Genomic DNA, 115,057 nt, shown 5'->3' with positions numbered 1-115,057 from the left:
ACACCGCCTGCCACACCGATGCCCGCGAGCACCACCTCCGCGGCCGCCCCGGGGGCGGGGGAGTTGACGCTCAACAACTTCCCCGCGTAGGAACCATTGTCGTCGGCCGCGGACGGGTTGCCCGCGTCACCGGTCAGGACGAGCATGCGGTCGGGGGTGTGGAAGTCCAGGGAACCGCGATTACCGGTGGAGCCCTTCGGAATTCCGGTCAGGATCGGCTTGGGCGCACCACCGTCGGTGGAGATGCGCACCACCCGATTGTCGCTGCCGGTGGTGATGTACGCGTAGATCAGACCGTCCTCGGAGTAGCTGGGGGACAACGCCAATGCGGTCAGACCGCCATCGCCCGTCCCGTCCACATCCAGCCGCGCCACCTCGATCGGTGCGGGCGGCATGCCCTCATCGGTGGCGACCACCTTCAGAATCCGGCCCGTGGTGCGCTCACCCACCAGCGCGCTCGCCCCATCGGGCAGCGTCACCAGACCGCCCGTGGTATCCAGGCAGGAGACCACCACCAGCGGATCGGGGTCCACACACGGCGCGGTCGGCCGCTTCGCGGTACTGCTCGGCGCATTCGGCTTCGAGGTGCCCTGCTCGGCATCCTGCCAATTCGGCTCGGTGGTGAATGGGCTGGAAGCGCGATCATCGAACCGGGCACAACCGGACAACAGCAAGGTGCCCGCCATAACGCCCACCACGATTCTCCGTGCGCCCACCCCGAACCGGCCCGCGGCAACCCAACTCATGGTTGAGACGTTACGGAAAACCCGGCGCGAATGCGCGGACGGGGTGGCTCGTTCCGCCCGCGCGGCGTGAACTGGACAGTGGACACGCCCGCCACAGCCGTGTGTCGAGCGCTCTTGCCTAATAGTCTGGCCGCGTGACCGAGAAGCCGAACGAGCCCACCGCGGACGCGCCGGGCAGCACACCGCCCGCATCGCCACGGCCGGCGGGTGAACCGGTGCGCAGCCCCTTCGACTCGCCGACCGAGCAGTTCACCGCCACCACCGTGAAAACGGATGTGACCAAGCCGGAGCTGACCAAAGAGCCTCCACGCACCGATGAGGAACTGGGCCTCGATCCCGAAGTCCCGCTCTACGCGGAGATGAAAGAGGCCATCAACGGCACCGCACCCACAGCGCCCACCGCCGATACCGCGCCCACCTACGCGTTCGCCAGCATCCCGCCCGCCCCAGGCGGCGGCACCGAACCCACCACGCGCATCCGCCGCCGCGGCGACGAACGCCGCGGCACCCTGGATCTCGGACTTCTACTGCTGCGCTTGGTGGTCGGCGGCACCTTCATCTACCACGGTCTGCAGAAGGCGGCCGGCTGGTTCAACGGCCCCGGCTACGACGGCATCCGCACCGCCATGGAGAACGGCGGCTGGAAACACGTCGATATCGCCGCACCCATGCTCATCGCCGGTGAACTCGGCGGCGGCATCCTGGTCGCGCTCGGCCTGGCGACCCCGCTGGCCGCCGGTGCCGTGCTCGCGGTCATCATCGACGCCTGGCTGTGGAAGCAGGGCATGGCGCCGGGCTTCCAGTACAAGGCCGAAAAGGTCTCGGTGGAGCTCGAATCCGTCCTCGCGGGCGCCGCGGCGGCCATCATCCTCACCGGCCCGGGACGCCTCGCCCTGGACCGCGGCCGCGGCTGGGCCACGCGCCCGTTCCTGGGCTCACTCGCCGCACTCGTGGCCGCCTTCGCCGCTGCCGTCCTGACCTATATCTATCTCCACGGCGGCAATCCCCTCGAAGGCGTCGGCCCCTTCTGACACCTTGAAAGCAAGCGGCCCAGGGAGATCAACGGATCACCCTGGGCCGCTTCGCCGTTGGCCGCGGTGATGAACGCGGGCCACTGATTTCGTGAGGTCGGGGTAACTCCCCAACCACCTCCGACTCGGCTACGTTGTCGGCCGCCAGTCCGCAACGGCGGTCTCGCTGTGCTTACTGGTCGGCGAAAGTTCCGGGGAGGCGGACCAGGTGGCGTTGAAGCGTTCCCACTCCTCGAACGTCTCCTGGTGCAAGCGCATGACCTCGCCGGACTTCGCGTCGATCTGCTCGTTCAATATCGCGCGGTGTGCGGCGATATCGGCGGCATCGGCGGGGGAGGCCATGAACTCCTCGTTCGCGAGTTCACGGGATTCGGCGGCGAGCTCCTCCGCCTCGGCGAGCAGCGCCTTCGCCCGGGCGTTGCGGGTATCGCAACGCTCCAGCATCGAGGTGTACTCGGCCAGCATCGTATCGGCCTTGCCGACGTATTCGATTGTCATGTCTGCTCTTTCTTACGGCACCCGCCGCACGGCTCCCTTATCTGCCGAGGTCGCCAGCGCGGCGTATGCCCGCAACGCGGTGGTGACCGGGCGCTCGCGATTCACGGGCTGCCAAGGCCGTTCGGACGCTTCCATTTTCACCCGGCGCTCCGCGAGAACCTCATCGGGTACCAGCAATTCGAGGGCGCGCGTGTGCACATCGATGCGAATGCGGTCGCCGTTCTCGATCAGACCGATGGCGCCGCCGCTGGCCGCCTCGGGCGAGACATGGCCGATGGACAGGCCCGAGGTGCCGCCGGAGAAGCGGCCGTCGGTGATCAGCGCGCACACCTTGCCCAGGCCCAGACCCTTGAGGAACGAGGTCGGGTGCAGCATCTCCTGCATACCCGGACCGCCCGCCGGACCCTCGTAGCGCACCACGACCACATCACCTGGCTGAATCTTCTTGCCCAGGATCATGGAGACGGCCTCCTCCTGGGATTCGACCACCACGGCCGGACCCTCGAAGGTGTACAGGTCCTCATCGATGCCCGCGGTCTTGAGGATCGCGCCATCGGGGGCGATGTTGCCGCGCAGCACGCACAGCCCGCCCTCGACGGTGTAGGCGTGTTCGATATCGCGGATGCAGCCGCCCTCGGCATCGGTATCGAGGGAGGACCAGCGGTTCGCGGTGGAGAACGGTTCGGTGGTGCGCACCCCACCGGGCGCGGCGTGGAACAGCTCGACGGCTTCCTCGGAAGCCTTGCCGGAGCGGATATCCCAGGTGTCCAGCCACTCGTCGAAGGAGGCCGAGTGCACATTGGTCACGTCGGTTTCCAGTAGCCCGCCGCGGCGCAGCTCGCCGAGGATGGCCGGAATGCCACCGGCGCGGTGCACATCCTCCATGTGGTAATCCGAGTTCGGCGACACCTTCGACAGACAGGGCACCCGGCGCGAGATCTCGTCGATGGTCTGCAGATCGAAGTCGATCTCGCCCTCCTGTGCGGCGGCCAGGGTGTGCAGCACCGTATTGGTGGAGCCGCCCATCGCCACATCCAGGGCCATGGCATTGCGGAAAGCCTTGGCGGTGGCCACATTTCGTGGCAGCACCGAGGCGTCGTCATCGCGGTACCAGCGGGTGGCGATATCGACGATGACCCGTCCGGCGCGCTGGAACAGCGCGCGCCGCGCCTCATGGGTGGCCAGGGTGGAGCCATTGCCCGGCAGCGCCAAACCCAGGGCCTCGGTGAGGCAGTTCATCGAATTCGCGGTGAACATGCCCGAGCAGGAACCACAGGTCGGGCACGCGCTGCGCTCTACCTCGTCCAGACCCTCATCGGTGACGGTCTGCGAGGCGGAGGCGGAGATGGCGGTGATCAGATCGGTGGGGGCCTGTGCCACGCCGCCGACGACCACGGCCTTACCGGCCTCCATCGGACCGCCGGAGACGAAGACGGCGGGGATGTTCAACCGCATGGCGGCGTTCAACATGCCGGGAGTGATTTTGTCGCAGTTGGAGATACAGACCAGCGCGTCCGCGGTGTGCGCGTTGGCCATGTACTCCACCGAGTCCGCGATGATCTCGCGCGAGGGCAGCGAATACAGCATGCCGCCGTGACCCATGGCGATACCGTCGTCGACGGCGATGGTGTGGAACTCACGCGGTACGCCACCGGCCGCCCGAACCGCCTCGGCCACAATCTCGCCCACGTCCTTGAGGTGGACGTGACCCGGTACGAACTGCGTATACGAGTTCGCGATGGCGACAATCGGCTTACCGAAGTCGGAGTCGGTGAGGCCGGTCGCGCGCCAGAGCGAGCGAGCGCCCGCGGCATTGCGTCCGACGGTGGTGGTGCGTGAGCGAAGCGGTGGCATGGGGTCCTCGGGTTCTCGTCGCAGGGGGCTGGTCGGCGACTACGCCGAATGCTTTCGGCGTGTTCCAACGTTACTCCCGCGCGGATCGATCCCCGTCAGCGCCCGAATCCTCGCACCCCAACACGCCGCTACTTGTCTGAAGTGTCGCTCTCGCCCGTTTCGGCCGTGGCCTCGTCGGCAGCCGCGTCCGCGTCCTCCGGCTCGACGAACGGATCCGGAATGCGCCCGGCCGACGCCTCCACCAGATCCTGCAGTCGGTCATAGCTGACAGCGGGCAAGGTCACATCCGAATCATCGGCCAGATGCAACTGCAGGAATCCACGGCGCGGAATCCGCAGGCCCTTCACCTCGGACCAGTCGATATGCCGGGTCGAGAACATCGACCGCAGCTCCAGGCCGTCGGCCGACACCTTGGTTCGGGTGCGCTCGATCCACACCGCCATGACGATCGGAATCGCGAACAGCACCCACAGCACCTGCGGCAATCCGGAGAACGGGAAGATCACACCCATCAGCACCATGAAGACCGCGATATGCGCGAGCCGCGGCAGTCCGATTACCCGGACACCCGGATCGGGGATGTGCCCGCGCGAGGCCAGCACCAGCGAGCGCAGGCGGCTGAAGTCGACGCCGGGCAACGGGATATCGCGCCCGTCGGTGGTCCGCAGGTGCACCCGTCCAAATCCCGGGACGCGGACCCCGGCAACCTCGGACCACGGCACCCGCCGGGTGCGGAACAGGCCGCGGGTTTCGACCCCGTTGCTGGTCAGGTCCGTTTGCAGGCGGAGCAGCCAGAGCGGGAGGGTAATGATCAGCGGAACGATCAAGATCGCGGGCAACCATAGCCAGTCACTGCGGAATCGGACCTCCCGGAACAGACCCGTGTCCGATCCGGGGTCGGGGGTATGGGACGATTGCGCCGGTGGCACGGACTGATGCGGTGATGACACACCCCCATCCTCGCATTGTGTTGAACGAACCCGAACAACCGCTCTGTCTCACATAATGAGACACACATGGTCAGATGTTTGACTCCGCGGCTCATGCGCGCATACCGTCGAGCGCGTGAATCGAATCGAGTTGCTCGTAATCGGCCGGCGCGTCCAGCGCTGAGCCGACGACTATAGAGTCAATTACGTCAGCTCGCAGCTGCGACGCGCCACCCTCGAACAGCCCTGGCTGTCGAGGGCTTTTTTGTGTTCAGGCAAGTCCATGAACTGGAACGACAAGCAGTAAGGAACCAGACGGTGAGCGCACCTACCGCCCGACCCGGGCCCTCGGCCCGACGGCCCGCGCCCTCGGCCTCCCCGGCCGTGGCTCCGGCCAGCACCCCGAACCGCCGCCAGGTCCCGCCCGAGCGGGTCACCGGCGCGCAGTCTGTTGTCCGCTCCCTCGAGGAGCTCGGCGTCGACACGGTTTTCGGTATTCCGGGCGGCGCGATTCTTCCCGTCTACGATCCGCTCTTCGACTCGGTCAAGGTCCGCCACGTGCTGGTCCGCCATGAGCAGGGCGGCGGCCACGCGGCCACCGGCTACGCCCAGGCAACCGGCAAGGTCGGTGTGTGTATGGCCACATCCGGTCCGGGCGCGACCAATCTGGTGACCCCGATCGCGGACGCCCAGATGGATTCGGTGCCGCTGGTGGCCATCACCGGCCAGGTGGGGCGCAGCCTGATCGGCACCGACGCCTTCCAGGAAGCCGATATCTCGGGCATCACCATGGCGTGCACCAAGCACAACTTCCTGGTCACCGACCCGATCGATATCCCGCGCATGCTGGCCGAGGCGTTCCACCTGGCCTCCTCCGGTCGCCCGGGCGCGGTCCTGGTCGATATCCCCAAGGATGTGCTGCAGGCGCAGACCACCTTCAGCTGGCCGCCGGAGATGCGGCTGCCCGGCTACCGTCCGGTCACCAAGCCGCACGGTAAGCAGGTGCGCGAGGCCGCCCGCATGATCATGGAGGCCAAGTCCCCCGTGCTCTACGTCGGCGGCGGCGTCATCAAGGCCGACGCCTCGGCCGAACTGCTCGAACTGGCCGAGCTGACCGGTATCCCGGTCGTCACCACGCTGATGGCCCGCGGCGCGTTCCCGGATACGCACACCCTGAACATGGGTATGCCCGGTATGCACGGCACCGTCGGAGCCGTTGCGGCGCTGCAGAAGTCGGATCTGCTGATCACCCTCGGCGCGCGTTTCGACGACCGCGTCACCGGTCAGCTGGACTCCTTCGCGCCCAATGCCAAGGTCATCCACGCCGATATCGACCCGGCCGAGATCGGTAAGAACCGGCACGCGGACGTCCCGATCGTGGGCGACTGCCGTGAGGTCATCGCCGAACTCATCGAGACCCTCAAGGCCGATCCGGCCGCCACCGGCACCCCGCTGCTGGCGCTCGGCGACTGGTGGCAGTACCTCTCCGGTGTGCGCGATCAGTACCCGCTGGGCTGGAAGACCCCGTCCGACGGTTCGCTCTCGCCCGAGTTCGTCATCGAGAAGCTGGGCCAGCTCGCCGGACCCGACGCCATCTACTGCGCCGGTGTCGGCCAGCACCAGATGTGGGCCGCGCAGTTCATCAAGTACGAGAAGCCGCGCACCTGGTTGAACTCCGGCGGCCTGGGCACCATGGGCTACGCCGTGCCCGCCGCCATGGGCGCCAAGATGGGCATGCCGGACCGCGAGGTCTGGGCCATCGACGGTGACGGCTGCTTCCAGATGACCAATCAGGAGCTCGCCACCTGTGCCGTCGAAGGCGTGCCGATCAAGGTCGCGCTGATCAACAACGGCAACCTGGGCATGGTCCGCCAGTGGCAGACCCTGTTCTACGAGAAGCGCTACTCCAACACCGATCTGGGCACGCACACCCTGCGCATCCCGGACTTCGTGAAGCTCGCGGAGGCCCTGGGCTGCCACGGCATTCGCGTGGAGAAGGAAGAGGACGTCGAGGCCGCGATCCGCGAGGCGCAGTCGATCAACGACCGTCCCGTGGTGATCGATTTCATCGTCGGCAAGGACGCGCAGGTGTGGCCGATGGTCGCCGCCGGTACGTCGAACGACGAGATCATGGCCGCGCGTGGCATCCGCCCGCTGTTCGACGAGGACGAGTCGGTCTCCGAACCGGCCATCATCCACGAGGCGATGTCGCACGAGCAGGCCGCCCAGAAGGGGACCGAGGAATGAGCACCACCCACACCCTCTCCGTGCTGGTGGAGGACAAGCCCGGCGTGCTCGCGCGCGTCGCCAGCCTGTTCTCCCGCCGCGGCTTCAATATCGAATCGCTCGCGGTGGGCGGCACCGAGATTCCCGAGATCTCCCGCATGACCATCGTCGTGACGGTGGAGGATCTGCCGCTCGAGCAGGTCACCAAGCAGCTCAACAAGCTGGTCAACGTCATCAAGATCGTCGAGCAGGACAACGACAGTTCCGTTGCCCGCGAACTGATCCTGGTGAAGGTGCGCGCCGACGCCAGCGTGCGCACCCAGGTGATCGAGGCAGTGAACCTGTTCCGCGCCAAGGTGATCGATGTGTCGCCCGATGCGCTGACCATCGAGGCGACCGGCACCCGGTCCAAGCTCGACGCACTGCTGCGCATGATGGAGCCGTACGGCATCCGTGAGATCGTGCAGTCCGGAGTTGTCGCAGTGGGCCGTGGACCCAAGTCCATCACAGCGACTCGCTAGTAACCGGCCGCCCCGGCGGCCAATCGCTGCACCGCCCGGCATGCTGAGCGCCGGGACCGAAACTTAGACACAGAATCCAGAAGGAGAAACCCAAGTGGCAGTCGAGATGTTCTACGACGACGACGCTGACCTGTCGATCATCCAGGGCAAGAAGGTCGCGGTCATCGGCTACGGCAGCCAGGGCCACGCCCACTCGCTGAGCCTGCGCGACTCCGGCGTCGACGTCCGCGTCGGCCTGACCGAGGGTTCCAAGTCCCGCCCGAAGGCCGAAGAAGCCGGTCTGACCGTCGGCACCCCCGCCGAGGTCTCCGCCTGGGCCGACGTGATCATGGTCCTCGCGCCGGACACCGCGCAGGCGTCCATCTTCACCAATGACATCGAGCCGAACCTCAAGGACGGCGACGCGCTGTTCTTCGGCCACGGCCTGAACATCCACTTCGGTCTGATCAAGGCTCCGGCCAACGTCACCGTCGCCATGGTCGCCCCGAAGGGCCCCGGCCACCTGGTGCGTCGTCAGTACGTCGACGGCAAGGGCGTTCCGGCTCTGATCGCCGTGGACCAGGACCCGAAGGGCGAGGGCCAGGCCCTGGCGCTGTCCTACGCCAAGGCCATCGGTGGCGCGCGCGCCGGCGTCATCAAGACCACCTTCAAGGAAGAGACCGAGACCGACCTCTTCGGTGAGCAGGCTGTGCTCTGTGGTGGCACCGAAGAGCTGGTCAAGACCGGCTTCGAGGTCATGGTCGAGGCGGGCTACGCCCCCGAGATGGCCTACTTCGAGGTGCTGCACGAGCTCAAGCTGATCGTCGACCTCATGTACGAGGGCGGCATCGCCCGCATGAACTACTCGGTCTCGGACACCGCCGAATTCGGTGGCTACCTGTCGGGCCCGCGCGTCATCGACGCCGGCACCAAGGAGCGCATGAAGGCGATCCTGGCCGACATCCAGGACGGCACCTTCGTCAAGCGCCTCGTCGCCAATGTCGAGAACGGCAACACCGAGCTCGAGGGCCTGCGCAAGGCCAACGCCGAGCACCCCATCGAGGTCACCGGCGCCAAGCTGCGCGGCCTGATGAGCTGGGTCGACCGGCCCATCACCGAGACCGCCTAAGTCTCGTTGCACGCGCCGTAAGTACTACGCGCGCACCGCATTACGGCCCGGCACCTTTCGGGGGTGCCGGGCCGTTGTGATTCCTACGGCCAGCATCCAGATCATGGTGAAACCGCCGAGGGTGGCGGTGGTGCCCCAGCCATTGGCCGCGTAGAAGTTCGCGGGGGTGTTCCCGAAGAACATGGACGGGACGAACGCCAGGTTGATCAGGCTCAGCGCGAAGGCCGTCGTCGCCGTCCAGCGGGGGAGCAGTGCGGTGCGGCGGACGGCGAAACCGAAGGCGCAGAACATGAGTGCCTCCAGGAACCGTGAGATGGTGCCGTACAGGATGTAGGTGCCGCTGACCGTGATGGTGGGGTCGATGGGGTCGGGTGCCTGGATGACCGCGCCGACTTCGAGGCCGGTGGAGACCAAAGCCACTGTGAGCCAGATGAGTCCGGCGTTGGCGGCGATACCCGCAATCCAATCCGCCTCGGGGAGAGTGCGTTTCACCAGATATCCGAAGCCGGTGAAGAAGATGATCAGCGTCGTGATGCCCGCGAGGCCGAACAGGCTGCGGGTGAGGACATTCCAGTCCGGCGGCGGGCCGTCGTAGACGAAGTACAGGGGTATTTCGATCAGGGTGAGCGCGGCCCCGATGACGGCGGCGGTTCCCGTCACTCGGCGAAGCAGGTCGGTATCCATGCCATCGATAGTATAAGACTTATACTATAAGGTCTATGCTAATCTCGGCGGCAGTCTCGAAGAGGAGGAAAGCCGCGGCATGTCCGAGCCGAAAATGCCCGACGACCTGGTGCGACTGTGGCGACTGCGGGCCGGTCCCAGGCTGGGTCGCCCGGCTGAACTCGATATCGATCGGGTTGTGGACACCGCGGTGCGGCTCGCCGACGAGAGCGGTCTCGCCGGTGCGACACTGCCGAAAATCGCCGCGGCGCTGTCGGTTACGCCGATGTCGCTGTATCGGCACATCGGGTCGAAGGAAGAGCTTGTCGGGCTGATGGTCGATGCGGCGCTGGGACCCGCCCCGGATTCGGCGCAGCGGCTTGCGCCTGGATCCGCGCCCGGTGAAGTCCCCGGATCGCAGCCCGATCGGGCAGGCGGGGCTACTTCCGATACGGTGTCGACGTCGGATTCACCGCAGCGGACCGGTGCCACGACGACACTCGGCAGCTCGCCCGAATCCGGCTCTCCCACATGGCGTCCCGCACTGCGCTGCTGGGCGCTGGCGCAGTCGGAAGTCTTTCGCCGCCGCCCGTGGCTGGCGCAGTTGCCGGTGACCGGGCCGCCACGAGGGCCAAACGCCATCGCCTGGATGGATGCCGGATTGCGCACCCTGCGCGAGACCGGTCTGGACTGGGCCGCCAAGATCGGCGTGATCACGGTCGTCGGCGGTTATGTGCGCCAGGCGTTCGTGCTGGATCGGCAATTGACGGAGAGTCGCGGGGCGGCACACGTCGATGAACAGCAGGCGCTGCGGCAGTATGTCCGCGAGTTGACCGGTGTCGTTGATTCGGATCGATTCCCGGAGGTCGCCGCGCTGCTCGGATCCGGGCTCTTCGAATCCGTCCCGGACGCACCCGAATCCGCCGATCAGGACTTCGCCTTCGGCCTGGATCTGGTGCTCGACGGGGTGGCGGCGGCCGCCGAACGCGCCCGCTGAACACGGAATCGGCCCGGCATCCCAACAATGCCGGGCCGATCTCACACAGGGGTTCAACGACTCCCGAAGGATCCGGTCGGCACCCACTGGCGCAGGAACGAGCGCAGGGGATCGCGATTCCATTGATCGCGGTCGTCCCAGTGGTCATGGCGGTCGCGCCAGTTGTCGTTATCCCACGGATTGTTCCGATCCCAGGGATTGTCGCGGTCCCACGGGTTATTGCGGTTCCAAGGATTGTTCCAGTCGTCCCGGTCGTCCCAGTGCGGCCGGTTGACTGCGGTGACATCCGGTCCGGCGGGGGCGTCCGCCATGGCCGGAATCGATACCGCGGCAAGGGGAATCGCGGCGATCGCCCCGGCCACTGCGACCCGGGCGATCATCCGTCGTGCGGAATTACTTCTCGTCGAGCTCATATCGATCACTCTGCCGAATCCGATCGCCGAAAAGATATGGCATGAACAGAGTTCGGTGAGAATTCAGGGTCCGCCTAGTCCTCTGGTATGACGGGTTCCCGGTGTCGTCCCCCGAGAACCACTCAGTAGTGCGTGCCGCCGTCGATGCGGATCTCGGTGCCGGTGATGAACGCGCCGTCATCGGAGGCGAGCATGGCGACCACGCCCGCGACGGTATCGGGCGAAGCGAAGCCCTGGCCGATCCCCGGGGCCAGCTTCATGAACAGGCTCAGATCGGCATCGGCGGGCAGGCCCGGGCCGCGGCCGTCGGTCATATCGCTCGAAATCGAGCCCGGCGCGACGGCGACCACACGCAGACCCTGCTTGCTGTACTCGGCGGCGAGCGCATGCGTCATGGACATGATGCCGCCCTTGGACGCGGCGTACGCGGACATGTACGGGTGCGCGAAGAACGCCGAGGTGGAGGTGAAGTTGACGATAACGCCCTTCTCGGAGGCCAGGAGCGCGGGCAGTGCCTCGCGGACCATCAGGAAGGTGCCGGTCAGATTCACGGTAATGATCTTGTTGAAATCTTCGAGCGGCATCTCGTGGGTGTGCGCGGACCGCAGAATCCCGGCGGCATTGATCAGCGCGTCCAGCCCGCCCAGGGTCTCCAGCGCGGTGGCGACGCCCGCCCGCACCGAATCCTCATTGCCGATATCGATGGTGACCGAGCTGATCCGCTCGGCATTGCCCTGATCGGCGGCCTGCTTGACGGTCTCGGCCAGTCCGGCCTCATTGATATCGGCGGCGACGACCTGCCCGCCCTCGGCGAGCACGCGATGCACGGTGGCCCGGCCGATGCCCGAGCCCGCGCCGGTGATGAGTACTCGGCGGTCGGTGAAACGCTCCATTGCGAACTTCTCCTTCAGTGTCTCGTCCCCCATTGATTGACACGTTACGCCTGAATGGCATGACGTGCCATAGTGGCATCCGGAGACTAGGATGAGCCTGACCACTCCGACCGAAGGACGTGCCATGCTCGCACCCGAGCAGCGCCTCACCCTGGCCGAACGCCGCAAGGTGGAGACGCGCCTGGATATCGCCCGCACCGCCGCTCGCCTCTTCGCCGAATACGGCACCGCCGAGGTCACCGCAGAACGCATCGCCGCCGAGGCCGGCATCGGCCTGCGCACCTTCTACCGCTACGCCCGCACCAAGGAGGACGCCGTCGAGCCGATGCTCACCACGGGCGCGGAACACTGGCTGGAGATCATCGCCGCGGGTCCGCGCCGACTGCCCACGGTCGCCGAACTCGAACTGGCCGCCCTGCAATCCCTCTCCGGCGGAGACGATTTCGAACTCACGCGGGGTCTCTTGCGTGCGATGGAGACCGATCCCGCCCTCCGCGCGGTCTGGCACCGCATCAATATGGAGGGCGAACGCGAATTGCGAAGGGTCCTGGCCGATTTGGCCGAACCCGGCACCGACCCGGTACGCGTGCGCCTGCTCGCCGCGGCCGCCGCCGGGGCAATCCGAATCGCACTGGAGGAGTGGGCGGTCGTGGAAGACTCCGCCGCCGGGGGAGCGACCCCCGCCGAATTGACGGTGCGCTGCCTGCGCACGCTGGGTGCGGGTCTGTAGTCGAGTCGGACGCTGGAGGCGGGTCGTCACTCGATCTCTTGCCGGGCTGTCCGGTCGTATTCGGCCGCGTGGCCGAGTGCCGGTGGCCGTCCGGCGTTTCGTCCCCGTTCCGCGTGATCGCGCCCGCTAAGGTACGCCCGAGCGACATTCTGGCTACCTGGCGTGCGTCGACCCGCGGAGGCATGAGTTGCATCGAATCTGTAGTCGTATCAGTCTTTCCCTGATCGCCACCGCGGCGCTGATCTGCACCGCGGGCACGGCCTCGGCCGAACCGGAGCAACTCCCCGTCAACTATTCGGTCGCGCAATGGTTCGCCGACACCAATAGCGCTACACCGCCCTTCACCCCGCCCGGCGGCAACGACTGGACCTGTGTCCCCACCGCCGCCCACCCCGAGCCGGTGGTCCTGGTCCACGGCATCACCGGCAACGGCGCGGGCTGGCCCGCCATGTCCCCCCTGCTACACAACAACGGCTACTGCGTGTACTCCGTCACCTACGGCATCTACCCCGGCCAATCCGGCCCCATTGCCGGAATGGGTGGCCTGGAACCAATACCACAGTCCAGCAAGGAATTACGCGATTTCGTCGACCGGGTCCTGCAACAGACCGGTGCCGAGAAGGTCAACCTCCTCACCTGGTCCGAAGGCACCCTGGTAGCCGCCAACTACCTGTTGTTCGACGGCGGCGACAAGGTAGTGGACCAATCCTTCAACCTGGTCCCCATCTGGGCAGGCACCCACGCCGCCGACCCCATCGTCAACGCCGCCTACGGCCTCAACGTAGCCCCCGAAACCTTCGCCGCCCTCCGCCCCGTCTGCCAGGGCTGCGTAGACATGCTCCCCGTCTCCGACTTCATCCACAACCTCCAAGCCGCCGGCGTCTACGCCCCAAACGTCCACTACACCAACCTCGCAACCCGAGCCGACACCGAAGTAGTCCCCTACACCAGCGGCCTCCGCGAAGCCCCCAACGCGACAAACATCGTCCTGCAAGACGTCTGCCCGGTAAACATGGCCGGCCACAACAGCGTCTCGGTAGACCCGACGGTCGCCGCCCTCGTACTCAACACCTTCGGTACCCCCACCGAAATCCCCTGCGCCCCCAGCCCGTCGCCGTACATCTGAGCGCCGATGAATCGCCCCGGGTTTCGTGCACACCCGGTTATCTGTCTCCGACCGGTTGTTCGGTCAGAGCGGCATAGTAGTCGTCCTCGTACTCGGTCGGCGGTTTGCGGCCGAGTCGGTGCATCAGCCGGGACTCGTTGAACCAGCTGACCCACTCATGGGTGAGTTGCTCGACATCCGCCAGGCGGTGCAACGGGCCACGCCGGAACGGGGAATCATCCCGGACCGCCTCGGTCTTATAGAGCCCGATCGTGGTCTCGGCGAGGGCATTGTCGAAAGCATCCCCAACCGACCCGATCGACGGCTTGAGTCCTGAAAGCATCAGTGTCTCACCGAATTTCACTGATGTGTACTGACTTCCCGCATCCGAGTGATGGATTGCATCGATCAGCGGATGCCCTTCACGGACCCGCAGCGCGGCCGCTTGTCGGATCGCCGATTCCACGAACGCGGTCAGTTTGCTGGTCGAGCATTCCCAGCCCAGAATCCGGCCCGCATAGGCGTCGATCACGAACGCCGTGTACACGAATGCGCCGGTCACCAACCGCACATAGGTGAAATCGGCCACGACCAGCAGATTCGGTGCCGGCACCCGGAACTGCCGATCCACCAGATCCACCGCCCGCGAGGCAGCCGGATCAGCCTCGGTAGTGCGAATCCGCTTGCGCCGCACCACACCTCGCCACCCATTGGCCCGCATCAACCGTTCCACCGTGCACCGAGCGACCGGGATCCCTTCGCGTCGCAGATGCGCCCACATCTTCTCCGCCCCGTACAGGCATTCCGGCTTACGTTTGCCGTTCTCGTCGGGCTCGTAATAGCCCGCGAGGATCTCGGTGACCGTGGTGTCCCACAACGCCCGCTTCGACGGCGCACGTTTCGCCCAGGCATGGAAGGTGCGCGGGGAAATCTTCACCCCGCGCCCGGTCAGCGCCCGGCACATCGCCGCGATCGGAAACCGTGCCCTGTGCTCGGCGATGAACTCACACACTAATGGTGTCGCGGGTGCCTGTCCCGCGCGAAAAAAGACGTTGCCGCAGAGAGGATTTCGATCGTCTGTTCCAGCTCGGCAATCTTCCGCTTCTGCTCACGGATGACCCTGGCCGACTCCGTCGAGGTCCCCTCGGACTCGCCCCGATCGACCGCGGCCTGGCGGATCCATTTCCGCAGCGTCTCCGCAGTCATACCCAGCCGGGACGAGACCGCCTTGATCGCGGCCCACTCGCTGTCGTAATCATCACGGTGATCGACGACCAGCCGCACAGCCTTGGCCTTGGTCGCTTCGTCGTACTTCGCTGGCATCTCGTGCCCATCCTCTCAAGAAAGAGAGTGAGCACGAAACTCGGGGCGATTCAGATTGCTACGGATCGCATGCGAATCTACTGTGGTTCAAATGGTTCGGAACCCGGCGTGGACTCGGGATGAGTTGATCCTGGCATGTGATCTGGTTTGGCAGAACGGGTGGGCCGAACTGTGTGAAAACGACCCGCGGGTGCGGGATTTGTCGACGTTGCTGCGTTCGCTGCCGATCCACGAGCCGAGGGTGCGCGATGAGAAGTTTCGAAGCCTGAACAGCGTGTCGCGCAAGACTACGGACATCGCCACCCGGCATCCGGATTACACCGGAAAACCCACGCGTGGTGGCTCTTTGGATGGCGTGGTGCTGGACGACTTCCGGTCGGACCCAGCTCAGATGCATGCCGTGGCCGACCAGATACGCCGGTCGGCGGCCTCCGTGGTATTGACTATCGACATTGCCTTCGGTGGCGCCGCCGTCGACATGGATGAAGGAGTCCTGGAGGGTGGGCTACTGGAGGCGTTGTACTACCGTCGCGAACGCAGTCCCCGGGCCAGGAAGAAGAAGATTGCTCAATTCCTGCGCCACAATCCCCGGGTGTACTGCGAAGTATGCGGCTTCGACTTCGAAGCGGTGTACGGGGAGCGCGGTAAGGACTACATCGAATGCCATCACATCGTCCCGCTCCATGTATCGGGTGAGACGGAGACGAAGCTCGCCGATCTGATCCTGCTGTGCTCGAACTGCCACAGGATGGTTCATCGCGGGCCGCGATGGCGCTACACCCTGACGAGCTACGACAGATCGTATCCGTCAGGATGACACCCTAAGATCCCGGTCAGTTCCCGTTCCGATCGCGCTCGTCCGCAGCTTTCAGCACTTCGATAATCGACTGGCCGACAGCCTTGGCTACCGGTGGTGGGAAGGCATTGCCCACCTGCCGATACTGGGCGGTCTTCCCGCCGGTGAACTCCCACTCGGACGGGAACCCCTGGATGATTGCAGCCTGTCGTACTGTCAGCATCGGTCCGTCGGGGCCGAACAAGTCTCGTTCTTCGGTTTGCTTGACCTTGCAGGTCTCAATGTCATTGGCAACACCCATACCTGAGACGCCGAGCTGTTTCCACGCAGCCTTGGCCCGGTTGGGGCCGAGGTCAGCGCCGCCATGTTTCTTCGACCCGCCAACCAATGTGGGCGCGATACCTCCGCCTTTACCCTTGAGCTCGTTGTCGCGCTGACGTGCCGTCGTGAGCCATCTGTTGAATGCAGCTTTGGCTCGAGTTTTGTGGGCTCCCTTGAAATATGGTTGTTCGTAGCGCTCACGCATGGTGGCTTCGAGGCTGTCTGCCACGGAGACCGGATCTTCATGGGTGGCCGTCGGCCATTCGTACTTCAGATCCTCGATGACATCGCTGCGAAATGCGACCAGGATGGCACGAGGGCGCAGCTGTGGCACGCCGAAGTCGCTGGCCTCCAGCACTTCCCACTTGCAAACCTTGTACCCGAGGCCTTGCTCGTCGACGAACTCGCCATCGTCGCCAAGGAAGTAGCCGCCCTCCAGCTTCGCCGTGATCCAGTCACGGTAGAGCGCGAATTTCGGATCCTTGATACCTCGGACGTTCTCGATCATCACCGCGCGCGGTTTGAGAATGTCGACCAGCTCGAGCATGCGAGGAAAGAGGTCGCGCTCGTCGTCCTTGCCCAACTGCTTGCCCGCATGTGAGAACGGCGGGCAGGGAACGCCGCCTGCCAGCAGGTCGAGCTCCCCAGGCTTCAAGGGCTCAGCCCGCTTCTTCAAATCCTCGAAGGGATTGAATTCCTTGACATCTGTCGCGAGTATGTCGCAGTTTTCGCGCTCCCAAGCCCAGACCTCATGGTCTTGAATATTGAGTTCGAGCGTCTCGACTGCGTGCTTGTCGATCTCAACCAGTGCCAGGTGACCAAATCCGGCCTGATGCAGGCCTACAGCTTGTCCGCCCGCACCGGCACAGATCTCGATCGAGGTGTACCGGGGCTCTTCCCGCGCAGCGGCTGCTTCGGCAGGTGCCTTCATGCGAGTCATGCGCCCTTCCCTGTGCTGCCGATGAACTGCCGTCCGAAGTCGGCATGGGCTTCGATGACACGAAGGTCGGTCACGCTGATGCCTTTCACTGCGGGGGCCGGATCATGTGATGGTGCGTGCTGGAGTATCTTTCCGCATGGCATAGAACTGTTTGAGATTGGGACAGATTTGATCGAGGGCCGATCCGCGGAAGCCCGGCGGGACGCCCGCGAACAGCGTCGTTACCCTGCGCCTCTCAACGAGGGGCGCTCCCGGAACATGCGAGCCAACCGCCGGACTGACACCAAACCGGAGCTCGCGCTGCGCCGTGAGCTGCATCGGCTTGGCTACCGGTATCGCAAGGATCTCAGACTCGACCTCGGAGCTGTGAAGGTCCGGCCCGATATCGTCTTCACGGCGCGCAAGGTTGCCATCTTTGTCGACGGCTGTTTCTGGCACGTCTGCCCGGAACACGGCCGTCAGCCGACGACGAACGAATGGTATTGGGCCCCAAAGCTTCGCCGCACCATGGAGCGCGACCGCGCCGCGAATGCCGCACTGTCCGAAGCTGGTTGGCAGGTCGTCCGTCTCTGGGAGCACGAGAATCTGGACAGCGCTATTGCGGCTGTCACGAGAGTCTTGGGCGGAACCGAACATGTGAGCGATCATATGGGATAGAGCGCTGGAAGGTCTGTGGACTCTCCGGATGCGCGCAATTTGCCGGGCCCGGCCACGATTCTTGCAATGCCGGAACATCTTTCGTGTGCTGATCGGGTAGCCCGGGGGCGAAATGCTTGGTCAAGCGCCCTGCGGGTCGGGCAGTAGTGGAGCTGGTCCGGTTGTGGGTTCGTCTTCTTTGGCTACTACCCAGAATTCGCCTGCGATCTTTGCACGTGGTCGATCGCCGTGCTGGGGCAACGCGCGTACCACGCGGTGAGCTACGAACTCACCGCGCCGAGGGACTGGGCCGCCCAGATCTGCGGCTATGGCCTGGTGAACGGGGTAGTCGCCAAGGATGATGATGCCTTCGTGCCGTAGTTTCGGACGTGCTCTACCCGGGCTGCCTTCTCTCACGCGAGCCATGTAGTCGACCTGTTGCGCGACCGTGCGGACGACACCACGCCAGATCCGCCGCCCGCGGACCAGACGGAACAACTCGATGACGCGGGCCTGACCTTTGCGTGTTCCTTCGATCAGGATCTGTCGGCGTATGGGCTCATCGAGGTGGAGGAGGATGTTTTCGGGGAGGTCGCTGCAATGCCAGAGCCACACGATTTTGCTACGAGCTTCAGCGCGGATTGTCAGCTTGAGATCGCGATTGTTTCCGATGTTGAGCATGTCTTTCTCGATGCGCACGAGTCCGGCGCTCCACTTGCTCATGTAGTCATCGGCCCACACCAGCAGGCAGAGATGACCTAGCGCTTCTGGCGGAATCATCCAACCACCGAACCGCTGGGAGTACTTGCAATCGACCTCTTGTCCAGCGATTTTGTAGTCCATGACCAGACCGTCGGCGAACTGAAATTCTCGCTGGAGATTGATCTCGACGAGCGTTCCAGCGTGCGTTTTCTCCGTCTTCATAAGGGTTTTCCAGTCGTATCGGCCAGTGACTTCTCCGTTGAGGAGCTGGTCAATCGTGTCGCGGAGGACCCTCGCGATCTTAGTTCCGTCCGGATCCAGGCGCCTCAACTCGGCTTCGACCAGTTCGAGTGCGGCATCAACATGGGTCGTAGTGTTCGCTCTCTCCTCTGCAGCTTCGGATAGCCCGATTTGCTGGTCACCGGCTTCGTCCAGGTGCTGGATCAGCACCTCGCGAAATTCCCCTTCAGCCCCATGCTTCACAAGTGAAGTGTGCCAGGTTCTTTCGGGCGATGTTGATCTTTATCGAACAGTGGCGGCGTGGTTTTCCAACCGCCGCCTTCTCAGGTGACTCGTTGACCAGCGGCTGTGCGAAGGCGTGCCACGGCGGCGTTGATCGTCTCATCAGTGGGCAGGTGTACCTCGCCGAAGATTCGCTGGACGGGCAACTCGAGGGAGAGGACGGTCAGATGCTCTTGATCGGTGAAGAAGTCGGCAGCCTTGAACTTCCGGCCGGTGTACGCCGTCTTGTACGCCGGGTTGGGAATGTATAGCTCCAGAATCATGCCTTCGCACCACGCATCGGCCCTGAAAAGTGCATCTGCCAGCGGATGACATAGAAGCGGTATGCCGCATTCCCTGAACCGAGCGATCACATACAGTTCGCGCAGGAACGAGTAATAAGAGTTGCCGATGCGCCACTGCATGGCTTGGTGGGCGAGGTCTGAATCGAACCCGGACTCGATGGCGTCGCGGACCAATTTCTGTGCTGGCTCCCACAGCCACTCGCGGACATCGGGACCTTGAGCCCACATCCGGAACTCCTCCCAGCTGAATACTCCATGGTGCTGCTCCAGCATGAAATGGAATAGGTGCGTGAACGCAAAGTCTGGGCGCCAATTTCGAATCGCAGCAATCTTGTTCACGTTCTGCGGGCGAGCTTGCCCAAGTGGGTGTTTGGTTTCGAGACGCATAATATCGTCGGCCGCGATCGTGTACGGTGCACTGGTTGTATGTCCTAGGACAGCTTGCGGAACGTGCTCACACCCCGGTCGTTGCTTCCACTTCTGAAGTTCGCGCAGCGCGATCCGGCCCCTGCTTGTGAAGTGCTGGACGACTTCTGTGGCGCTGGTTTGGGTTGGCATGCTTGGTACCTCCGAACTGAAGCTGCTGGCCCGCTTCGGATCACACAGTACGACGAGGGACCGACACGTTGCCCGAGTGAGCGACTAATGCTCCGTCAATAGCATTGCAGCGCAGCTAGTTACGTGGAGGATGTGATGAGACAGGCTCCCTGACTGCAGATTCGGTGACAGTCGGCTGTGCTGATTCTCGTGGTGCTTACGGTTGAAGGATTGGTCGCGAGCTGCTGAAACTGCCGATCGACAAATGTCCGGGCGGGCCGGGGCGGTCTCTACCATCGAGGGATGGTTGCGTTGATCATTCGCCCGGCCGCGGTAGCCGACGAGACGTTCTTGTGGGAGATGCTGTTCGAGGCGTCGTACTCGCGTGCGCAAGGCCGGGAGTCTTCTGCGGAGTTGCGCGGCATTCCCGCGTTGGCGCGGTATGTCGAAGGATGGGGCCGGGTAGGGGATTTCGGGGTTGTCGGTGGGGAAGGTGATGCGCCGCAGGGGCGGCGTGGGCGCGGCTGTTCACCGCGGAGGATGCCGCGTACGGGTTCGTCGACGAGTACACGCCGGAACTCGCCATCGCGGTGTCGCCGGGGCTGCGCGGCACTGGGTTGGGGACCGCGCTCATGATGGGACTGCTCGATGCTGCGCGGCCGAGCTACGGCGCGGTGAGTTTGAGTGTGCGAGTGGATAATCCGGCGTTGAGGCTGTACGAGCGGCTGGGGTTCACGGTTGTACCCGACACCGAGCTGGCGCATGACGGGACCACGAGCGTGACCATGGTGTTGCGGTTTCGGTGAGCTACTTCGCGGGGAAGGAGAGGCGGCCGGGGACTATATAGTCGGTGGGGTCCAGGAGCATGCGGAGTTCGGGAACTGTTGTCATGCGGGACAATTCGGCTTCCATGGGTGCACGGAACGCCTCGCCGCGGGCTGTTATCAGGGGGAGCCAGTTGTCGTGGTGGTTGGGGACGAAGACCTTGGGGCGGAGGGCTTCTATGTAGGTGCGGGGGTCTCGTAGGCCGTTGGTGAATTGGTTGTAGCCCTGGACCGCGCCCACGTGGACGTCGGATTCGGGGAGGGTGCGCAGGACCTCCACCACCCGCGGTGCCTTGTCCGATAACGGGCCGGAGGAGTCGTGCCAGGTGAGGGTGAAGGTGTCGGTGCGGAATTGGTAGAGCAGGACGCCGCCTTCGGGGTCGGTGAGTCGGCGGAGCAGGTGCGCGGTGTCGGCGAGAGATGGTGGGTACGAACGGATATCGCGGAGGGCGGGGGTCGGTTTCACCGGGTCGCAGGCGTCCGCGCCCTCGTACCGGGAGGTGCGCGCCGAGTGGATGTGGCGGATCGCGGTCACCGAAACACCGGGTGCGAGTTCGAAATCGTAGCGGTCGCCGGGGAGGGAAGCGCTGGAACCCAGTTCTACGCAACGAAATTCGGGCGTGCCGGGCACCTGTTTGCGCGCGGTGGCGCAGTGTTCGGCGGTGCCGTGCACTACCGCGCCGCTGGCCTGCGCGATCGGTCCGGCGTCGGCGGCGTGATCGAAGTGCCCGTGGCCGATGAAGATCGCGGCGGGGCGGAGCGCCGCGACCTCGGCGGGCGTGGTCGGGACGTATCCCGAGGTCGCGCCGCGGGGCACCCAGGCGTCCAGCAGGAATACCGAACCACCCAGTGCCACGGCGAAACTCGCGCAGCCGAACCAGCTCAGGATCACCTGGTCCGAACGCGCGGCGCCGGTGTCGGCGTCGACCGCATCCACCCCGAAGAAGCGCTGTCGTGCGGTGATCGTGTCCGCGAGCGTCGGCACCGGAATAGGCGGAGTCGCGACCCGCTGCGCCAATGTGCTCAGGCCACGCTGGACAGGGCCCGCGAGCCCGCGCCGAACCGACCCGGCCAGACCGCCTTGAATAGGACTGCGCGCCACCCGTATTCCTCTCGCCCGCGGAGCCGTCGGCCCTGCCTGGTCAGCATTCTGCCCGGATCGGCTGTCGCTGTCAGTGTGCGCGGGCAATGCGATATCCGGAATGTCGGCGCCCACGGGCGGCCGCATCCTTATCTGGTCCCGACGCGACCGCGACGCGGTCGGTGCGACGACGCGGGCGGCGCTCACCGCCCTGGCGCGTGAACGTCAGGTGGGTCACCCTGTCCGATGACTCGAGCCGGGTGCATTCATACCCCGCGAATGTCGCCGGATCGTCGTAGATCTTCTCGCCCGCGCCCAGCAGGATCGGGACCTGCGCCAAGTGGAGTTCGTCGACCAATCCCGCGCGCATGAACTGCCGGACCGCGGACGCGCCGCCGCCGAGGCGCACATCCTGTCCGCCCGCGGCTTCGAAGGCTCGCTTCAGGACCGCCTCGGGGGTGTCGTCCACGAAGTGGAAGACGGTGCCGCCCTCCATCTCCAGCGCGGGGCGCGGGTGGTGGGTCAGGACGAAGGTGTCGTGGTGGTAGGGCGGGTTAGGGCCCCACCAGCCGGTCCAGGAATGGTCCGGCCATTCGTCGCGCACAGGTCCGAACATATTGCGCCCCATGATGGTTGCGCCGATGTTCACCTCACCGGCGAGGGCGTACTGCTGGTCGAGCCCGCCCGCTCCGGTCGGCGCTTCGCCGGACATCGCACGTCCGAAGTCGGTGTCGAAGACCCACTTGTGCAGGTCCATTCCGCCGACGCCCAGGGGATTGTCCGGCCCCTGATCCGGTCCGGCGATGTAACCGTCCAGGGAGATCGACAGGTTGTGGACTCGAAGTTTCGGCATAACGCACCTCTTTAACTGGTTGTGATTTGCAATCAGTCAGTATCATAGAAGCAACCAGTTGCGAACTGCAATCGGTTTGGTGGAAAAGTTTGGGAGGCAGGCGTGGACGCTCGCTCGGGATGCCCGATCAACGCGACCATCGAGGTCATCGGTGACAGGTGGAGCCTGCTCGTGCTGCGCGACATCATGTTCGGCAATCGCAGGCACTTCCGGGAGCTGTTGAACAACTCCGAGGAGGGGATCGCCTCGAATATCCTGTCCGATCGTCTCAAGCGGCTCACCGCCGCCGGACTGCTCAGCCGCGATGACGCGCGCCCGGGGCAGAAGGCGGAGTACCGGCTCACCGAACCCGCCATCCAACTCGTGCCGATCATGGCGCACCTCGGCGCGTGGGGTCTGCGGCACCGCCCGACCACGCACACCCTGCGCGTGCGTGCCGAACTGCTCGAGGAGGGCGGCCCGGAACTCTGGGCGGATTTCATGGACGAACTCCGCGAGGCGCACCTCGGCACACCGCTGCCCAAGCGCTCCGGACCCCGCGCCACCGAACGCCTCGCGGCCGCGTACCAGGCCGCCCTGGAACAGGATTCGGGCCGGTAATCGGTAACCGAGACCTTGCCGTTGCACTGGGCTACCCGCCGGTGAATCTCGGAACACGACCGTGACGAACTGGTAGGTGAATGTTCAGCCCTTTGTTAACCAGTTCGCGTTGCATCGATATCAGGGATAGCTGAACGAAGGCTATCGAGAGGGCAATTGGGGGCCCACCATGTACAACGACGTGCATGCGGCCACGCAGGGATGCGACGACCACAAGTACACGATGCGGATCAGCCGCCTGGCCATAGACAAGCTCGGAATCCGCCTCTACGACCGGGTTTCGGCCGTACTCGCCGAACTCATCGCGAACTCCTACGATGCCGACGCCACCGAGGTCCAGGTCTCACTACCGTGGGGCGTGACCCTCGCCGGGACGGTGCGCTCCGCCGATGAGCCCGCATATCGAATCGTGGTGTCCGACAACGGACATGGTATGACCACCGAGGAGATCAACCGGCACTACCTGATGGTCGGATCCGATCGGCGCATCCGCACCGGCACCGATCTGTCCCGGGAGCGCGGGCGACCGGTCATGGGGCGCAAGGGAATCGGCAAGCTCGCCGCGTTCGGCATCTGCCGCACCATCGAGGTCATCACGGCGGGCAGTCACCCCGGGGATGAACACGAATCGGGTTGGCCGGTATCGCATATCGTGATGGATCTCGGCGATATGCTCTCGGACACCGAACGCGACTATTACCCGCAGCCGGGTCCGCTGGACGGCACCTACGCGGCCGAGCGCGGCACCACCGTCATCCTGCGGGACTTCTTCCGCAAGCGGGTGAACAGCGGTACCGAGCTCAGCCGCCAGCTGGCCTCGCGCTTCGGTATCGAGCGCTCGGACTGGCGGGTGCGGGTGTGCAATTGCATCGGCCAGGAGAGCTTCACCCTCAGCGATCTGCCCATCGATGTCATGGAGGACACCCGCATCGATGTGAGCCGGGTGCCGGTGCGCTTCGGGCATAAATTCCTGCCGGTGAGCGGTTGGATCGCGTACTCGAAACAGCCGTACCGCGATGACGCCATGGCGGGCGTGCGTATCTACGCGCGCGGCAAGATCGTCGCCCAGACAAGGGATTTCGGCATTCCCGCCGGATTCACCGGCGAGTTCAAACTGCGCTCGTATCTGGTCGGCGCGGTGCATGTGGACTGGCTCGACGATGAGGAGGACCTGGTCCGCTCCGACCGCCAGGACATCATGTGGAACTCCCCGCGCGGTGAGGCGCTGGCCCAGTGGGGGCAGGCGCTGATCAAGGAGATCGGCCGGATCGGCGAGAAATCCATTCGCCGCCGGGTCTGGGAGGAGTTCGTGGAGCGTTCCCGGCTCCGTGAAACCCTGGAGGCGATCGCGCCGGGGGACCGGTTGTTCCGCGACTCGGTCATCGACGCCGCGCGAATCCTGGTGGCGCACAAGGATCGAGCCTCCCTGGATGATCCCGCGCATATCGCGAATATGGTCCGCCTGGCCCTCTCGCTCGGCCCGCAGCGCAGCCTGCTCGAAACCCTCAAGGAGATAGCCGAGGACGCCGAACCCGAGATGGATGTCGTTGTGGCACTGTTCGAACGGGCCCGGGTCGCCGAGATCTACTCGCTCGGGCAGATCGCCAGCGAACGCGTGGCCGTGGTGGATCGGCTGCGCGCGCTCATCGACGACCGCCGTTCCCTCGAACGCCCGCTGCAGGAGCTCATCGAAAGCGCGCCCTGGCTGCTCGCACCGGAGTGGACGCCGCTGGGTATGAACGAATCGCTCAAACGCGTCCGGGCCAGCTTCGAGCGTTGGTACACACACAAATTCGGCACCACCCTGCTCACCACCGCCATCGGCAGCCCCAAGCGCGAACCCGATTTCGTGCTGCTGCACGATTCGGGCGAGCTGTGGATCGTGGAGATCAAGCGGATGGACTATCACCTCACCGACGAGGAGTACAACCGCGCCGTCAACTATCTCTACGAACTCGATCGTTTTCTCGATGAGAATCCGCGTATCGGCGCCCAGTTCCCGCGCCGCAGACTGACTTTCATCGTCGATCACATCGACCGACTGGGCCCCGCCTCGCTCTCCTCGCTGATGAGCGATCAGCGGGTGGACCGCCGCACCTGGCGCGAATTGCTCGACGCCACGCTGCGCGCGCACCGTGACTTCCTCGACCGCGTCTACTCCATGCGCGGCAACGAGGAGGAAGAGGGCACCGCGCGCGCGGGATAGGGCCCTGCGGACCGGCTCGTCCGGAGCGCGCTCACAATGGCGTGAGCGCATTCGCCTCGGGCGAGCCGGTCTCGTTTTCGGACATGCCGGGCACCGGTCGCGGGCGCGTGCGCACCGTGACCGGCCGCGTGCAACCATGGACCGCGGCGCGCGTGGGGACGCAGCCCCAGGTATCCCGGCGTTCGAGAAGGTTCGGTAATGCTGCACGGCACTGTGAAATGGTTCGACAGCGAGAAGGGCTTCGGTTTCATCGGCCCCGACGGCGGCGGTCCGGATGTGTTCGTGGAGTACACCGCCGTTCAGGGTGCGGGCTTCCGTTCGTTGGTCGAGGGTCAGCGGGTCGAGTTCGAGGTGCGCCGGACCAAGCCGGGGCCGGAGGCCGTGATCGTGCGCGTCATCGCAGCCGGCTTCTGAAGAACTCGGTCGCCAGCACCCGCCCTCGCTCGCGGGATGCCGGTTCGTCGCCGGTGAATTCCACCGCGGCCCGCTCGAACTCGTCCGCGATGAACGCGGCGATCGGCGCGGGCACCTCGCCACTGCCCATTTCCCGGGTGCGCGACTTCAATTCGGTGAGCTCAGCGACCGATTCGACGAAGGCCACGGGCAGCTCGCATTCCTCGAGCAGAGTCGGTAAATGCATCGGCGCCACCGCTTTATCCGGATGCTCATGCAACCAGCGCAGTGCCATTGCCGGTCGCAGTGAATAGAACACTTTCTTCAGCGACCTATTGGTATCGAAAAGCCGCCACTGCCGAGTACCCAGGTGCAGGTAGTGCCGGGCCACCCGATCGCGATCAGCCACCTGTTCCGCGAGTTCCCGCAGTTCGGTGCGGAATTGCGCATCCGCGGTGTAGATGATCGGCGACATCACCCATTCGATGAGCACCGCGTTCCCGTGCACCAGTAGCCGCAGAGCCTTCACCAGATCCCAGCCGCTGACATCGAGCAGGCCCACCAGTGGCGTCTCGATGACATCGCGCACCGGCCACGGCGTCAGATAGTCGTCCAGCGGGCGCAGGTAGACGAACCGGCAGTCGTAGTCCGAGTCCGGTGACGGGAAACCCCAGGCGCGACTGCCGCTTTCGATCGCGAGGGGCACGGTGACGCCCTGCTCACGGCCGATTCGGGCCAGTTCGCCGTCGATGGTGGCGACCACCGCCGGGTCCATCGAGGAGGGGATAGAGCGCAGTGTCATGGGCGGTGACGCTAGCGCCGGAAGCAGCGCTGGTCCACGGGATTTCGTACAGTCAATGCCCAAGGAAATAGGGGCGTGATTTGACCGTTATAGCTGAGAATTTGATGAGAATATGACTCGGGTCACACATTTCGGAATCGGTGACCCCCATCACATAACGCTAATGCCCGGTAACGAGCATGAAATGACCGCCGATATGCTGGCTGTCGTTAGTTCAATCGAGATTCACCGAGAGGTATAAAATGATCCCCGTTATCATCGACACCGGTTCCGCTGCTCTCAACGGCCTGCTCGACACCGGCTCCGCCGCGCTGCACGGCATCCTGAGCACCCTGTGGACCGGCTCCTTCGGCCGCTAAATAGCGCCACACAAGCCGAAAAGGCCGACCTCGGGTTTCGCAGCCCTGAGGTCGGCCTTTCGTCGTATTTATAGAAGCGAGATAGCGTGCAATACCCCGTCGGTATCGAATGCGGCCCGCGTCCCATCGCGGTCTGATCGTCGATAATTAGCCTGTCAAATGGTATTTTCGCTCGTGTGGTGAGCAGTGGACACCGGAGCTGGCCGCCACCTGGACCACCGCCTACGGCGCGGTGGTCGAGATCATGGTCTCGGTGGAGGGCAACGCCGCCTGAAGCCGCCTGAGCTCGATCGAGCCGGTCTCGGAACGTCCGAGACCGGCTCGGTCGTATCGAAATAGGCCGCGCTGGAGGCTATTTGCCGAAGGAGCCGCTGGCCGAACCGCTACCCGATCCGGTGCCCAGAATGCAGAGCGGGTTGTTCACCATCAGCGCCTCGGCCGAGCCGGAGGACGAACCGGTGACCGCGGAGTCGATCGCGGGTGTATTCGGTACCGGCGCGGCGGGATTGCCCGATCCGCCGTCGCGCATCGAGCGACCGTCGAGGTTGGTCGGGGCGGGAACGCCCAGCAGATCCAGCACCGTCGGGGTGATGTCGGCGAGGGTGTAGCCGTTGTGCTGCGCACCGGCCGCGAAGTCCGGACCGCGCGCGATCACGAAACTGGCTGTCTCATAGGCGCTCTGGCCGCCGTGTCCGCCTTCGGGCTTATGTCCGTGGTCGGTGGTGACCAGGATCGTCCAGCGTTCGTTGCTGTGCGCCGCCTGGCGTGCGTCGACCGCCTTGGTGATCCTCCCGACCAGGGTGTCGACCCGTTGAATCGCGTCGCGATACGCCTGCGGCCAGATCCCGCGCAGCGTATGCCCGGTGATATCAACCTGATCCAGATGCGTGAACACCAGATCCGCGCCGTCGTCGGTGACCGCCGAGACCACCTGCGCCGCCGCGTTCGAATCCGCCGTCGTCTCACAGACTCCCGAGCCGGTCGGATCGATCTGCGTCACCGATACCTTGTCCGCGTGCGGATTTCCGGTGCGCGCGATCATCCCGATCTTGTCCCAGGTGCCCAGTGATTCGGTGGTCAGGTTCGGCCGCGCCTGCTCCAACTGGGTGAATACGGTCGGGTACGGCACGAAAGCCGCTGGGTTACAGGTGGAGTCGTTGTCCTTGATGCCATGCTTGGTATCCCATACCCCGGTCAGCGCGGTCGCCCACGACACACAGGACATGGTGGTGTGCGGTGCGATCGAGGTGCGTGCGAGCGTGCCCTGTGCGGCCAGCAGCCCGAGGTTCGGCGCGTTGGCGGCCACCACCTCGCTGTACAGCGTGCCGTCGATACCGATGACCACGACCTTGTTCACGGTCGGTGCGGCGGCGGCGGGGACGGCGGCGGCGAGCGGCAGGGTGGCGAGTGCGGCGGCGGCGAGTACGCGACTCGTGCGGGGCGATGCGCAAGACATGCGAGGCAACCTTCGAGACATGCCGCGCAACCTAGTGCCTCGCGCCCGCTCGCGCGGGCAAAACTGGACAATTGACCACGACAGTCCCGGTGGCTGGGAAAAGCCCCATGTCACCGGTGTGATGGCAGCCGTCTACCGGGCGGTAAGCCGAGATCAAATCCGGCCCACTAAGCTAGCGCCCGTAAATCCCGGATCCCTTCCCGCAGGAGTACCCCACAGTGAGCCAAGCAGGCCGTCCTGTAGTTCTGATCGCCGACAAGCTCGCCCAGTCGACCGTCGACGCACTCGGTGACGCCGTCGAGGTTCGCTGGGTCGACGGCCCCAACCGGCCCGAGCTGCTCGCCGCCGTGCCCGAGGCCGACGCACTGCTGGTCCGTTCCGCGACCACCGTCGACGCCGAGGTGCTCGAGGCCGGTAAGAACCTGAAGATCGTCGCCCGCGCGGGCGTCGGCCTCGACAATGTCGATGTGCCGGCCGCCACCGAGCGCGGTGTCATGGTCGTCAACGCGCCGACCTCGAATATCCACACCGCCGCCGAACACGCTGTGACGCTGCTGCTTTCGGCCGCGCGCCAGATTCCGGCCGCCGATGCCACGCTGCGTGAGCGCACCTGGCAGCGCAGCAAGTTCAACGGTGTCGAGATCCTGGGCAAGACCGTCGGCGTCATCGGCCTGGGCCGTATCGGCCAGCTGTTCGCGCAGCGCCTCGCCGCCTTCGAGACCAAGATCGTCGCGTACGACCCCTACACCTCCCCGGCCCGCGCCGCCCAGCTCGGCATCGAGCTCATGTCCCTCGACGAGGTGCTCGCGGCCGCCGACTTCATCTCCATTCACCTGCCCAAGACCCCCGAGACCAAGGGCATGCTGAACGCCGAGACCCTGGCCAAGACCAAGAAGGGCGTCATCATCGTCAACGCCGCCCGTGGCGGTCTGATCGATGAGCAGGCCCTGGCCGATGCCATCAAGTCCGGTCATGTGCGCGCCGCCGGTCTCGACGTGTTCGAGACCGAACCCTGCACGGACAGCCCGCTTTTCGAGCTGCCGCAGGTCGTCGTGACCCCGCACCTGGGCGCCTCCACCGCCGAGGCCCAGGATCGCGCGGGCACCGATGTCGCCAAGTCGGTCAAGCTGGCGCTCGCGGGCGAGTTCGTCCCCGGCGCGGTGAACGTCACCGGCGGTTCGGTCTCCGAAGAGGTCGCCCCGTGGCTGGAGATCGTCCGCAAGCAGGGCGCGCTGCTGGGCGCGCTCTCCTCCGAGCTCCCGGTCAGCCTGGAGGTTCAGGTCCGCGGTGAGCTGAGCGCGAATGATGTTGCGGTGCTGGAGCTCTCGGCTCTGCGCGGCGTCTTCTCCGCCCTCATCGAGGATTCGGTGACCTTCGTCAACGCCCCGTCGCTGGCCAAGGATCGCGGTCTCGAGGCCACCGTCACCACCGTGTCGGAGAGCCCCACCCACCGCAGCCTGGTCGATCTGCGCGCCGTATTCGGCGATGGCAGCACCCTGAATGTGGCCGGCACCCTGACCGAGCCGCACCAGGTCCAGAAGATCGTCAATATCAATGGCCGCAACTACGACATGCGCGCCGAGGGCCTGAACCTGGCCGTGCTGGCGTACGAGGACAAGCCGGGTCAGCTCGGCCGCCTCGCCACCAAGCTCGGTGAAGCCGGTATCGACATCCTGGCCGCCCAGCTGACCCAGGACCTCGACCAGGAGGGCGCGACCGTCGTGCTGCGGGTCAACAAGGAGGTCCCCGCGGACGTCCAGGCCGCCATCGCCGAGGCCGTCGGCGCCGCCAAGGTCGCCCAGGTCAACCTGGATTGAGTTCGACGGGCCTGACCGCCTCGAAATAGTTGCCGCCGAGCCTCTTCCGGAAATGGAAGAGGCTCGGCGCGTATCCGGGGGTCAGCGTGCTCGTTCTCGAGCCTCGACCGCGTCCTTGGCCTCCTTCAGATCGGCCAGCGGGTCGAGTTCGCGGTATGCCTTGATCGCGTGAATCTTCTTGCCGCGGCTCAGGAATTCGTCCACCGCGCTGTAGTCGAAGGCAGTGCTCGGATCAGCGATTCCGAGATGCCGGATGATCAGGTCGAGCTTGCGTTCGAGGCGATCCAGCTTGCGCTCGAGTCGGTAGTTCGCGAACATGCCCCGACGCTACCGAATCCGGCTCATCCCAGTGTGTGGGAGCGGTTCGCCCTGGTGACAGGGGTCGTGGGGGCACGCGCTAGGGTGGCCGTTGTTCACGGGCGCACACATCCGATCGGAGCATTGTTTTCATGAAACTCGCTGTCATCCCGGGCGACGGAATCGGTCCCGAGGTCATTGCCGAAGCCCTCAAGGTGCTCGATGTGGTGGTCCCCGGTGTGGAGAAGACCGAATACGACCTCGGCGCGAAGCGGTTCCATGCCACCGGTGAGATCCTGCCGGACAATGTGATTCCGGAGCTGAAGCAGCACGACGCCATCCTGCTGGGCGCGATCGGTGATCCGTCGGTGCAGAGCGGTGTGCTCGAGCGCGGTCTGCTGCTGCGCACTCGCTTCGAGCTCGATCACCATGTGAATCTGCGGCCGTCGCGGCTGTACGCGGGTGTCACCAGCCCGCTCGCCGGTAGTCCGGAGATCGATTTCGTGGTCGTGCGCGAGGGCACCGAGGGTCCGTACACCGGCACCGGCGGCGCGATCCGCGTGAATACCCCGCACGAGGTGGCGACCGAGGTCTCCACCAACACCCGCTTCGGTGTCGAGCGCGTGGTCCGCTACGCCTTCGAGAAGGCGCGCACCCGGCGTAAGCATCTGACCCTGGTGCACAAGAACAATGTGCTGGCCTTCGCCGGTTCGCTGTGGACCCGCACGGTCGAGGAGATCGCGGCGGAGTACCCGGATGTTCAGACCGCTTACCAGCACATCGATGCCGCCACCATTCATATGGTCACCGATCCGGGCCGCTTCGATGTGATCGTCACCGACAACCTGTTCGGCGACATCATCACCGATCTGGCCGCCGCCGTCTCCGGTGGTATCGGCCTGGCCGCCTCGGGCAATATCGATGCCTCGGGTACGAATCCGTCCATGTTCGAGCCGGTGCACGGTAGCGCCCCCGATATCGCGGGCCAGTCCAAGGCCGATCCGACCGCCGCGATCCTGTCGGTATCGCTGCTGCTGAACCACCTCGGCAATGCCGAGGCCGCCGCTCGCATCGAGTCCGCCGTGGCCAAGGATCTGGCATCGCGCACCGCCCCGGCCTCCACGGTCGAGGTCGGCGATCGGATCGCCGCCGCCGTCTGATTCGACGAACTAACGATTACGGCCCCGCCCCGGTACTCGGGTGCGGGGCCGTTCACTGTTCGAATCCCTGAGTCGCACAGGTGATTACCGCCGAGTAGGATCCGTTTCGCGGCATTTCAACTGGGTCGAAATCGAAACCCAATGGGACAGTGAGACATATCGCATTCATGCATTCGGATGCGAAAACGTAACGGGCGCAGCTCTTCCGGATTTGCCGGAGATCAGCGCGGCCACCGTGAGATCATCGGGAAGCCCTGGGCACCAACGGGACTGCGGCCGCCGCGACCACCGCCGCCAGCGCGTAGGTGATCGGAAAACCCGCCGCCGTGATCAACGCTCCGAACCCGGGAGCCACCGCCGCCATGGCCAGATTCTGCCCGGTGTTCTGAATCCCCAGACCGCGCCCGGACCAGTACGGACCCGCGATCTCCGCGACCGCGGTGAAGGCCAGGCCATTGTCGGTGACAGTGATGACCGAGGCCGCGATCAGCAGTGGAATCGCCGCCCACCACCACTGCGCCCAGGCCGCGAAGGCCAAGGCGGCCATGGAGATTGCCGCCGCGACGGCCACCGTGCGCAGCGGGCCCAACCGGCTCGCCACCCGATCGGACCAGACGCCCGCGCCGATTCGCCCTCCCGCGCCCAGGATTTGGGTGATCGTCACCAGTACGCCCGCCGCCGCCAGTGACCAGCCCACATCGCGGTGCAGCCACAGCAGTGCGAAGGTCCACAGCGTCCCCTGGGGGATGCACAGCAGCACCGATACCGCGTGAATGCGCCACAGGGTGGAGTCACCGCGATACGGATTCGCGGGACGCCCTGCGGCCCCGTTGGATTGGGGCCGGGGCGGATCGACGATGCCGAACAGGCAGGCGATCGCGGCCGCGCCCGCCATCAGCGCGGGCACCAGGATGGCGGTCGAGAAGCCATGTGCCGCAGCGATGGCCGGAATGCTCAGCGCGCCGACGCCGACGCCCAGCGGCTGGGCGGTTTGCCGAATTCCCATGGCCAGACCGCGTTTATCGGGCGGGAACCAGCCCACGATGACCCGTCCGCTCGCGCCATTGGTGCTCGCCGCTCCCATACCGCCCAGTAGCAGCAGCACACCCAGCGCCACATAGTTGGTGACCGTCGCCGCGGCGACGCCCGCGATCAACATCAGCGCGGGACCGGCCACCAACACCTTGCGCTCACCGATCCGGTCCACGACGTAGCCCCACGCGATCAGCGTGCAGACCAGTCCGATGGTGGGCATGGAGACCAGCAGACCGGCCGTGGCCAGCGATAATCCGCGGTCGGTCAGGGCGGGCAGCAGGAAAGGGGTGCCGTGCACGAAGACCGCGCTGGAGCTCTGCGCGAAGACGCCGAGGGCCAGCATGCTCCACCGTTGGGCTGATCCGATTCGTGTCACGGTGGCCATGGCCGCACCTCTATCTCACTATGTGGAACTCATGTCTTACTGTATGAACATCGGACCTTACGGTACACCCGGCGCTATCGGCTATTTCGGAGGCAAGCTGTCGATTTGCTCACACCGGAAACCGTGCTCCGCGTAGGATCGACGGCACATCGAGTTGTCTTGCGTACAAGGGCATTCCACATTTCCGGCGACCCGATGCGGGCAGGCATGCCGCACCCCGTCGCAAGGGGGTCCACGCGACTGCCGATCGCACCGCGCGATCATGCCCGCGTCGCGTTGTCGGGTGCATTAGGGCAGGTGGAAGCCGGTCGATAGGATGCGAAACATGCGCCTAGGTCGAGTTGCCAGCCCAGATGGGGTCGCTTTCGTAAGCATCGAAGGTGACGGTGGCGACGCCGTCGCCCGCGAAATCGCCGAACACCCGTTCGGCACCCCGACGTTCACCGGCCGCAGCTGGCCGCTCGCGGATGTGCGCCTGCTCGCGCCGATTCTGGCCAGCAAGGTGATCTGCATCGGTAAGAACTACGCCGACCACGCCGCCGAAATGGGCGGTCCGGCACCGGCCGACCCGGTCATCTTCATGAAGCCGAATACCTCCATCATCGGCCCGAACGTGCCGATTATGTTGCCGCCCAGCTCCTCTCAGGTGGATTACGAGGGCGAGCTGGCGATCGTCATCGGCCGCCCCTGCAAGGACGTGCCCGCCGCCCAGGCGTACCAGGTGATCCTGGGTTACACCGTCGCCAATGACGTCACCGCCCGCGATCAGCAGCGGCACGACGGTCAGTGGACCCGCGCCAAGGGTTATGACACCTTCTGCCCGCTCGGCCCGTGGATCGAGACCTCGCTGGACCCTTCGGATCTGGCGATCTCCACCGAGCTCGACGGCGAACAGAAGCAGAGCAGCCGCACTTCACTTCTGCTGCACGATATTCCGAAGATGATCGAGTGGGTGACCACCGTGATGACGCTGCTCCCCGGTGATGTCATCCTCACCGGCACCCCCGCGGGTGTCGGTCCGATGCAGGCCGGTCAGAGCGTGTCGGTGACCGTCGAAGGTATCGGCACCCTCACCAATCCCGTTGCCGCCAAACGCTGATCGAGAGAGAGCTATGACAGACGTTCGGGTCCGATTCTGCCCGTCCCCTACCGGCACACCGCATGTCGGCCTGGTCCGGACCGCGCTTTTCAACTGGGCCTACGCCCGCCACACCGGCGGGAAATTCGTCTTCCGCATCGAAGACACCGATGCCGCACGGGATTCCGAGGAGTCCTACCGGGCGATCCTGGACGCCCTGCGCTGGCTCGGCCTCACCTGGGACGAGGGCCCCGAGGTCGGCGGACCCTACGGTCCGTACCGGCAGTCGCAGCGCCGTGACATTCATCTCGATGTGGTGCGGCGGCTATTGGCGGCGGGGGAGGCCTACGAATCCTTCTCCACCCCAGAGGAAGTCGAGGCCCGCCACAAGGCCGCCGGACGCGATCCCAAACTGGGCTACGACAACTTCGACCGCGACCTGACGGCGGAGCAGATCGCCGCCTACAAGGCCGAGGGCCGGCCCGCGGTGATCCGGCTGCGCATGCCCGACCACGACCTCACCTGGAACGACCTGGTGCGCGGTGAGACCACCTTCCGCGCCGGTGTGGTCCCGGACTTCGCACTCACCCGCGGTAATGGCGATCCGCTCTATACGCTGGTCAATCCCGTCGACGACGCGATGATGAAGATCACCCACGTATTGCGCGGCGAGGATCTTTTGTCTTCCACTCCGCGTCAGCTCGCGCTCTATGAGTCGATGATTCGTATCGGCGTCGCCGAGCGCACCCCGGAGTTCGGCCATCTGCCGTTCGTGATGGGGCAGGGGAACAAGAAGCTGTCCAAGCGGGATCCGGAGTCGAATCTCTTCCATCATCGCGATCGGGGCTTCATTCCCGAGGGTTTGCTGAATTATCTGGCGCTGCTCGGCTGGAGCATCGCCGATGATCATGACGTCTTCTCCATGGCGGAGATGGTGGCGGCGTTCGATATATCGAAAGTTAATTCGAATCCGGCCCGTTTCGACCAGAAGAAGGCCGACGCTCTGAACGCCGAACATATTCGGTTGCTGGAGTCGGGTGATTTCGCTCACCGACTCCGTGAGTACCTCACCGAACACGGTCATATCGGCGCCGAGATCGATGAGAAGCTCTTCGCCACAGCCGCAGATTTGGTGCAGACCCGCATCGTGGTTCTGGGTGATTCATGGGATCTCTTGAAGTTCTTGTTCGTGCCCGCCGAAGATTTCTCGATCGATCCGGCGGCGAAGGAAAAGAATCTCGGCCCGGACGCACTGCCGGTATTGCGCGCGACCATCACCGCCGTGGAAGGCGTTTCGGAATGGTCGGCGGCCGCACTCGAGGAGGCGCTCAAGACCGCGCTCATCGACGAGTTGGGGCTCAAACCGCGTAAGGCGTTCACGCCCGTGCGCGTCGCGCTGACCGGATCGCACATCAGCCCGCCGCTGTACGAGTCGATGGAGCTGCTGGGCCGCGAGGTATCGCTGGACCGGCTGCGGGCCGCGCTCCCCGCGTAAACCCCGCGAGAAGTTGGCAGAGCGCCGGTGAACAACGCTCGAACAGTTCGAAAACCGGCCTCTGACCAGCCGATTTGTATATAACCCGGCTACTCCTGCTAATCTTCTTCTCGGCCGGAAGCGGTCAGGGAGTTCCCACTGGGAGCAACCTGAAAGCCCAGGTCAATGGGGTATGGTGTAATTGGCAACACAGCTGATTCTGGTTCAGCCATTCTAGGTTCGAGTCCTGGTACCCCAGCTCCGAGAGCTTTTCGAGGCTTTCGAAATGCTGGAGATTCGATGGTCCGGCCATCGAGCAGTCGACAGCAATCCTGGTCCCGTCGTCTAGCGGCCTAGGACGCCGCCCTCTCAAGGCGGTAGCGCGGGTTCAAATCCCGTCGGGACTACAAAGGTGAGGCCCTCAGCCAATCGGCTGGGGGCCTTTGCTTTTCGCGGGTGGTTACCGCCTATCTGTACTGCTCAATCCTGTTCGGCCAGCGTGCTGCCGCCCAACGGCATGGCGGGCAATCCCAGTTTGCGGTGATCCCAGCTGCGCACCCGCTCGGGCACGATGCGAATCGCGATGCGCTTGTTCAGCATCTGCTCGACGAATGGCTTCATCTCTTCGCTGTAGGGCCCGGTGTACCGCTCCCACACACTGATTCCGACCTGGAACAGCGCGTCCGCGTCCTCCACGATCTCCGCGCGGCCCTCGATGGAGACTCCGCGCAACTGGTCGTAGGTATCGCCGGCCTCGAGCAGGACGGTCACCCGCGGATCGCGGCGCAGATTCACGGCCTTCTGCGATTTGGCCTTGGTCTCGAACCAGATTTCGCCGTTGATCAGCGCGTACCACATGGCGGTCAGGTGCGGGTTGCCCGTGGCGCCGAGGGTGGCCAGGTTGGCGATTCGGCTGCGCCGCATGAAGTCCGCGATCTCCTGCTCGGACATCGTGATCTGAGCGCGTTGATTAACTCCCATCAGCCGACTGTAATTTACGCCGTATGAGCCGGATCACACCGGCTGTGAAGTGCGCGAACGCTGAGACGCGACTGCGTGAACGCCTGGGTATCCGGCGTGAATACCGCTGGGCCGCAGGCGTGTGCGCGATGCCGCCGGTGGCGAGGTTCGCGACCGGTCGGTACGCGTGGGGCCGGATGGGCTTGTGTGGCCCGAAAACGCCGATGCCCCCACCGGATTCCCGGCGGGGGCATGAAAATGGCTGTGCGGGCCCGTCAGAGCCGTTTGTGCAAGGCGTCCGCCGCCGCTACGAGATCAGCGGCCCAGCGCGCACCCGGCCGCCGCCCCATTCGATCGATCGGTCCGGAGACCGAGACGGCCGCGATCACCGCCCCCGCCGCATCGCGCACCGGTGCCGAAACGCTGGCCACCCCCGCCGCGCGCTCGGCCGCGCTCTGCGCCCAACCGCGCCGACGCACCTCGGCCAGTGCGCGCTCGCCGAAGACCGCCTCCGGCAGCACGGTTCGCTGCAATTCCAGATCCGACCAGGCCAGCAGCACTTTCGCCGCGGACCCGGCGGTCATCGGCATGCGCGCCCCGACCGGAACGGTGTCCCGCAATCCGGACGCGGGCTCCATCGAGGCCACGCAGACGCGCGCGTTCCCGTCCCGGCGGTAGAGCTGCACGCTCTCCCCGGTGATCTCGCGCAGGCGCGGAAGAATGGTCGCGGCGGCATCCAGCAGTGGATCGCTCGCGGTGGTAGCCAGCTCCGAGAGCGCGGGTCCGGGGCGCCACAGGCCCTGGCTGTCGCGGGCCAGCATGCGATGCGTCTCCAGGCCCACGGCCAGCCGATGCGCGGTGGCGCGGGGCAGGCCGGTGCGGGTGCACAACTCATTGAGGCCGCAGGGTTGCTCGGCTACGGCGTGCAGGACCGCCATGGCTTTGTCCAGAACACCGATACCGCTATGCTGTCTCATAGAACGATATTAGCGTCTCGCATGTTGGGAATTGCAAACCGGCTTCCCGGCACCAGGGCACTACCGCCCCGCGCGTCGCGATCCCCGCGTCACCAGCCCGGGCGCGGGTATGTCCTATCGAGAGGTGATGGAGCTATGGCCGATCGGCCACGCACTCTGGCGGAGAAGGTCTGGGAGCAGCACGTCGTCGTTCGCGGCGAAGGTGAAGGCGCGAACCGCGAACCCGACCTCATCTACATCGATCTGCACCTGGTGCACGAGGTCACCAGCCCGCAGGCCTTCGACGGTCTGCGCGCCGCGGGTCGTCCGGTGCGCCGCCCGGATCTCACCATCGCGACCGAGGACCACAATGTCCCGACGATCGATATCGACAAGCCGATCGCCGATCCGATCTCGCGCCTGCAGGTCGACACCCTGCGCAAGAACTGTGAGGAGTTCGGTGTTCGCCTGCACCCCATGGGCGATCTCGATCAGGGCATCGTGCACGTCGTCGGTCCGCAGTTGGGTCTGACCCAGCCGGGCACCACCGTCGTCTGCGGTGATTCGCACACCTCCACGCACGGCGCGTTCGGCGCGCTCGCAATGGGTATCGGCACCAGCGAAGTGGAACACGTTCTGGCGACGCAGACTTTGTCGCTGCGCCCGTTCAAGACCATGGCCATCAATATCGACGGCACGCTGCCCGACGGCGTCACCTCCAAGGACGTCATCCTGGCGGTGATCGCGCAGATCGGCACCGGCGGCGGTCAGGGCTATGTGCTGGAGTACCGCGGCGAGGCCGTGCGCTCGATGTCCATGGAAGCCCGGATGACCATGTGCAACATGTCGATCGAGGCCGGTGCGCGGGCGGGCATGGTCGGCCCCGACCAGACCACCTACGAGTTCCTGAAGGGCCGTCCGCACGCCCCCGAGGGCGCGGATTGGGATGCCGCCGTTGCCTCCTGGGACGCGCTGACCACCGATGAGGGCGCGACTTTCGACGCCGAGGTGCATATCGACGCCGCCGCGCTCACCCCCTTCGTGACCTGGGGTACCAACCCGGGACAGGGTCTGCCGCTGGGGGACTCGATCCCCGATCCGGAGCAGATCGTCGACGAGAACGAGCGTCAGGCGGCCGAAAAGGCCCTGCAGTACATGGACCTGAAGCCGGGTACGCCACTGCGTGATGTCACCGTCGACACTGTTTTCGTCGGCTCCTGCACCAATGGCCGGATCGAGGATTTGCGTGCGGTCGCAGACGTTCTGAAGGGCCGCAAGGTCGCCGAGAGCGTGCGCATGTTGATCGTTCCCGGCTCCATGCGGGTGCGGCTGCAGGCGGAAAACGAAGGGCTGGGCGAGATATTCACCGCGGCGGGCGCGGAATGGCGGCAGGCGGGCTGCTCGATGTGCCTGGGAATGAATCCGGATCAGCTTTCGCCCGGTCAGCGCTGCGCCTCCACCTCGAACCGGAACTTCGAAGGGCGACAGGGCAAGGGCGGTCGCACGCACCTGGTCTCACCGCTGGTCGCGGCGGCGACCGCGGTGCGCGGAACCCTGTCCTCACCGGCGGATCTCAACTGATTTCGGCTCTCCAGGCCCGTAATCCGCTGCCCTCACAGACATCAGGAGAAACACGATGGAAGCCTTCAAGGTCCACAAGGGGATCGGCGTTCCGTTCCGCCGATCCAACGTCGACACCGACCAGATCATCCCCGCCGTCTATCTGAAGCGCGTTACCCGAACGGGTTTCGAGGATGGGCTCTTCGCGGCGTGGCGAACGGATCCGAACTTCATTCTGAACGCCGAGCCCTACAACCGCGGCAGTGTGCTGGTCGCCGGTCCGGATTTCGGTACCGGTTCCTCACGCGAGCATGCGGTTTGGGCGCTGAAAGACTACGGGTTCCGGGTGGTGATCTCGTCCCGCTTCGCCGACATCTTCCGCGGAAACGCCGGTAAGGACGGGCTGCTGACGGCTCGGATGGCGCAGAGCGATGTGGAATTGCTCTGGAAGTTGCTCGAGGAACAGCCCGGTTTGGAATTGGTGACGGACCTCGAGGCGCGCACCGTGACGGCCGGAACGGTCGTGTTGCCGTTCGATATTGACGACTACACACGGTGGCGTCTGCTGGAAGGTCTGGACGACATCGGGCTCACTCTGCGGCACAGTGACCAGATCAGCCAGTTCGAAAACGCAAGGCCGACTTGGAAACCCACCACCATTCCGGCCCGTATTTCGCAGACGTAATCGTTTGGGGGCGTTAGCTGAACGCCCCCAAACGAGGTAGCTGGTCGTAAGCCATCTCTCATCAAAATGGGTGTGGCAGATAGACTCTTGCTCAAAGAAGGTTTACCGTGGTACCTAGTCGGTCCGACGACGGGCCATTAGTCTGCGGAGGATTCAATGAACAAGGCGGAACTGATCGATGTTCTGACCGAGAAGTTGGGTACTGACAGGCGCACCGCTACTGCTGCAGTCGAGCAGATGGTAGATACGATCGTGCGTGCTGTGAACAAAGGTCAGAGCGTCACCATCACGGGATTCGGTGTCTTCGAACAGCGTAAGCGCGCAGCGCGCGTTGCTCGGAACCCGCGTACCGGTGAAACCGTCAAGGTGAAGCCGACTTCGGTGCCTGCCTTCCGTCCGGGTGCGCAGTTCAAGGCGATCATCGCCGGTAAGCAGAAGATCACCGCGAGCGGCCCGGCCGTGAAACGTGGTGTGGCTGCTCCGGTGTCGGGCAAGCCGGCCGGCGCGAAGAAGGCCGCTGCCAAGAAGACCGCCAAGAAGGCCGCCACCAAGGCACCGGCCAAGACCACGGCCAAGAAGGCTGCCACCAAGGCTCCCGCCAAGAAGGCTGCCGTCAAGAAGGCAGTCACCAAGGCTGCCGCCAAGAAGGCTCCGGCCAAGGCCGCCAAGAAGGCTCCGGCCAAGAAGGCAGCCGTCAAGGCCACCGCGGTCAAGAAGGCCACCGCCAAGAAGGCTCCGGCCAAGAAGGCTCCGGCCAAGAAGACCGCGGCGAAGCGCACCGCCCGTCGCTGACGGACCGAACCGCCCGTCACAGACGGGTTTTCGGAGCAACACAACATGTGAGACGGCCCGGCATCGCCGGGCCGTTTCGCACGTTCGGGATAGTTGTTCTTGTGCATTCGGCCCGTCAGAGGCCGGAAATGGTTCGGCCGCCGGGTAATTGCCGCAAATCTCTAGTGGCAAATCTCCCGGCGGCTCGAAATCCCCTAGCGCGGAATGTCGGTCGGGTTCAATGCCCGATCCAGATGGTCGGCCGCGACCAGTCGGCCCCGGTGCACCGAGAGCACCCAGACACTGCCCTTGCGATTGCGTGCGGCCGGCAGCGTGACACCGTCCTTCTCCGCCCACCACGCCAGCAGATTCGGAATCACCTTGCCCTGACTGCAGATCACCGGAACGGCATGATCGGAAACAAGATCACGAATGCGTTTCCGGGCGGCGTCCGGGGTGGCGGCATAACCGGCCTCGGAGAACTGCGGCTCCAGTTCGATGTCCACGCCGAGGTTTTCGGCGAGCGGGGTCACGGTTTGGACACAGCGCAGCGGTGGGGCGGAATGAATTTCGGTGGCGCCGAAGCCGATCAGATTCGGCACCAGTCCGGCAGCCTGTGCGCGCCCGGCCTTTTCGAGCGGGCGTTCATCGTCCGGGCCCGAGAATCGCTCCCGCCGACCCGCCTTGGCATGCCGCACCAGCAGCATGGTGGCCGTATCCGGCGGCAGCCGAAGGAAATTGCGCACGATATGGCGATCCATGGGGTACGACAGCGCGTCCATGAGCCCGTCCACTCGATGCCACTGGAGCACATCGACTTCCGCGTTGGATTCGAACTCGCCACCGAGAATCTGTGCGGCCCAATAGTCCACGCGCTTGATCTTGCGATGCCCGGTCACCGGGTAGGTGACGTGCCCGAGGTAGCGGCCGAGCCGGGAGCGGATTCCGGTCTCCTCGGCCACTTCTCGCACCGCGGCGACCACCGGGGTCTCACCGGGATCCAGTTTTCCCTTGGGCAGGGACCAGTCGTCGTACTTGAGTCGGTGTACCAGGGCGATCTCCACCGCCCCATCGGCCGCGTAACGCCACAGCACCGCCCCCGCGGCCGGAATGTTCGCGGAGACCCTGGGGTCCGGGAAATCGGCGGCGGGGGAATTCGATGGTGTCATGGGCGATCCGGACGTCGCAGTCGCATGAGGTGTTCCTGATGGTCGCGGATCTCTTCACCGGCGACATCCGGATCGGGCTGGGCCACCCAGCTGCCGTCCGGCCGCAGCACCCAGCAGCGGGTGGTGGGGTAGAGGGCGGAGTCGAAGACCTCGCCCAGCTGCTGCGCCAGTTTCGGATCCTTCACCTGTGCCAGCACTTCCACGCGCCGGTCCAGATTGCGGTGCATCATGTCGGCGCTGCCGATCCAGTATTGATTCTGGGCCGCGAAGTGCAGGATGCGCGAATGCTCCAGGTAGCGGCCGAGAATCGAGCGCACCTCGATGTTCTCGCTCATTCCGGGGACACCCGGGCGCAGCCCGCAGATACCGCGGACCACCACCTGAACCGGTACGCCCGCCTGGGAGGCCCGGTACAGCGCGTCGATGATCTGCTCGTCGACCAGAGCGTTGGCCTTCAAGCGGATTCGCGCCGGTTCGCCCTGCGCGGCCAGCTCCACCTCGCGCTCGATGCGCTCCACGATGCCCTGTCGCACCCCGCTGGGGGCGACGAGCAGATTGCGGTAGCTCGCTTTCCGGGAGTATCCGGTGAGCGAGTTGAACAGGTCGGTGAGGTCCGCGCCGATCTCCGGTGCGGCAGTGAGCAATCCGACATCCTCGTACAGGCGCGCGGTCTTGGGGTTGTAGTTGCCGGTGCCGATATGGCAGTAGCGGCGGATGGTCGCGCCCTCGCGCCGCACCACCAGGCAGGTCTTGCAGTGCGTCTTGAGGCCGACCAGGCCGTAGACCACGTGCACGCCCGCCTGCTCCAGTGCGCGAGCCCATTTGATGTTGGCCTGTTCGTCGAAGCGGGCCTTGATCTCGACCAGCGCGACGACCTGTTTACCGGCCTCGGCGGCGTCGATGAGCGCGTTCACGATGGGGGAGTCGCCGGAGGTGCGGTACAGCGTCTGTTTGATCGCCAGCACCTGCGGATCGGCGGCGGCCTGTTCGATGAAGCGCTGCACGCTGGTGGAGAAGGAGTCGTACGGGTGGTGCACCAGCACATCGCCCTCGCGCAGCGCCGCGAAAACGTTTCGGGGCGTTTCCCGTTCACCGAAGGCGGGCGGGGTGGCGGGTACGTACGGGGCGTCCTTGAGGTTGGGCCGGTCCACGCCGTACACCTGCCACAGGCAGGACAGATCGAGCAGGCCCGGTACCTGGATGACATCGCCGGGATCCACATCCAGTTCGCGCAGCAGCAGCTCCAGCATGTGCTCGGTCATATCGTCCGAGACCTCGAGCCGCACCGGCGAGCCGAAGCGACGGCGGGCGAGTTCGCGCTCCAGGGCCTGCAGCAGGTCCTCGTCGCGATCCTCCTCGACCTCGAGGTCGGCGTTACGGGTGATGCGGAACGAATGATGTTCCACCACTTCCATTCCCGGGAAGAGCTGCTCCAGATGCGCGGCGATCAGTTCTTCCATGGGCAGGAACGGGGCCAGGGTGTGCGGGGCGCCGGATTCGCGCGGCGAACGGCGAACGCGCACAAAGCGGTCCACATTGTCAGGCACCTTGACGCGGGCGAAATGCTCACCGCCGGTGACCGAATCCTTCACCGTCACAGCAAGATTCAGGCTCAGGCCGCTGATGTACGGGAACGGGTGCGCGGGATCCACGGCCAGTGGGGTCAGCACCGGGAAGACCTGATCCTGGAAATACCCGGACAGGCGCTGCTTCTCGCCGTCGTCGAGATCGGCCCAGCGGGTGATGGCGATGTTCTCGGCGGTGAGCGCGGGCAGCACCTGATCCAGGAAGACCCGGGCATGGCGGGCCGCCAGATCCTGGGTGCGGGCCGCGATCATCTCCAACTGCTCGGTGGGGGAGAGCCCGTCGGCGGAGCGCACCGACAGGCCGGTCTCCGCACGGCGTTTCAGACCGGCGACGCGGACCATATAGAACTCGTCGAGATTCGACGCGAAAATGGCGAGGAATTTCGCGCGCTCCAACAGGGGCTGCGAGGTGTCCTCCGCGAGCGCCAGCACCCGGGCATTGAAATCGAGCCAGCTGAGTTCCCGGTTGAGGTACCGGTCCGCTGGCAAACGCGTGGCAGTCGCGGCCGTGGGCGGTGGGGTTGCCGCGGGCGGGGCCGCGGGTAGTAGCGGCGGTTGCTTGACGGTATCCGTATCGCTCACTCTCACGATCATTCCTTATGTCGTGTGCGGGGTGCCGTTCTGACACCGTCCATTGCAGCGCAGATCACGCCCGGTCAGCACCGTGAGGAGCCCGCCGCGTGGACATGTTTTGCTGCCTGACACGCCCGCGACACGCCGATTTCACTGAGCAGCGTGCCGGTGGCAACCCCGACGCCGAGATCGGCGGCGCGGTCCAGATCGGCGGCGGTGTCGACGTCCTGGCGCAATCCCGGCCAGTCCCCGAGCAATTCCACCGCGCCCGCCGCGATATGCCTGCGGGCCGAATCGGGGCCGAACAACGGGTTCAGCGCCGCGGCCGGATCACGCACCAGCAGGGCGACGGTGCCGCTGCCCTCGTGATCGGCCACCACCGAACGCCGATGTCCGGCGACGGTCAGCATGTCGGTCAACTCCTGCGGGCGCAGCGCGGGCAGATCGGCTTGCAGGGCAAGCAGATCGACCGGACCGTGCGCCGCCCGGATCGCCTCGGCGCCGGCCGCCAGCGCGGCATTGAGACCACCGGGGACGGCGGGCTCGGGTTGTACGCGCGCGCCGAGACCGCGCACCAGATCACGCACCGTGGGGTCCGGCGTCACCACCGTCACCGAAGCGATACCCACCGTGGCCACCGCCGCACCGACCGTATCGGTCAGCATCGCCAACACCAGTCGCGGCCGGTCCTGCGGTCGCAACCGATCAGCGAGCCGACTTTTGGCCAGCTCGAGATTCTTCACCGCGATCACGGCGTGCACGGTCGACCGCATGCCCGAATCCTCCCACTCCAACGTGACAGCTGTATGAGCACCCGCCCACGCACGTCGTTAACCCGCGCCGGGCGGTATGGCTTCCCCGGTTCCGATGTGGTTTCTCCAGAGTGCCGCAAGATCCGCTGTGCGATGCTCGGCGCGGTCGATTTCAGGCGCGCATATATTGGGCAGATGGCTAGGGCAGCGGTGTTGGGAGCGGGGTCCTGGGGGACCGCGTTCGCGAAGGTGTTGGCGGAGGCGGGGACCGAGGTCACCATGTGGGCTCGGCGGCCGGAGGTGGCGAAAGTCCTTGCGAGTGAGCATCGGAATCCGTGGTATCTGCCGGAGGTGACGCTGCCGCCGATCGGTGCGACCGATGATCATCGGATCGCGTTGGAGGGCGCGGACATTGTCGTGCTGGCGGTGCCGTCGCAGTCGCTGCGGGCCAATCTCGCGCAGTGGCAGCCCGATATCCCGGGTGATGCCACACTGCTGAGTCTGGCCAAGGGCATCGAGACCGGGACGCTGCTGCGGATGAGTCAGGTCATCTCCGAAGTCAGTGGGGCGGATCCGAGTCGGGTGGCGGTGCTTTCGGGGCCGAACCTGGCGCATGAGGTGGCGGCGCGGCAGCCGACCGCGACGGTGATCGCGTGTACCGATACCGCGCGGGCCGAGGCGGTGCAGCACGCGAGCGCCACCGGATACTTCCGGCCGTACACCAACAGCGATGTGATCGGCTGTGAAATCGGCGGGGCCTGCAAGAACGTCATCGCGCTCGCCTGCGGTATCGCCTCGGGAATGGGATTGGGCGACAACTCGATCGCGAGTCTGATCACCCGCGGACTGGCCGAGATCATTCGCCTGGGCGTGGCGGTCGGCGCCGAACCGGTGACCCTGGCCGGGCTGGCGGGGGTCGGCGATCTGGTCGCCACCTGCACCTCACCGCTCTCGCGCAATCGTTCGTTCGGACATGCGCTCGGTGCGGGCGGCACCATCGAATCCGCGCAGCAGGCCACTCATGGTCAGGTCGCCGAGGGTGTGAAGTCCTGCACATCGGTGCGGGCACTGGCCGCGGCGCACGGAGTCGAGATGCCGTTGACCAATGCCATGCATCAGGTCTGCCACGAGGGGCTGCCCACCGCCGATGCGGTCGGACAGCTGCTGGGCCGCCGCCTCAAATCGGAGTGACCGCGTAACCGCGCTGCCATCGCCGCCGGATATGGTTCCGGGCATGACCAACAGGATCCGGGTGGCGGTGGTGTTCGGCGGGCGCAGCAACGAGCATGGCGTCTCGTGTGTGTCGGCCCGAACGGTCTTGGGCAGCCTCGATCCCGAACGGTACGAGGCGGTTCCGATCGGCATCACCCGCGAGGGCACCTGGGTGCTGAACTCCGCGGACTCGCGGGCGCTCACCGCGGACGCGAGCCGGGAACTGCCGTCGGTGGATTCGACGGGCACCGAGCTGACCCTGGCCGCCGACCCCAGTCGCGCCGGTGGGCTGGTCCCGCTGGACAGTGCGGATGGGGTGCTCGGCGGTGTGGATCTGGTGTTCCCGGTACTGCACGGCCCCTTCGGCGAGGACGGCACCCTGCAGGGTCTGCTGGAGCTGGCCGGGGTGCCGTATGTCGGCCCGGGCGTACTGGCCTCCGCCGCCGGAATGGATAAGGAGTTCACCAAGAAACTCCTTGCCGCGGAAGGACTTCCGATCGGTATCCAGGTGGTGCTGCGGCCCGGCGTCGCGGTGCTGTCGGAGGCGGACCGGGATCGGCTCGGACTGCCGGTGTTCGTCAAGCCCGCACGCGGCGGGTCCTCCATCGGTATCACCAAGGTCGACACCTGGGATGCGCTCGATGCCGCGATTGCCGTTGCGCGCCAGCACGATCCGAAGGTGATCATCGAGGCCGGAATCGTGGGCCGCGAAGTCGAGTGCGGCGTACTGGAATTCCCGGACGGCCGGGTGGAAGCCAGTGTGGTGGCGGAGATTCGGATGCCCGAGGAGACGCCCGAGGGGCCGGAGTTCTACGACTTCGACACCAAGTATCTCGATGACGTCTGCGAATTCGATGTGCCCGCCAAGTTGGACGATGATGTATCGCAACAGATTCGGGAGCTCGCGGTCCAGGCTTTTCGCGCCCTGGACTGTCAGGGTCTGGCCCGCGTCGACTTCTTCGTCACCGCGGCCGGCCCGGTGATCAACGAGATCAACACCATGCCCGGTTTCACCGCCATCTCCATGTACCCGCGCATGTGGGAGGCGACCGGTATCGGCCGCCGCGAACTGGTGACCACCCTGGTGGAGACCGCGCTCGCGCGCGGTACCGGCCTGCGCTGAATCCCCCGCATGGGTGACTGCCGTCCGACTTCGGAACGATGGCAGTCACCGGTGCCGCTGGGTAGCCTGAAAGCCGTGCTCATGGCGATGACCATTCCCGGATTGGCCCTGCTGATTATCGTGGTGGCCTTCGCCGAGGTCGCCTATCGCAAGGTGAGCGGTCGCGCCGGACTCCCGTGGATGCGTGATCCCGCGGAGTCCGAGGGGCGCAGCGCCGCCGCCGTCGGCTTCGAGACCTTCGGCTCGGTGTTCGACCCCGGCAAGAAGCTCGAATTCGAGCAGCGCCAATCGGTTCTCATGCATCGCGAGAATCCGGGGGACGGGGATGAAGGTGTGAACGTCGACCTCACCGCGGGCAAAGTCAAGATCCGGAAAGTCTGAAGCGCGCCGAGCTGGGATACACCCGACTGACGGAGATCCCGGCCAAAAGCGCGCCGGGATGTCGAGGGAGTGTCCTTGACCGAGCGTGCCCACGGGTGGGCGGCGCAACACCTCAGTTGGGCAGCGGTCCCGGGTCGAGCGGCTGCTGCGGGATCGCCTTGGTGATGGCGTCCGAAATCTCTTGTAGCGGAGTCGGTCCCGCGTTGTCGGGCATGGTCAACGCGATGTAGGTGCCGCGATCGACCGCCCAGTAGGTGCCCGATGCCGCGCCGCTGGTCTGATCGCGCACATCGAACCAGTTGACATTGTTCACGACCTGCAGGGGTGAGGCGCGATTGAATTCGAGCGGCCGATCCAGGCCGCAGCGCAGCACGATCGCATCCCCGCCGTCGGCCTGCTGCCACGCCTTTGCGCCATCGGGAGCGGGCTGGACCAGTTCGGAGACGGTGTAGTCGCCGAGCTTGTCCGGCAGCGCGGGCAGCAGCGCCGAACACTGCGGACCGGTCGCCGCGGGAGCCTGCACCGCACCCAGCACCAGGGGTTCGCGAGCCGGATGCCGATTCGCCAGCACACCCATGACGAGCACACCCGCGACCAGGGCGATCGGCAGCGCGATGGCGGTGGCGATCAGCGCGGGGGAGCGGCGCTCCGCCGGCTCATCGTCCTCGGCCGAGGCAACCGCGGCCGTGCTCCGCTCCGCGTCGTCCGCGTCGCTCGAATCCGCGGTCGCGGACTTCGGCGTTCCCGCTGACTCGGGTGTCGACTCGGCCGCGGTGTCCGCGTGCTCGGCGGGCTGCTTCGCGATATCCACCGTGCCGGGCTCTGCGGTTTCGGGCGTGCCGGATTCCGGTTCGCTGCCGCGGGTGTCGTTGCTCATCCGGTCGTCGGTCCCCGATCGTGCCGTGCCGGACACAGCGCGTCCCGGCTGGTGGTCGTCGATTTCGTGTCCGAGGGTACCGTTTCGGGGTCCGAGGTCCGCAGCCCACTCACGCCGAGGAGATCGTCATCACCGCCAGCAGCAGGCGTCGCGGTTCCCAGAGCCGCGCCGCTGTCGATCGCTTTCCCGGATACGCCGGTGATGCGCAGACGGTGCGCGAGCTCGGAGAGTTCGGGTTGATCGCGCGGATCAACGCGGGGCGTAAGCAGGGACCGGGGGTGCTGCTCGGGCCGGGCGATGACGCCGCGGTGGTGGCCGCGCCGGAGGGCCGGTTCGTGGTGACAACGGACATGTTGGTGCAAGACCGGCATTTCCGGCTGGACTGGTCCAGTGGGCATGACATCGGGCGCAAAGCCATCGCGCAGAACGCGGCCGATGTGGTGGCCATGGGTGCGACGCCGAGCGCGTTCGTGGTCTCCTTCGGCTGCCCGCCGGAGACCCCGGTCGATTTCGTCACCGATCTCGCGGATGGCATGTGGGCCGAGGCCGAGCGTGCGGGCGCCTCCATCGCGGGCGGTGATGTGGTGCGCGCCCCGCTGCTGGTGATCTCGGTGACCGCGTTCGGTGATCCGGCGGGGCGTGAGCCGATCCTGAAGTCGGGTGCGCGGCCGGGTGATGTGGTGGCCGTTGCCGGTCTGCTCGGTTGGTCCGCGGCGGGGCTTGCGCTCCTGCTCGACGGCGACAATTCGGAGAACTATCGCTGCGTCGATGCCTCGGATTGGCCGGATGCCGTTGCCGTGCACAAGGTTCCGCAGCCGCCGTACGCCGCTGTGCTGACTTTGCCGCCCGAGACGAAGATCAATGCCCTCACCGATGTCTCCGACGGCCTCCTGGCTGATTTGGGGCATATTGCCGAATCATCCGGTGTAGCCATCGATCTCGACTCCGCGGCACTGGACGATCCGCTGCTGGAGACGATCGCACAAGCCCTCGACGCAAGCGCCCTCGACTGGATTCTGGCCGGTGGTGAGGACCATGCCTTCGCCGCCACTTTTCCGGATTCCGTTGCTCTGCCAGCGGGTTGGGTGCGAATCGGCCGAGTCGCCGAAGGTTCGGGCGTTACCGTGGACGGCATCGCCCGAACCGGACCTGCCGGTTGGGAATCCTTCGCTTAGGTGGGTGGTCTTCCCTCGTGAAACTCGCCACGATAAGTTTTCCCGACATGGGCAACAAACCGCTGTCGGAGGTCGTCGATTCAGGTTGGGCCGAGGCCCTCGAACCGGTGGCCGATCGCATTGCCGAGATGGGCGAATTCCTCCGTACCGAAAACGCCGCCGGGCGTGGCTATCTCCCCAAGGGTGAGAATGTGCTGCGCGCCTTCCAGCGTCCGTTCGACAAGGTCCGAGTTCTCATCGTCGGCCAGGATCCGTACCCCACCCCCGGCCATGCCATGGGGCTGAGTTTCTCGGTGGAACCGGATGTGAAGCCGGTGCCGCGCAGTCTCGCCAATATCTTCTCCGAATTGACCAAGGACCTCGAACTCCCGATGCCGTCGTGCGGTGATCTGTCGCCGTGGTCGGATCAGGGCGTACTCATGTTGAACCGAGTGCTCACCGTGCAGCCGGGCCAGGCGGCCTCGCATCGCGGTAAGGGCTGGGAGGCGGTGACCGAGCAGGCAATTCGCGCGCTCGTCGCCCGTGATCAGCCGCTGGTCGCCATTTTGTGGGGCCGCGACGCCATGACTTTGAAGCCGATGCTGGGGTCGACGCCCTACATCGAATCCGCCCATCCGTCACCGCTTTCCGCCTCGCGCGGATTCTTCGGATCGCGCCCGTTCTCACGCACCAACGAATTGCTGGGTACATTGGGTGCCGCGCCGGTGGACTGGCGTCTGCCCTAAGCGCGATCCGTTGAACCGATTCAGGAGCATGTGAATGCAGAACAAGACTGCCCGTGGTGTTTTCGTAGCGTTGGTGGCGGGGGCGGCCCTCGCCAGCGCTCCCGCCGCGGCCAATGCCGATGCGCTGACGTTGGAGCCCTTCACCAACGCCCCCGCCTCGACCGAGGGTGGCACCCAGGTGGCCAGCCTGTTCGACACCAATAGCGCGACCACCATGAGCTCGGAGGTGACCTCGCGGGTTGCCTGCCTGCCCATGACGATCAGCCAGAACCTGGATTGCTTCACCGGCGACCGCTGATCACCGAATGATCGGTGCTGCGGCGGCACCGATCAACCGGTAACGCGGTGCACCATACGCACTTCCATGGCGGGCGTGAAGGCTTCGACGCGGCGCTCGCCGTCCGGTTCGAAGCCGTATTTGCGGTAGAAGGCCCGGGCACGCGGATTCTCCTCGAACACCCAGAGCGAGGTATCGACGTCCTGGGCCAGCACCGTTTTCATCAATTCATGCGCGACACCGGTGCCGTACCAGGCTTTCCGGACATACATGGCGCTGAGTTCGCGTTCCGCGACCGGCGATTCATCGCGTGACGGACCGCTACTGGCGAATCCGATAACGGTGCCATCGATTACCGCCACCACAATCCGGCCCGGATACTCGGCGCGGATCTTCTCCCAGGCGGCCGCGCGCTTGCCGATATCGAACGCATCGAGCACATGCGCGGGCACCAAGCCCTGATATGCCTCACGCCAGCAGGCGATATGGCATTCGGCCATGCTGTGGACATGCTCGGCTCCGAGTGGAACCACCTGCCACTCACTCATTTTCGCCCCCTGTGCGCGCAAAGTGCCACGGGCACAACAAAAGCCCCGGATCACCCATTGTGGGCGCCGGGGCGTTTGTAGAAAAGTTGGGCGATCAGCCGCGCGCGACCTTACCGGCCTTGAGGCAGGAGGTGCACACGTTCATGCGGCGGGTGTTGCCGGGGGCAACCTGCGCACGCACAGTCTGGATGTTCGGATTCCAACGACGGTTGGTGCGCCGGTGCGAATGCGAAACCGACTTACCGAAGCCGGGGCCCTTGGCGCAGACGTCGCAGACGGCAGCCATAGTCGCGAGCTCCTTCATGTCATGTGGGGACACACTGCGAAAGCAGCGAGTCCGGAAACTTTAATGTCTTGGACGTGCCTGCCAGCGAATCGCTAGCGAACGCGTTTCTGATTCCCGAGAAAGGATCAGTGCCCGCGTCGGGCAACCGCACAAGAGTAACCGCCCCCAACCCGGCGTGTCCAATTGCCCCCGGTTCACCCCGCGGTGGACACAAACGAACGGCAGGTGACGGCGGGGTGTCGGTACTCCGGACTAGGCTGGCGAGCGGGGTTCGGGAGGCTTGATATGCGGCGAGAGGACGGTGACGGTGCGCAGGGTCGGGGATGAGCTCGACGGTGAAGCGCTGCTGCGATGGGCGCACGCCTGCCTACAGGCGCTCACTCGCCACCGTGACGAAATAAACGCCCTCAATGTGTTCCCCGTCGCCGACTCCGATACCGGGACCAATCTGCTGAGCACCATGCGCGCCGCGGTGCGCGGGGCCGAAGAGATGGCGGCCCGCGACGGGAACCGGTCGGTCCTGAGTGCCGCGGTGGCCGGGGAGCCTGCCGAGTTGTCCGCTCGGGCGGTTGCCGCTGCCATGGCGCGGGCGGCGACACTGGGGGCGCGCGGAAATTCGGGGATCATTCTTTCGCAGGTGCTGCGGGGGATCGCGGATGCGGTCGGTGATGACGATCTCACCGCGGAGACGCTGCGGTCGGCGTTGCGGCGGGCGGCGCGGCTGGTGCGGGAGGCGCTGAGTTCGCCGGTGGAGGGGACCATGCTCACCGTGCTGGATCAGGCGGCCGATCACGCGGGGCAGTGTTCGGAGAGGACATTGCGTGCGGTGGCCTCGGCCGCCGCGGACGGGGCAGCCAAGGCATTGGGGGAGACGCCGTCGCAGTTGGGGGTGCTGGCGCGGGCGGGTGTGGTGGACGCGGGCGCGCGCGGGCTGCTGGTGCTCTTGGACGAATTGGTGGCTGCCACCGGTGCCCCGGCACCGCAGCGGCCCGAGTACACCCGGCGGTCCAAGCGCGCGGCGGCCGATATGTCGGGCGGCGCCGACTCGGTCGAGCGGTTCGCCGGCGCGGGACCGGACTCTCGACCTGCGGATTATCCGGACTCGCGACGTGCGGATGGGGCGGGTGCGGGCTTGCGTGCCGCGGCGGATAGCCGCCGCGTGAGCGGTGTCCGAGGTGCGGGGACGGGGCGACTGATCGATTCGGTTGCGGGGCATGTGAATACGCGTGCGCTGGCGGCGGATGACGCCTCGGGGCATATGTCTGTCGGTGGCGCACCGCATTATGAGGTCATGTTCTTGTTGACCGGAGCCGATGACGCGGGTGTCGACGCGTTGCGGGAGCAGCTCGGGGGGCTGGGTGATTCGGTTGTCGTGGTGGGGGATGGGGCGGGAACCTGGTCGGCGCATGTGCACTGTGCGGATGCCGGGGCGGCGATCGAGGCGGGGCTGGCGGCCGGTGCGCTGAGCGGGATTCGGATCGAAACGCTGGCCGTTTCGGCGCATGCGCCGGAGGAGCCGATCGAGCGCGCGATTCTCGCGGTGGCCGCCGGGGCGGGCGCGGTGCGGTTGTTCGAGGATGCCGGGGCGCAGGTGCTCGAGGGTGAGGTGACCGCCGAGGCGCTGCTGTCCGGGATCAGACGGCTACCGCATCGGGAGGTGCTGGTGCTGCCCAATGGCGCACTGCCCGCACATGAACTGGTCGCGGTGAGTGTGGCCGCGCGCGACGGTAATCGGGATGTGCTGATGCTGCCCAGCGGCTCCATGGTGCAGGGTCTGGCGGCGCTGTCCATGCACGACGGCGGCCGCATCGCCGTGGACGATGCCTTCGCCATGTCCGAAGCTGCCGCCGGAACCCGTTGGGGCGCTTTGCGAATCGCTCCCGAACGGGCGCTGACGATTGTCGGCACCTGTGCGGCCGGGGACGGTCTGGGCTTGGTCGGGCACGATGTGGTGGTGATCGATCCCGATCCGCGGGCGGCCGGGCGCACACTGTTGGACCGAATGCTCGGTCTCGGTGGCGAATTGGTGACCATGCTGGTTGGTGCGGAAGCGCCGCGGGGACTTTCGGAAGAATTGGCCGAGCACGTCGGCACCGCGTTCCCGGGTGTCGAGGTGGTGGTGTATCCCGGCGGACAAGCCGGTGATCTGGTGCAGATCGGGGTGGAATAGGTGGCGACACTGGGTGATCGGCTCGACCACGTGCTCGGTGTGAAGGCCGCCGAACCCCTGGCCGAGGCGTTCGATATGCATACCGTCGAGGACCTGCTGCGGCATTATCCGTTGCGCTACGCCACCCAGGGCCAGCCGCTCAGTGAGGAGGCTCCGGAGGAGGGCCAGCACATCACCGTGATGGGCCGGGTCACCAAAACTGATCTGCGCCCCATGAAGAATCGGCGCGGCAGCCTGCTCAAGGTGAGTCTGGATACGGGCAGTGCCAAGCCCATCGAGGTCACCTTCTTCAACGGTGACAAGGTGCGGCACCTGGTGAAGGAGGGGGTGCGCGCCATGATGTCCGGCACCGTGCACTGGTGGCGACCGGACCGCTGGAATCTCTCACATCCGGACTATCTGATTCTGCCCGATAAAGAGGACGGTTCCATCGAGAACCTCACCTCGGTGCGCGGCGGCGGCGCGCTGCGCGGGCTGGCGCAGAGCGCGAAAGGTGCGGGCGGGGTTGACGTCTCGTTCTTCGAACGCGAATTCATCCCCGTCTATCCGGCCACCGCGAAGGTGCAGAGCTGGGATCTGCTGCGCTGTGTCCGCCAGATTCTCGACCAGCTCGACCCGATCGACGATCCGCTCCCCGAGGAACTGCGCACCGAACATTCGCTCATGCCGGTCTCCGATGCGCTGCGCCTGATCCACCTACCCGACAGCAAGCTCGATATCGACCAGGCCCGCGGCCGCCTACGCTTCGACGAGGCCCTGGCGCTACAGCTGGTGCTGGCCGAACGTCGGCACCGGACCGAGGGGCGCACCGCCAAATCGAGCCCGCCGCGCACCGACGGTATCGCCGCGGCCTTCGACAAGCGCCTGCCCTTCGAACTCACCGAGGGGCAGCGCACCGTCATCGACGAGATCTCCGCGGATCTGACCCGCACCCACCCCATGCACCGGCTGCTCCAGGGTGAGGTCGGCTCCGGTAAGACCATCGTCGCCCTGCACGCCATGCTCCAGGTGGTCGACAACGGTCAGCAGTGCGCGTTGCTCGCCCCGACCGAAGTGCTTGCCGCACAGCACTATCGGTCGCTGAAGGCGATGCTCGGTGATCTGGGCAATGCCGGTGAACTGGGTGCGGCCGATAATGCCACCAAGGTGGTGCTGGTGACCGGCTCCATGTCGGCGGGGCAGAAGAAGGCGGCGCTGCTCGACGCGGTGACCGGTGCGGCGGGCATACTCATCGGCACGCATGCCCTGATCCAGGACAATGTCGAATTCTTCGATCTCGGCATGGTGATCGTCGACGAACAGCACCGCTTCGGCGTCGAACAGCGAGATGCCTTGCGCGCCAAGGCCAAGGACGGCATCAGCCCGCACCTGCTGGTCATGACCGCGACACCGATTCCGCGCACCATCGCCATGACCACCCTGGGCGATCTGGAGACCTCCACCCTGACCCAGCTTCCGCGCGGGCGTTCACCCATCACCTCGAAGGTGGTGCCCGCCAAGGTGAAACCGTCCTGGGTGGATCGTGCCTGGGAACGCATTCACGAGGAGGTCGGGGCGGGCCGCCAGGCGTATGTGGTGTGCTCGCGCATCGGTGATCAGGAGGATGATCCGAAAGCCAAGGGGCGCAAGGCGAAATCCGAGGAGGAGAAGGAAGGTCCGACCACGCATTCGGCGGTCGACATCTTCGAGATGCTCTCCACCGGCCCGCTGCGGGATCTGCGCGTCGGGCTACTGCACGGTCGCCTGCACTCCGACGAAAAAGACCGCGTCATGCGGGCTTTCAATGAAGCCGACATAGATGTGCTGGTCTGCACCACGGTCGTCGAGGTGGGTGTGGACGTCCCGAACGCCACGGTCATGGCCATCATGGACGCCGACCGTTTCGGTGTGAGCCAACTCCATCAGCTCCGCGGTCGAGTGGGCCGAGGCAAACACCCCGGCCTCTGCCTGCTCATTACCGAATCCGGCCCGGTGGGAACGGCAATGGCCCGCCTGGAGGCGGTGGCCGCCACCACCGACGGTTTCGAGCTCGCGGTCCTGGACCTGCGGCAGCGCCGCGAAGGCGATGTCCTGGGTTCGGCCCAATCCGGCACCGCCCGCAGCCTCCGCCTGCTGTCGCTCCTGGACGACCTGGAGGTCATCACCGCGGCGCAGCAATTGGCCAGGGAGGTCACCGAATCCGACCCAGGTCTGAAGAAGCACCCCGGCCTGGCCAGCATGATGCACGCCGCCGTGGACGGCGAACGTCTGGAGTACCTGGCCAAGTCCTGACCAATCTCGAAGACCAAGACAAAAGACGCCAGGACGAGAAGAACCACCCACTCGAAGTAGACAATCCGGGCAAAGTGAAGCGTCTCCGGGTGCCCGTACCCCAGTCCCGAGGTGACCGCACCACTGACACAGGGCTATCACACCCCGTGTACTGGTATCACACCCCGTACAAGGGGTGTGCGGGTTAGACAGGGGGTGTGATGGCTTCGGGGGGTGGGGGGTTGGGGCTTTTGGTCTTGGGGGTTTGTGTCTTGCTCGAGATCGGGACCACGGCCATCCAGCCAGGCTGGGGCGTGAGGGTATGGCTCCCAAGGGGGGAGAGAGACAAAGCTGGGTACGGCAGGCGAGGTAACCACTCTGAAAAATCTTGGCATTCCTCCGAACCCGGCTGGAACGTGATGTCCCGTACGGTATTCGGCTACGAAGGCCCCGGGTGCATTCCCGCTTGCCGGTGGTGCGGCTCGAGCTAATGCGGCAGGCGGGGGTAGGGCAGGTCGGTGCTGGTGGTCTCGGTAATGGCCAGGGGGCGGCCTATTTGGGGGAAGGCGCGCTGTGGACAGTTGGGGCGCTCGCAGACCTTGCAGCCCGCGCCGATGGGGGTGGCGGTGGCCGCATCGGCGTATTGCAGGCCGCGGGAGTAGGTGAGGCGGTCGGCGTATTCGATATCGCAGCCCAGGCCGATAGCGAATTCCTTTGCACCCGTGTCGAATCCGGTGGGTGTCGGTGTTGTGGTGCGGGCTATCCACAGGTAGCGCCGGCCGTCGGGCATTGCCGCGACCTGGGTGAGCATGCGACCCGGATGTGCGAAGGCTTCGTGGACCACCCACAGCGGGCAGCTGCCGCCCACTCTGGAGAAGTGGAATGCGGTGGCGGACTGGCGTTTCGAGATGTTTCCGGCGCGGTCGGTGCGGATCAGGAAGAAGGGGACGCCGCGCTGGCCCTGGCGCTGCAGGGTGGAGAGGCGGTGGCAGACGGTTTCGAAGCCGACCTCGAAACGCAGGCTGAGCAGGTCGATGTCGTAGTGGAGCTCCTCCGCCGAGCGCAGGAATTTGCTGTACGGCAGGATGAGTGCGCCCGCGAAGTAATTGGCCAGGCCGATTCGGGCCAGGGTCCGGGATTCACCTGCGAGGGAAGGTGTTTCGTCCAGTACTTCGTCGAGTAGATTGCCGTGCAACAGGAATGCCAGTGTCGAGGCGATCTGGAAGGCGCGCTGCCCGGGGCGTAATCGCCGCGCGAGAGTCAGCGTGCGGGTCTCCGGTTCATAGTGGCGCTTGGGCACATTCGGGTCTGCCCCGTCACCGCGTACCAGGACGGTGACACCCGCGCGCTCCTCGGCGACGCGGGCGAGTTGGCGGTCCAGTGACCCCACGGTGAGCCCGCAGTCCTCGAACAGTCGCTCGGCGGCCAGATCCAGTTGCGCGATGTGATTGTGGTGATCGTAGAAGAAGTCCCGCACATCCTCGTACGGCATCGGGACGCCGGGCACGCCGGTGGGTGTGGCCACCTTGGAGGAGAGCAGGTCCAGTTGATCGGTGGCAGCGCGTAGTCGCCGATGCATGGCCACAACGATTTTCGAGACCTCCGGCATGCGGGTGGCGAGGTCTTCGACCTCGGCGACCGGCGCGGCATTACCGCCTGCCGCCTCCACCAGAATCTCGTGTAGATCCGAGACCAGGCGGGCGTCGGAGTCGGCGGCGAAGAACTGCACATCCAGATCGAATGTCGAGTTCAGTTTCAGCAGTACGGGAATGGTGAGTGGCCGCTGATCTCGCTCCAGCTGGTTGAGGTAGCTGGGTGAGAGATCCAGGGATTTGGCCAAGGCCGCCTGGGTCATTCGCCGTTCCTCGCGCAACCGCCGTAGTCGGGCACCCGCATACATCTTGCGCACCTGCAGGATGCTACCGACCGCGCTTCGCAAACATCGCAAATTGAGGGGACTCGCGACGATTTCTTATACCTGCGTGGCGTTTCGCATTCGCGGTGTGTCTGCGTAGCATGCGAATTCGGCGGTTCGGGCGGTTCGACGCAAGGCCCTTATCGTACGCGCGAGCGCCCCCGGCCGGAGCCGAACCGGGGTGGCAATCGACCGGACAATCGGCCGTCTCAGGCCAGTATGAGGTGAACCTGAAGTTCGCCGACGAGGAATCCCAGGACCGCTCCGATCGCGACCAGCTTCCACTCGTCCTGTTTGAACGCCGGGCGCAGCAGGCCCTCGTATTCGTCGTCGCTGAGCTGCTTGGTCTTCTCGATCACCAGGCTGCGGACATCGAGCGCTTCCATCGCGTGCCGGTCGAATCCGGAGTTCGCCGCGGCGCGCACATGATCCAGCACGAAGCGCACGGCATCGCGTTCGAGGGCGGTGTAGCTGTCCCGGGCGACCATGAGCATGAGCGGTTTGGCCGGTCCGGTCTGCAGATCGAGGAACTCTCCGACATGATGGCTCAGCAGCGATGCCAACCGGTCGGCACGCTCACCATTCAGCACCGCCTCCAGAATCCGTGCCGGAGTGAGGATTTCGGTGGCGATGAGATCGCCGTAGTCGGTGCACACCTGCTCGCGCCGCTTATGGAAGAGTCCCTGCCAGCGCAGCGGGCCGATGCCGACCGGTTTGATCGGCCGGAAGATCATCTGCAGCGCAAGCCAATCCGTCACCAGTCCGGTGAAACCGCCGAAGGCGGGCATGAGCCAGGACGAGTGGGTGAAGGCCCAGGTGATCATCTGCACGAATCCGAGCACCGTGCCGAAGATCAATCCGGAGCGCACGATGAACCGCAGCTCGTTCGCGCCGACCCGGCGCACCATCTCCACCAGCAGCGCTTTATCGTCCACCAGCGCGCTGATGGCCATACCGCGCAGATCCATCACCTGATCGATATTGGTGCGCAGATCGAAGACGATATCCTCGATCAACCTCGGCAGATCCCGTTGTGCTCGTTCGATGATCGCGCGCTGCGCCGCCTCGGGCATATTCACCCAGAGCCGCGGCTGATGCTTCATCATCATCTCGCGGACCATGTAGTCCACGCCCGCGTCCAGGGGTTCGCGCAATCGCGTGGTCAGTTCGGCGATATCGAGGCGGGCGATAATGTCCTGCGGATCGATGAGCTTGCCGAACATGAGGTCCACGGCAATGGTGGCCATGCGCGGCGCCGAGCGCGGGATCACGCCCTGCCAGCCGAGAAATGGTGGGATACCGCGGAATTCGAGCGGATACATCAGCATCCGCACGGCGACGATCTTGGTCACCCAGCCGATGAGCGCGGCCACCACCGGAATCGAGCAGTACAGCAGCCAGTGGTCGGCGAAATCGGCGATCACGACGCGATCGGTTCCGCTGTTCGGATTGCCACGCCTGCTCCTTGGTGCGACTATTCGTATAAAACGATTCGGTTATTCGTATCGAGAGGCTAGGAGACGCGCGTGCCCGCTGGCAAGACCAGAACTGCGGACAGCTCCCCGCCCACCCAGCGCGTCATCTCCATCGTGGAGTTGCTCGCCGCCCAGCCGACACCGCTGACCTCGGCGGAGATCGCGGACAGTCTGGATCTCAACCGCTCCACGGTGGGGTCCATCCTGGCCGCGCTCGCCGAACGCGCCTGGGTGCGGCGGCTACCGGATCTGACCTACCGGCTCGGCCCGGCGCTGGCCGCGCTCGGTGTCCGCATGGCCGATACCCGCGGCGATCGTGCCTGGCTGAACGAGGAATTGGAGCGGCTCGCCGAGCATGTCGACTGCGGTGCGGCGCTCACCGTCATCGACGGCGAGTACCTCGAATTCGTCGCGGTGACCCGTGACCGCCTCACCGTCGGTATCAAATCCGGGGTGCGCATCCCGCTGCGCGCACCCGCCGGCGCGGGCATCATCGCGCACTCCGGGCCGGGCCGCCAACAGGATTGGCTCGAAACCCGCGGCCCCGAACGCCGCGACGAATACCGCGAGGTATTGAGCACGGTGCGCGCCACCGGATACTGCGCCTGGCGGCTGGAGCCCGACAGCCTGCCCACCGCCCGCGTGCTCTCCGATGTCGCGGACCACCTCGCCGAGCATCCGGCGGGCAAGGACCTGCGCGGCCGCGTCCTGTCCCAACTGGCCACCATCGTCGGCAGCGCCTACGACCAGGCCACCCTCGACCAGGACATCCCGCTACCTCTGAGTTATGTCAGCGCCCCCGTCTTCGACAGCACCGGCCATGCCGTCATGGAGCTCCAAATCGGCCCGCTCCGAATGGATGTCACCCGCCCCGAACGCCGCCGCTACCTCGCCGAGCTGGCCGCGTCGGCCCGCCGTCTGGGCGACGGCATCGAAAGGAAACACCATGCTCGACCCTGATGCCCTGGTCCGCGAAATGTGCGCCGCCTGGGTGCAACCCGACGCCGACCACATCGCCTCGTTCTTCACCGAAGACGCTGTGTACCACAATATTCCGATGGACCCGGTGGTCGGCCGCCAAGCCATCCGCGACTTCATCGCCGGCTTCGCCGCGGCCCTGGACGGCATCGACTTCAAGATCCACCGCCAACTGGTCACCGGCAACCTCGTCATGAACGAACGCACCGATGTCCTACGCGGCGCGGGCCGCGAAACCGAACTCCCCGTCGTGGGCGTCTTCGAAATCACCGACGGCAAGATCGCCGCCTGGCGCGACTACTTCGACATGGCCCCCATCACCCGCGCCTTCGGCGGCTGAACCGATCAGTCGTCGGCGGGCAGGACAACCGCCTGCGCGGCGATCACATTCGTACCGTTGAACGTGACGGACGGTGAGCCGTGCAGGAGGTAACCCTCGTCGAGCAGCGCGCTGATGCGCTCACAGAAGGTGGCGTCGTCCGGACCGGTGATCAAGCGGTAGCGCAAACGCTCGGGACTCGTCATTCCCCGAGCCTAGATGTGCTGATCCCGCTCTGCCGCGTTCGGCACGAGAGCGGGCCGAATACCAGCTCGACCCCGAAACGGGCTGCTCGGCAATCGGATAGGGTTGCACCGGGTCGGCTGATGAGGGGATGTATCGGTGGGGAAGGCTGGAAACGGGACCCGATGGATGCCGGGCTACGCGATCGTGATGACGGCACTGGCTTTGATCTCTTCGGGTGCTGTCGCACGTGCGGATGATCTTGGACCGCAGGAGGATTCGGCTGCCAAGTTGGCGCGAATCACGGCGGAGCTGTTGCCGATGCGAGCGGATCGGTCGATGGATATCGGCTATCTGGGGCGCGGCGACACGGTGTTCACGCACCTGGGTGCGGGCAATGCCAAGGATTATGAAATAGGTTCCATCGGTAAGACTTTCACCGCCGAGCTGTTCGCCGATGCGGTGACTCGGGGTGAGGTGCGGGTGGATACCCGGCTGCGGGAGGTGCTGCCGCTGGCGGGCAGCGCCATCGGCGAAGTGACCCTGGGTGATCTGGCGGAGCATCGATCGGGCGTGCCCGAATTCGCGACTACGCCCGAAATGGCCTTGGGCGGTATCGATTACGTGGTCAACGGGAAGAATCCCTTCCACTTCGATCTGCCGCAGCTGCTGGCGGCGGCGCGGGCTACACCACTGCTTCCGGGTGGGGTCTTCCAATATTCGACCCTCGGGTACGCCCTGCTCGGGCAGGCGGTCGCCGCTGCCGCGCAGACGGATTACCTGACGCTGCTGCGTACTCGAATGCTGGAGCCGCTCGGGCTCACGCACACCTGGACACCGCTCACCGAGGCGGATCTGCCCGCCGATGTCGGAACCGGTATCGATCGCAGCGGTAAGCCGGAGGCGGCGTGGGCGATCAATGCGACCGCGCCCGCCGGTGGAATGCGTTCGACCGTAGCGGATTTGGCGGTCTACGCACGGGCGTTGCTCGCCGGGGCGGTGCCGGGAATGGTGGCCCTGGAGCCGATGGCCCCGGGCAATATCGCCGGAACCGCACACGGCTACTCCTGGGGTGTGGTCACCAGCGGCGGAGTGGAGTACACCCTGCATTCTGGCGGCACCGGCGGATTCAGCGGTCTGCTGCTGCTCGACCGGCACAGTGGAACCGCGCTGGTCTTCCTGCGCGATGTCTTCGATCCCACCCTGGAGCGTGCCGGAGTCGAGATTCTGCGGCGCATGCGGGACGAGTGACAGACCGGTGGGCTGGCCCCTGGCGAAGCAGGGACCAGCGCACCGTCAGGTCAGCGGACGGTTCGGGCGGCGGCGACCATATTGCGCAGGGCTGCCTCCACCTCGGCGGGGCCGCGGGTTTTCAGGCCACAGTCCGGGTTGACCCAGAGGCGTTCGGCGGGAACGGCTTTCAGGGCCTCCCGGAGGGAGGTGGTGATCTCGGCGGTCTCGGGGACGCGGGGGGAGTGGATGTCGTAGACGCCCGGGCCGACGCCGAGGGCGAAGCCCGCGGCGTTGAGGTCGTCGAGGACCTCCATATGGGAGCGGGCCGCTTCGATGGAGGTGACGTCGGCGTCGAGGGCGGCGATGGCGCCGATCACCTCACCGAACTCCGAGTAGCACAGGTGGGTGTGGATCTGGGTGGCATCGGAGACGCCCGCGGTGGCCAGGCGGAAGGCGCCGACGGCCCAATCCAGGTATGCGGCTTTGGCTTCCGAGCGCAGGGGGAGGAGTTCGCGCAGCGCGGGCTCGTCGACCTGGATGATGCGGATGCCCGCGGCCTGCAGATCCACCGTCTCGTCGCGGATGGCGAGCGCCACCTGGCGGGCGGTATCCGCGATGGGCTGGTCATCGCGGACGAACGACCACGCCAGAATCGTCACTGGACCGGTGAGCATGCCCTTGACCGGTTTGTCGGTGAGCGACTGGGCGTAGCCGATCCACTCGACCGTCATCGGATGCGGCCGCGCCACATCGCCGAACAGGATCGGCGGCCGGACGCAGCGGGTGCCGTAGGACTGCACCCAGCCATTGGCCGTGGCCTGGAAACCGGTGAGCTGTTCGGCGAAGTACTGCACCATGTCATTGCGCTCGGGCTCACCGTGCACCAGTACATCCAGGCCCAGCTTCTCCTGTAGCGCGATGACCTCCGCGATCTCGGCACGCATGCGGTCGTTGTACTGCTCGACGGTGATATCGCCCTTGACCAGAGCGGCACGATCCTTGCGGATGGCGGGGGTCTGCGGGTAGGAGCCGATGGTGGTGGTCGGCAGCAGCGGAAGGCGCAGTCGTTCCTGTTGCAGCACACGGCGTTCCGCGGCGGGTGCGCGATGGGTGGCGGCCGCGCCGAGGGTGCGCAACCGGGCGCGCACGGTGTCATCGCGCAATCGTGGATCGGTGGCCCTCGACGCCAGAGCCGCACGCGTGGAGACCAATTCGTCGGCGACCGCCTCGGTGCCCTGGTGCAGTGCGGTGGCCAGCAATCGCACCTCGACGACCTTCTCCGCACCGAACGCCAGCCACGACCGCAGCGCCGGATCGATCCCGGTCTCGACATCGAGCGAATACGGTACGTGCAGTAGCGAACCGGAGGTGGCGACCACCAGCGCGCCGGTGCTGCCCAGCAGCGTGCCCAGGGTGGCCAGTGCCCGATCGGCGTCGGTGCGCCACACATTGCGGCCGTTCACCACGCCCGCCACCACCAGCTTGGTCGCCAGCGCCGGAAGCGCCGCCACATCGCTGACCGTCACGCCCTCGGTGAAGTCCAGGGCGATACCCTCGACCGCGGTGCCCGCGATCGCCGCCAGCGCCACACCGGGACGGCCGAAGTAGGTGGCCACCAGCAGTGCGGGTCGCGCATCGGCGGCCGACAACTCCTGGTAAACCCTTGCGGCGAGCGCGATCTCGGCCTCGCTCAGATCGGTGACCAGCACCGGTTCATCGATCTGCACCCAGGTCGCTCCGGCCGCGGCGAGCTGCGCCAGCAGATCGAGGTAGAGCGGCAGCAGCGCGTCGATACGCCGCAGCGGATCGCCCGCGGCGTCCTTGGCCAGCTTCAAGAAGGTCAGCGGGCCGATCACCACCGGCCGCGCGGGCACATCCAGCGCGAGTGCCTCGCGTAATTCGTCGAGCAGCTTGGTCGCATCGAGGGCGAATTCGGTCCGCGCACCGAACTCGGGCACCAGGTAGTGGTAGTTGGTGTCGAACCACTTGGTCATCTCCAGCGGTTCCACGGTGTCGGTTCCGCGCGCCGCCGCGAAGTATCGGTCCAGCGGATCGGCGATACCGGCGACCCGCTCGGGCAGCGCGCCGAACATGACGGCGGTGTCCAGCATCTGGTCGTAGTAGGAGAAGGTGCCGACCGGAATCGAATCCAGTCCGGCCGCGATGAGCCCGGTGAGCTGATTGCGGCGCAGGTCGGCGGCGACGGCGTGCAGCTCGTCCGCTCCGGTGCGTCCCGCCCAGTAGGACTCGATCGCGCGCTTGAGTTCGCGGCGCGGCCCGATACGGGGCAGGCCGAGAACCGTTGCGGTGAAAGGGGAGGTGTTGGTCACGGGTGTGCTCCAGTGTTCCAAAGTCACTGGCCGCCGCCCAGGGGTGGCGCGAATCCGGGTAGCCCTAGGTCACCGTTCGCACGGTGCGGCAAGCTCCGGCCCGTCCACCCGATCCACGAGGCGTCGACCGCCGGATACGGCGTATCCGGCGCATTCGGCAGGTCTTCGGACTCGCGGGCACCGGCCGATTCGGCCGACCTACTGGCCGTCGCTTCCCAGGTCCATGCCCAGTGCTGATGACGGCGGTCGTTCCTGCATACCGCTGCGGGACAGTGCCGGATTCTCACCAGCTTCCCTCTCACCGGACCACCCGGGGGATGGACCGGCTTCGACACCCGGCGCCGACGGGAGGGGCTCCTCCACCATCGATACCGCGTGAACCGATTGCCCCCGAAGCATATCGGCTTCGCCATGGATCTCGTGCGGGCGGATTTCCCCCGTGCGGCCTTAGCAAGTCGGCGAATCCGTCTGCGCGCCGCCCGCTAACCTCACCGCAGCCCATGTGTCCAGGTGATGAACACAAATTCGCAACCGACCGGTATGTGACTGTGAAGATTGCTGCGAAGGTGACTTCGATGCCCATTCGACACACCCGGCCAGGTACCTTGGTCGAATGTTCTCCAAAGTCCTGGTCGCCAACCGCGGCGAGATCGCCATTCGCGCGTTCCGCGCGGCCTACGAACTCGGCATCGGCACCGTCGCGGTGTTCCCGTACGAGGACCGCAATTCGGTCCACCGGCTCAAGGCCGACGAGGCGTACCAGATCGGCGAACCGGGACACCCGGTGCGGGCTTATCTGTCCATCGCCGAAATCATCAAGGCCGCCAAGACTTCCGGAGCCGATGCCATCTACCCCGGTTACGGTTTTCTTTCCGAGAACCCGGACCTGGCCGCGGCCTGTGCGGCCGAGGGCATCACCTTCGTCGGTCCGTCCTCGAATGTGCTGGAGCTGACCGGCAACAAGGCGCGGGCCATCGCCGCCGCCAAGGCCGCCGGACTGCCGGTGCTGGCTTCGAGTGAGCCGTCCTCGGATGTGAACGAGTTGATGGCCGCCGCCGAGACCATGGAGTTCCCGGTCTTCGTCAAGGCCGTCGCCGGTGGTGGCGGGCGCGGTATGCGCCGCGTGGCGGATAAGGCGCAGCTGCGCGAGGCCATCGAAGCCGCCGCGCGCGAGGCCGAATCCGCGTTCGGTGACGCCACGGTGTTCCTCGAGCAGGCGGTGATCAACCCCCGGCATATCGAGGTGCAGATCCTCGCCGATCAGCAGGGCAATGTCATCCACCTGTACGAGCGGGACTGCTCGCTACAGCGGCGGCATCAGAAGGTCATCGAGATGGCCCCCGCACCGAATCTGGATCCCGAACTGCGCGAACGCATCTGCGCCGACGCGGTGGCCTTCGCCAAGGAGATTGGCTACTCGTGCGCGGGCACGGTGGAGTTCCTGCTGGATGAGCGCGGAAAGCATGTGTTCATCGAGATGAATCCGCGTATCCAGGTCGAGCACACGGTGACCGAGGAGATCACCGATGTCGACCTGGTGCAGTCGCAGATGCGCATCGCGGCGGGGGAGTCCCTGCGAGAGCTCGGCCTGAGCCAGGATTCGATCGTCATCCGGGGCGCCGCCCTGCAGTGCCGGATCACCACCGAGGACCCGGCCAACGGCTTCCGGCCGGACACCGGCCGGATCACCGGCTACCGCTCACCCGGCGGCGCGGGTGTGCGCCTGGACGGCGGCACCAATGTCGGCGCGGAGGTAGGCGCGCACTTCGACTCCATGCTGGTCAAGCTCACCTGCCGCGGCCGTGACTTCCAGACCGCCATGGCGCGCGCCCGTCGTGCCGTCGCCGAATTCCGTATTCGTGGCGTCACGACCAATATCCCGTTCCTGATGGCGGTCCTGGATGATCCGGACTTCCGCGCCGGACACGTCACCACCTCGTTCATCGACGAGCGGCCGCAACTGCTCACGCTCAAGAGCTCCGCCGACCGCGGCACCAAGATCCTGAACTATCTGGCCGACGTCACGGTGAACAAGCCGCACGGCACCCGGCCCACCAAGCTGTACCCGCACGACAAACTGCCCGCCCTCGATATGACCGTGCCGCCGCCCGCCGGATCGCGGCAGCGACTGCTGACACTGGGCCCCGAGGGCTTCGCCAAGGCGCTGCGTCAGCAGTCGGGTGTGGCCGTCACCGACACCACCTTCCGTGACGCGCACCAGTCGCTGCTCGCCACCCGGGTGCGCACCAACGGTCTGCTCGATGTCGCCGGGCATGTGGCGCGGCTGACGCCGGAGCTGTTGTCCATCGAATGCTGGGGCGGCGCAACCTATGACGTGGCACTGCGCTTCCTGTACGAGGACCCGTGGGAGCGCCTGGCCGCGCTGCGTGAAGCCGTGCCGAATATCAACCTGCAGATGCTGCTGCGCGGCCGCAATACCGTCGGCTACACCCCGTACCCCGAAAAGGTCACGCGCGCATTCGTTTCCGAGGCCACCGCGACCGGTATCGACATCTTCCGCATCTTCGACGCGCTCAACAATGTCGACCAGATGCGCCCCGCCATCGACGCGGTCTGCGAAACCGGCACCGCCGTAGCGGAAGTCGCCATGAGCTACACCGGCGACCTGTCGGATCCGAACGAGAATCTGTACACCCTCGACTACTACCTCAAGCTCGCCGAGCAGATCGTCGAGGCCGGGGCGCACATCATCGGCATCAAGGATATGGCCGGACTGCTGCGCGCACCCGCCGCCGCGACCCTGGTGACCGCGCTGCGCCGCGAATTCGATCTGCCGGTGCACGTACACACCCACGACACTCCCGGTGGTCAGCTGGCCACCTACCTCTCCGCGTGGCAGGCCGGTGCCGATGCCGTCGACGGCGCCTCGGCGCCCATGGCGGGCACCACCTCTCAGCCCGCGCTCTCGGCAATCGTTGCGGCGGCGGCGAATTCGCCGTACGACACCGGGCTCAACCTGCAGCACGTCTGCGATCTCGAGCCGTACTGGGAGTCGCTGCGAAAGGTGTACGCGCCCTTCGAATCCGGGCTGCCGGGCCCGACGGGTCGGGTGTACCACCACGAGATCCCGGGCGGTCAGCTGTCGAACCTGCGCCAGCAGGCCATCGCGCTGGGCCTCGGTGATCAATTCGAAGAGGTCGAGGCCAAATACGCTGCGGCGGACCGGCTCCTGGGCCGCTTGGTCAAGGTCACCCCGTCCTCCAAGGTCGTCGGCGACCTGGCCCTGGCGCTCGTCGGCAGCGGCGTGGACGTCGAGGACTTCGCCAGCGATCCGGGCCGTTACGACATCCCGGACTCCGTAATCGGTTTCCTGCGTGGCGAACTCGGTACCCCCGCCGGCGGCTGGCCCGAACCCTTCCGCAGCCGGGCTTTGGCCGGTCGCGGTCCGGCCAAGCCCGAAACCCAGCTCACCGCCGATGACGAGGCGGGCCTGAACGGCACCTCCGCCGAACGCCGCGCCACCCTCAACAATCTGCTGTTCCCCGGGCCCACCTCCGAATTCCTCGCCCACCGCGAGAAATTCGGCGATACCACCGGGCTCTCCGCCAACCAGTTCTTCTACGGCCTGCGCCACGACGAGGAACACCGCGTCCAACTCGACAAGGGCGTCACCCTGCTCATCGGCCTGGAGGCCATCTCCGAACCCGACGAGCGCGGTATGCGCACCGTCATGTGCATTCTCAACGGCCAGTTGCGCCCCATCACGGTGCGCGACCGCTCCATCGCCAGCGAGGTGCCCACCGCGGAGAAGGCCGACAAGACCAATGGCGGCCATATCGCCGCGCCGTTCGCCGGTGTGGTGACCCTCGCTGTCTCCGAAGGCGATTCGGTCTCCGCGGGCGACACCATCGGCACCATCGAGGCCATGAAGATGGAGGCCGCCATCACCGCGCCGCGCTCCGGCACGGTCCGCCGCGTCGCCATCGGCAAGGTTCAGCAGGTCGAGGGCGGCGATCTACTGGTCGAACTGCGCCTCACCGAGGCCGCGGCCGAATGATGCGCCGCCCCCGGCCAACCGCCGCCCCCGCGCCGCACGCGTTGTCGTGCGCGCGGGGAGGATCGGCGGCTCACCGATGACCCGCATCATCTCCGGTACCGCGGGCGGACGCCGACTACGCGTCCCGCCCGCGGGCACCCGCCCCACCTCCGACCGGGTCCGCGAGGCGCTGTTCAACCTCCTCGCCGCCCGCATGGACTTCGACGACATCCGCGCCCTCGACCTCTACGCGGGCTCGGGTGCCCTCGGCCTGGAAGCGTTGTCCCGCGGCGCATCCCACGCGTTGTTGGTCGAATCCGACCGCAAGGCAGCCGCGATCATCCGCGGCAATATCTCGGACCTCGGCCTCCCCGGCGCGGACCTGCGAATGAACACCGTCGCGGGCACGTTGGGCCGCAACGCCGTAGGCGCACTCGCTCTGGCTCCCTCATCCCCACCGGGCGGCCCGTACGACCTCGTGTTCTCCGATCCGCCCTACGCGGTCGAGGTCGATGAGGTGAACGCCGATCTACTGGCCCTGGCCGAAGGCGGCTGGCTCCACGAAGGCGCTCTCGTCGTGGTCGAACGCTCCACCCGCTCCCCGGAAATCACCTGGCCCAAGGGTTATTCACCCTCGAAGCCCCGCGCCTACGGCGAAACTCGGCTGGACCTGGCCGAGTACGAGCCGTAGGAACCGGCACGGTCGGACTGCGGTAGCGTTCGACCATGGCTGGAGCACTGTGCCCGGGGTCCTTCGATCCCGTGACCAATGGACATCTTGATGTATTCGAGCGGGCCGCCGAGCAGTTCGACGAGGTGATCGTCACGGTGGTGGTGAACCCCAACAAGAAGGGGATGTTCACCGTCGAGGAGCGCATGGAGCTCATTCGGGAGGTGACCGCGCACCTGCCGAACGTGCGGGTCGAGTCCTGGCGCGGGCTGTTGGTCGATTTCGCCAAGGAGCAGGGCGTCAGCGCCATCGTCAAGGGGCTGCGCGATGCCACCGACCTCGGGTACGAGATGCAGATGGCGCAGATGAATCGCAAACTCACGGGCGTGGATACGTACTTCATCGCGACCGATCCGGAGTACGGCTTCGTCTCGAGTTCGCTGGTGAAGGAGGTCGCCGCCTACGGTGGCGATATCTCCGATCTGCTGCCGCCGGCCGTGCACAAGGCGCTGATCGCCCGGATCGCCGAGAACCGCGGCTGAGCGTCGCCGCACACTGCTGAGGTTCAACGCGTGATCCCATCCCGCCATCCCGGCGTGCGTTCGGCCGGGATCCACACCTGAAGTGGCTCAGCTGATTTCGGTGGATTCCCGCCAAAAGCATGCGGGAATGACGAGGTGGTCGACGACACCACGACTGTATTTTCAGTAACCGCATCGGGTGGGCACCTTCCGCTGGTGCCCACCCGGCGCGGTTTCGGCGAGGTCCCTATAGCCGTTGGGCCGAAATTCGGCGCGGCGCGGGTGCCGGGGCTGGTGCTACGCGGCCCTCGGCGCGGCGCGGCCGGGACAGCGCGGCGCGTAGGCGGCGCGCGGGGGCATCGGTGTGCAGGTCGTTCCAGGTCCACCTGACGACCTGAAAGCCCAAGGCGCGCAAGCAGGTTTCGCGGATCTGTTCGCGGCGCAGGGCCTCGGGGACATTGTCCGCGCGGTGTAGCAGACGGCCGTAGCGCAGTGGCCCGTCGAATTCGCAGAGGGTGGCGAACTCCTCGTAGTAGAAGGCCACCCGGCCCACGAAACGGCCGTCGGGGGTCAGCACATTGCCCTGGGTGCGGGGGAGCGGGAGACCTCGGCGGCCGAGCATGAGGCGGCTCAGAGACTCACCCGCGCTTCGGCTCCGGCCATCCAGCGCCGCGACCACCCGCTTGGCCTGCGCTATGCCGTGACGGCAGCGCGCGAGCGAGAGTTCTTCGCCCAGTTCGGCTTCGGTGAGACCGAAGGTTCCGGTCAGCGCATCGCACGCCACCACCGCCGCTTCGAACGGCAGGGACAGGGCCAGATCGATCACCGTGCGCGCGGGTGGGGTGACGAGCAGCCCGTCGATCTCCACGGCCGAATCCAGCGGTGAGCCATGCACTTTCGTGTACGGCCGGGTGCGGCCGCCGCCACGCCGGTTGCGGGTCACCACGACTCGATCCAGCGGTGTACGCCACAGCGGAGCGCCGTACAGCACGGCGGCGGATTGATGACTGACCACCGTCCCGGCGGCCATATCCGGTAGCACCGCCTCGATCAGCAACCGATGCCGTTCCCGCCAATTCCGCGCGGGAACCCCTGCGGCCAGCGAGATCGCCCATGGTGCGGAGGAACCCTCGGGCGCTGACCCGCCGCCGCGCGTCGCCGTTCCCGTGCGCCCCGGTGCGGGCGTCGGTGTCTGCCCGCGAGCGGGAGCCCAGTCCACCGACGGCTCGCACCCCTCGAGCAGTCGTCGGGTCAATCGCTTTGGCGCGCAAAGCTGTCGGAGACTCGGCTCACTCACCGGCTCGGACTTCCGCGACGGGCTCATTCGCCCTCCCCGCGTGGGCGTCCGCGCCGCCAGCCATGTCTGACGCAGGACGCGTGGACCCTCCCGGCGGGGCGCGGGGGTGCGGGGCGGCGGGTATCTTGCCGTCCGCCAAGGCATCCGTGCGATCTCTGCATGGTCGGAACCCCTCTCAATCGGTCTGTGCTTGCTTGGACGCAGGCAGCACCGAGCGGGTTCCCCTATCCCGGAAATGACGAATCCTCGCACGCCTTGCCGTTTTTCGGCGAGTGCGAGGATTCGGGTGGCGCAGCGGTCAGAAGACCCAGAGCCGCAGGGTCAGGAAGCGGATGGTGCCGACGGCGGCCGTGATCGCGAGTACCGCGGCGGCTTCGGCGATATCGCCCATGCCCGGTGCGGTGGACTCCAGGATCGCCAGCCCCGCCGAGGTGATGGCCAGACCGGCCAGTGCCAGCCCGCCGCCCTCGAGCTGTGCGGTGAACCAGCGCACCCGACCGGCCGCGTGGAAGGTGAGCCGCCGATGCAGTTCATTGGCGACCGCGGTGCTCACGATGGATCCGGCCAGATTGGCCAGCTGCGGGCCACCGCCGTAGAAGGCGAGGAAGAGCATCAGATAACCGATATTGCTGAGGCCGCCGACGAGGGCGAAGCGAATCAGCTGCGCGAAGGCGTGCTCACTGCGCAGCCACGCGCCGAGCTGTCCGGTCCAGCGGACGCCGGCGGTACGCACGGCCTCGGTTCCGGAGACCATCGCCTCGGTGCCATATGCGTAGGCGTCGACCAGCGCAGTGCCGGGCATCGTGGCCCGCTGCGGGATGTCCAGGACAGCCATTGTCATTTCCCTCGAACACGTCAGGAGCCTGCCCTGCGGAGCGGTGCTTGTAGCTGCCCCGCGGCCCTGACACAACAATTTCTTGTTGCTTGAATGTAAACCAACTGGAGGGGTTTCCTCCACTTCTTTTTGTGTGGTGTGAAACAGGTCTCCGACACGCCGGGTTCGAACCTTGTTGACAGCGCGCGGAAGGGCAGACTTGTTCCCGCGGAGTTCTCGCCGTGAAGTCCTGGCAGGAGAGTGGGGTAGCACATGTACCGGGTATTCGAAGCGCTCGACGAACTCGTGGCCATCATCGAAGAGGCGCGGGGCATCCCGCCGACGCGTAACTGCATCGTCCCGCGCGGTGAGGTACTCGAACTGCTCGACGATGTGCGCGAGGCGCTGCCGGGTGAGCTCGATGACGCCCAGGATGTCCTCGACCACCGCGACAAGATCGTCATCGATGCCCGCAATGCCGCCGAAACCGCCGTGACCGGTGCGAATCAGCAGGCGCATGAGACCGTCACGGGTGCTCGCGACGAAGCCGACCGCATCCTCGCCGATGCCAAGGCGCACGCGGACCGCATGGTCGCCGAGGCCCGCGCGCACGCCGAACACCTCGTCGGCTCCGCCGAGGCCGAGGCCGAACGCGTGGTCGCCGACGGTAATAAGGAGTATGAGACGGTCACCGGCCGCGCCCGCTCCGAGGCCGATCGCATGGCCGCCGCCGGACAGGCCAGCTACGACCGTTCGGTCGCGGACGGTAAGGCCGAACAGGAACGACTGGTCTCGGCCACCGAGGTGGTCCGGGCCGCACATGTCGAATCCGCCCGGCTCATCGACGCCGCCCAGGCCGACTCCGATCGCCTGCGCACCGAGTGTGACGAGTACGTCGACGGCAAGCTCGCCGATTTCGAGGAGACCCTGCAGAACACCCTGCGCATCATCGGCCGCGGCCGCAACCAGGTCCGTTCCGGTACGACCGTCCCGGATTACGCGGCGGAGTTCCGGCGGTAGGTTCACGGCCGTCCCGGTTCCGGACTGAGTGGAGCGGGGGAGGGAAGAACCGGGACTTCAGGGCCGTGAACCCCTAGCGCAGCGGAGGCAATGGGCGCGGTTTGGGTTGTTGTCAGGCGTTTCGGTATTGTTGAGTGGTTGCCCATTCCATACCGAACGTGAGTGAGTCCTTGATGTCCGAATCCGGTTCCAAGCCGCGTCATCGTCGCACGACGATCGACGACGCGGGCTTCAATCTGGATGCGCGACGCCTGGGCCGCAAGCCTGGCTCGATCCTCCCGGTCAAGCGCACCTTCGATACCGATGAGCGCATCGGTATCGAGATGATCGGTATCCCCGCGGGCGGTGCGGTCGAACTCGACCTGACCCTGCAGTCGGTCTCCGAAGGCGTACTCGTCCTGGGCACGGTCCGCGCGACCCTCGAGGGTGAATGCTCGCGCTGTCTCGAATCGTTCACCGACGATATCGAGCTGCATCTCACCGAGTTGTTCGCCTACCCGGAGAGTGCCACGGAGAAGACCACCGAGGAAGACGAAGTGCATCGCCTGGTCGATGACATGATCGAACTCGAGCCGGCGGTCGTCGACGCGGTCGGTTTGGAGCTGCCGCTGCAGCCGCTCTGCGAGCCGGATTGTGCGGGATTGTGCCCCGAATGCGGTGTACGGATGGCGATTGCGGGTTCCGGCCATGGTCATGAGATACTTGACCCTCGCTGGGCCGGGCTCGCGAAATTGAAAGTCGCCGACGACGAAGTCGTCAGTGATCTTGCAGGCGACGAAGTCGCTTCAGCCCCCGGAAGTGGTGCCGCAAGCGCCGCACCGGACACCCATCAATAGATTCTGAACTTACGGCGCACAATCGCGCCGCGAGTCCGAGGACAGAGGAGAAGTAGTCGTGGCCGTTCCGAAGCGCCGGATGTCCCGTTCCAACACCCACTCGCGCCGGAGCCAGTGGAAGGCCAGCGCGCCTACCCTGATCACCTGCCCGAACCGTGCCTGCGGCCAGCAGACCCTGCCGCACATCGCGTGCCCCTCGTGCGGCACGTACAAGGGCCGCCAGGTCACCGCTGCGGTCTGATTCTCTGATCCAGCCGATCGTGACCGCCAGCAAGGACGCGGCGGAGGTGCCCGCCGTGGGTGACTCCGCCGACCATTCCAGCCTGCTCGAAGCGCTCGGCGTCGACGTACGACCGGACCTGTTGCGCCTCGCGCTCACCCACCGGTCGTACGCCTACGAGAACGGCGGGCTGCCGACCAATGAGCGCTTGGAGTTTCTGGGCGACTCCGTACTCGGCCTGAGCATTACCGAACGCCTGTATCTGGAGCATCCGGATAAGTCCGAGGGTGAGCTCGCCAAACTGCGTGCCAGCGTGGTGAATATGCATGCCCTGGCCGAGGTGGCTCGCAAACTCGGCCCGGGTGGACTCGGTACCCACCTGCTGCTCGGCAAGGGCGAAGAGCTCACCGGCGGCCGGGACAAGCCCAGCATTCTCGCCGACGGTATGGAGTCGCTCCTCGGCGCCGTTCATCTCGAGCACGGCATCGACACCGCGCGCACCGTGGTACTGACCCTCTTCGCCGACCTGCTCGAGCGTGGCCCCCGCATGGGCGCCGGGCTCGACTGGAAGACCAGTCTGCAGGAGCTGACCGCCGAGCGCGGTATCGGCGTACCCAGCTATGAGATCACCTCCACCGGACCCGACCACGATAAAGAGTTCACCGCTACCGCGGTGATCGGTGGGAAGGCGTACGGCCAGGGGGTGGGACGCTCCAAGAAGGAAGCCGAGCAGAAGGCCGCGGGCGCCGCCTATCGGGCGTTGAACGCCGAGAATGCCGCTGCCACCGAGGAATCGGCGCAGTAGCCGCCCGATGCCCGAACTTCCCGAAGTCGAAGTCGTACGACGCGGTCTCACCGAACATGTGGTGGGCCGCGTCGTCGATTCGGTGACCGTCAAACATCCGCGTTCGGTGCGACGGCATCTGCCCGGCGGCGATGATCTGGCCGCCCGGCTCGCCGGACGGCGGGTCGACTCCGCGCAGCGGCGCGGCAAATTCCTCTGGCTCACCTTCGATGAGCCCGATCTCTCCCTCGTCGTCCATCTGGGCATGAGCGGGCAGATGCTGGTGCAGAGCGCCGACGCGCCCCTGGAGAAGCACGCGCACATCATCGCGAATCTCGATACCGGGGCGCAGTTGCGCTTCGTGGATCAGCGCACCTTCGGTGGCTGGCAGCTCGCGGATCTGGTCGACGTGGACGGGACGCTGGTGCCCGAACCGGTCGCGCATATCGCCCGCGATCCACTGGATCCACTCGTCGACGATGAGCTGACCGTCGCGGCCATGCGCGCCAAGAACTCCGAGATCAAGCGGGTGCTGTTGGATCAGACCGTGGTCTCCGGCGTCGGCAATATCTACGCCGACGAGGCGCTGTGGCGGGCGAGACTGCACGGGGAGCGGGTGGCGGCCAAGCTGACCCGGCCGGTGCTGCGCGGCCTGCTCGGTGAGGTGCGCACGGTGATGACCGAGGCGTTGCTGGCCGGTGGCACCTCCTTCGACGCGCTCTATGTGAATGTGAACGGCCAATCCGGCTACTTCGAGCGTTCGCTCAATGCCTACGGCCGCGAGAGCGAAGCCTGCCGTCGCTGCGGTGCGCCGATGATCCGCGAGAAGTTCATGAACCGCTCGTCCTTCTCCTGCCCGCGCTGTCAGCCGCGGCCGCGTAACTGACAGTTTCTGCCGCTGTTGCCCGGTCTTCGGTTCTTGCCTCCCTACTGAAGCCATTGAAGCGCTACCTTTTTCACAGCGGCATGTGTGATGCCGGCTGGAGGGACCAATGCGCAAACTGACCTACTACGTGGCAGCGACCATCGACGGCTTCATCGCGTCGGAGGACGGTTCGGTCGACTTCTTCCCGGTGGGGGGTGATCACGGTCCCGCGATCACCGCGCAGTATCCGGAGACGCTACCGACCAAGGTGCGCGAGGCGCTCGGGGTGGACAGACCCAGTGTCACCTTCGACACCGTGATCATGGGGCGCAAAACGCACGACTTCGGCGTGCGCACCGGAACGTCGAGCCCGTACTCGCATCTGCGCCAGTTCGTGGTCTCGGCCAAACTGCCCGAGACACCGGATCCCGATGTCGAACTCATCTCCGGTGATCCGCTCGCCCGGGTGCGAGAACTCAAGCGCGAGAAGGGCCTCGGCATCTGGCTGTGTGGCGGTGGCGAACTCGCCCAGTCCCTGCTGCCGGAGATCGATCAGATCTTCCTCAAGCTCTACCCGATCGTGCTCGGCCACGGCCGCCCACTCTTCGGCGCGGGGGCCCGATTGCCCGAGCCCACCCGCTACCGGGTGCTGACCAGCCGCATCTTCGAGGACGGCGTGGCCTTCCTCAAGTACAGCCGGGTGCGCTGAAAGCGCTTGGTGCGCTAGAGGATCGCGACCGCGACGACCAAGCCCAGTGCGAAGTGCGCGGCCGCGACCACCAGGGCCTCGGTGGCGAAGGTGGGGCTCTTCAGGACCTCACCGATATTGATGCCGAGCACCATCTCGATCACGCGCACCGAGATGACCTGGGCGACGATGCCGACCAGACCGTAGATCAGCGCCGCGATCAGGCCCTCGGAGAGCTTGCCCGCCTGCGCGTAGATGGCCAGCACCACGATGAAGGCCATGCTGAGCATGCCCGCGGCGCTGACGATCACGGCATTGGGCAGGCCCTGCGCGACCATCTTGCGCAGACTGCCGGGGGTGGTGAGGTCGACCGCCTGGAAGCCGATGAGCATGAGCGCCAGGCCGATCAGCGCGTAGAGGAGGATCGCGCCTGCGCCACGGCCGAGTGAGCTCCAATACCCCGACTCGAGCGCGAGAGTGGTCATCATCTGGTGTGTCCTCCGGGACGGGTGGTGGATGGGATCAGGGCTGCGGAATACGGTGTGGCACAAAGGTGGAACTGTCATCGGTGATCAGGCCGACGGTCTCGCGGATGCCCAGGCCCGCCGAGGTGTCGCCGACGATCCAGGCACCGAGGACCGGGCGCATACCGTCGAATTCCGGTAGCGGGTCCAGCATTTGGTAGACGAAGCCCTCTTCGCCGTAGACGCCGCCGGTGGCGGTCTCCATCCCCGGGCCGACAATGGTCATATTCGCGCCTTCGCGGCCCAGCTTGGGTTTGCGAATGTACTCGGTGAGCTCGTGCGGGTCATCGATATAGGCGGGCAACAGGTTCGGGTGCCCGGGGTACATCTCCCACAGCACCGCCAGCAGCGCCTTGTTGGAAAGCATTGTCTTCCACAGCGGTTCGATCCACATGGTGCCCGGTAGGGACTGTGTCACGCGCTTGCCGAAGTCGTCGTCCAGCACCCATTCCCACGGGTACAGCTTGAAGACCGAATCGATGGACGCCTCGGCGAGATCGACGAAACGCTCCAGCTCGGTATCGAATCCGATCTCCTCGATCGGCAGGGCTACCGTGTCGAACCCCGCCTCGGCGGCGGTCTCCTGCATGTACGCGGTGGTGACATTGTCCTCACCGGAGCCGTCCGCACCGGACCAGGTGAAGTGCAGTTCGGCCGTCGGCAGCAGCTCGCGCACCTCACCCCAGCGCTCGACCAGCTTCTCGTGCAATGAGTTCCACTGATCGTCATCGGGATGGGTGTCGGTCAGCCAATGCCACTGCACGATTGCCGCCTCCAACAGGGAGGTGGGGGTATCGGCGTTGTACTCCAACAGTTTCGCCGGTCCGCGCCCGTCGTAGCGCAGGTCGAAGCGGCCGTAGATATGCGGGTCCGAGCGCTTCCAGGAGTTGGCGATATGCTCCCAACTCCACTGCGGCAGACCGAAATCGGCGAATCGCTCGGTGAGGATGATGTGCTCCACGGCGTGCAGGCACATACTGTGCAGCACCTCGACCTGCGCCTCCAGCGCGAGGATCTCGTCCATATCGAACTCGTAGTGCACCGATTCGTCCCAGTACGGGCGGGGCTGGCCATTGGTATCGCGCCCCGGGGATCCGTACACCAGCCCCTGACTCTCGATGATCTGCTGCCAACCCGGGCGCGGAGTGCTCCGCACTCGCCGCATCAAGAACCTCCACCGATTTTGGAACCGAGCCCGCCGCGCTGAATAGTGCTGCCGCTCTTGGTCTTCACATCCGCGCCCTTGGGCAGCACGGTGGTGCCGCCGGTCGGTGCGTGGCCGATCGTATTGCCGCTGCCACCGTAGTAGTAGCGGTATTGGCTGCCATTGAGAATGAAGATGCCGCCCAGACCGCTGCTGCCGGTGCGCTTGGCGTCGTCGCAGTAGTTGTCCGGGACCACGATCTCCTGATTGTCCTTGGTGGCGGTAATGGTCTGGCCATTGCCGACCGCGACCACCTGCCCCTGTTTGGCCACCACCGTGCAGTAGGCGGTCACCTCGGGCGTGGTCAGGGCGTCGTACGCCAGATAGCCGCCGCCGACCAGCGCGGCCACACCCACCACGGCCGCACCGCCGATGAGCAGCTTCTTCTTTTTGGCCTTCTTGGCGTCCTCGGCCTCGGCGGCGGCGCGTTCGGCCTCTTCGGCGCGCTTGCGCGCCTTCTCGCGGGCGCGGGCCTCGGCGACCGTCGGCGGACGGGGCGCGGTGACCCCGGCCTGCTGTCGCTGCACACTGCCGCGGCGCGGCTCCGGAGCGGGCATCGGCACCGACGGCGCGGGCGGGTAGACCGGCGGCACCGGGAGTTCGAAGGTCGGCGGCGTCGCGAATTCACTCGTGCGCGCAGCCGCCTCGACGGTGGGCTCGGTGGCGGGCGCACCGGAAGGCGCTGTGTGCTCGGGGGATTCGGCGTGCTCAGCGGATTCGGCGGGCGCGGAGCTCGGGTCCGTGGTCGCTTCGTGCCGGGGGTCGGGGGATTCGGACCCGTCATCACGCTTGCGGATAGGGCGTCCGCCCGTACCCCAGGCGCGCCCGGTGACCGGGTTCACCTCGGCTTCCGAGGTCGGCTCGGGTCCGGAATCGCTTGCGCTGATGCGTGATTCGTCGCCGGTGGGCTGGGCGGGAGTATTCGCGGAGCTATCGGGATCTGGCTGCCGGCTCGGATCATCCGGATTGCCGCCGAGACGTTCAATTGCCAACGATCGACTCCTGGGGCTGCTCGACGTGCGCGCGCATCAACGCTCCTCGAATCCGATTATGCCTCCCTGGCCGTTTCCCCAGTCGTCGACGACCAGGTCCACGCGACCAGGCGTGTCGCCGGAACGTAGCAGGGTCAGCAGGGTTTCGCACGCGGTACGCGGACCTTCGGCGACCATGTGCACGCGGCCGTCCCGGTGGTTGCGGGCGTACCCGGTCAAGCCCAGCTCCAGGGCGCGGGACCGGGTCCACCAGCGGAAGCCGACTCCCTGTACCTGCCCGTGCACCCAGGCGCTGAGCCGGACTGGGGTTTGCGTCATTCGTCGACGCGGAAGGTCAGATTGACGGTGGTGCCCGCCTTGAGCGTGCGGCCCACGGTGCAGACCCGGTCGATGGAGCGCTGCGCGGCGACCAGCAGGCGTTCGCGGGTGGCGTCGTCGAGTTCGCTGAGATCGAGGTCGAAGGATTCGTTGAGTTCCGGGTAGGTCTCGTTCTCGCGGTCGGCGTCACCGGAGACGCGCACGGTGGCGTCGAAGTCGTCGCCGAGTTTGCGGGCGAGGGTGAAATCGGCGCTGAGCCCGGTGCATCCGGCGAGCGCGATCTTGAGCAGCTCGCCCGGGGTGAACGCGCCCGGGACGCCCGCGGAGGCGATGAGCACCTCGCCGCCGCGATTATTGCGGCCGGTGTAGGCCCGGGTGCCGGTGCGCTCGGCCCACAGCTCGACCGGTGCGTCGGCGGATGCGGGTGCGGCGGACTGCGGTGCGGCGGTCTGTTCGGACATACCAAGATCCTCGCATTCGTGCGGAATTCACTACCGTTCGGTTCGAAACAGCGCCGTCGTCAGCGGAATTCCGTCGTGGGGGTGAGATGGGCTACCGGTGCCCGCGGGCTCAGGCCGACGCGATGACCGCTGAGATCCGCTCGGGCGTGAGCACGCCGAGGTTCTCGGCGACGAGCGAGGTCAGGGCCAATGCGTCGGGCGCGGGTGGGTAGCGCGGATGCGGGACGGCGATGACCGTCATACCCGCGGCGTACGCGGCGCGCAGACCATTGCTGGAATCCTCGATCGCCACGCACCGATCGGGCGCGATGCCGAGCCCGGCCGCGGCGGCGAGATAGCCGTCCGGTGCGGGTTTGCCGCGCTCGACCTCTTCGGTCGAGACGGTGGTGTGGAACAGTTCGGTCACACCCATGTGATCCAGCACCACATCGATGAGCCTGCGCGGCGATGAGCTCGCCAGGCCGAGGGTGAAGTGATCGGCGAAGCGGCGCACGGTCCGCACCGCATCGGGCATGAGCGGTAGCTGCTCGGCGTATCGGGCGGCCATCCGGGAGATGACATCCGCGGCCACCTCATCGGGTGTGCGCCGGCCGTCGAGGAGATCCTTACTGGTGTATTCCGACCATTCGGCGGTGCTCATCCCCATGAACCGGTCCTGGGTGTCGGCCAGCCAGCGCCCGTTCAACTCGGCGATGTACTCGCGGCGCACCTCCTCCCAAATGGGTTCGGTGTCGATCAGTACGCCGTCCATATCGAAGACGATGGCTGCAACAGGCATGTGCCCCATCGTCCCGGTCACCCCCCGGACCCCGCGCGCCGGGGGTGACCGGACGGGGCGGTCAGTCCGGTTCGGCTTCGGCGGGGGGAGCGCGTCCCGGATCCCGGAGCTGGGCGGGCGCGGCTGGGGCAGCTGCGGCGACGCGCTCACCCGGTTGCGGGAGATCACCGACCCGTATGCCTGAGCCGGTTAGGGCATATGTCCGATACCCGTTGCGGCCCTGCGTATCTAGTCTCTGAGCGGGTCGGGTGGGTGGCCGCTGCGGCGGCGGGAGGAGTATGGCGATGCGTATGGGTGGCCGCCGACATATGGTGTTCGGGGCATTGCTCGCAATGCTCGCATTGATTCTGGTGCTGGGCGGGTGCAGTACGAAGGAGTCCGGATCCGGCGGGGCGACAACGAGTTCGGTGACCAAGACCTCGACCCCCAAAACCAGCGTGCCGACGAGTTCCGGTGCGCCGCAGCAGAATCCGGGTGGAGTTGCGGGCAATCCCGGTGGAGGAGCAGGTAATCCGGGTGGCGGGCAGCCGAACAATCCGGCACCGCAACCCGGTGGCACCGACAATTGCGGTGACAACTGTGGACTCCCGCCGGGCGGGATCGACCACTGCGGTGACAACTGCGGTGCACCGCCCGGGGGAATCGATCACTGCGACGACAACTGCGGTCAGCCGGGTGGCATCGACCATTGCGGTGACAACTGTGGTGTGGTGACCACCTCGCCCGCACCGGCGACGACGGTTACGACCAGCGCCGCGGTGACCACGACGGTGGCGACCACCAGCGTCGCGCCGACCACCACCGTCGCGACCACCCCGCCTGCCCCGGCGGTCACCCCCGGCGGTGAAGTGGTGGTGCCCGGCGCGGCTCGCTGACACAGTGTCCACTGAATGAGATTTCGGTCCGAAACGCTCACCGCGCCCGCCTCGGCGCGGTTAGCGTCCGAATCGAAAGTCAGACACCCGCAAGCGAATGCCGAGGTGGGCCGTGGGCACCGTCCTGGACATCTACGATCCCGAACTCTATGTGGATGGTCCGATCCACGAGATGTTCGCCGAATTGCGCGGGATACAACCCGTGTATTGGCAGGACATGCCCGGCGAGCCCGGATACTGGGCGATCCTCAAACACGCGGATGTGGCCCATGTGGCGCGCAATCCACTGCTCTTCTCCGCCGAGCGCGAGGGCGTGATCCTGGAGAATCAGCCGCCCGAACGGCTGGAGCAGACCAGGAACATGCTGCTCATGATGGACCCGCCCCGGCACACCGAATACCGTCGACCGCTCGCCGAACATTTCAAGGCCCGGGTGATCGGCGAAATGGAGGACCGGGTCCGCGCCTTGACCCGCCAACTTCTCGAAAACATCGACGGTGACGTGGAATTCGTGCACGAGATCGCCGGGGTGCTGCCCAGTCAGGTGGTCGGCGGACTCTTCGGTATCCCGGCCGCGGACTGGACCGATATCCGGCAGTGGGCGGAACAGTCCACCAGCCAACAGGATCCGGAGCTGGTCGGCGATTTCGACGTGACCGCCGAGATGACCAAGATGGCGATCTACGCCATCCAGTTCGCCATGGCGCGCCGCGCGGGGGAGCCGCGGGCCGATCTCACCTCTCTCATCCTCGCCGGTGAGTTCGGCGGAAAGGCCATGTCCGACATAGAGTTCGGCAGCTTCTTCACGCAGCTGGTGGTCGCGGGCAACGACACCACCAAAACCATGCTCTCGTCGGGAGTGGAGCTGCTGCTCCAGCATCCGGACCAGCTCGCGGCGCTGCGCGCGGACCCCAAACTGATTCCCGGTGCGGTGGAGGAGATCCTGCGCTACGCCAACCCTCTGCACTACTTCCGGCGCACCGCCACCGAGGACACCGAAATCCGCGGCGTCCCGATCAAGTCGGGCGACAAGGTGGCCATGTGGTACACCTCCGCCAATCGGGACGAAGAGGTATTCACCGATCCGCAGCGCTTCGACATCCGCCGAAACCCCAACCCGCACCTGTCCTTCGGTCTGGCCCAGCACTTCTGTCTGGGCGTGCATCTGGCCCGCCTGGAAGGGCGGGTCTTCTTCGAGGAGCTGCTCGCCCGGTTCCCGAAGATCGAGCAGACCGGCGACTCCCGCCGCATCCGCTCCAACCTCAACAACGGTCTGAAGTCACTACCCCTGCGCCTGACCCGCTGACTCTCACACCTGGAAGCGGTAACCCATTCCCGCCTCGGTGAGCAGGTGTTTGGGCTGTGACGGATCGTCCTCGAGCTTGCGCCGCAACTGCGCGAGATACACACGCAGATAATGGGTTTCGGTGGCGTAGGACGGACCCCACACCTCGCGCAGGATTTCGCGGCGGCCGACGAGTTTGCCCTTGTTGCGGACCAGCATTTCGAGCATGCCCCATTCGGTGGGGGTGAGGTGCACGTCGCGGCCGTGCCGGGTGACCTTCTTGGCGGCGAGATCCACTGTGAAGGAAGAGGTTTCGATTACCGGCTCGGAGGTGTCGGCGGTGCCGGAGGAGCGGCGGACCGCGGCGCGCAGCCGGGCCAGCAGCTCGTCCATGCCGAAGGGTTTGGTGACGTAGTCGTCCGCGCCGGCGTCCAGGGCCTCGACCTTATCGGAGGAGTCGGTGCGCGCGGAGAGCACGATCACCGGGGTGGTGGTCCAACCGCGCAGTCCGGCAAGGACTTCGATGCCGTCCATATCGGGCAGGCCCAGGTCCAGCACCACCACGTCGGGATGCTTCTCGGCGGCCGCGCGCAGGGCCGCGGCCCCGGTGGATGCCGTGGTCACCTCGTAGCCGCGCACCGACAGGTTGATGCGCAGGGCCCGCAGGATCTGCGGTTCGTCATCAACCACCAGGACTTTCGTCGGCGCGGGCGCCGCGTTCGTCACTCGTTCTCCTGTTCATCGCATGCCTGCATATCGATCACCATGGTCAAACCGCCGCCGGGGGTGTTCTCGGCGTGCACGGTGCCGCCCATGGCGTCGACGAAACCGCGCACCACCGACAGGCCCAGGCCCACACCGGTGGAGTTGTCGCGATCGCCGAGCCGCTGGAAGGGTTCGAAGAGCTGATCTTCCATACCGGTCGGAACTCCCGGACCGGTATCAACCACCGTAATGGCTACGCGTTGCCCGGTGTGTTCGGCGGTGACTCGCACCGGTGAGTCGCCGGGGGAGTAGCGCACGGCGTTGTCGATGAGATTGGCCAGCACGCGCTCCAGCAGCCCGCCGTCCGCACGCACGCAGAGGGTGCCGACCTCCACCTTCACCCGGTTCATGGCTACGCGCCCCAGCCCACGGGTGCCCATGCCCATGAGCGCGTGATGCACGACTTCATCGAGGTATGTTCGCCGCATCTGCGGTTTGATCACGCCGACCGCGAGCCGCGAGGAGTCCAGCAGATTGCCGACCAGCGCGGTCAGCTGATCCACCGATTCCTCGATGGTCTCCAGCAATTCCGCGGTGTCCTCGGGGGAGAACTCCACATCCACACTGCGCAGGCTGGAGACCGCGGCCTTGGCGCCGGCCAGTGGCGTGCGCAGATCGTGGCTGACCGCGGACAGCAGTGCGCGGCGCAGTTTGTCGGCCTCCATCACCGCCTGTGCGGCACCCGCCTCGGCCTGCAACTGCTTCTGATGCACCAGTCCCGCCGCCTGATTCGCGACCGCACCGAGCACCAGCCGGTCACCGGAGCTGAGCGCGCGCCCGCGCAGCAGCAGCCAGTGCGTATCGTCGCCGGCTTCGATGGCGGTGAAGGCGTCGATCACCTCGGTCGGCGGATCCTCGCCGACCGAGGCCACCATTGCCTCATCGGTGATGAGGCTGACAGCCTCCTGGCTGAAGGCTTCGCGGGCCCGCTCGAGCAGGTCCGGCAGATCCGCGCCGTGCAGCACCGCGCCCGCGAACAGCGTCAGCAGTTCGGCTTGCCGAGAGGCCTTGCGCGCCTCGCGGGTTCGTTTGGCCGCCACATCCACCAGCGCGGCGACCGCGACCGCCACCATCAGCAGCACCACGATGGTGAGCAGATTGTCCAGCTCGGCAATCGTGAGGCTGTGTCGGGGCTCGGTGAAGTACCAGTTCAAAAGGACACCCGAGAGCAAGGCCGACAATGCCGCCGGGGCCACGCCGCCGAACAGCGCCACCACGATGACGCCGATGAAGAACAGGGCGCTCTCCCCGCCCAGATCCAGCCAGCGGTCCAGCCACAATCCGGTGACGAGGCAGATGAGCGAGGGCACCAGCAGTGCGGCGGACCAGGATCCGAGCTTGCGCTCGCGCGGGGCGAGTGAGGACCAGCGGAAGCCGCGATTGGACTCCTCGTGGGTGACCATGTGCACATCGATCTTGCCGGACTCCTGCACCACGGTCGCGCCGATGCCCTCGTCGAGCATGCGCGCCCAGCGTGAGCGCCGCGAGGTGCCGAGTACCAGCTGGGTCGCGTTCACCTGACGCGCGAAATCCAGTAGCGCCGTGGGGACATCGTCACCGGTGACGGTGTGCAGGCTCGCGCCCAGGCCGGTGGCCAGATCGCGCAGCCGGGTCAGGCGCTGGGTGGAGACCCCGGCCAGCCCGTCACCGCGGACCACGTGCACCACGATGAGTTCGGCACTGGATTTGGCCGCGATCCGGCTGGCCCGGCGCACGATGGTCTCGGATTCGCCGCCGCCGGTGACGGCCACCACCAGGCGTTCGCGTGCCTCCCAAGTGTCCGTGATCTTGTGGTCCGCACGGTATTTCGCCAAGGCGGCGTCCACCTGATCGGCCAGCCACAGCAGCGCGAGTTCGCGCAGCGCGGTCAGATTGCCGGGCCGGAAGTAATTGCGCAGTGCCGCGTCGACCTTGGTGGCCGCGTACACATTGCCGTGGGAGAGCCTGCGCCGCAACGCCTCCGGGGTGATGTCCACCAGTTCGACCTGATCCGCGGAGCGAACCACCCAGTCCGGCACGGTTTCCCGCTGCACCACGCCGGTGATCTGCTCGACCACGTCGTTGAGGCTCTCCAGATGCTGCACATTGACCGTGGAGACCACATCGATCCCGGCGTCCAGTAGCTCCTGTACGTCCTGCCAACGCTTTTCGTGCTTGCCGCCCGGCACATTGGTGTGCGCGAGCTCGTCGACCAGCACCACCGCGGGGGCGCGCCGCAGCACCGCCTCCACATCGAGTTCGGGCAGGGTGGTCCCGCGATACTCGATCATGCGCGGCGGAATCCGTTCGATGCCCGCGAGCATCTCGGCCGTCTTGGATCGCCCATGGGTCTCGACCACGGCCGCCACCACATCGCGACCGCGTTCGAGCCGCCGATGTGCCTCCGACAGCATCGAGAAGGTTTTGCCCACGCCCGGGGCAGCACCCAGATAGATCCGTAGCTGACCGCGTCTCACTCGTCCATCATCGCGTGCGGAGTGGAAAAACCCGTTCGGCCCGCGCGGACGCGCAGGCGGGTGGGTTGCGCACCGGCGATAACGCGCAGCAACAGCGCGGCAGCCAGAAATCCGAATACCACCAGCATCGGAATGATGTCCGGCACGATCGCTCCTCGTTCTTCGGCGGTGACGCCCGATCGATCGGACCGGACTTTCCTGTTCTACCGCCGATTTCGTCGAAGAGGCTGGTACTGACGCTTTCTTAACGCCCGCGCGTCGTGATCCCGGCTACACCGTTCGATCCGACGTGCGGGCGCTTCGGTGGAGGGCTCGCCCCGCTGAGTCAGCCACCGGGAGTTGCGAGGCGAGACCTCCACCCCTCGAAGCGGTCTGGTCACCCACACGATTCCCAGAACCGTCGCCAACTGTAGGGGCCGGGTTATGACCGGACGCGGCTCGAGAGGTGACCTATCGTGCCAAAGCTAATTCGCGGCGAACGTTTTGTCCCATGTGGCCGGTGCCTGGCCGAAAGTGCGCTGCCCATTGGCGATCACGGACTTGGCGAGGGCGCGATTACCGACGGCGCCGATGACCGCGCCGATACCCGCGGGCAGGGTCTTGCCGAACATGAGGACGCCGCGTTTGACGATGAACTGGACGATGAAGCGTTTGGCCATGGCGTTGTCGATGGAGCGGACCACCGGGAGATGATCGGCGACGGTGGTGGCCCAGTCGCGCGCGGATTGCCCGGCCCGCTTGCCGAGCAGTTCCTCTCCGCTCTCACCCAGCACCACCCCGGCAACCAGGGTCCGGCGCTGTTTGGCGGGGAGGTCGTTCATACCGTGCACCGCCCCGACCGATGCGGCGTACAGCGCCGAGGTCTCCAGAAAGAACACGGATTCGACGCCGCTGACGGCCAATCCGATGAGGGTGCCCACCCCGGGCACCGCGGCCGAGAGCCCCGCTAGGGTGCCGCTGACGGTGACGATCGTCAGATAGCGGAGCTCCAGACCCTGCTCGATCCCGGCGGGGGAGCGGTCCGGATGTTTGCGGTGCAGGCGGTCGACATACTTCGCCGCCAGCGGAGCCTGTAGTCCGGTGCCGCCGCGTAGCACCAATTCCACGGACTTCTGTAGTGCGCGTTCGAACATGGGGCCTCCGTTTCGTCCGGCCTGATCGAGGTTACGGACGACCCCCGCCACGCCGATGTTTCGACACACCGAGCCGAGCCTGTAAGCGGAGCGTCAAGGCGAAGGCGCGAGACGCTAAGAAGGCGTAAATGCCCTCGAATATGGCCCAATCGAACGCTTGACTCGCTCCGTCGCACCTGAGGTGCGGCGTCTGTTAGAGAGAGGTTTCGATACATGTCCGTCGTGGTGTTCACCGTGCTGACCGTGGCGATTTTCGCCCTGCTCGGCCTGATCCAGCGCGGGGTGGAGCGGCTGTGACTCAGAACATTATCGGTCTGGTTCTGGCCATTGGCGTCGCTGTCTATCTCATCGCGGCGCTGCTGTACCCGGAGAGGTTCTAAGTGAGCACGACAACAGCGGGGATCGTCTTCGCGGCGACCCTGATCCTCGCGCTGGCCCTGGTGCATGTACCGCTCGGCGACTACATGTACCGGGTCTACAGCAGCGAGAAGCACTCCCGCGCCGAGCGTGGCATCTACAAGGCCATCGGCGTGCAGCCCGGGGTGGAACAGACCTGGGGCGTCTACGCGCGCAGCGTGCTGGCCTTCTCGGCCGTGAGCATTCTGTTCCTGTTCTTCTTTCAGCTGATTCAGGGCAAACTGCCGTTGCACCTGAATGATCCGGGCACCGAGATGACCCCGGCGCTGGCCTGGAACACCGCGGTCAGCTTCGTGACCAATACGAACTGGCAGAACTACTCCGGCGAATCGACCCAGGGCCACCTGGTGCAGATGGCCGGACTCGCGGTGCAGAACTTCGTCTCCGCGGCGGTCGGTATCGCGGTCGCGGTGGCCCTGGTGCGCGGTTTCGCGCGCAGGCACACCGGCGATCTGGGCAACTTCTGGGTGGATCTGGTGAGGGGAACCATCCGTATTCTGCTGCCCTTGGCGTTCCTCTTCGCCATCGTGCTCATCGCGGGCGGCGCGATCCAGAACTTCCACGTGCACGATCAGGTGGCGCAGACCATAACCGGTGGGTCGCAGACCATTACCGGTGGTCCGGTCGCGAGCCAGGAGGTCATCAAGGAACTCGGCACCAACGGCGGCGGCTTCTACAACGCCAACTCCGCACACCCGTTCGAGAACCCGGCCACCTGGACCAACTGGATCGAGATCTTCCTGCTGCTGGTGATCAGTTTCTCGCTGCCGCGCACCTTCGGGCGCATGGTCGGCAGCAAGAAGCAGGGTTTCGCCATCGCGGCGGTCATGTCGGTGCTGGCCATCGGTTCGCTGACACTGATGAATCTCTTCCAGTTGCAGCACCACGGCACGGTCCCGACCGCGATCGGCGCATCGCTGGAAGGCGTGGAAACCCGCTTCGGCGTATCGAATTCGGCGACCTTCGCCACCGCGACCACGCTCACCTCGACCGGTGCGGTGGACTCGTTCCACGATTCGTACACCAGCCTCGGTGGCATGATGACGCTGTTCAATATGCAGCTCGGTGAGGTCGCGCCCGGCGGTGTCGGCTCGGGTCTCTACGGCATGCTGATCCTGGCGGTCATCACCGTGTTCATCGCGGGCCTGATGGTCGGCCGCACCCCGGAGTACCTGGGCAAGAAGATCACCCCGCGTGAGATCAAGCTCGCCGCGTCGTACTTCCTGATCAGCCCGCTCATCGTGCTCATCGGCACCGCCGTCGCCATGGCCATGCCCGGCCAGCGCGCCGGTATGGCGAACTCGGGACCACACGGGTTGTCGGAAGTGTTGTACGCCTTCACCTCCGCGGCCAATAACAATGGTTCGGCCTTCGCCGGTTTGACCGGTAATACCGAGTGGTACAACACCGCGCTCGGTCTGGCCATGGTCTTCGGCCGCTTCCTGCCGATGATCTTCGTTCTCGCACTGGCCGGTTCGCTGGCTCAGCAGGGCACGACGCCGGAATCGATCGGCACGCTCCCGACCCATCGGCCGCAGTTCGTCGGCATGGTCGTCGGCGTGACCGTGATCCTGGTGGCCCTGACCTTCCTGCCCGCGCTGGCGCTCGGGCCGCTCGCCGAAGGAATCCACTGAAATGTCTGCTCCCACCATTGAACCCGCGGTGACGCCGGACGCGTCATCGCCCAAGGGCCGGGTCACCAGCGGACTGTTCGATCCGCAGATGCTGCTGAAGTCGTTGCCGGACGCCTTCAAGAAGCTGGACCCGCGCACGCTGTGGCATAACCCGGTCATGCTGATCGTCGAGATCGGCGCGATCTGGTCCACCATCCTCGCCGTCGTCGACCCGTCGTTCTTCGGCTGGGCCATCGTCGTATGGCTCTGGGCGACAGTGCTTTTCGCCAACCTGGCGGAGGCCGTCGCCGAAGGTCGCGGTAAGGCGCAGGCCGATACCCTGCGTAAAGCCAAGACCGACACCGTCGCTCGCCGCCTGGCCGACTGGTCGCCCGGCGCACGGGTGGTCGAGGAGCGGGTCGCGGCGGCCGAACTGCAACGCGGCGACTTCGTCGTCGTCGAGGCGGGCCAGGTCATCCCGGGTGACGGTGATGTCGTCGAAGGTATTGCCTCGGTGGACGAATCGGCCATCACCGGTGAATCCGCACCCGTCATCCGTGAGTCCGGCGGCGACCGTTCCGCGGTCACCGGTGGCACCACGGTGCTGTCCGACCGGGTGGTCGTCAAGATCACCCAGGAGCCGGGCGGCAGCTTCATCGACAAGATGATCGCGCTCGTCGAGGGCGCGTCGCGGCAGAAGACGCCGAACGAGATCGCGCTGAACATCCTGCTCGCCGCGCTCACCATCATCTTCGTCTTCGCGGTGGCGACCCTGCAGCCGCTGGCCATCTACTCCAAGGTGAACCTGCCCGGCGTGCCGGACAGCTTGGCGCTCGACAACAATGGCATCACCGGCATCGTCATGGTGTCGCTGCTGGTCTGCTTGATTCCGACCACCATCGGCGCCCTGCTCTCGGCCATCGGCATCGCCGGTATGGACCGGCTGGTGCAGCGCAATGTGCTGGCCATGTCGGGCCGTGCGGTCGAGGCCGCCGGTGATGTGAACACGCTGCTGCTGGACAAGACCGGCACCATCACCCTCGGTAACCGTCAGGCTTCGGATTTCGTGCCGATGCCGGGTGTGTCCGCCGACGAAATGGCCGATGCCGCACAGCTTTCCAGCCTCGCCGACGAGACCCCCGAGGGTCGCTCCATCGTGGTGTACGCCAAGACCGCGTACAACAAGCGCGAGCGCACCCCCGGTGAGCTCACCGGCGCGACCTGGGTGGAGTTCACCGCCCAGACCCGCATGTCGGGTGTGGACCTGGCCGACGGGCATCAGCTGCGCAAGGGTGCGGCCAGTGCCGTCACCGAATGGGTGCGTACCCAGGGCGGGGTGATTCCGGATCAGGTCGGCCAGACCGTGGACGGTATCTCCGCCTCCGGCGGCACACCGCTGGTGGTCGCGGAGGCCAAAGACGGTAAGGCCCGCCTGGTCGGCGTCATCCATCTCAAGGATGTGGTGAAGCAGGGTATGCGCGAGCGCTTCGACGAGATGCGCAAGATGGGCATTCGCACCGTCATGATCACCGGCGACAATCCGTTGACCGCCAAGGCGATCGCGGACGAGGCGGGCGTCGACGACTTCCTCGCGGAGGCCACTCCCGAGGACAAGCTGGCGCTGATCAAGAAGGAGCAGGCCGGTGGCCGCCTGGTCGCCATGACCGGTGACGGCACCAACGACGCGCCCGCACTCGCCCAGGCGGATGTCGGCGTCGCGATGAACACGGGTACGTCGGCCGCGAAAGAGGCCGGCAATATGGTCGACCTCGACTCGGACCCGACCAAGCTCATCGAGATCGTGGAGATCGGCAAGCAGTTGCTCATCACCCGCGGTGCGCTGACCACGTTCTCCATCGCCAACGACATCGCCAAGTACTTCGCGATCATTCCCGCGTTGTTCGTGGCGCTGTACCCCGGCCTGGACATGCTCAATGTGATGCGACTGGCGAGCCCGCAGTCGGCGATCCTGTCCGCGGTCATCTTCAACGCGATCATCATCGTGGTGCTGATTCCGCTGGCGCTGCGCGGCGTGGCCTACAAGCCCGCGGCAGCCTCGAAGCTCTTGAGCCGCAACCTGGCCGTCTACGGCGTGGGTGGCATCATCGCCCCCTTCATCGGCATCAAGCTGATCGACCTCGTCGTCCAATTCCTCCCCGGGATGTCCTGAAATGCGCATGTCAACTTGGATCCGGCAGCATGTGGCGGCCCTGCGCGCGCTACTGGTGCTGACCGCGATCACCGGAATCATCTATCCGCTGGCGGTTTTCGCGGTCGCACAGCTGCCCGGCCTGAAGGACAACGCCGAGGGTTCGCTCATCGAACGCAACGGCGTGACGGTCGGCTCCAGCCTCATCGGGCAGTCGTTCACCGATGACAAGGGCAATGCCCTGGTGCAGTACTTCCAGAGCCGTCCCTCCGCCGCGGGCACCGCGGGCTACGACCCGACCTCCACGGGCGCGAGCAACCTCGGCCCGGAGAACATCGTGGACAGCGCGCCGGACAAGACCGGCCTGCTGACTACCGTGTGCACCCGCAGCAAGACCATCGGTGAGCTCGAGGGCGTGGATGGCAGCCGTCCGTTCTGCACCCCCGGCGGGGTGGGCGCGGTGCTGTCGGTCATCGGGCCGCGCGAGACCAACGGCCAGATCGATCACCCCGAAAAGGTGGTGAGCGTCAACGAGTTCTGCTCGGTGACCAAGACTCCGTTCCAGCAGGCGTACAAGGGCGTCACGGTCGAGTGCGCCGCCGACGGCGAGGACTACTCGGCCGGGCTCATCGTCCCGATCCGCGGTGACGCCCCCGCCGAGTCGGCCGTACCGCCGGATGCCGTGACCGCCAGCGGTTCCGGTCTGGACCCGCACATCTCCCCGGCGTACGCGGATATCCAGATCGCCCGAATCGCCAAGGCCCGCAATATCTCCCAGGACCAGGTGCGCGCCCTCGTGGATGCGCACACGGACGGCCGCACCCTCGGCTTCCTGGGCGAGCCCCGCGTGAACGTGGTCGAACTCAACCTCGACCTGGACGGCAAGTACCCGTTCCGCGCCTAGAAAGCTGCCGGTATCGGCCGGTGGGACCGCAGGGCCACAGTCGCTTCGTTCACGAGGGCGACTGTGGCCCTTGCGTATTGATCGGGTAAATATGCCGGGCCCGGGCGCATGGGTCCCGTCAAGAGTGGATGTCGAGCGCCGGTGACACGCATAACGTCTGTGCTGCAAGGAAATTGGCATCGAAGGTGAGGCAGCGGTTTCGATGGAAGACCAGGCACAGGAGATGCGCGTACTGCGCGAGGTGGTGAATCACCGTGGCGTGGTCGAGCTGCTGGATCTGCTGGCATGGGGACCGCATACGGTGCGCGAGCTGCGCTCGGCGCTGAGTCTGCGCCGCCCCGGGGTGTCCCGGGTGCTGCGGGTGGTCGCGGCCTACGGGCTGGTGACCACCGACGGCACCGGCAGTTGGGATGAACCGCTCGAGATCGCCGAACCCGTTCGGCTCACCGAGAACGGCTGGCGCATCGTCGAACTGCTGAACAACTTCGCGGTGTGGGTCGAGTTGTACGAGCAGTCCGACAGCTGAGCCGATTCAGGACGTGGGCTGGCAGCTGGTCGGGTTCGCCAGTTCGGTGCACGGGGTATTGCCGTACGAGCGCAATACGTCCTTGCCCTGGAGGTCGGTGAGGTACCGCAGGAAGGCCGCCGCGAGGGAATCGGCGGGAAGTTCGCCGTTGCTGTAGGCGTACTCGACATTCCAGAGCGGATAGGTGTGCGTGAGCACCTGTTCGCGGGTGGCGGAGTGGCCGCCGATGGTCACCGCCTGCACATCGGAAGCCTTTGCGGCATCGGTGTTCTCGGCGTAGCCGATGGCACCGGGAACCTCCGCCACGGCCTTGAGCATGTCCTTGGTGACCGGGACCTCGCAGAAGGACGCGCCCGGCGGATTGGTGGCGAGGATGGTGCGACAGCTGGTGGCGGGCGGCGCAGGGGGCTGCTCGTCACCCAGTACCCGGGCGCGGAAGGTTTCCCGGCTGCCCGAGCCCAGCGCCCGATGTATCACGCGCACAGGCAGGTTCGGGCCGCCGACCAGCTGCCAGTTGTCCACCCGGCCCGCATAGATATCGCGGATCTGCCGCACACTCAGATCGCGCACCCCCACACCGGGATTGACGATCACGGTGAACAGCGACAACGCCAGCGTGCGCGGTTGCAGATTCGGATAGCCGACGCCCTTGGGGCCGTCGTTGATCGCCAGCAGTGCCGGGTTGTCCTTACCCTCGTCGTCAACCCGGCTCAGGCCCCGCTCACTTCCGTCGAACTCGAAGCCGAAATCCGCTCCGGCACAGAGCCGCTGGTACGCGGCGGCGGCGTCACGGATGGCCGGTTCGAATGCCGAAGAGCCCACCAGGGTGAGTTTGCCGGTAGTGCAGTCGGCGTTGACCGGGGCGTCATCGGTGCCCGTACCGACCACGTACTGGATGGCGACCACCGCCACCAGGAAGCCGATCAGCGCCAGCAGTCGAGGCGAACGTCCGGAGTTGCTTCGGGTTTCGGCGACCCGGCCACCCTTGAGTTTGGCGCGCACGGTCGGCGGGGGATACTCGCCCGAGCCACTGCTGCGCTGCAGAATCGCCAGGATCTTGTAGTGGTCACCGCGATTCAACGGCACCTTGGGCAGGTCGATGATGCCCACCCGGTGCGCGGCGTCCTCGCGCGTGCCGATTCCCGTTCCCGGGCGCAGACTGTCGCCGAGGGTGTCATCGCTGAGTTCGGTGACCGCCATACCGATTACGCGCCGATTCGGGAAGTGGATGTGCACGCCGACCGGTTCCGCATCGGGCACCGCGTAGTCGCCATTGTCGATATCGGTCGCGCCATTGTTCTCGATACGCATCAACACCACGGACAGGTCTTGCAGATCCGGTGGTGTGCCGGTCCCGTCGGGGCGCAATTGCGGTAGCACACCCGGGAATACGGATTCGATCTCACCGGTGACCGGCGTATCCATCTGCACCCGATAGCCGAGGCGTTTGCGCCCCACCAGCACGAATTCCCAGATGAAGGCCGCAACCGGTACCGCGATACCGATCAGCGCCAGCACTATCTCGATTGGAAAACCCCCGCCGTTCACTGTGCCGCCTCCCCGGGACTTCAGCGCCCGGCTCGGGTGCCGTTTACAGCTACCAACGCGTGCCGGCGGTTACGAGCCGATACGATTTCGGGGGTACCCCACGAGTTACCCCGACGGCACGATATCAGTTGTCGCCCTTGGGAGTCGGTTCACCACCAGTGCAGGATCGGTTGTAGCTGGTGCTCGAGTTCCGGTGCGAGAGAACGGGAATAGCTCGCGGTGAGGTGATGCTCATCGTGGTAGACGAGGATATTGCCCTCCACCACGGCGCAGGTATCCGGTTCGCAGACCGCGTTGTTCAGATCCAGCACATGCACATTGGGGAAATCGTCCGAGGCGGCGAGGGCCGGATCGACCGCGGAGAGCGCGTCCGGTCGCTTCATACCGCATTCCAGGCGATTACCGCCCGAAGCGAGGCAGTCGATGGCGCGATAGCGAATACCGTTGCGGCGCAACCACGGTGTATCGCGAATGGCGAGCACCTGCAGGCCGCGATCGGAGAGCGCCTGCCATACGTCGAGATAGTCCTGCGGCGTCTCGTCGCCGCCATTGTCGGCGGGGCGGGTGCCGGTGGTGAAGACGAAGTCGGGGCGTTCGTCGCCGAGCCGCTCGATCACATCGTGCGACCAGTCCTTGCAGTCCGGATTGTGCTGGCCCTTGTACATGGGCTCCTCCGCCACGGTGAGCGGGCAGCCCATCTTGAGATAGACGGTGACCTTGAAGCGGTACTTCTCCGCCGCGATCTGCAGCGCCGGAATCCAATGTTCGGCATGGGAATTGCCGACCACGGCAATGGTGCGATGCGCGTTCGCGTCGCCGTAGACGCAGGTGACCACCGAGCGGGTGTCGAAGTCGGCGATACAGCCGTCCCGGGTCGGGTAGGCGATATCGGCGGGGGCCTCCTCCATGGTCGGCCGCATGGGTGCGCGCGGTACCAGCGCGTGGTCGGTGAGCGCCGCCGCGCCGGGATACTTCGCCGGATCGAGCTCGCCCACCGCATGCGCCTTCGCGCCATTGCTCCACTGCCAGGCCAGGGTCGATCCCAGCAGCAGGACACCGACGGTGCTGACCGCGACGCCGGTGAGCATGCGGGCCCGCGCCGGCAGGGTCGGTGTGGACCGCAGCCGCAGCGGCTCCTCCACGAATCGGTGTGTGCCATAGGCCAGTACGAACGAGGCGACGATGATCATCAGCCCGCCCAGCGCACCGGCCGCGCGCTCATGCCGCTCACCCAGGTAGAAGATCAGCATCGGCCAATGCCACAGGTACAGCGCGTACGCGAAGCCACCCAGGCCCACCATGGGCGCGCTGGCCAGCAGGCGATTCACCAAAGGCTGTCCGGCGGTGGCCAAGCCGGTTCCCGCCAGTATCAGACCCGCGGTCGCCAGCACCGGAATCAGCGCGGCCGGACCGGGGAATACCGCCGAACCGTTCACCAGCCAGCCGCAGGCCACGATCGCCGCGATACCCGCCCAGGCGTAGGCCGCTCGAATCAGGCTGTGCGGGTTGAGCATCGGCGCGACAATGGCCAGCAGCGCACCCGTGAGGGGCTCCCAGGCGCGGGCGAAGGTGTCGTAGTAGTTCCAGCCCTGCTGGGTCGAAACACCTTCGGCGGCATAGCGGAACGAGATCACCGCGATCACGGTGAAGAGGACGGCGAGGGTGATGCGCAGCCCGCCCTGCGGTCCGGCCGCCCGCAGCACCCGGCGCGCGGTGGCGGATTGGACGATCCGGCGCACCGGATCGGACCTCAGCACCCGGCGCACCGGGGCCACCCGCCGGACGATCGCGGGGCCGCGTCGGGCGAGCCAGGCGGTCGCCGCGATGATCAGCAGCATCCCCAGATAGCACTGGCCCTGCACCGACATGGACCACAGATGCTGTAGCGGGCTCACCGACGGGTCGGCGGCCAGATAGTCCGACCAGGACAGCGCCAGGTACCAGTTCTGGTAGTAGAAGAGCGAGGCCAGCGTCTGCGCCGCGATATCGGTCCAGCGGGTGTGCGGTAGCAGCAGCACCGCCGCGATCACGACCGCCGCGAGCACCACCACCATGGCGGGTAGTAGCCGCCGCAGCGTGCGCCGGATGGTCGCGGGCACACCGACCGGTCCGCCGTCCGCGCGGCGCAGCAGCATGCCGGTGAAGAAGAAGCCCGAGAGCACCAGGAAGACGTCCACGCCGCCGGAGACCCGGCCGAACCAGATATGGAAGATCACCACCAGGGCGATGGCGATACCGCGCAGACCGTCCAGGTCGTGCCGGTACACGCCCGGAGCGCGGTCCGTGGTACCGGAACCGGGGCTCGGCGCCGGTGCGGCCTGGGGGTCGCTGTCCGGCGCTGTCGGCGAGGGCTGATCGGTGCTGGATAAGGACATGGCGGCGACCATTCTGGTATCCGTAGCCGTGAATTTGCCAGTCGCCGCACGAATCTTCACCGGAATGTGGCCAATGTCCCGGCGAACAGGACTCGACGGGTGATCAGGCGAGCACGAAATACCGTAGCCAGAGGTAGGGCGCGGCCACCGCCACGGTCACGGCCGTGACCACCGCGCCCTTTCGGGTGAACTCCCAGAACGAGATGGGGTGATCCGAGCGGCGGGCGATACCGAGCATGACCACATTCGCGCTCGCGCCGACCGCGGTGAGATTGCCACCGAAATCCGCGCCGATCGCCAGCGCCCACCACAGCGCCTGCGACTGCCCCGGGTGATCGATGGAACCGGCCAGCTCGGCCACCAGCGGGCTCATGGTCGCCACGTACGGAATATTGTCGATGACACCGGACAACACCGCCGACACACCCAGGATGAGCATCGTTGCCACCAGCGCGTTTCCGCCGGTGAGGTCGGTCGCCCAGCTCGCAATGCGGGCTATCACACCGGTTTTCACCAGTGCGCCGATCATGACGAACAGGCCCGCGAAGAACAGCAGCGTCTCCCACTCCACCGCCACCAGGTAATCCCGTTGCGGCAGATCGGATATCAGCACCAGCACGCCCGCGCCCAGCAGCGCCACCAGCGACGGCTCGATATGGAAGAGGGAGTGCCCGAAGAACCCCGCGAACACCGCCGCCAGCACCGCGGCGCATTTGATCAGCAGCCTCGGATCGCGAATCGCCTCCCGCTCGTTCAACAGCATGATGTCGGCGGCGCGCTCGGGATCGACGGTGAACGAACCGCGGAACAGACGCGGCAGCAGCAGCGTGAACACCGCCAGCGCGATCAGCACGATCGGGGTCAGATTGAAGACGAAATCATTGAACGACAGGCCCGCCCGGCTGCCGATGATGATGTTCGGCGGATCACCGATCAGGGTGCTGGCGCCGCCGATATTGGAGGCCAGCACCTCCGCGATCAGGAACGGCGCGGGCGGTACGTCCAGGCGCTCGCAGACCAGCAGGGTGACCGGGGCGATGAGCAGCACCGTGGTCACATTGTCCAGGAACCCCGAGGCGATCGCGGTGATCAGCGTCAGCAGGATCATCACCCGCAGCGCGGAACCCTTGGCGCGCTTGGCCGCCCACACCGCGGCGAACTCGAAGACACCGGTCTGGCGCAGTACGCCGACGATGATCATCATGCCGAGCAGCAGGAAGATGACATTCCAGTCGACGCCGGTCTCCCGGGAGAAGAAGACGTCATCGGAGGTCATCAGCCCGACGGCGACCACTACACCGGCACCGGCCAGCGCGGCCGTGGTCTTGTGAACGCGCTCGGAGGCGATCAGCGTGTACGCCACCGCGAAGACCGCGATGGCGACGGCGGTCACCGGGACCGCCGCGGGTTCAGTTGTTCAACGCCACTTCCAGCAGCCGCGAGGCGGTGATGACACCGATCAGCCGCTTGCCGTCCAGCACCGCGATCAGCGGCGATTTGTACCTGGCCATCAGCGCCGCCACCTCGACGGTGTTGTCGTCCGCCTGCGCCGCCGGAATCTTGGTCAGCCGCTCCGGAATCACATCGCGAACCTTCTTGCCGCGCAACCGATTCGCCACCTGATTGCACATGGATTCGTTCAGCACCCCAGCCAGCGACGGATCGTCCTGCACGTACTTCGGCACGATGAACAACACCACCTGCGAGGCGGGCAGCACCGAATGCGGTGCCCCGTTCGCGTCGGTGACCAGAATCCCGGGCAGTCGATGCTCGGCAAGCAACCTCGCCGCATCCATCGCATCTGAGTCCAAATCGATCACCGGGTATTCCTCGGCCATCTGAGCGGCATGCATAATTGCAGGATACGACGCTGCGGCCAGGTATCACGCGAAGAGAATACGTCAAGATCGAATAGCGCGGCGTCATCGAAACTCCCGGCTCGAATCCGGCCCGAGGTCTCGGACCGAATGCCGACCAGGCTTCCCGGCGCGCCACATATATGAATTGCGTTAAACGATACCGGTTCTCACCGATCGATCTCGGCGGGACCGCCACCCCCGTCATCCCGGCATGACGGGGATGTCGATCCGGCGAGACGGGTTAGTCCGCTTCGTAGAGGCGCATGGGGACGCCGAGGCGGTTCCAGAGGTTGATCTGGGCGGTAATCGCTACCAGGCCCGCGCGCTGGCCCTCGTCGAAGTTCTTCTCGACCTGCGCCCAGGTTTCGTCCGAGACGCCGTGCTCGCCGAGTTCGGTGGCGGCCTCGGCGTATTCGAGGGCGGCGCGCTCGGCGGGGGTGAACTGGTCCGATTCGCGCCAGGCGGTCAGGTGGTAGATGCGCTTCTCGGTCTCGCCCTCTTTGCGGGCCTCGGTGGTGTGCATCTCGATGCAGAACAGGCACCGATTGATCTGGGAGACGCGAATCTTCACCAGTTCACGGACCGTGGCGTCGAGCGGGCCGCGCCGAATCGCGGTCTCGGCGGCCACCCACGCCTGGTAGACCTCGGGTGCGACCGCTGCCAGGTTCATTCGTGACATGTGCTCGTCCTTTCGTGACGTGCCGATCGGGTTCGGTACATCCATTGGACGAGACAGCGCGCGCGGACGTGACGGGCCGCGCCTGTGCGGCCCGTCACACCAGGATCAGGGCCGGGTCAGCGCGGCGTAGCGCGCGGTGTGATGCGCGGTGGTGCCGTACTCGTACTGCACGGCGGTGAGGCGTTTGAAGAAGTGGCCGATGGCGAGCTCCTCGGTCATGCCCATGGCACCGTGCAGCTGCACCGCCTCCTGGCCGATGAGCCGGGCCGCGCGGCCGATGGTGGCCTTGGCGGCGGCGGCGGCCTTGGCGCGCTCGACCGGATCGCCGGTGAGCTTCAATGTCACCAGATACGTTGCGGCAATGGCCTGTTCGAGCTCCAGATGCATATTCACCATGCGGTGCTGCAGCGCCTGGAAGCTGGCGATGGGGACGCCGAACTGCTGCCGCTGCTTGGTGTAATCGACCGTATCGGCGACCACCTTGCGCATGGCCCCGACCGCCTCGGCCGAGATGGCGGCGATGGCCTCGTCGACGGTGGCGGCCACCGCCTCCGATGCCCGCTCCAGCAGCAGGGAATCCGCCGGCAGGCGCAGATTCTGGAAGGTCACGTCGGCGGCGGGCCGTTCGTCGATGGTGCGGTAGGACTCGACGGTGAGCTCGGCGGGCGGGTTCGCGGCATCGAAATCCACTGCGAAGAGCGCGATCTCACCGTCGATGGTGGCGGTCAACAGCAGCTGGGTGGCGAGCGGGGCCGAGGTGACCACCGTCTTCACGCCCGTGAGCAGCCAGTCCTCACCCTCGCGCACGGCGGTGGCGGCGACATTGCCGTAGTCGTAACCGGATTGGGGTTCGAGCCCGGCGAAGCCGATGATGACCGAACCCTCGGCGATCCCGGCGAGCAGATCCTCGGCGCGTTTGCCGGTGGCGCGCTGGAGCAGACCGCCGCCGACGACCACGGTGTCCACATACGGTTCCACCACGAGTGCGCCACCGAGCGCCTCGGCGATGATCATGGTTTCGACGGCCCCGCCGCCTATACCACCGACCGATTCCGGCAGCGCCGCGCCCAGGATGCCGACCTCCTCGGCCAGTCCGCGCCACACCTGTGGCTGCCAGCCCGCGCCGAGGCGCGCTGCGGCCCGGCTGCTTTCGATGTCGTAGCGGGCCGCGAGGAATTCGGTGACGGTATCGCGGAGCAGTTCTTGTTCAGCGGTGAAGGAGAAATCCATGGCTACAGTCCCAGGGTCGCTTTGGCGATGATATTTCGCTGAATCTCATTGCTACCGGCGTAGATCGAACCGGCACGGTCGTTGAAGTAGCGCAGCGGTGCGACCGCCTGCCACTCCTGCCCCGAGACGAAACCGTCCGCGGGCGGGGTGAAGTCGGCGATCGGACCACCCGGCATGGTGGCGTGCGGCTGATACGCGCGACCGCGCGGACCGGCCGCCTCCAATGCCAGCTCGGTGAGGGCCTGGCTCAGCTCGGTGCCCAGAATCTTGATGGTGGAGGCCGCCGGTCCCGGATCCTTGCCACTGGAAACCAGTGCGAGCGTGCGGTATTCGAGAATCTCCAGCACATCCGCACGCATTCGCGCATCTGCCAGCTTGGCCGCGAAGGCCGGATCATCCAGCAGCGCACCGCCATTGGGGCCGGGCTGGGTGCGTGCGGCCTGCGCCAGCTCCTCCGCCATCACCTGCAGCGCCGGCGCCGCCGCGCCGCCGCCGCGCTCGAAATTGAGCAGGAACTTCGCCACCGTCCAGCCGTCGTCGATCTGCCCCAGCACATTCGCCTTGGGTACCCGCACCTGATCGAAGAAGACCTGATTCTGCACCTGCTCACCGGAGGTCATGACCAGCGGGCGGATCTGGATCCCGGGGTTGTCCATCTCCATCAGCACGAAGGTGATGCCCTGCTGCTTCTTGGCCTGCCGGGAGGTGCGCACCAGCGCGAAGATCCAATTGGCCTCGGTGGCATGGGTGGTCCAGATCTTGGAGCCGGTGACCACCAGATCCTCACCATCGGGCACCGCCGCCATGGACAGCGATGCCAGATCCGATCCGGCCTCGGGCTCGGAGTAGCCCTGGCAGAAGAACACCTCACCGGTGAGGATGCGGGGCAGGAAGAACTCCTGCTGCGCCGCCGTGCCGAAGGCCATGATGGCGTGCGAAACCATCCGAATCCCCATGGGGGACAGGTTCGGTGCGCCGGCCAGGGTGCATTCGCGCCCGAAGATGTAGTGCTGGGTCAGGCTCCAGTCGCAGCCGCCGTACTTCACCGGCCAGGCGGGCGCGGCCCACCCCTTGGCATGCAGGATGTGCTGCCACGCCATGCTGGCCTCATGGTCCGGGTAGACGCTGGTGGCCAACCGTCCCGCGCGCCGCAATTCGGGTGTCAGATTCTCATCGAGGAAGTGGCGCACTTCATCGCGAAACGCCAGTTCAGCGGGCGACCAGTCGAGGTCCACGGGTACTCCTTGTGCGAAGGTTCGATGCCAACCATCTCACCGCCTCGCTCCCGCTGGCAAATGTGCTGGCACCCGCCATCACTTTATGGCAAGGCGTAACCCGGATACAACGAACGGCGGCCCGGTGTACCGAAGTACACCGGGCCGCCGTTCGAACTCCTGCTGATTAGGCAGGGGTGATGTTCTCGGCCTGCGGGCCCTTCTGGCCCTGCGCGATGTCGAACGAGACCTTCTGGCCCTCGGTCAGCTCGCGGAAGCCCTGCGCGGCGATGTTCGAGTAGTGGGCGAACACGTCAGGGCCGCCACCATCCTGCTCGATGAAGCCGAAGCCCTTTTCGGTGTTGAACCACTTCACGGTACCGGTAGCCACGATTGACTCTCCTCTTTGTTTGGTGCGACCCGCACTTTGCGGATCTGATGTCGCTGTAATGACGCCGTCAGGAGTCACTGGAAACACAAATGCGCGCCTGCGTGATGGTCAGCAGGCGCGTACTGAAGTCTGTGAGAACCAAAAGTTGCAACAAGCAAGACAGTACCTGATCTTCGGTACATCCGACGAATTCCCACCTCGTGGACGTGTCGCAAGTCATGGCCGCGCCGGATCGGGACGCGGCCCACTCCCGCGACCATAACCTGGTCGATCGCCCAGCCGGACGCGTACTCGGCATACTCGGGGCAATCGGCTTCGACCGGGTAGCCTGGGCGGCTGTGCACCTGAAGAGTCTGACGCTGAAGGGATTCAAGTCCTTCGCGTCCGCGACGACACTGCGGTTGGAACCGGGCATCACCTGTGTGGTGGGGCCCAATGGTTCGGGCAAGTCGAACGTCGTCGACGCGCTGACCTGGGTGATGGGGGAGCAGGGCGCGAAAGCGCTGCGTGGCGGGAAGATGGAGGACGTCATCTTCGCCGGGACCGCGGGGCGCGCGCCGCTGGGCCGCGCCGAGGTCACGCTCACCATCGACAACTCCGACGGCATGCTGCCGATCGACTACTCCGAGGTCTCCATCACCCGCCGCATGTTCCGCGACGGCGCGGGTGAATACGAGATCAACGGCAACTCCTGCCGGCTCATGGATGTGCAGGAACTGCTCAGCGACTCCGGTATCGGCCGCGAAATGCATGTCATCGTCGGCCAGGGCCGACTCTCGGCCATTCTCGAATCCCGGCCCGAGGACCGCCGCGCCTTCATCGAAGAGGCCGCTGGCGTGCTCAAACACCGCCGCCGTAAGGAGAAGGCGGTCCGCAAACTCGATGCGATGCAGGCCAATCTGGCCCGCCTGACCGACCTCACCACCGAACTGCGCCGCCAGCTCAAACCGCTCGGGCGGCAGGCCGAGGTGGCCAGGCGGGCGGCGACCGTGCAATCGGAATTGCGCGACGCACGCCTGCGATTGGCCGCCGACGACCTTGTGACCAGGCGCAATGAGCTGGAGAGTCAGCAGAGCAAAGAGTCCTACGCGCGCGAACAACAGGTCAATGTGCACGCGGAGTTGGACGCCGCCAATGCCGCACTGGCCCAACAGGAGTTCGAACTCTCCCGGCTCACCCCGAGTGCGGAGGCGGCGGCGCAGACCTGGTTCCAGCTCTCCGCGCTGACAGAACGTGTCAATGCCACTATTCGCATCGCCCGCGATCGCGCGCGCAATCTGACCATCGAACAGCCCACCGGCGAAGGCCGCGATCCGGAGCAGCTCGAACGCGACGCCGACCGGGTCGAGGCCGAGGAGGCCGAACTCGTCGAGGCCGTCGAGATCGCCACCGAGACCCTCGAAGCCGCGCGTGACCTGCTGCATGAGCGCGAACAGGCCGCCAAGGCCGCCGAACAGGCGCATCTGGCCGCCGTGCGCGCCATCGCCGATCGCCGGGAGGGGCTGGCCCGGCTTTCCGGACAGGTCGACACCCTGCGCTCGCGGGCGCAGTCGGTGGACGGAGAGATCACCCGCATCTCGGCCTCCATTGCCGAGGCCCGCCAGCGCGGATCGGCCGCGGACGCCGAATTCGAGTCCGTCCAGGAGGAATTGAGCGAACTCGACTCGGGTGAGGCCGGACTGGACGCCCAGTACGAGCATGCCGCCGAGGCCCTGCAACTCGCCGATCAGCGCGTGACCGAACTGCGTGAGAAGGATCGCGAGGCCGGTAAACGCGTCGCATCGCTGACCGCGCGCATCGAGGCGCTCACCATGGGTTTGGCGCGTCGTGACGGTGCGGCCTGGTTGCTCGAGCATCGCGCGGACGGACTGCTGGGACCGCTCTCGGGATTGATTCGCGTGCACGGTGGTTTCGAGGCCGCGGTTGCCGCCGCGCTCGGGCCGCTCGCCGACGCCGTCGCCGCCGATACCGGGCCGTCCGCGCACGCCGCGGTGCGGGCGCTCAAGGAGGCCGACGGCGGCCGCGTGGCGCTGGTGTATGCCGGTGCGGCACAGGCTGATTCGCGTCACGGTGGCGAACTGCCCGGTGCTGCGCGCTGGCTCGCGGACGTGGTGGACTGCCCGGATCACATGCGCGGGGCCATCGCCGCGCTCACCACCGGTATCGCCGTGGCCGCGGATCTCGACGCCGCCGCACAGGTCATCGCCGTCCGGCCCGAACTGCGCGTGGTCACCCGCGAGGGCGATCTCACCGGTGCGGGCTGGGTGCTCGGCGGCTCCGATCGCGCACCCTCACAGCTCGAGGTGCAGGCCGATATCGACTCCGCCAAGGGCGAACTCGAATCCTGGCAGCGCCAGGCCGAGGAGCTCGAGGCCGCGCTCTCCGGGGCGCTCGCCGAGCAGACCGATCGCAAGGAAGCCGTCGATCACGCCCTGCTCGCCCTGCACGAATCCGATCAGGCGCTGGTGGCCATCTACGACCGGCTCGGCCGGCTCGGGCAGACCGCGCGCAACGCCCAGCGCGAATGTGAACGCCTGCTCGCCCAGCGCGCCGAGACCGAGTCCGGGCGCGAGGAGACCCTCACCAAGCTCGCCGAGCTCGAGGATCGCCTGCGGCATGTGGAAGGTGAAGGCTCCGAACTGGATTCGGACTCCGCCGGTACCGAGACCGCCGGGTACGCCCGCGAGGAGGCCGCCGCCGCGCTCGCCGAGGCCCGCACCATGGAGGTGGAGGCGCGCCTGACCGTGCGCACCGCCGAGGAGCGCGCGGAATCGGTTCGCGGCAAAGCGGATTCACTGCGCCGCGCCGCCCGCTCCGAACGCGAGAACCGGGCCCGCGCCGAACGCCAGCACGCCGCCCGCCGCCAGGCCGCCGCCGTGGCCGCGGTGGTCGCCGAGTCTGCGGAGAAGGTCGCCGCCGAACTGGAGCAGGTGGTCGCGCAGGCCGGTCTGCGCCGTGACGAATTGGTGCGCCGCCGAACCGAATTCGCGGCACAGGTGGATCAGACCAAGGAGCGCGCCCGCGCGCTCACCGCGCAGCTGACCCAGCTCACCGATGCCGTGCACCGTGACGAGGTGGCGCGTGCGCAGGCCGCGCTGCGCATCGAACAGCTCGAAACCAATATCGCCGAACAATTCGGTGTGGCGCTGGACGACCTCATCGAAGAGTACGGTCCGCACAACCCCATGCCGCCGACGGCGCTGGAGATGATCGAGTACGAACAGGCCAAGGAGCGCGGTGACCAGGTCACCGAACCGCAGCCCATGCCGTACGACCGCGCCACCCAGGAGCGCCGCGCCAAACGCGCCGAGAAGGATCTCACCACCCTCGGCAAGGTGAATCCCCTTGCGCTGGAAGAGTTCGCGGCCCTGGAAGAGCGCTACAACTTCCTCGCCACCCAGCTCGAGGACGTCAAGAAGGCCCGGCAGGACCTCCTGGATGTGGTGGCCGAGGTCGATGCCCGCATCCTGCAGGTCTTCACCGAAGCCTGGGAGGATGTGGAGCGCGAATTCGTCGGCGTCTTCGGCAAACTCTTCCCCGGCGGTGAAGGCCGACTGCTGCTCACCGATCCGAGTGACATGCTCACCACCGGTGTGGAGGTCGAGGCTCGGCCGCCGGGCAAGAAGGTCAAGCGACTCTCGCTGCTCTCGGGTGGTGAGAAGTCGTTGACGGCGGTCGCTCTGCTGGTGGCCATCTTCCGTGCGCGGCCCTCCCCGTTCTATGTCATGGACGAGGTCGAGGCCGCGCTGGACGACACCAACCTGCGCCGCCTCATCGGCCTGTTCGAGCAGCTGCGCGAGAAGAGCCAGCTCATTGTCATCACCCACCAGAAGCCGACCATGGAGATCGCGGACGCGCTCTACGGCGTCAGCATGCGCGGGGACGGCATCACCCAGGTGATCTCGCAGCGGTTGCGCGGGGAGAACCTGGTGGGGGCGAACGCGTAGGCGATTCGATCGGCGCATCCCGGTGAGTGGGAGTGAAAAACCCGACAAGCCAACAATTTGAAACATGATCACGTCGAAGTGTGCCGACGCATACCGTCCGGGGGCATGAGAAGTTCTTACGCAGGCGTTGCCCTCGGTGTCGCTGTCGCCCTTGCCTTTCCGGCCGCCGCGCTGGCGGACAGCGGGTCCTCCTCGCTGTCCGGCGGGACCGGATCCTCCTCGCTCTCGGGTGGTGGCTCCGGCTCCTCGTCACTGTCGGGCGGCGGCAGCAAGCCCAGCTACAGTCAGTGGATCGCCGATGTCACCGCCGTCACCACCCAGGCGCAGAGCTACCTCGCCGCCGCGCTGCCCGGGGTGACCAAGCCCGCCATCGTGCTCGATATCGACAACACGAGCCTGGAGACCAGCTACAACCCCGGCATCATCACCCCGGCCATCCCGCCGGTGCTGGCGCTGACGAAATGGGCCAAACAGCAGGGCGCGGCAGTCATTTTCGTGACCGGGCGACCTTCGATCATGGGCATTTACACCCAGACGAACCTGTCCGCGGTGGGCTACACGGTGGACGGGCTCTACGGCGGCGGGCTCACCACCGGATCCGCGGGTGCGGGCGCGCTGGAGTCGTACAAGACCGGCGCCCGCATCGATATCGAGAGCAAGGGCTACACGATTGTCGCGAATATCGGCAACAGCGCCTCCGATCTCGCGGGCGGGCACGCTCAGGCCACCTTCAAACTACCCGACTACGACGGCGCGTTGCAGTGAGCCCTAACCGGCCAGTATCGGCTTCAACTGTGCCGCACCGGTTTCGGTGAGCCAGGTCTCGAAAGTGCGCAGGGACGGCAGGATTTCGCGCAGGGCGGGAATATCGGCGTGCCAGGTCCGGCCCGCCCGAGTCAGGCGGAAGACATTGAGCACCTCCGGACCCATGCCGGCGGCGAACTCCTCCGGCAGTTCCTCGTAAGTGACGGCGTGCCCGGTGATCTCGGAGATCACCGCGGCCGCCGCCACCATGGTGTGCTCATCCCCGGCGAGCTCCAGGATCTGCCCGTGGAAGCGAGCGGGATCGGTGAGCGCGAGCTCGGCGAAGGCCGCCACATCGTCGACGGCGATCATCTGCGTCGGTAGCTCGGCGGGGAACAGATGGCGGTGTACGCCCTCGCGGATGCCATCGACCGGGAATCCCTGAATCAGATAGTTCTCCATGAATCGCACCGGGCGCAGAATGGTCCACCGCAGCCCGCTGGATCGGACCGCCTCCTCGATTCGGTGCTTACCGAACGCGCCCCACTCCGCGTCTTCACTGTCGATCGAAGCGATTCCGGTGAACACCAGCTGATCGACCCCGGCGGCCTGTGCCGCCCGCACCAGATCTTCCCCGCGCCGCGCCTCCAACTCCACATCCCAGCCGTCCGGCCCGAACGCCGCGGGTGGCACGATGAAAACCGCACTCACACCGGCCATTACGCCCGCAAGCGTCTCCGGTGCGTCGAAATCACCCGGTGCCAACTCCGCGCCCGCGGCTGCAAGTGCCCGCGCCGCGGCCGATTGCGGATCCCGTACCAGTGCGCGCACCGGTCGCCCCGTCGCGAGCAGCCGCCGCGCGGTGGCACCGCCCTGCTTCCCGGTCGCGCCGGTCACCAATACGAGCTCATGCTGAGCAGACATGTTCATCCTGTCCTTCGGTAGTATTCGGGTCGAGCGACCCGAATAATCCCGACGCTACGAGTCGCGTACCCGGGTCGCCAGCTCCGCGGAAGGACGCCGTAACGAAATGACCGCCCCGTCACGCACCTCCCGAAACCCCGCTGTCGCACCGCATCCCGCCCCTGCCGGTGGATCGGCCGCGCCGAATGCGCGCGCCGACGCCCGGCGAAATCGCGCCCTGGTCCTGGCGGCCGCGCAGCGCGCCTTCGCCGAGGACGGAACCGGGGTGTCGCTGGCCGAAATCGCGCGCCGCGCGGGTGTCGGCGCGGGCACCGTGCACCGCCATTTCCCCACCAAGATCGCTCTCCTGGAAGCGGTTCTGCAACAGCGCATCGATCGCCTCACCGCCCTGGCGCTCGGCTACCGCGACGCACCCGACGCCGGTCTGGCCTTCTTCGCCTTCTGTACCGAGGTGATCACCTCCACCAGCGGCAATACCGCCCTCTGCGAAGTCTTCGACAATGACGGCTGGCCTCGGGATCTGCTCCAGGAAGCGGGCACACGCTTCCATCAGGCGCTCGGGCATCTGCTCACCGCCGCCCAGCGCCAAGGCGCGATCCGCCCGGACCTGGCCCTCTCCGACGTTCTCGCCCTCTACACCGGATGCGTTGCCATCCAGCGCATTTCCCCCGCCCCTGGCCTCGCCCGCCCCGCCCTGATAGTGCTGGAGGCCATGCGCGCGCCCGGGGTGCCCGCCACCGTAACGAAACCCGGAAAGTCCGCTAGGCCGCGTGACGAAACCGTCCGGAGTAACGAAACCTGCGCCCGCCCATGCCCCGTCTGCGCGACCCCGGTGCACCCCACCGGCACCGGCCGCCCACCCCGCTACTGCTCACCCGCCTGCCGTCAGAAAGCCCACCGCCGCCGCCACGCGAACCTCCCCTGAACCAGACCCGGATCGAGGGTGAACCCGAGACCGTCCTCGGCCTTGGCGATGTCTGCTACGAACCGGAGGGCGCGCGCATCGCCCGCTTCGACGCGGGCACAACCGATGTCGAGTGCCTCGGTTACTTCCCGCTCGCCGCCGATCAGCAACCCGAACTCGAATTCCCTGACCACAGCGGGTGATACGAGTCGGGAGATAGGGCCGGAATCGAGGTGCGCGCGCAGTAGGCTCGCATTTGTGGTGTGGGTATCGGCGGTGGCGTTCGGTGTCGCGTGGTGGCTGGGGTGGTATCTGCTCGCGCGGGATGCGCGCAAAGCGGTGCTGCGCAGGGCCGCCGCCGGATTGATCGCATACGCGATCGCGGTGGTGGCGGATCAATTGGCCACGGGGGACGCATGGTTCGACGGAATGCGGATCGTGCTGGTGTGCCTGCCCGCGGTGGCCTGGAGCGGGGTATTCGTCCTGCTGCTCACCGAGCGGTGGTCCACACACGCGGATCGGTTGTGGCGCTTGGGATTGATACCGCTGAGCGCCGTGCTCGCCATGCCCGCCGCGGCGGGATTCCTGCCCGCCGGTTACGTACTCGGGACGGTCGCGCTGCTCGCGCTCATGGGCGGAATGCTGGCCGTACTGGGGCAGCAGTGCGATTGGGATGAGGACGGCCGGCGGTCGGTGGCCGGACTGCTCACCGTCGGCGCGCTCATGTTCGGGCTCAGCGCGGCTCTGATCCTGTTGGGACTGAACGTACTTCCGCGCACCGCCATGTTGTCGGCCATCGCCGTGGATCTGGCGACCTTGGGAGTGGGGATCGCGGTACTCGACGCTTTCGAGGAGGGGCAGGCGCTGCGCGCGGATATGGTGCGCTCCCTGCTGATCTCGACCGCGACCGCCGCGGTGTTCGGCGGACAGGCCGCCGTGGCCATCGTGCTGGCGGGACAGCGCACGGCACTGGTGGCCTTACTCTTCGGAGCGATCGCCGCCGCCATCGCCATGCAGGTGCTCAATGGTCCACTGCAGGCGGGGATCGATCGCTTCGCCTTCGCGCCGCCGCTGCAGCAGGCGCGTGGTGAATTGCGCACCGCCGCCGAGGAATTACCGCGCAAACGAGTCGAGACCGGACTGGCCGCCCTCGGCGAGGCCGAATTCATCCGGCTCACCCGGCGCGCCCTGAGCCACTACGCCGATCTCGGCAAACTCGTCTCCAGCCCGCTGATCGACCTGCCCGCCATCGACTCCCGGCTCGCGGGCCGTGACAGTCCACCCGGTCCACTCGACCGCGCCACCGAACTCAAAGCCCTACTGACCGAGAGCATCTCCCACCTGAAGCCCCGCACCGGAGAGGATTTCGGCACCAGCGAGGAGTGGCGGCACTACAACTCGGTGTACTTCTACTACGTCGTCGGCATCCGCCCCTACAGCGTCCGCACCAAACGCACCGACCTCGATCCGATCTCGCGGCGCGCCCTGTCCTGGTTCGCGGATCAGGTACCCGAACGCACACTGCGCAATTGGCAGAACGCGGCAGCGCGAATCATCGCGGCGCAATTGCGCGCAGGACTCGACACCGTCGTCTCCTGAACCAATACACCACCCCTGACCTGTGATCGGCAGTATTCGGCAGCTCTTGGGATGGTGACGGCAGTGCACTCGCGGCGACCGTTGAGGTGTCTTCGAAAGCCTCACGGAAGGACCCCATCTCATGACCGCCAGCACCGCCACTCGCCCCCGTCTGATCGCCGGTATGTCCCCGCTGCGCCGGGCCTACGAGGCCGACGGCATCGTCACCCTCGCCTCCGGCATCCTGATCGCCGCCCTGTCCGGAGTCCTCGATACCGCCTTGGGCCTGTCCACCGAACTGCTGCTGGGCGTCGGAGCCTTCTTCATCCTGTACGCGGCCGGGGTACTCGTCATCGCCACCCGCCGCGAAATCCCACGCCGCCCGGCCGCGTTCGTCGCCGGACTCAATGCGGTCTGGGCGGTCGACAGCGTCATCACACTCGAGGCCGGATGGCTCGAGCCCACCACCCTGGGCATCGCGGGCATCCTGTTCATCGCCGCCTTCACCGCCGCCATGGCCGCCGTGCAGACCTACGCCCTCCGCGCCACGCGCTGATTGTCGGCGCTCCATGCCGTCCGGCCACTCGGCCGGGCGGCTTTCCGCATGCGTCCCCTCGTCATCCCGGCATGCTTCTGGCCGGGATCCACCATCCGCTAGCTCGCCGAATCAGGTTGGGGGCGTAGGCCGTCCACCATGATCGTCATGACGCGGTCGACGGCTTCGAGGTAGGACTCGCCTTCGCGGGTGTAGACCTGCACGGTCATGATCAGGGCGATATCTTCCGGGCCTACGTCCGGGCGCAGGTCGCCGTCGGCTTGGGCCTGGACGGTCATCCGCGCCACCAGATCGACGACCGCGGCGCGGACCTCGGTCAATCGGGGGTCGGCGTGCATGGCCTTGTGCACGGTGGGGCCGATGGCGGAAGACTGTGCGCCGAGCTGCATTTCGACGCATTCGCGCAGGAATCGGCGCATTCCGCCCCAGGCCGTGCGCTCCTCGCGCCAGGCCGTGGCGGCCAGCTCCGCGAGCCGCTCCAGATGCGCCCGCGTGGTCGCGATCAGGAGTGCGTCGCGATCGGGGAAGCGGCGGTAGAGGGTGCCGACGCCGACCCCGGCGCGGTCGGCGATCTCCTTCATGGGGATATCGGTGCCGCGTTCGCGGAAGACCGCCAGTGCCGCATCGATGATCTGGTCCCGATTACTGCGCGCATCGGCCCGTAGCTGCTCGGCCGTCGGACCCACCTCCTATAAGTGGACGAATTGATTCCACTTAGCGTAGCATTCGGATAAGCGGACGAAGTTCGTCCACTTGGATCGAAAAGGTGATTGTCATGAGCGGAAAAGTTCTCATTTCGGGTGCGGGTGTCGGCGGCTCGACGCTGGCGCACTGGCTGAGCGAACGCGGGTTCGATGTCACGGTGGTCGAGCGCGCCACCGGGCAGCGGTCCAGCGGAAACCCGGTCGACGTGCGCGGATTCGCGATCGATGTGGTCGAGCAGATGGGTGTGATGCCCGAATTGCGTAAGTCGGCAATCGAAGTCGATCGGCTCAGCTTCATCGATTCCGCGGGTCGGCGGCGGACCTCGGTGGCCACCAAGGCGCCGGATGCGAGCGAGGTCGAGCTGGCGCGCGCCGAATTGGCGAAGATTCTGTTGGGCGCGGCGCGCGACCGGGCCGAAATCCGGTGGGGCGACACCATTACCGGGTTGAACGCGGATGAATCAGGCGTTTCGGTGACCTTCGAACAGCACGCCCCGGAGACCTTCGACTACGTCGTCGGCGCGGACGGCCTGCACTCCAATGTCCGCCGCCTCGCCTTCGGACCGGAGCGGGACTTCGTGCGGCATATGGGAATCTACGTCGCCACCCTGCCGGTGGATCGCGCCTACGGTGATCCCGACGAGGTGGTCATGTACAACACGCCCGGCCGCTCCATCTCGGTGCATCCGGCCGGTGGAAAGCCCCTCGCGGCCTTGATGTTCCGCAGCCCCGCCATCCCCGGTTACGACTATCGGGACCTGGAGCAGCACAAACGCCTGCTGTGCAACGCATTCGACGGACCGGTCGGGATCTTCGGTGATCTGCTCGACCAGATCGACGCCGCCGACGACCTGTACTTCGACGCCGTCAGCAAGGTTCAACTCCCCACCTGGTCGAAGGGGCGCGTCACGCTGCTCGGCGATGCCGGCTCGAGCGTCTCGCTCTTCGGTGACGGCTCCAGCCTGGCCATCGCCGCCGCCAGCACCCTCGCCGAGGAATTGGCCCGCACTCCAGGCGAACCGGACATCGCCCTGCGTCGCTACGAACAGCGCCAGCGGGTGCTGTCGGACCCCAAACAGAACGGTGCCCGCGCGGCCGGAATGTTCATCGTCCCGCGCAGTCGCCTCGGAATCCTGCTGCGCGACACCGCCGCCCGGTTCATGCGGCGGGTCCGAGCCGACGGGAATCGATGAGAACGGTTGTGCTCCTAGAGCAGATCGCTGACGTCGTCGGGCACATCCACGGCGTATTTGCGCAGCGTATCCATGGGCACCACCTCGAGCGCGTTCTCATGGGTGGCGGCCAGCACCACCGGCGCGGCCACCCCGTCCTCATGCGCGTGCAGCCAGCGCACCGCCACCACGCACCAGCGATCACCCGGTTGCAGGCCGGGGAAGTTGTTCTCCGGCCGCGGGGTCAGTAAGTCATTTCCGATCGACTTCTGGTGCTCCAGGAACTCCGCGGTCACCACGGTGCACACGGTGTGGCTGCCAAGGTCTTCGGGGCCGGTGCTGCAGCAGCCGTCCCGGTAGAAGCCGGTGAGAGGATCGGTGCCACACTCCTCCAGCGGTCCCCCAAGCACATTTCGATCGGTCACGTCGCCGATCCTATTGTCTCGGTGTCGCATTCGCCGCTCCTTCCGCACTGTGGTGCGTTGTCGAGCAGACCGGTCGGTCCGTATAGCGGTTCGTAGCCCTCTGATCGGCGTGTCCATAGCCGGTGCGCACCGATGTGTGTTAGACGACACTGCCTCGCAACCCGCGAGTAGGTATGTGAAACCGGCAATAGTGACCCCTCTGAGAGGATGGCGTCGTGACTGCACAAGCCTGGATCCTCATCGCCGCTATCGCCGCGGTCCTGCTGGTGGCGTTCGTCTCGGGATTCGTCCTGTACAAGCGCCGCCGTATCTCCCTCGCCCCGGCCGCCGAGGAGGCGAAGCCGGAGTTGACCGACCGGTCGGGTGGATACACGGCATCGAGCGGATTCAGCTTCAGTCAAGGCGGCGGAACGGCGACCCTGCCGAAACCGCGCCCCGAACCCGAACCCGTCCCGATCGAGCGCACCGACACCGACGGTCAGCCGCACGTCGGCGATGACGCCGCCATTCCGCGCGATGCCGCCAAGCGCAGCATTCACGATGTCCGGCTCCCCGAACCGGTCCAGGGTCCCGAGCGCGCTCCCGAGGCCGACACCGCCGCGGCTGAGGCCGCAGCCGACACCGCTGAGGCCGAGGCCGACACCGCCGAGGCGGCGACCGCGCCGCCTGTCACCACGGTTCCGGCCGAGGCCGCCGATATCGCCACACCGGACACCGAAGCGCCCGTCGATGAGAAGGCAAGCGCCGCCCCGGCTTCGGCCGTCGAGACCTCGGCGCAGGATCAGGCCGCGGCCGCCGCGGTAGCGCCCGCCGAGGCCGCACCGTCCGCGACCCCCGAAACCGTCGCGCCCGCCGATGTTTCCGTCGCTCCGGCCGAGCCCGAGATCGATTTCACCGCCGATATCGAGCCCACCGCCGGTCGCCTGAACCGCCTGCGCGGCCGCCTGGCCCGTTCGCAGAACGCCGTCGGCAAATCGCTCCTCGGCCTGCTCGGCGGCGGTGATCTCGATGAGGACTCCTGGGAGGAGATCGAGGACACCCTCGTCATGGCCGATCTCGGCACCGCGGTGACCGCCGCGATCGTCGAGCGCCTGCGCGAGGAGATGGCCGCGCGCACCGTGCGCACCGCCGCCGATGCCCGCGCGGTGCTGCGCGAGGTGCTGGTCGAGGCGCTGCGCCCGGAGCTGGATCGCTCGATTCGCGCACTGCCGCACCAGGATCACCCGGCGGTGATGCTGGTGGTCGGTGTGAACGGCACCGGAAAGACCACCACCACGGGCAAACTCGCGCGTGTGCTGGTGGCCGACGGGCGTCGCGTCCTGCTCGGCGCCGCCGATACCTTCCGTGCCGCTGCCGCCGATCAGCTGCAGACCTGGGGTGAGCGCGTGGGTGCGGAGACCGTGCGCGGTAAGGAGGCCGCCGATCCGGCCGCCGTGGCCTTCGACGCGGTGAGCGCCGGTATCGATCGTGGCGTTGATGTGGTGCTCATCGATACCGCGGGCCGGCTGCACACCAAAACCGGCCTGATGGATGAGCTGGGCAAGGTTAAGCGGGTGGTGGAGAAGAAGGCGGAGGTGGACGAGGTCATCCTGGTCCTGGACGCCACGGTCGGACAGAACGGTCTGATGCAGGCTCGCGTCTTCGCCGACGTCGTCGATATCACCGGTGTTGCCCTGACGAAGCTGGACGGAACGGCCAAGGGCGGCATCGTCTTCCAGGTCCAGCATGAGCTCGGCGTACCCGTAAAACTGGTCGGTTTGGGTGAGGGTCAGGACGATCTGGCCCCCTTCGAGCCGGGCGCTTTCGTGGACGCGCTACTCGGCTGAGTTGCCCGTACCACGGGGAACTCACATAACCTCACGCCCCGCCCGTAACAGCGGTGCGATTGCGGAAACCTGACCGAAACACTGCGATCTCATCCGTTCACCTACGCGAAACGCCGCAGGATCACGGCGGAAACACCACTCCCCGAACCTTCATGTCAGGCTCATTCGCCGTTATCGGCGGGGCCCGAGATGAGGAGGAAATTAAGGTGGCGTTCCCCGTATTAGGCGCACCTGACGCCGGAGATACCGCATGGATGCTGGCCAGCGCCGCACTCGTGCTGTTGATGACCCCCGGACTCGCATTCTTCTACGGCGGCATGGTCCGCTCGAAGAATGTGCTGAACATGATCATGATGAGCATCAGTGCCATGGGCGTTATCACCGTCCTGTGGGTGCTGTACGGCTTCTCCATGGCGTTCGGCGAGGACAAGGGCAATCTCTTCGGTGATCCGGCGCAGTACTTCGGCCTGAAGAGTCTTATCGGTGGCACCTACTTGGCCGATGCGACCGACGCATCCGTCAAGGTGGCTGTACCACTCGCGGGCACTATTCCGGCCACGGTTTTCGTGGCCTTCCAGCTCATGTTCGCGATCATTACCGTCGCCCTCATCTCGGGTGCAGTCGCTGACCGCCTGAAGTTCGGCGCCTGGATGCTCTTCGCGACCGTGTGGGCCACGGTCGTCTACTTCCCGATCGCGCACTGGGTCTTCGCCTTCGACGGCGTCACCGGTGAGCACGGTGGCTGGATTGCCAACAAGCTCAAGGCGATCGACTTCGCGGGTGGTACCGCGGTCCACATCAACGC

General features: G+C 66.2%; 108 protein-coding genes, 2 tRNA genes and 1 riboswitch (2 of these 111 cut by a window edge). Of the genes, 57 read left to right on the top strand and 53 right to left on the bottom strand.

The features are described 5' to 3' along the window. On the bottom strand, nt 1–746 hold the 5' portion of the coding sequence (locus OHB26_RS01495; RefSeq protein WP_330182435.1) for a PQQ-dependent sugar dehydrogenase. The gene continues 403 nt to the left of window position 1, outside the view; the window shows 746 of its 1,149 coding nt (coding positions 1–746); the start codon lies at nt 744–746; its stop codon lies off the left edge, out of view. A gap of 134 nt (nt 747–880) precedes the next feature. On the opposite strand from OHB26_RS01495, the gene OHB26_RS01490 reads away from it, so the two are divergent. Then, the gene (locus tag OHB26_RS01490; protein WP_330182434.1) at nt 881–1,777 is read left to right on the top strand and encodes a DoxX family protein; all 897 of its coding nucleotides are present in this window, start codon (nt 881–883) and stop codon (nt 1,775–1,777) included. A 129-nt stretch (nt 1,778–1,906) separates the two neighbouring features. Here OHB26_RS01490 and OHB26_RS01485 read toward each other — a convergent pair whose 3' ends face one another. The 3 genes from OHB26_RS01485 to OHB26_RS01475 form a co-directional block, all read right to left on the bottom strand. Next, nucleotides 1,907–2,275: a hypothetical protein gene (locus OHB26_RS01485; RefSeq protein ID WP_330182433.1), complete on the bottom strand. Its 369-nt coding sequence runs from the start codon at nt 2,273–2,275 to the stop codon at nt 1,907–1,909. Nucleotides 2,276–2,287: 12 nt separating this feature from the next. Then, nucleotides 2,288–4,129, bottom strand: a complete 1,842-nt coding sequence (gene ilvD / locus OHB26_RS01480; RefSeq protein ID WP_330182432.1) for a dihydroxy-acid dehydratase — start codon at nt 4,127–4,129, stop codon at nt 2,288–2,290. Nucleotides 4,130–4,257: 128 nt separating this feature from the next. Beyond that, nucleotides 4,258–4,956, bottom strand: coding sequence for a PH domain-containing protein (locus tag OHB26_RS01475; RefSeq protein WP_330182431.1), 699 nt, complete (start codon nt 4,954–4,956; stop codon nt 4,258–4,260). Between the two features lie 420 nt (nt 4,957–5,376). On the opposite strand from OHB26_RS01475, the gene OHB26_RS01470 reads away from it, so the two are divergent. From OHB26_RS01470 to ilvC, 3 genes are all read left to right on the top strand, one after another. After that, complete coding sequence (locus OHB26_RS01470; protein WP_330182430.1) at nt 5,377–7,305, top strand: acetolactate synthase large subunit; 1,929 nt, start codon at nt 5,377–5,379, stop codon at nt 7,303–7,305. Beyond that, a complete protein-coding gene (gene ilvN, locus OHB26_RS01465; protein ID WP_067574357.1) occupies nt 7,302–7,805 on the top strand; it encodes an acetolactate synthase small subunit in 504 nt (167 codons plus the stop codon). Before OHB26_RS01470 ends, ilvN begins: the two co-directional genes overlap by 4 nt. Nucleotides 7,806–7,911: 106 nt before the next feature. After that, the gene (gene ilvC, locus OHB26_RS01460; RefSeq protein WP_330185454.1) at nt 7,912–8,913 is read left to right on the top strand and encodes a ketol-acid reductoisomerase; all 1,002 of its coding nucleotides are present in this window, start codon (nt 7,912–7,914) and stop codon (nt 8,911–8,913) included. A 24-nt stretch (nt 8,914–8,937) separates the two neighbouring features. On the opposite strand, the gene OHB26_RS01455 is transcribed toward ilvC, so the two are convergent. Further along, nucleotides 8,938–9,597, bottom strand: a complete 660-nt coding sequence (locus OHB26_RS01455) for a hypothetical protein (RefSeq protein ID WP_330182429.1) — start codon at nt 9,595–9,597, stop codon at nt 8,938–8,940. Nucleotides 9,598–9,676: 79 nt separating this feature from the next. On the opposite strand from OHB26_RS01455, the gene OHB26_RS01450 reads away from it, so the two are divergent. Continuing rightward, nucleotides 9,677–10,573, top strand: a complete 897-nt coding sequence (locus OHB26_RS01450; protein WP_330182428.1) for a TetR/AcrR family transcriptional regulator — start codon at nt 9,677–9,679, stop codon at nt 10,571–10,573. 53 nt (nt 10,574–10,626) lie between these two features. Here the strand turns inward: OHB26_RS01450 and OHB26_RS01445 are convergent, their stop codons facing one another. Both OHB26_RS01445 and OHB26_RS01440 read right to left on the bottom strand, forming a co-directional pair. Further along, a complete protein-coding gene (locus tag OHB26_RS01445) occupies nt 10,627–10,986 on the bottom strand; it encodes a hypothetical protein (protein WP_330182427.1) in 360 nt (119 codons plus the stop codon). A gap of 122 nt (nt 10,987–11,108) precedes the next feature. Further along, nucleotides 11,109–11,879: an SDR family NAD(P)-dependent oxidoreductase gene (locus tag OHB26_RS01440; protein WP_330185453.1), complete on the bottom strand. Its 771-nt coding sequence runs from the start codon at nt 11,877–11,879 to the stop codon at nt 11,109–11,111. 91 nt (nt 11,880–11,970) lie between these two features. On the opposite strand from OHB26_RS01440, the gene OHB26_RS01435 reads away from it, so the two are divergent. Then, nucleotides 11,971–12,609 (top strand): TetR/AcrR family transcriptional regulator, encoded by a 639-nt coding sequence (locus tag OHB26_RS01435; RefSeq protein ID WP_330182426.1) that lies wholly within the window; start codon nt 11,971–11,973, stop codon nt 12,607–12,609. A gap of 187 nt (nt 12,610–12,796) precedes the next feature. Beyond that, nucleotides 12,797–13,735 carry a lipase family alpha/beta hydrolase gene (locus tag OHB26_RS01430; protein WP_330182425.1) on the top strand — a complete coding sequence of 313 codons (939 nt, stop codon included), beginning with the start codon at nt 12,797–12,799 and terminating at the stop codon, nt 13,733–13,735. Between the two features lie 37 nt (nt 13,736–13,772). Here the strand turns inward: OHB26_RS01430 and OHB26_RS01425 are convergent. Further along, nucleotides 13,773–15,037, bottom strand: a protein-coding gene (locus OHB26_RS01425; protein ID WP_330182424.1) for an IS3 family transposase whose coding sequence is annotated in 2 segments (ribosomal slippage) — nt 13,773–14,758 and nt 14,758–15,037 — 1,266 coding nt in all. Because the reading frame shifts where the segments join, the coding sequence is not laid out codon by codon here. A gap of 91 nt (nt 15,038–15,128) precedes the next feature. Here OHB26_RS01425 and OHB26_RS01420 point away from each other — a divergent pair. Continuing rightward, a complete protein-coding gene (locus OHB26_RS01420; protein WP_330182423.1) occupies nt 15,129–15,854 on the top strand; it encodes an HNH endonuclease in 726 nt (241 codons plus the stop codon). Nucleotides 15,855–15,870: 16 nt separating this feature from the next. Here the strand turns inward: OHB26_RS01420 and OHB26_RS01415 are convergent, their stop codons facing one another. Next, nucleotides 15,871–17,094, bottom strand: a complete 1,224-nt coding sequence (locus OHB26_RS01415; RefSeq protein ID WP_330182422.1) for a DNA cytosine methyltransferase — start codon at nt 17,092–17,094, stop codon at nt 15,871–15,873. A gap of 258 nt (nt 17,095–17,352) precedes the next feature. On the opposite strand from OHB26_RS01415, the gene OHB26_RS01410 reads away from it, so the two are divergent. Then, nucleotides 17,353–17,751 carry a very short patch repair endonuclease gene (locus OHB26_RS01410; protein ID WP_330182421.1) on the top strand — a complete coding sequence of 133 codons (399 nt, stop codon included), beginning with the start codon at nt 17,353–17,355 and terminating at the stop codon, nt 17,749–17,751. A 120-nt stretch (nt 17,752–17,871) separates the two neighbouring features. On the opposite strand, the gene OHB26_RS01405 is transcribed toward OHB26_RS01410, so the two are convergent. Both OHB26_RS01405 and OHB26_RS01400 read right to left on the bottom strand, forming a co-directional pair. Next, nucleotides 17,872–18,915 carry a NaeI family type II restriction endonuclease gene (locus OHB26_RS01405; protein ID WP_330182420.1) on the bottom strand — a complete coding sequence of 348 codons (1,044 nt, stop codon included), beginning with the start codon at nt 18,913–18,915 and terminating at the stop codon, nt 17,872–17,874. A gap of 80 nt (nt 18,916–18,995) precedes the next feature. Then, nucleotides 18,996–19,796 carry a hypothetical protein gene (locus OHB26_RS01400; RefSeq protein ID WP_330182419.1) on the bottom strand — a complete coding sequence of 267 codons (801 nt, stop codon included), beginning with the start codon at nt 19,794–19,796 and terminating at the stop codon, nt 18,996–18,998. A 503-nt stretch (nt 19,797–20,299) separates the two neighbouring features. Between OHB26_RS01400 and OHB26_RS01395 the strand changes: the two genes are divergently transcribed. After that, nucleotides 20,300–20,581, top strand: coding sequence for a GNAT family N-acetyltransferase (locus OHB26_RS01395; RefSeq protein ID WP_330185452.1), 282 nt, complete (start codon nt 20,300–20,302; stop codon nt 20,579–20,581). Between the two features lies 1 nt (nt 20,582). On the opposite strand, the gene OHB26_RS01390 is transcribed toward OHB26_RS01395, so the two are convergent. Further along, nucleotides 20,583–21,701, bottom strand: coding sequence for an MBL fold metallo-hydrolase (locus tag OHB26_RS01390; RefSeq protein WP_330182418.1), 1,119 nt, complete (start codon nt 21,699–21,701; stop codon nt 20,583–20,585). A gap of 70 nt (nt 21,702–21,771) precedes the next feature. Then, nucleotides 21,772–22,533, bottom strand: a complete 762-nt coding sequence (locus tag OHB26_RS01385; RefSeq protein ID WP_330182417.1) for a dihydrofolate reductase family protein — start codon at nt 22,531–22,533, stop codon at nt 21,772–21,774. A gap of 102 nt (nt 22,534–22,635) precedes the next feature. Between OHB26_RS01385 and OHB26_RS01380 the strand changes: the two genes are divergently transcribed. The 3 genes from OHB26_RS01380 (at nt 22,636) to OHB26_RS01370 (ending at nt 25,753) form a co-directional block, all read left to right on the top strand. Continuing rightward, nucleotides 22,636–23,133 carry a winged helix-turn-helix transcriptional regulator gene (locus OHB26_RS01380; RefSeq protein ID WP_330182416.1) on the top strand — a complete coding sequence of 166 codons (498 nt, stop codon included), beginning with the start codon at nt 22,636–22,638 and terminating at the stop codon, nt 23,131–23,133. Nucleotides 23,134–23,302: 169 nt separating this feature from the next. After that, nucleotides 23,303–25,339 (top strand): ATP-binding protein, encoded by a 2,037-nt coding sequence (locus tag OHB26_RS01375; RefSeq protein WP_330182415.1) that lies wholly within the window; start codon nt 23,303–23,305, stop codon nt 25,337–25,339. Nucleotides 25,340–25,537: 198 nt separating this feature from the next. Beyond that, a complete protein-coding gene (locus OHB26_RS01370) occupies nt 25,538–25,753 on the top strand; it encodes a cold-shock protein (protein ID WP_330182414.1) in 216 nt (71 codons plus the stop codon). Here OHB26_RS01370 and OHB26_RS01365 read toward each other — a convergent pair. Together OHB26_RS01365 and OHB26_RS01360 are read right to left on the bottom strand one after the other, a co-directional pair. Continuing rightward, nucleotides 25,734–26,534, bottom strand: coding sequence for a nucleotidyltransferase domain-containing protein (locus OHB26_RS01365; protein ID WP_330182413.1), 801 nt, complete (start codon nt 26,532–26,534; stop codon nt 25,734–25,736). The two genes, OHB26_RS01370 and OHB26_RS01365, sit on opposite strands and share 20 nt — an antisense overlap. 711 nt (nt 26,535–27,245) lie before the next feature. After that, entirely contained in the window at nt 27,246–28,349 is a 1,104-nt protein-coding gene (locus OHB26_RS01360; protein WP_330182412.1) for an alkaline phosphatase family protein, read from the bottom strand. 218 nt (nt 28,350–28,567) lie between these two features. Between OHB26_RS01360 and serA the strand changes: the two genes are divergently transcribed. Further along, nucleotides 28,568–30,166: a phosphoglycerate dehydrogenase gene (gene serA, locus OHB26_RS01355; protein ID WP_330182411.1), complete on the top strand. Its 1,599-nt coding sequence runs from the start codon at nt 28,568–28,570 to the stop codon at nt 30,164–30,166. 81 nt (nt 30,167–30,247) lie between these two features. Here serA and OHB26_RS01350 read toward each other — a convergent pair whose 3' ends face one another. Continuing rightward, nucleotides 30,248–30,484: a hypothetical protein gene (locus tag OHB26_RS01350; protein WP_330182410.1), complete on the bottom strand. Its 237-nt coding sequence runs from the start codon at nt 30,482–30,484 to the stop codon at nt 30,248–30,250. Nucleotides 30,485–30,615: 131 nt separating this feature from the next. Here OHB26_RS01350 and OHB26_RS01345 point away from each other — a divergent pair, with 131 nt between their 5' ends. Next, nucleotides 30,616–31,623: a 3-isopropylmalate dehydrogenase gene (locus OHB26_RS01345; protein ID WP_330182409.1), complete on the top strand. Its 1,008-nt coding sequence runs from the start codon at nt 30,616–30,618 to the stop codon at nt 31,621–31,623. Nucleotides 31,624–31,864: 241 nt separating this feature from the next. Here OHB26_RS01345 and OHB26_RS01340 read toward each other — a convergent pair whose 3' ends face one another. Beyond that, nucleotides 31,865–33,043, bottom strand: coding sequence for an MFS transporter (locus OHB26_RS01340; protein ID WP_330182408.1), 1,179 nt, complete (start codon nt 33,041–33,043; stop codon nt 31,865–31,867). Nucleotides 33,044–33,368: 325 nt separating this feature from the next. Between OHB26_RS01340 and OHB26_RS01335 the strand changes: the two genes are divergently transcribed. From OHB26_RS01335 to OHB26_RS01320, 4 genes are all read left to right on the top strand, one after another. Further along, complete coding sequence (locus OHB26_RS01335) at nt 33,369–34,142, top strand: fumarylacetoacetate hydrolase family protein (protein WP_330182407.1); 774 nt, start codon at nt 33,369–33,371, stop codon at nt 34,140–34,142. A 13-nt stretch (nt 34,143–34,155) separates the two neighbouring features. After that, entirely contained in the window at nt 34,156–35,616 is a 1,461-nt protein-coding gene (gene gltX / locus OHB26_RS01330) for a glutamate--tRNA ligase (RefSeq protein ID WP_330182406.1), read from the top strand. Between the two features lie 166 nt (nt 35,617–35,782). After that, nucleotides 35,783–35,854: transfer RNA gene (locus tag OHB26_RS01325), tRNA-Gln, on the top strand. 75 nt (nt 35,855–35,929) lie between these two features. Further along, a tRNA-Glu gene (locus OHB26_RS01320) sits at nt 35,930–36,002 on the top strand. Nucleotides 36,003–36,075: 73 nt separating this feature from the next. Here OHB26_RS01320 and OHB26_RS01315 read toward each other — a convergent pair. Continuing rightward, on the bottom strand, nt 36,076–36,576 hold the full coding sequence (locus OHB26_RS01315; protein ID WP_330182405.1) for a PPOX class F420-dependent oxidoreductase: 501 nt from the start codon (nt 36,574–36,576) through the stop codon (nt 36,076–36,078). 254 nt (nt 36,577–36,830) lie between these two features. After that, nucleotides 36,831–37,532 (bottom strand): IclR family transcriptional regulator, encoded by a 702-nt coding sequence (locus OHB26_RS01310; RefSeq protein WP_330182404.1) that lies wholly within the window; start codon nt 37,530–37,532, stop codon nt 36,831–36,833. Nucleotides 37,533–37,667: 135 nt separating this feature from the next. Between OHB26_RS01310 and leuC the strand changes: the two genes are divergently transcribed. The 3 genes from leuC (at nt 37,668) to OHB26_RS01295 (ending at nt 40,548) form a co-directional block, all read left to right on the top strand. After that, a complete protein-coding gene (gene leuC / locus OHB26_RS01305) occupies nt 37,668–39,092 on the top strand; it encodes a 3-isopropylmalate dehydratase large subunit (RefSeq protein WP_330182403.1) in 1,425 nt (474 codons plus the stop codon). Nucleotides 39,093–39,147: 55 nt separating this feature from the next. Beyond that, the gene (gene leuD / locus OHB26_RS01300; protein WP_067571623.1) at nt 39,148–39,756 is read left to right on the top strand and encodes a 3-isopropylmalate dehydratase small subunit; all 609 of its coding nucleotides are present in this window, start codon (nt 39,148–39,150) and stop codon (nt 39,754–39,756) included. A gap of 156 nt (nt 39,757–39,912) precedes the next feature. Continuing rightward, nucleotides 39,913–40,548, top strand: coding sequence for an HU family DNA-binding protein (locus OHB26_RS01295; RefSeq protein WP_330182402.1), 636 nt, complete (start codon nt 39,913–39,915; stop codon nt 40,546–40,548). A 194-nt stretch (nt 40,549–40,742) separates the two neighbouring features. Here the strand turns inward: OHB26_RS01295 and OHB26_RS01290 are convergent, their stop codons facing one another. The 3 genes from OHB26_RS01290 to cofC all read right to left on the bottom strand — a co-directional run bounded on the left by OHB26_RS01290 (nt 40,743) and on the right by cofC (nt 44,628). Further along, on the bottom strand, nt 40,743–41,696 hold the full coding sequence (locus tag OHB26_RS01290; RefSeq protein ID WP_330182401.1) for an NUDIX hydrolase: 954 nt from the start codon (nt 41,694–41,696) through the stop codon (nt 40,743–40,745). Then, nucleotides 41,693–43,876, bottom strand: coding sequence for an RNA degradosome polyphosphate kinase (locus OHB26_RS01285; RefSeq protein WP_330182400.1), 2,184 nt, complete (start codon nt 43,874–43,876; stop codon nt 41,693–41,695). The genes OHB26_RS01290 and OHB26_RS01285 overlap by 4 nt, the downstream gene beginning before the upstream one ends. A 62-nt stretch (nt 43,877–43,938) precedes the next feature. After that, nucleotides 43,939–44,628 (bottom strand): 2-phospho-L-lactate guanylyltransferase, encoded by a 690-nt coding sequence (gene cofC / locus OHB26_RS01280; RefSeq protein WP_330182399.1) that lies wholly within the window; start codon nt 44,626–44,628, stop codon nt 43,939–43,941. Between the two features lie 174 nt (nt 44,629–44,802). Between cofC and OHB26_RS01275 the strand changes: the two genes are divergently transcribed. From OHB26_RS01275 to OHB26_RS01265, 3 genes are all read left to right on the top strand, one after another. After that, entirely contained in the window at nt 44,803–45,798 is a 996-nt protein-coding gene (locus tag OHB26_RS01275) for an NAD(P)H-dependent glycerol-3-phosphate dehydrogenase (protein ID WP_330182398.1), read from the top strand. A 43-nt stretch (nt 45,799–45,841) separates the two neighbouring features. Beyond that, the gene (locus OHB26_RS01270) at nt 45,842–46,942 is read left to right on the top strand and encodes a D-alanine--D-alanine ligase family protein (protein WP_330182397.1); all 1,101 of its coding nucleotides are present in this window, start codon (nt 45,842–45,844) and stop codon (nt 46,940–46,942) included. A gap of 81 nt (nt 46,943–47,023) precedes the next feature. Beyond that, nucleotides 47,024–47,323 carry a DUF6191 domain-containing protein gene (locus tag OHB26_RS01265; RefSeq protein WP_330185451.1) on the top strand — a complete coding sequence of 100 codons (300 nt, stop codon included), beginning with the start codon at nt 47,024–47,026 and terminating at the stop codon, nt 47,321–47,323. Between the two features lie 112 nt (nt 47,324–47,435). Here the strand turns inward: OHB26_RS01265 and OHB26_RS01260 are convergent, their stop codons facing one another. Next, nucleotides 47,436–48,134 carry a DUF3515 domain-containing protein gene (locus OHB26_RS01260; protein WP_442942977.1) on the bottom strand — a complete coding sequence of 233 codons (699 nt, stop codon included), beginning with the start codon at nt 48,132–48,134 and terminating at the stop codon, nt 47,436–47,438. Nucleotides 48,135–48,412: 278 nt separating this feature from the next. On the opposite strand from OHB26_RS01260, the gene OHB26_RS01255 reads away from it, so the two are divergent. From OHB26_RS01255 to OHB26_RS01245, 3 genes are read left to right on the top strand one after another with little or no spacing between them, the layout of a single operon-like run. Beyond that, a complete protein-coding gene (locus OHB26_RS01255) occupies nt 48,413–49,375 on the top strand; it encodes a thiamine-phosphate kinase (RefSeq protein ID WP_330182395.1) in 963 nt (320 codons plus the stop codon). 47 nt (nt 49,376–49,422) lie between these two features. Then, nucleotides 49,423–50,100, top strand: a complete 678-nt coding sequence (locus tag OHB26_RS01250; protein WP_330182394.1) for a uracil-DNA glycosylase — start codon at nt 49,423–49,425, stop codon at nt 50,098–50,100. 34 nt (nt 50,101–50,134) lie between these two features. Further along, nucleotides 50,135–50,398 carry a hypothetical protein gene (locus OHB26_RS01245; protein ID WP_330182393.1) on the top strand — a complete coding sequence of 88 codons (264 nt, stop codon included), beginning with the start codon at nt 50,135–50,137 and terminating at the stop codon, nt 50,396–50,398. 32 nt (nt 50,399–50,430) lie between these two features. On the opposite strand, the gene OHB26_RS01240 is transcribed toward OHB26_RS01245, so the two are convergent. Both OHB26_RS01240 and rpmB read right to left on the bottom strand, forming a co-directional pair. Further along, complete coding sequence (locus OHB26_RS01240; RefSeq protein WP_330182392.1) at nt 50,431–50,925, bottom strand: GNAT family N-acetyltransferase; 495 nt, start codon at nt 50,923–50,925, stop codon at nt 50,431–50,433. 94 nt (nt 50,926–51,019) lie between these two features. Next, nucleotides 51,020–51,211 carry a 50S ribosomal protein L28 gene (rpmB, locus tag OHB26_RS01235; protein WP_039799620.1) on the bottom strand — a complete coding sequence of 64 codons (192 nt, stop codon included), beginning with the start codon at nt 51,209–51,211 and terminating at the stop codon, nt 51,020–51,022. Between the two features lie 307 nt (nt 51,212–51,518). On the opposite strand from rpmB, the gene OHB26_RS01230 reads away from it, so the two are divergent. After that, nucleotides 51,519–53,381 carry a DAK2 domain-containing protein gene (locus tag OHB26_RS01230; protein WP_330182391.1) on the top strand — a complete coding sequence of 621 codons (1,863 nt, stop codon included), beginning with the start codon at nt 51,519–51,521 and terminating at the stop codon, nt 53,379–53,381. Beyond that, nucleotides 53,382–55,652, top strand: coding sequence for an ATP-dependent DNA helicase RecG (gene recG, locus OHB26_RS01225; RefSeq protein WP_330182390.1), 2,271 nt, complete (start codon nt 53,382–53,384; stop codon nt 55,650–55,652). It abuts the gene before it with no gap. Nucleotides 55,653–56,118: 466 nt separating this feature from the next. On the opposite strand, the gene OHB26_RS01220 is transcribed toward recG, so the two are convergent. Together OHB26_RS01220 and OHB26_RS01215 are read right to left on the bottom strand one after the other, a co-directional pair. Continuing rightward, complete coding sequence (locus OHB26_RS01220; RefSeq protein ID WP_330182389.1) at nt 56,119–57,540, bottom strand: short-chain fatty acyl-CoA regulator family protein; 1,422 nt, start codon at nt 57,538–57,540, stop codon at nt 56,119–56,121. A gap of 215 nt (nt 57,541–57,755) precedes the next feature. After that, a complete protein-coding gene (locus OHB26_RS01215) occupies nt 57,756–58,970 on the bottom strand; it encodes a DUF445 domain-containing protein (RefSeq protein ID WP_330182388.1) in 1,215 nt (404 codons plus the stop codon). 102 nt (nt 58,971–59,072) lie between these two features. On the opposite strand from OHB26_RS01215, the gene OHB26_RS01210 reads away from it, so the two are divergent. Both OHB26_RS01210 and OHB26_RS01205 read left to right on the top strand, forming a co-directional pair. Then, entirely contained in the window at nt 59,073–59,981 is a 909-nt protein-coding gene (locus OHB26_RS01210; protein ID WP_330182387.1) for a helix-turn-helix domain-containing protein, read from the top strand. Next, complete coding sequence (locus tag OHB26_RS01205; RefSeq protein ID WP_330182386.1) at nt 59,968–60,339, top strand: SgcJ/EcaC family oxidoreductase; 372 nt, start codon at nt 59,968–59,970, stop codon at nt 60,337–60,339. The genes OHB26_RS01210 and OHB26_RS01205 overlap by 14 nt, the downstream gene beginning before the upstream one ends. Nucleotides 60,340–60,344: 5 nt before the next feature. Here the strand turns inward: OHB26_RS01205 and OHB26_RS01200 are convergent, their stop codons facing one another. Further along, the gene (locus tag OHB26_RS01200) at nt 60,345–60,524 is read right to left on the bottom strand and encodes a DUF1737 domain-containing protein (protein ID WP_330182385.1); all 180 of its coding nucleotides are present in this window, start codon (nt 60,522–60,524) and stop codon (nt 60,345–60,347) included. 166 nt (nt 60,525–60,690) lie between these two features. Here OHB26_RS01200 and OHB26_RS01195 point away from each other — a divergent pair, with 166 nt between their 5' ends. Next, nucleotides 60,691–61,752, top strand: coding sequence for a serine hydrolase domain-containing protein (locus tag OHB26_RS01195; RefSeq protein WP_330182384.1), 1,062 nt, complete (start codon nt 60,691–60,693; stop codon nt 61,750–61,752). 50 nt (nt 61,753–61,802) lie between these two features. Here OHB26_RS01195 and metE read toward each other — a convergent pair whose 3' ends face one another. After that, nucleotides 61,803–64,064 carry a 5-methyltetrahydropteroyltriglutamate--homocysteine S-methyltransferase gene (gene metE, locus OHB26_RS01190; protein WP_330182383.1) on the bottom strand — a complete coding sequence of 754 codons (2,262 nt, stop codon included), beginning with the start codon at nt 64,062–64,064 and terminating at the stop codon, nt 61,803–61,805. Between the two features lie 139 nt (nt 64,065–64,203). Next, a riboswitch (cobalamin riboswitch) is annotated at nt 64,204–64,385 on the bottom strand. A gap of 292 nt (nt 64,386–64,677) precedes the next feature. On the opposite strand from metE, the gene OHB26_RS01185 reads away from it, so the two are divergent. The 3 genes from OHB26_RS01185 (at nt 64,678) to coaD (ending at nt 69,273) form a co-directional block, all read left to right on the top strand. Next, nucleotides 64,678–68,082 (top strand): pyruvate carboxylase, encoded by a 3,405-nt coding sequence (locus tag OHB26_RS01185; protein ID WP_330182382.1) that lies wholly within the window; start codon nt 64,678–64,680, stop codon nt 68,080–68,082. 76 nt (nt 68,083–68,158) lie between these two features. Continuing rightward, on the top strand, nt 68,159–68,752 hold the full coding sequence (gene rsmD, locus OHB26_RS01180; protein ID WP_330182381.1) for a 16S rRNA (guanine(966)-N(2))-methyltransferase RsmD: 594 nt from the start codon (nt 68,159–68,161) through the stop codon (nt 68,750–68,752). Nucleotides 68,753–68,787: 35 nt separating this feature from the next. Then, nucleotides 68,788–69,273, top strand: coding sequence for a pantetheine-phosphate adenylyltransferase (gene coaD, locus OHB26_RS01175; RefSeq protein ID WP_330182380.1), 486 nt, complete (start codon nt 68,788–68,790; stop codon nt 69,271–69,273). A gap of 226 nt (nt 69,274–69,499) precedes the next feature. Here the strand turns inward: coaD and OHB26_RS01170 are convergent, their stop codons facing one another. Both OHB26_RS01170 and OHB26_RS01165 read right to left on the bottom strand, forming a co-directional pair. Further along, the gene (locus OHB26_RS01170) at nt 69,500–70,471 is read right to left on the bottom strand and encodes a hypothetical protein (protein ID WP_330182379.1); all 972 of its coding nucleotides are present in this window, start codon (nt 70,469–70,471) and stop codon (nt 69,500–69,502) included. 376 nt (nt 70,472–70,847) lie between these two features. Further along, on the bottom strand, nt 70,848–71,384 hold the full coding sequence (locus OHB26_RS01165; protein ID WP_330182378.1) for a GtrA family protein: 537 nt from the start codon (nt 71,382–71,384) through the stop codon (nt 70,848–70,850). A gap of 252 nt (nt 71,385–71,636) precedes the next feature. Here OHB26_RS01165 and OHB26_RS01160 point away from each other — a divergent pair, with 252 nt between their 5' ends. From OHB26_RS01160 to OHB26_RS01135, 6 genes are all read left to right on the top strand, one after another. Then, nucleotides 71,637–72,383, top strand: coding sequence for a DivIVA domain-containing protein (locus tag OHB26_RS01160; RefSeq protein WP_330182377.1), 747 nt, complete (start codon nt 71,637–71,639; stop codon nt 72,381–72,383). 173 nt (nt 72,384–72,556) lie between these two features. After that, the gene (locus tag OHB26_RS01155; protein ID WP_330185450.1) at nt 72,557–73,219 is read left to right on the top strand and encodes a YceD family protein; all 663 of its coding nucleotides are present in this window, start codon (nt 72,557–72,559) and stop codon (nt 73,217–73,219) included. Nucleotides 73,220–73,277: 58 nt separating this feature from the next. Beyond that, nucleotides 73,278–73,460 (top strand): 50S ribosomal protein L32, encoded by a 183-nt coding sequence (rpmF, locus tag OHB26_RS01150; RefSeq protein WP_330182376.1) that lies wholly within the window; start codon nt 73,278–73,280, stop codon nt 73,458–73,460. Between the two features lie 19 nt (nt 73,461–73,479). Then, a complete protein-coding gene (gene rnc, locus OHB26_RS01145; protein ID WP_330182375.1) occupies nt 73,480–74,244 on the top strand; it encodes a ribonuclease III in 765 nt (254 codons plus the stop codon). 7 nt (nt 74,245–74,251) lie between these two features. Then, complete coding sequence (mutM, locus tag OHB26_RS01140) at nt 74,252–75,109, top strand: bifunctional DNA-formamidopyrimidine glycosylase/DNA-(apurinic or apyrimidinic site) lyase (protein WP_330182374.1); 858 nt, start codon at nt 74,252–74,254, stop codon at nt 75,107–75,109. 106 nt (nt 75,110–75,215) lie between these two features. Continuing rightward, nucleotides 75,216–75,797, top strand: a complete 582-nt coding sequence (locus OHB26_RS01135; protein WP_330182373.1) for a dihydrofolate reductase family protein — start codon at nt 75,216–75,218, stop codon at nt 75,795–75,797. A 14-nt stretch (nt 75,798–75,811) separates the two neighbouring features. On the opposite strand, the gene OHB26_RS01130 is transcribed toward OHB26_RS01135, so the two are convergent. The 6 genes from OHB26_RS01130 to OHB26_RS01105 form a co-directional block, all read right to left on the bottom strand. Continuing rightward, the gene (locus tag OHB26_RS01130) at nt 75,812–76,261 is read right to left on the bottom strand and encodes a DUF350 domain-containing protein (protein ID WP_330185449.1); all 450 of its coding nucleotides are present in this window, start codon (nt 76,259–76,261) and stop codon (nt 75,812–75,814) included. 37 nt (nt 76,262–76,298) lie between these two features. Next, a complete protein-coding gene (locus OHB26_RS01125) occupies nt 76,299–77,465 on the bottom strand; it encodes a glutathionylspermidine synthase family protein (RefSeq protein WP_330182372.1) in 1,167 nt (388 codons plus the stop codon). Further along, complete coding sequence (locus OHB26_RS01120) at nt 77,465–78,496, bottom strand: hypothetical protein (RefSeq protein ID WP_330182371.1); 1,032 nt, start codon at nt 78,494–78,496, stop codon at nt 77,465–77,467. The genes OHB26_RS01125 and OHB26_RS01120 overlap by 1 nt, the downstream gene beginning before the upstream one ends. Before the next feature lie 36 nt (nt 78,497–78,532). Beyond that, nucleotides 78,533–78,814 (bottom strand): acylphosphatase, encoded by a 282-nt coding sequence (locus tag OHB26_RS01115; RefSeq protein WP_330182370.1) that lies wholly within the window; start codon nt 78,812–78,814, stop codon nt 78,533–78,535. Then, the gene (locus OHB26_RS01110) at nt 78,811–79,275 is read right to left on the bottom strand and encodes an OsmC family protein (protein ID WP_330182369.1); all 465 of its coding nucleotides are present in this window, start codon (nt 79,273–79,275) and stop codon (nt 78,811–78,813) included. Before OHB26_RS01110 ends, OHB26_RS01115 begins: the two co-directional genes overlap by 4 nt. Before the next feature lie 109 nt (nt 79,276–79,384). Then, nucleotides 79,385–80,053: an HAD family hydrolase gene (locus OHB26_RS01105; protein WP_330182368.1), complete on the bottom strand. Its 669-nt coding sequence runs from the start codon at nt 80,051–80,053 to the stop codon at nt 79,385–79,387. Between the two features lie 284 nt (nt 80,054–80,337). Between OHB26_RS01105 and OHB26_RS01100 the strand changes: the two genes are divergently transcribed. Both OHB26_RS01100 and OHB26_RS01095 read left to right on the top strand, forming a co-directional pair. Continuing rightward, nucleotides 80,338–80,928, top strand: a complete 591-nt coding sequence (locus tag OHB26_RS01100; RefSeq protein WP_330182367.1) for a hypothetical protein — start codon at nt 80,338–80,340, stop codon at nt 80,926–80,928. Nucleotides 80,929–81,040: 112 nt separating this feature from the next. Then, a complete protein-coding gene (locus OHB26_RS01095; protein ID WP_330182366.1) occupies nt 81,041–82,234 on the top strand; it encodes a cytochrome P450 in 1,194 nt (397 codons plus the stop codon). Between the two features lie 3 nt (nt 82,235–82,237). Here the strand turns inward: OHB26_RS01095 and OHB26_RS01090 are convergent, their stop codons facing one another. From OHB26_RS01090 to OHB26_RS01075, 4 genes are all read right to left on the bottom strand, one after another. Next, nucleotides 82,238–82,939: a response regulator gene (locus tag OHB26_RS01090; protein WP_330182365.1), complete on the bottom strand. Its 702-nt coding sequence runs from the start codon at nt 82,937–82,939 to the stop codon at nt 82,238–82,240. Next, on the bottom strand, nt 82,936–85,434 hold the full coding sequence (locus OHB26_RS01085; RefSeq protein WP_330182364.1) for a sensor histidine kinase KdpD: 2,499 nt from the start codon (nt 85,432–85,434) through the stop codon (nt 82,936–82,938). The genes OHB26_RS01090 and OHB26_RS01085 overlap by 4 nt, the downstream gene beginning before the upstream one ends. Continuing rightward, nucleotides 85,431–85,580 (bottom strand): hypothetical protein, encoded by a 150-nt coding sequence (locus tag OHB26_RS01080; protein WP_330182363.1) that lies wholly within the window; start codon nt 85,578–85,580, stop codon nt 85,431–85,433. The genes OHB26_RS01085 and OHB26_RS01080 overlap by 4 nt, the downstream gene beginning before the upstream one ends. Before the next feature lie 318 nt (nt 85,581–85,898). Then, nucleotides 85,899–86,567: a hypothetical protein gene (locus OHB26_RS01075; protein ID WP_330182362.1), complete on the bottom strand. Its 669-nt coding sequence runs from the start codon at nt 86,565–86,567 to the stop codon at nt 85,899–85,901. A 293-nt stretch (nt 86,568–86,860) separates the two neighbouring features. Here OHB26_RS01075 and kdpF point away from each other — a divergent pair, with 293 nt between their 5' ends. The 5 genes from kdpF to OHB26_RS01050 all read left to right on the top strand — a co-directional run bounded on the left by kdpF (nt 86,861) and on the right by OHB26_RS01050 (nt 92,176). Then, on the top strand, nt 86,861–86,947 hold the full coding sequence (gene kdpF / locus OHB26_RS01070) for a K(+)-transporting ATPase subunit F (protein ID WP_245678172.1): 87 nt from the start codon (nt 86,861–86,863) through the stop codon (nt 86,945–86,947). Further along, a complete protein-coding gene (kdpA, locus tag OHB26_RS01065) occupies nt 86,948–88,618 on the top strand; it encodes a potassium-transporting ATPase subunit KdpA (protein WP_330182361.1) in 1,671 nt (556 codons plus the stop codon). It abuts the gene before it with no gap. 1 nt (nt 88,619) lies between these two features. Further along, entirely contained in the window at nt 88,620–90,767 is a 2,148-nt protein-coding gene (gene kdpB / locus OHB26_RS01060; protein WP_330182360.1) for a potassium-transporting ATPase subunit KdpB, read from the top strand. Between the two features lies 1 nt (nt 90,768). Continuing rightward, the gene (locus tag OHB26_RS01055; RefSeq protein ID WP_330182359.1) at nt 90,769–91,650 is read left to right on the top strand and encodes a potassium-transporting ATPase subunit C; all 882 of its coding nucleotides are present in this window, start codon (nt 90,769–90,771) and stop codon (nt 91,648–91,650) included. A gap of 202 nt (nt 91,651–91,852) precedes the next feature. Further along, nucleotides 91,853–92,176: a hypothetical protein gene (locus OHB26_RS01050; protein ID WP_330182358.1), complete on the top strand. Its 324-nt coding sequence runs from the start codon at nt 91,853–91,855 to the stop codon at nt 92,174–92,176. Nucleotides 92,177–92,182: 6 nt separating this feature from the next. Here the strand turns inward: OHB26_RS01050 and OHB26_RS01045 are convergent, their stop codons facing one another. The 8 genes from OHB26_RS01045 to OHB26_RS01010 all read right to left on the bottom strand — a co-directional run bounded on the left by OHB26_RS01045 (nt 92,183) and on the right by OHB26_RS01010 (nt 101,472). Next, nucleotides 92,183–93,694: a substrate-binding domain-containing protein gene (locus tag OHB26_RS01045; protein ID WP_330182357.1), complete on the bottom strand. Its 1,512-nt coding sequence runs from the start codon at nt 93,692–93,694 to the stop codon at nt 92,183–92,185. A gap of 179 nt (nt 93,695–93,873) precedes the next feature. Next, a complete protein-coding gene (locus OHB26_RS01040) occupies nt 93,874–96,099 on the bottom strand; it encodes an acyltransferase family protein (protein WP_330182356.1) in 2,226 nt (741 codons plus the stop codon). Between the two features lie 103 nt (nt 96,100–96,202). After that, nucleotides 96,203–97,492: an ArsB/NhaD family transporter gene (locus OHB26_RS01035; RefSeq protein ID WP_330182355.1), complete on the bottom strand. Its 1,290-nt coding sequence runs from the start codon at nt 97,490–97,492 to the stop codon at nt 96,203–96,205. Between the two features lie 16 nt (nt 97,493–97,508). Next, on the bottom strand, nt 97,509–97,952 hold the full coding sequence (locus OHB26_RS01030; RefSeq protein ID WP_330182354.1) for a CBS domain-containing protein: 444 nt from the start codon (nt 97,950–97,952) through the stop codon (nt 97,509–97,511). Between the two features lie 247 nt (nt 97,953–98,199). Next, nucleotides 98,200–98,637 (bottom strand): carboxymuconolactone decarboxylase family protein, encoded by a 438-nt coding sequence (locus tag OHB26_RS01025; protein WP_330182353.1) that lies wholly within the window; start codon nt 98,635–98,637, stop codon nt 98,200–98,202. 105 nt (nt 98,638–98,742) lie between these two features. Continuing rightward, nucleotides 98,743–99,867: an acyl-CoA dehydrogenase family protein gene (locus OHB26_RS01020; RefSeq protein WP_330182352.1), complete on the bottom strand. Its 1,125-nt coding sequence runs from the start codon at nt 99,865–99,867 to the stop codon at nt 98,743–98,745. Nucleotides 99,868–99,869: 2 nt separating this feature from the next. After that, the gene (locus OHB26_RS01015) at nt 99,870–101,102 is read right to left on the bottom strand and encodes an acyl-CoA dehydrogenase family protein (protein ID WP_330182351.1); all 1,233 of its coding nucleotides are present in this window, start codon (nt 101,100–101,102) and stop codon (nt 99,870–99,872) included. 166 nt (nt 101,103–101,268) lie between these two features. Further along, on the bottom strand, nt 101,269–101,472 hold the full coding sequence (locus tag OHB26_RS01010; protein WP_067574676.1) for a cold-shock protein: 204 nt from the start codon (nt 101,470–101,472) through the stop codon (nt 101,269–101,271). A 338-nt stretch (nt 101,473–101,810) separates the two neighbouring features. On the opposite strand from OHB26_RS01010, the gene smc reads away from it, so the two are divergent. Both smc and OHB26_RS01000 read left to right on the top strand, forming a co-directional pair. Continuing rightward, on the top strand, nt 101,811–105,419 hold the full coding sequence (smc, locus tag OHB26_RS01005) for a chromosome segregation protein SMC (RefSeq protein WP_330185448.1): 3,609 nt from the start codon (nt 101,811–101,813) through the stop codon (nt 105,417–105,419). 105 nt (nt 105,420–105,524) lie between these two features. Then, complete coding sequence (locus OHB26_RS01000; protein WP_330182350.1) at nt 105,525–106,184, top strand: HAD family acid phosphatase; 660 nt, start codon at nt 105,525–105,527, stop codon at nt 106,182–106,184. Nucleotides 106,185–106,187: 3 nt separating this feature from the next. Here OHB26_RS01000 and OHB26_RS00995 read toward each other — a convergent pair whose 3' ends face one another. Continuing rightward, complete coding sequence (locus OHB26_RS00995) at nt 106,188–107,087, bottom strand: NmrA family NAD(P)-binding protein (RefSeq protein ID WP_330182349.1); 900 nt, start codon at nt 107,085–107,087, stop codon at nt 106,188–106,190. 106 nt (nt 107,088–107,193) lie between these two features. On the opposite strand from OHB26_RS00995, the gene OHB26_RS00990 reads away from it, so the two are divergent. After that, the gene (locus OHB26_RS00990; protein WP_330182348.1) at nt 107,194–108,012 is read left to right on the top strand and encodes a TetR/AcrR family transcriptional regulator; all 819 of its coding nucleotides are present in this window, start codon (nt 107,194–107,196) and stop codon (nt 108,010–108,012) included. On the opposite strand, the gene OHB26_RS00985 is transcribed toward OHB26_RS00990, so the two are convergent. Beyond that, nucleotides 107,973–108,185 (bottom strand): hypothetical protein, encoded by a 213-nt coding sequence (locus tag OHB26_RS00985; protein ID WP_330182347.1) that lies wholly within the window; start codon nt 108,183–108,185, stop codon nt 107,973–107,975. The two genes, OHB26_RS00990 and OHB26_RS00985, sit on opposite strands and share 40 nt — an antisense overlap. Nucleotides 108,186–108,249: 64 nt before the next feature. Here OHB26_RS00985 and OHB26_RS00980 point away from each other — a divergent pair, with 64 nt between their 5' ends. Both OHB26_RS00980 and OHB26_RS00975 read left to right on the top strand, forming a co-directional pair. Beyond that, entirely contained in the window at nt 108,250–109,590 is a 1,341-nt protein-coding gene (locus tag OHB26_RS00980) for a hypothetical protein (RefSeq protein WP_330182346.1), read from the top strand. 121 nt (nt 109,591–109,711) lie between these two features. Further along, nucleotides 109,712–110,125, top strand: a complete 414-nt coding sequence (locus OHB26_RS00975; RefSeq protein ID WP_330182345.1) for a hypothetical protein — start codon at nt 109,712–109,714, stop codon at nt 110,123–110,125. A gap of 98 nt (nt 110,126–110,223) precedes the next feature. On the opposite strand, the gene OHB26_RS00970 is transcribed toward OHB26_RS00975, so the two are convergent. Then, a complete protein-coding gene (locus OHB26_RS00970; protein WP_330182344.1) occupies nt 110,224–110,811 on the bottom strand; it encodes a TetR/AcrR family transcriptional regulator in 588 nt (195 codons plus the stop codon). Between the two features lie 89 nt (nt 110,812–110,900). Here OHB26_RS00970 and OHB26_RS00965 point away from each other — a divergent pair, with 89 nt between their 5' ends. Beyond that, on the top strand, nt 110,901–112,022 hold the full coding sequence (locus OHB26_RS00965; RefSeq protein WP_330182343.1) for an FAD-dependent monooxygenase: 1,122 nt from the start codon (nt 110,901–110,903) through the stop codon (nt 112,020–112,022). A gap of 14 nt (nt 112,023–112,036) precedes the next feature. Here OHB26_RS00965 and OHB26_RS00960 read toward each other — a convergent pair whose 3' ends face one another. Further along, the gene (locus OHB26_RS00960; RefSeq protein ID WP_067574791.1) at nt 112,037–112,426 is read right to left on the bottom strand and encodes a DUF2237 family protein; all 390 of its coding nucleotides are present in this window, start codon (nt 112,424–112,426) and stop codon (nt 112,037–112,039) included. A gap of 215 nt (nt 112,427–112,641) precedes the next feature. On the opposite strand from OHB26_RS00960, the gene ftsY reads away from it, so the two are divergent. Both ftsY and OHB26_RS00950 read left to right on the top strand, forming a co-directional pair. After that, nucleotides 112,642–114,252, top strand: coding sequence for a signal recognition particle-docking protein FtsY (ftsY, locus tag OHB26_RS00955; protein ID WP_330182342.1), 1,611 nt, complete (start codon nt 112,642–112,644; stop codon nt 114,250–114,252). A 254-nt stretch (nt 114,253–114,506) separates the two neighbouring features. Next, nucleotides 114,507–115,057, top strand: the 5' end (the start) of a protein-coding gene (locus OHB26_RS00950; RefSeq protein ID WP_330185447.1) for an ammonium transporter. 754 nt of this gene lie beyond the right edge of the window; the window shows 551 of its 1,305 coding nt (coding positions 1–551); its start codon is at nt 114,507–114,509; the stop codon falls past the right edge of the window.

Origin of the sequence: Nocardia sp. NBC_01503, assembly GCF_036327755.1 — a bacterium.
In the GTDB taxonomy this organism is placed as follows: Bacteria; Actinomycetota; Actinomycetes; order Mycobacteriales; family Mycobacteriaceae; genus Nocardia.
Note: the sequence above shows the minus strand (reverse complement) of the source record. Positions and strands in the feature narration are given on the sequence as shown.

Coding starts and splice junctions, on each gene's coding strand:
- OHB26_RS01485 (WP_330182433.1), bottom strand. CDS start 2,275: ATGACAATCGAATACGTCGGCAAGGCCGATACGATGCTGGCCGAGTAC.
- ilvD (WP_330182432.1), bottom strand. CDS start 4,129: ATGCCACCGCTTCGCTCACGCACCACCACCGTCGGACGCAATGCCGCG.
- ilvN (WP_067574357.1), top strand. CDS start 7,302: ATGAGCACCACCCACACCCTCTCCGTGCTGGTGGAGGACAAGCCCGGC.
- ilvC (WP_330185454.1), top strand. CDS start 7,912: ATGTTCTACGACGACGACGCTGACCTGTCGATCATCCAGGGCAAGAAG.
- OHB26_RS01455 (WP_330182429.1), bottom strand. CDS start 9,597: ATGGATACCGACCTGCTTCGCCGAGTGACGGGAACCGCCGCCGTCATC.
- OHB26_RS01450 (WP_330182428.1), top strand. CDS start 9,677: ATGTCCGAGCCGAAAATGCCCGACGACCTGGTGCGACTGTGGCGACTG.
- OHB26_RS01445 (WP_330182427.1), bottom strand. CDS start 10,986: ATGAGCTCGACGAGAAGTAATTCCGCACGACGGATGATCGCCCGGGTC.
- OHB26_RS01440 (WP_330185453.1), bottom strand. CDS start 11,879: ATGGAGCGTTTCACCGACCGCCGAGTACTCATCACCGGCGCGGGCTCG.
- OHB26_RS01435 (WP_330182426.1), top strand. CDS start 11,971: ATGAGCCTGACCACTCCGACCGAAGGACGTGCCATGCTCGCACCCGAG.
- OHB26_RS01420 (WP_330182423.1), top strand. CDS start 15,129: ATGGTTCGGAACCCGGCGTGGACTCGGGATGAGTTGATCCTGGCATGT.
- OHB26_RS01415 (WP_330182422.1), bottom strand. CDS start 17,094: ATGACTCGCATGAAGGCACCTGCCGAAGCAGCCGCTGCGCGGGAAGAG.
- OHB26_RS01410 (WP_330182421.1), top strand. CDS start 17,353: ATGCGAGCCAACCGCCGGACTGACACCAAACCGGAGCTCGCGCTGCGC.
- OHB26_RS01400 (WP_330182419.1), bottom strand. CDS start 19,796: ATGCCAACCCAAACCAGCGCCACAGAAGTCGTCCAGCACTTCACAAGC.
- OHB26_RS01385 (WP_330182417.1), bottom strand. CDS start 22,533: ATGCCGAAACTTCGAGTCCACAACCTGTCGATCTCCCTGGACGGTTAC.
- OHB26_RS01375 (WP_330182415.1), top strand. CDS start 23,303: ATGTACAACGACGTGCATGCGGCCACGCAGGGATGCGACGACCACAAG.
- OHB26_RS01370 (WP_330182414.1), top strand. CDS start 25,538: ATGCTGCACGGCACTGTGAAATGGTTCGACAGCGAGAAGGGCTTCGGT.
- OHB26_RS01365 (WP_330182413.1), bottom strand. CDS start 26,534: ATGACACTGCGCTCTATCCCCTCCTCGATGGACCCGGCGGTGGTCGCC.
- OHB26_RS01360 (WP_330182412.1), bottom strand. CDS start 28,349: ATGTCTTGCGCATCGCCCCGCACGAGTCGCGTACTCGCCGCCGCCGCA.
- OHB26_RS01350 (WP_330182410.1), bottom strand. CDS start 30,484: ATGTTCGCGAACTACCGACTCGAGCGCAAGCTGGATCGCCTCGAACGC.
- OHB26_RS01345 (WP_330182409.1), top strand. CDS start 30,616: ATGAAACTCGCTGTCATCCCGGGCGACGGAATCGGTCCCGAGGTCATT.
- OHB26_RS01340 (WP_330182408.1), bottom strand. CDS start 33,043: ATGGCCACCGTGACACGAATCGGATCAGCCCAACGGTGGAGCATGCTG.
- OHB26_RS01335 (WP_330182407.1), top strand. CDS start 33,369: ATGCGCCTAGGTCGAGTTGCCAGCCCAGATGGGGTCGCTTTCGTAAGC.
- gltX (WP_330182406.1), top strand. CDS start 34,156: ATGACAGACGTTCGGGTCCGATTCTGCCCGTCCCCTACCGGCACACCG.
- OHB26_RS01315 (WP_330182405.1), bottom strand. CDS start 36,576: ATGGGAGTTAATCAACGCGCTCAGATCACGATGTCCGAGCAGGAGATC.
- OHB26_RS01310 (WP_330182404.1), bottom strand. CDS start 37,532: ATGAGACAGCATAGCGGTATCGGTGTTCTGGACAAAGCCATGGCGGTC.
- leuC (WP_330182403.1), top strand. CDS start 37,668: ATGGCCGATCGGCCACGCACTCTGGCGGAGAAGGTCTGGGAGCAGCAC.
- leuD (WP_067571623.1), top strand. CDS start 39,148: ATGGAAGCCTTCAAGGTCCACAAGGGGATCGGCGTTCCGTTCCGCCGA.
- OHB26_RS01295 (WP_330182402.1), top strand. CDS start 39,913: ATGAACAAGGCGGAACTGATCGATGTTCTGACCGAGAAGTTGGGTACT.
- OHB26_RS01290 (WP_330182401.1), bottom strand. CDS start 41,696: ATGACACCATCGAATTCCCCCGCCGCCGATTTCCCGGACCCCAGGGTC.
- OHB26_RS01285 (WP_330182400.1), bottom strand. CDS start 43,876: ATGATCGTGAGAGTGAGCGATACGGATACCGTCAAGCAACCGCCGCTA.
- cofC (WP_330182399.1), bottom strand. CDS start 44,628: ATGCGGTCGACCGTGCACGCCGTGATCGCGGTGAAGAATCTCGAGCTG.
- OHB26_RS01275 (WP_330182398.1), top strand. CDS start 44,803: ATGGCTAGGGCAGCGGTGTTGGGAGCGGGGTCCTGGGGGACCGCGTTC.
- OHB26_RS01270 (WP_330182397.1), top strand. CDS start 45,842: ATGACCAACAGGATCCGGGTGGCGGTGGTGTTCGGCGGGCGCAGCAAC.
- OHB26_RS01265 (WP_330185451.1), top strand. CDS start 47,024: ATGGCGATGACCATTCCCGGATTGGCCCTGCTGATTATCGTGGTGGCC.
- OHB26_RS01250 (WP_330182394.1), top strand. CDS start 49,423: ATGGGCAACAAACCGCTGTCGGAGGTCGTCGATTCAGGTTGGGCCGAG.
- OHB26_RS01245 (WP_330182393.1), top strand. CDS start 50,135: ATGCAGAACAAGACTGCCCGTGGTGTTTTCGTAGCGTTGGTGGCGGGG.
- OHB26_RS01240 (WP_330182392.1), bottom strand. CDS start 50,925: ATGAGTGAGTGGCAGGTGGTTCCACTCGGAGCCGAGCATGTCCACAGC.
- rpmB (WP_039799620.1), bottom strand. CDS start 51,211: ATGGCTGCCGTCTGCGACGTCTGCGCCAAGGGCCCCGGCTTCGGTAAG.
- OHB26_RS01205 (WP_330182386.1), top strand. CDS start 59,968: ATGCTCGACCCTGATGCCCTGGTCCGCGAAATGTGCGCCGCCTGGGTG.
- OHB26_RS01200 (WP_330182385.1), bottom strand. CDS start 60,524: ATGACGAGTCCCGAGCGTTTGCGCTACCGCTTGATCACCGGTCCGGAC.
- OHB26_RS01195 (WP_330182384.1), top strand. CDS start 60,691: ATGCCGGGCTACGCGATCGTGATGACGGCACTGGCTTTGATCTCTTCG.
- OHB26_RS01185 (WP_330182382.1), top strand. CDS start 64,678: ATGTTCTCCAAAGTCCTGGTCGCCAACCGCGGCGAGATCGCCATTCGC.
- rsmD (WP_330182381.1), top strand. CDS start 68,159: ATGACCCGCATCATCTCCGGTACCGCGGGCGGACGCCGACTACGCGTC.
- coaD (WP_330182380.1), top strand. CDS start 68,788: ATGGCTGGAGCACTGTGCCCGGGGTCCTTCGATCCCGTGACCAATGGA.
- OHB26_RS01165 (WP_330182378.1), bottom strand. CDS start 71,384: ATGGCTGTCCTGGACATCCCGCAGCGGGCCACGATGCCCGGCACTGCG.
- OHB26_RS01160 (WP_330182377.1), top strand. CDS start 71,637: ATGTACCGGGTATTCGAAGCGCTCGACGAACTCGTGGCCATCATCGAA.
- OHB26_RS01155 (WP_330185450.1), top strand. CDS start 72,557: ATGTCCGAATCCGGTTCCAAGCCGCGTCATCGTCGCACGACGATCGAC.
- mutM (WP_330182374.1), top strand. CDS start 74,252: ATGCCCGAACTTCCCGAAGTCGAAGTCGTACGACGCGGTCTCACCGAA.
- OHB26_RS01135 (WP_330182373.1), top strand. CDS start 75,216: ATGCGCAAACTGACCTACTACGTGGCAGCGACCATCGACGGCTTCATC.
- OHB26_RS01130 (WP_330185449.1), bottom strand. CDS start 76,261: ATGACCACTCTCGCGCTCGAGTCGGGGTATTGGAGCTCACTCGGCCGT.
- OHB26_RS01125 (WP_330182372.1), bottom strand. CDS start 77,465: ATGCGGCGAGTGCGGAGCACTCCGCGCCCGGGTTGGCAGCAGATCATC.
- OHB26_RS01115 (WP_330182370.1), bottom strand. CDS start 78,814: ATGACGCAAACCCCAGTCCGGCTCAGCGCCTGGGTGCACGGGCAGGTA.
- OHB26_RS01110 (WP_330182369.1), bottom strand. CDS start 79,275: ATGTCCGAACAGACCGCCGCACCGCAGTCCGCCGCACCCGCATCCGCC.
- OHB26_RS01105 (WP_330182368.1), bottom strand. CDS start 80,053: ATGCCTGTTGCAGCCATCGTCTTCGATATGGACGGCGTACTGATCGAC.
- OHB26_RS01100 (WP_330182367.1), top strand. CDS start 80,338: ATGCGTATGGGTGGCCGCCGACATATGGTGTTCGGGGCATTGCTCGCA.
- OHB26_RS01075 (WP_330182362.1), bottom strand. CDS start 86,567: ATGTTCGAACGCGCACTACAGAAGTCCGTGGAATTGGTGCTACGCGGC.
- kdpB (WP_330182360.1), top strand. CDS start 88,620: ATGTCTGCTCCCACCATTGAACCCGCGGTGACGCCGGACGCGTCATCG.
- OHB26_RS01055 (WP_330182359.1), top strand. CDS start 90,769: ATGCGCATGTCAACTTGGATCCGGCAGCATGTGGCGGCCCTGCGCGCG.
- OHB26_RS01050 (WP_330182358.1), top strand. CDS start 91,853: ATGGAAGACCAGGCACAGGAGATGCGCGTACTGCGCGAGGTGGTGAAT.
- OHB26_RS01040 (WP_330182356.1), bottom strand. CDS start 96,099: ATGTCCTTATCCAGCACCGATCAGCCCTCGCCGACAGCGCCGGACAGC.
- OHB26_RS01030 (WP_330182354.1), bottom strand. CDS start 97,952: ATGCATGCCGCTCAGATGGCCGAGGAATACCCGGTGATCGATTTGGAC.
- OHB26_RS01025 (WP_330182353.1), bottom strand. CDS start 98,637: ATGTCACGAATGAACCTGGCAGCGGTCGCACCCGAGGTCTACCAGGCG.
- OHB26_RS01020 (WP_330182352.1), bottom strand. CDS start 99,867: ATGGATTTCTCCTTCACCGCTGAACAAGAACTGCTCCGCGATACCGTC.
- OHB26_RS01000 (WP_330182350.1), top strand. CDS start 105,525: ATGAGAAGTTCTTACGCAGGCGTTGCCCTCGGTGTCGCTGTCGCCCTT.
- OHB26_RS00995 (WP_330182349.1), bottom strand. CDS start 107,087: ATGTCTGCTCAGCATGAGCTCGTATTGGTGACCGGCGCGACCGGGAAG.
- OHB26_RS00990 (WP_330182348.1), top strand. CDS start 107,194: ATGACCGCCCCGTCACGCACCTCCCGAAACCCCGCTGTCGCACCGCAT.
- OHB26_RS00975 (WP_330182345.1), top strand. CDS start 109,712: ATGACCGCCAGCACCGCCACTCGCCCCCGTCTGATCGCCGGTATGTCC.
- OHB26_RS00965 (WP_330182343.1), top strand. CDS start 110,901: ATGAGCGGAAAAGTTCTCATTTCGGGTGCGGGTGTCGGCGGCTCGACG.